This is a genomic window from Sphingomonas sp. Leaf257 (assembly GCF_001422185.1).
Lineage (GTDB): Bacteria > Pseudomonadota > Alphaproteobacteria > Sphingomonadales > Sphingomonadaceae > Sphingomonas > Sphingomonas yabuuchiae.
Map to the genome: position 1 here is coordinate 337,275 of NZ_LMMH01000034.1, position 115,343 is coordinate 452,617.

The 115,343-nt window shown below is 66.4% G+C and carries 98 protein-coding genes and 2 tRNA genes; 42 read left to right on the forward strand and 58 right to left on the reverse strand.

Going from position 1 to position 115,343, the window contains the following annotated elements; translation table 11 throughout:
* Positions 1-75: 75 nt before the first annotated feature.
* Together ASF14_RS17430 and ASF14_RS17435 are read left to right on the forward strand one after the other, a co-directional pair.
* Positions 76-612 (forward strand): CHAP domain-containing protein, encoded by a 537-nt coding sequence (locus ASF14_RS17430; protein WP_236697121.1) that lies wholly within the window; start codon positions 76-78, stop codon positions 610-612.
* 55 nt (positions 613-667) lie between these two features.
* Positions 668-913 (forward strand): hypothetical protein, encoded by a 246-nt coding sequence (locus ASF14_RS17435; RefSeq protein WP_056438000.1) that lies wholly within the window; start codon positions 668-670, stop codon positions 911-913.
* Between the two features lie 159 nt (positions 914-1,072).
* Here ASF14_RS17435 and ASF14_RS17440 read toward each other — a convergent pair whose 3' ends face one another.
* On the reverse strand, positions 1,073-2,167 hold the full coding sequence (locus ASF14_RS17440) for an anhydro-N-acetylmuramic acid kinase (protein ID WP_056438003.1): 1,095 nt from the start codon (positions 2,165-2,167) through the stop codon (positions 1,073-1,075).
* A gap of 118 nt (positions 2,168-2,285) precedes the next feature.
* Here ASF14_RS17440 and rimO point away from each other — a divergent pair, with 118 nt between their 5' ends.
* Complete coding sequence (gene rimO / locus ASF14_RS17445) at positions 2,286-3,626, forward strand: 30S ribosomal protein S12 methylthiotransferase RimO (protein ID WP_056438454.1); 1,341 nt, start codon at positions 2,286-2,288, stop codon at positions 3,624-3,626.
* On the opposite strand, the gene ASF14_RS17450 is transcribed toward rimO, so the two are convergent.
* Complete coding sequence (locus ASF14_RS17450) at positions 3,610-3,999, reverse strand: MAPEG family protein (protein ID WP_056438006.1); 390 nt, start codon at positions 3,997-3,999, stop codon at positions 3,610-3,612. The genes rimO and ASF14_RS17450 overlap by 17 nt on opposite strands.
* A 359-nt stretch (positions 4,000-4,358) precedes the next feature.
* On the opposite strand from ASF14_RS17450, the gene ASF14_RS17455 reads away from it, so the two are divergent.
* Both ASF14_RS17455 and ASF14_RS17460 read left to right on the forward strand, forming a co-directional pair.
* Entirely contained in the window at positions 4,359-5,759 is a 1,401-nt protein-coding gene (locus ASF14_RS17455) for a serine hydrolase domain-containing protein (protein ID WP_056438009.1), read from the forward strand.
* Positions 5,756-7,135 carry a leucyl aminopeptidase family protein gene (locus ASF14_RS17460; protein ID WP_056438011.1) on the forward strand — a complete coding sequence of 460 codons (1,380 nt, stop codon included), beginning with the start codon at positions 5,756-5,758 and terminating at the stop codon, positions 7,133-7,135. Before ASF14_RS17455 ends, ASF14_RS17460 begins: the two co-directional genes overlap by 4 nt.
* 106 nt (positions 7,136-7,241) lie before the next feature.
* Here the strand turns inward: ASF14_RS17460 and tpiA are convergent, their stop codons facing one another.
* A complete protein-coding gene (gene tpiA, locus ASF14_RS17465; protein WP_056438014.1) occupies positions 7,242-7,988 on the reverse strand; it encodes a triose-phosphate isomerase in 747 nt (248 codons plus the stop codon).
* A gap of 135 nt (positions 7,989-8,123) precedes the next feature.
* On the opposite strand from tpiA, the gene ASF14_RS17470 reads away from it, so the two are divergent.
* Entirely contained in the window at positions 8,124-10,070 is a 1,947-nt protein-coding gene (locus ASF14_RS17470) for a peptidylprolyl isomerase (RefSeq protein ID WP_056438017.1), read from the forward strand.
* A complete protein-coding gene (trpE, locus tag ASF14_RS17475) occupies positions 10,057-11,562 on the forward strand; it encodes an anthranilate synthase component I (protein ID WP_056438020.1) in 1,506 nt (501 codons plus the stop codon). The genes ASF14_RS17470 and trpE overlap by 14 nt, the downstream gene beginning before the upstream one ends.
* Positions 11,563-11,838: 276 nt before the next feature.
* Here the strand turns inward: trpE and ASF14_RS17480 are convergent, their stop codons facing one another.
* Entirely contained in the window at positions 11,839-12,279 is a 441-nt protein-coding gene (locus ASF14_RS17480) for a hypothetical protein (RefSeq protein WP_056438023.1), read from the reverse strand.
* Positions 12,280-12,487: 208 nt separating this feature from the next.
* On the opposite strand from ASF14_RS17480, the gene ASF14_RS17485 reads away from it, so the two are divergent.
* From ASF14_RS17485 to lexA, 6 genes are all read left to right on the forward strand, one after another.
* Entirely contained in the window at positions 12,488-13,102 is a 615-nt protein-coding gene (locus ASF14_RS17485) for an anthranilate synthase component II (RefSeq protein ID WP_056438026.1), read from the forward strand.
* On the forward strand, positions 13,099-14,094 hold the full coding sequence (trpD, locus tag ASF14_RS17490; RefSeq protein ID WP_056438029.1) for an anthranilate phosphoribosyltransferase: 996 nt from the start codon (positions 13,099-13,101) through the stop codon (positions 14,092-14,094). The genes ASF14_RS17485 and trpD overlap by 4 nt, the downstream gene beginning before the upstream one ends.
* Complete coding sequence (trpC, locus tag ASF14_RS17495; protein ID WP_056438032.1) at positions 14,091-14,867, forward strand: indole-3-glycerol phosphate synthase TrpC; 777 nt, start codon at positions 14,091-14,093, stop codon at positions 14,865-14,867. Before trpD ends, trpC begins: the two co-directional genes overlap by 4 nt.
* Complete coding sequence (moaC, locus tag ASF14_RS17500; protein WP_056438034.1) at positions 14,864-15,331, forward strand: cyclic pyranopterin monophosphate synthase MoaC; 468 nt, start codon at positions 14,864-14,866, stop codon at positions 15,329-15,331. The genes trpC and moaC overlap by 4 nt, the downstream gene beginning before the upstream one ends.
* A 65-nt stretch (positions 15,332-15,396) precedes the next feature.
* Positions 15,397-16,572: a molybdopterin molybdotransferase MoeA gene (locus ASF14_RS17505; protein ID WP_443025829.1), complete on the forward strand. Its 1,176-nt coding sequence runs from the start codon at positions 15,397-15,399 to the stop codon at positions 16,570-16,572.
* 55 nt (positions 16,573-16,627) lie between these two features.
* On the forward strand, positions 16,628-17,308 hold the full coding sequence (gene lexA / locus ASF14_RS17510; protein ID WP_056438041.1) for a transcriptional repressor LexA: 681 nt from the start codon (positions 16,628-16,630) through the stop codon (positions 17,306-17,308).
* Between the two features lie 106 nt (positions 17,309-17,414).
* Here the strand turns inward: lexA and ASF14_RS17515 are convergent, their stop codons facing one another.
* Positions 17,415-19,499 (reverse strand): ComEC/Rec2 family competence protein, encoded by a 2,085-nt coding sequence (locus ASF14_RS17515; RefSeq protein ID WP_056438456.1) that lies wholly within the window; start codon positions 19,497-19,499, stop codon positions 17,415-17,417.
* Positions 19,500-19,613: 114 nt separating this feature from the next.
* Here ASF14_RS17515 and gltX point away from each other — a divergent pair, with 114 nt between their 5' ends.
* From gltX to ASF14_RS17530, 3 genes are read left to right on the forward strand one after another with little or no spacing between them, the layout of a single operon-like run.
* Positions 19,614-21,014, forward strand: coding sequence for a glutamate--tRNA ligase (gene gltX / locus ASF14_RS17520; RefSeq protein ID WP_056438044.1), 1,401 nt, complete (start codon positions 19,614-19,616; stop codon positions 21,012-21,014).
* A 2-nt stretch (positions 21,015-21,016) separates the two neighbouring features.
* Positions 21,017-22,300, forward strand: coding sequence for a citrate synthase (locus ASF14_RS17525; RefSeq protein ID WP_056438047.1), 1,284 nt, complete (start codon positions 21,017-21,019; stop codon positions 22,298-22,300).
* A 3-nt stretch (positions 22,301-22,303) separates the two neighbouring features.
* On the forward strand, positions 22,304-22,513 hold the full coding sequence (locus tag ASF14_RS17530; protein ID WP_056438051.1) for a hypothetical protein: 210 nt from the start codon (positions 22,304-22,306) through the stop codon (positions 22,511-22,513).
* 176 nt (positions 22,514-22,689) lie between these two features.
* Here ASF14_RS17530 and ASF14_RS17535 read toward each other — a convergent pair whose 3' ends face one another.
* Genes ASF14_RS17535 through ASF14_RS17550 form a run of 4 tightly spaced genes read right to left on the reverse strand, consistent with a single transcriptional unit; the run spans position 22,690 to position 26,659 of the window.
* Positions 22,690-24,042, reverse strand: coding sequence for a sensor histidine kinase (locus tag ASF14_RS17535; RefSeq protein ID WP_330218800.1), 1,353 nt, complete (start codon positions 24,040-24,042; stop codon positions 22,690-22,692).
* Positions 24,039-25,091 carry a hypothetical protein gene (locus ASF14_RS17540; RefSeq protein ID WP_056438058.1) on the reverse strand — a complete coding sequence of 351 codons (1,053 nt, stop codon included), beginning with the start codon at positions 25,089-25,091 and terminating at the stop codon, positions 24,039-24,041. Before ASF14_RS17540 ends, ASF14_RS17535 begins: the two co-directional genes overlap by 4 nt.
* 35 nt (positions 25,092-25,126) lie before the next feature.
* Positions 25,127-26,311: a hypothetical protein gene (locus ASF14_RS17545; protein WP_056438061.1), complete on the reverse strand. Its 1,185-nt coding sequence runs from the start codon at positions 26,309-26,311 to the stop codon at positions 25,127-25,129.
* 54 nt (positions 26,312-26,365) lie between these two features.
* A complete protein-coding gene (locus tag ASF14_RS17550; RefSeq protein ID WP_056438064.1) occupies positions 26,366-26,659 on the reverse strand; it encodes a hypothetical protein in 294 nt (97 codons plus the stop codon).
* A gap of 102 nt (positions 26,660-26,761) precedes the next feature.
* On the opposite strand from ASF14_RS17550, the gene ASF14_RS17555 reads away from it, so the two are divergent.
* Complete coding sequence (locus tag ASF14_RS17555; RefSeq protein WP_236697123.1) at positions 26,762-29,098, forward strand: hypothetical protein; 2,337 nt, start codon at positions 26,762-26,764, stop codon at positions 29,096-29,098.
* A 74-nt stretch (positions 29,099-29,172) separates the two neighbouring features.
* Here the strand turns inward: ASF14_RS17555 and ASF14_RS17560 are convergent, their stop codons facing one another.
* The 31 genes from ASF14_RS17560 to gap form a co-directional block, all read right to left on the reverse strand.
* Entirely contained in the window at positions 29,173-29,541 is a 369-nt protein-coding gene (locus ASF14_RS17560) for a VOC family protein (RefSeq protein ID WP_056438068.1), read from the reverse strand.
* 32 nt (positions 29,542-29,573) lie between these two features.
* Positions 29,574-30,299 carry a helix-turn-helix transcriptional regulator gene (locus ASF14_RS17565; RefSeq protein ID WP_056438071.1) on the reverse strand — a complete coding sequence of 242 codons (726 nt, stop codon included), beginning with the start codon at positions 30,297-30,299 and terminating at the stop codon, positions 29,574-29,576.
* A 1-nt stretch (position 30,300) separates the two neighbouring features.
* The gene (locus ASF14_RS17570; protein ID WP_042483165.1) at positions 30,301-30,576 is read right to left on the reverse strand and encodes a DUF1467 family protein; all 276 of its coding nucleotides are present in this window, start codon (positions 30,574-30,576) and stop codon (positions 30,301-30,303) included.
* 4 nt (positions 30,577-30,580) lie between these two features.
* Positions 30,581-32,215: a ribonuclease J gene (locus ASF14_RS17575; RefSeq protein WP_056438074.1), complete on the reverse strand. Its 1,635-nt coding sequence runs from the start codon at positions 32,213-32,215 to the stop codon at positions 30,581-30,583.
* Between the two features lie 136 nt (positions 32,216-32,351).
* Positions 32,352-33,131, reverse strand: coding sequence for a type III pantothenate kinase (locus tag ASF14_RS17580; RefSeq protein WP_056438076.1), 780 nt, complete (start codon positions 33,129-33,131; stop codon positions 32,352-32,354).
* A 9-nt stretch (positions 33,132-33,140) separates the two neighbouring features.
* Entirely contained in the window at positions 33,141-33,857 is a 717-nt protein-coding gene (locus ASF14_RS17585) for a biotin--[acetyl-CoA-carboxylase] ligase (protein WP_056438081.1), read from the reverse strand.
* Positions 33,858-33,862: 5 nt separating this feature from the next.
* Positions 33,863-35,326 carry an NADH-quinone oxidoreductase subunit NuoN gene (gene nuoN / locus ASF14_RS17590; RefSeq protein WP_056438084.1) on the reverse strand — a complete coding sequence of 488 codons (1,464 nt, stop codon included), beginning with the start codon at positions 35,324-35,326 and terminating at the stop codon, positions 33,863-33,865.
* Positions 35,326-36,876, reverse strand: coding sequence for an NADH-quinone oxidoreductase subunit M (locus tag ASF14_RS17595; protein ID WP_056438088.1), 1,551 nt, complete (start codon positions 36,874-36,876; stop codon positions 35,326-35,328). Before ASF14_RS17595 ends, nuoN begins: the two co-directional genes overlap by 1 nt.
* Positions 36,877-36,883: 7 nt before the next feature.
* Positions 36,884-38,992, reverse strand: a complete 2,109-nt coding sequence (gene nuoL / locus ASF14_RS17600; RefSeq protein WP_156361289.1) for an NADH-quinone oxidoreductase subunit L — start codon at positions 38,990-38,992, stop codon at positions 36,884-36,886.
* Complete coding sequence (gene nuoK / locus ASF14_RS17605) at positions 38,992-39,300, reverse strand: NADH-quinone oxidoreductase subunit NuoK (RefSeq protein WP_007404079.1); 309 nt, start codon at positions 39,298-39,300, stop codon at positions 38,992-38,994. The genes nuoL and nuoK overlap by 1 nt, the downstream gene beginning before the upstream one ends.
* Positions 39,297-39,908 (reverse strand): NADH-quinone oxidoreductase subunit J, encoded by a 612-nt coding sequence (locus ASF14_RS17610; protein WP_007404217.1) that lies wholly within the window; start codon positions 39,906-39,908, stop codon positions 39,297-39,299. The genes nuoK and ASF14_RS17610 overlap by 4 nt, the downstream gene beginning before the upstream one ends.
* 49 nt (positions 39,909-39,957) lie before the next feature.
* Positions 39,958-40,443: an NADH-quinone oxidoreductase subunit NuoI gene (gene nuoI, locus ASF14_RS17615; RefSeq protein WP_042483186.1), complete on the reverse strand. Its 486-nt coding sequence runs from the start codon at positions 40,441-40,443 to the stop codon at positions 39,958-39,960.
* Complete coding sequence (nuoH, locus tag ASF14_RS17620) at positions 40,440-41,495, reverse strand: NADH-quinone oxidoreductase subunit NuoH (protein ID WP_056438094.1); 1,056 nt, start codon at positions 41,493-41,495, stop codon at positions 40,440-40,442. Before nuoH ends, nuoI begins: the two co-directional genes overlap by 4 nt.
* Positions 41,492-43,510: an NADH-quinone oxidoreductase subunit NuoG gene (gene nuoG, locus ASF14_RS17625; RefSeq protein ID WP_056438098.1), complete on the reverse strand. Its 2,019-nt coding sequence runs from the start codon at positions 43,508-43,510 to the stop codon at positions 41,492-41,494. Before nuoG ends, nuoH begins: the two co-directional genes overlap by 4 nt.
* Entirely contained in the window at positions 43,510-44,820 is a 1,311-nt protein-coding gene (gene nuoF / locus ASF14_RS17630; RefSeq protein WP_056438101.1) for an NADH-quinone oxidoreductase subunit NuoF, read from the reverse strand. Before nuoF ends, nuoG begins: the two co-directional genes overlap by 1 nt.
* A complete protein-coding gene (locus tag ASF14_RS17635; RefSeq protein WP_056438103.1) occupies positions 44,820-45,494 on the reverse strand; it encodes a complex I 24 kDa subunit family protein in 675 nt (224 codons plus the stop codon). Before ASF14_RS17635 ends, nuoF begins: the two co-directional genes overlap by 1 nt.
* Positions 45,494-46,729: an NADH-quinone oxidoreductase subunit D gene (locus tag ASF14_RS17640; RefSeq protein ID WP_056438106.1), complete on the reverse strand. Its 1,236-nt coding sequence runs from the start codon at positions 46,727-46,729 to the stop codon at positions 45,494-45,496. Before ASF14_RS17640 ends, ASF14_RS17635 begins: the two co-directional genes overlap by 1 nt.
* Positions 46,726-47,562: an NADH-quinone oxidoreductase subunit C gene (locus tag ASF14_RS17645; RefSeq protein ID WP_056438110.1), complete on the reverse strand. Its 837-nt coding sequence runs from the start codon at positions 47,560-47,562 to the stop codon at positions 46,726-46,728. Before ASF14_RS17645 ends, ASF14_RS17640 begins: the two co-directional genes overlap by 4 nt.
* The gene (locus ASF14_RS17650) at positions 47,559-48,143 is read right to left on the reverse strand and encodes a NuoB/complex I 20 kDa subunit family protein (RefSeq protein ID WP_443025825.1); all 585 of its coding nucleotides are present in this window, start codon (positions 48,141-48,143) and stop codon (positions 47,559-47,561) included. Before ASF14_RS17650 ends, ASF14_RS17645 begins: the two co-directional genes overlap by 4 nt.
* Positions 48,134-48,508: an NADH-quinone oxidoreductase subunit A gene (ndhC, locus tag ASF14_RS17655; protein WP_056438114.1), complete on the reverse strand. Its 375-nt coding sequence runs from the start codon at positions 48,506-48,508 to the stop codon at positions 48,134-48,136. The genes ASF14_RS17650 and ndhC overlap by 10 nt, the downstream gene beginning before the upstream one ends.
* Before the next feature lie 194 nt (positions 48,509-48,702).
* Positions 48,703-49,515, reverse strand: a complete 813-nt coding sequence (locus ASF14_RS17660) for an inositol monophosphatase family protein (protein ID WP_056438117.1) — start codon at positions 49,513-49,515, stop codon at positions 48,703-48,705.
* A 129-nt stretch (positions 49,516-49,644) separates the two neighbouring features.
* Positions 49,645-50,208, reverse strand: a complete 564-nt coding sequence (gene efp / locus ASF14_RS17665; protein ID WP_056438120.1) for an elongation factor P — start codon at positions 50,206-50,208, stop codon at positions 49,645-49,647.
* Positions 50,209-50,282: 74 nt separating this feature from the next.
* Positions 50,283-50,894 carry a M23 family metallopeptidase gene (locus ASF14_RS17670; RefSeq protein ID WP_082442316.1) on the reverse strand — a complete coding sequence of 204 codons (612 nt, stop codon included), beginning with the start codon at positions 50,892-50,894 and terminating at the stop codon, positions 50,283-50,285.
* Entirely contained in the window at positions 50,891-51,031 is a 141-nt protein-coding gene (locus tag ASF14_RS21705; RefSeq protein WP_156361290.1) for a hypothetical protein, read from the reverse strand. Before ASF14_RS21705 ends, ASF14_RS17670 begins: the two co-directional genes overlap by 4 nt.
* Before the next feature lie 89 nt (positions 51,032-51,120).
* A complete protein-coding gene (gene thiE, locus ASF14_RS17675) occupies positions 51,121-51,804 on the reverse strand; it encodes a thiamine phosphate synthase (protein ID WP_056438123.1) in 684 nt (227 codons plus the stop codon).
* Between the two features lie 103 nt (positions 51,805-51,907).
* Complete coding sequence (locus ASF14_RS17680) at positions 51,908-52,816, reverse strand: class I fructose-bisphosphate aldolase (protein ID WP_056438469.1); 909 nt, start codon at positions 52,814-52,816, stop codon at positions 51,908-51,910.
* 36 nt (positions 52,817-52,852) lie between these two features.
* Positions 52,853-53,179, reverse strand: coding sequence for a type II toxin-antitoxin system PemK/MazF family toxin (locus tag ASF14_RS17685; RefSeq protein ID WP_082442317.1), 327 nt, complete (start codon positions 53,177-53,179; stop codon positions 52,853-52,855).
* Positions 53,176-53,406 (reverse strand): type II toxin-antitoxin system RelB family antitoxin, encoded by a 231-nt coding sequence (gene relB / locus ASF14_RS17690; protein WP_056438126.1) that lies wholly within the window; start codon positions 53,404-53,406, stop codon positions 53,176-53,178. The genes ASF14_RS17685 and relB overlap by 4 nt, the downstream gene beginning before the upstream one ends.
* A gap of 143 nt (positions 53,407-53,549) precedes the next feature.
* Positions 53,550-54,749, reverse strand: a complete 1,200-nt coding sequence (locus ASF14_RS17695; RefSeq protein ID WP_056438128.1) for a phosphoglycerate kinase — start codon at positions 54,747-54,749, stop codon at positions 53,550-53,552.
* Positions 54,746-55,222: an MOSC domain-containing protein gene (locus ASF14_RS17700; RefSeq protein ID WP_236697124.1), complete on the reverse strand. Its 477-nt coding sequence runs from the start codon at positions 55,220-55,222 to the stop codon at positions 54,746-54,748. Before ASF14_RS17700 ends, ASF14_RS17695 begins: the two co-directional genes overlap by 4 nt.
* Positions 55,222-56,232 (reverse strand): type I glyceraldehyde-3-phosphate dehydrogenase, encoded by a 1,011-nt coding sequence (gene gap / locus ASF14_RS17705; RefSeq protein WP_056438132.1) that lies wholly within the window; start codon positions 56,230-56,232, stop codon positions 55,222-55,224. Before gap ends, ASF14_RS17700 begins: the two co-directional genes overlap by 1 nt.
* Before the next feature lie 191 nt (positions 56,233-56,423).
* Between gap and ASF14_RS17710 the strand changes: the two genes are divergently transcribed.
* From ASF14_RS17710 to ASF14_RS17725, 4 genes are all read left to right on the forward strand, one after another.
* Positions 56,424-56,621 carry a hypothetical protein gene (locus tag ASF14_RS17710; protein ID WP_056438135.1) on the forward strand — a complete coding sequence of 66 codons (198 nt, stop codon included), beginning with the start codon at positions 56,424-56,426 and terminating at the stop codon, positions 56,619-56,621.
* Entirely contained in the window at positions 56,621-56,926 is a 306-nt protein-coding gene (locus ASF14_RS17715) for a cell division protein ZapA (protein WP_056438138.1), read from the forward strand. Before ASF14_RS17710 ends, ASF14_RS17715 begins: the two co-directional genes overlap by 1 nt.
* 220 nt (positions 56,927-57,146) lie before the next feature.
* Positions 57,147-57,680, forward strand: coding sequence for a 5-formyltetrahydrofolate cyclo-ligase (locus ASF14_RS17720; RefSeq protein ID WP_056438140.1), 534 nt, complete (start codon positions 57,147-57,149; stop codon positions 57,678-57,680).
* On the forward strand, positions 57,677-57,880 hold the full coding sequence (locus tag ASF14_RS17725) for a DUF2842 domain-containing protein (RefSeq protein ID WP_056438142.1): 204 nt from the start codon (positions 57,677-57,679) through the stop codon (positions 57,878-57,880). Before ASF14_RS17720 ends, ASF14_RS17725 begins: the two co-directional genes overlap by 4 nt.
* A 315-nt stretch (positions 57,881-58,195) precedes the next feature.
* On the opposite strand, the gene ASF14_RS17730 is transcribed toward ASF14_RS17725, so the two are convergent.
* The 4 genes from ASF14_RS17730 to ASF14_RS21960 form a co-directional block, all read right to left on the reverse strand.
* Positions 58,196-58,272 (reverse strand) — tRNA-Asp (locus ASF14_RS17730).
* Between the two features lie 82 nt (positions 58,273-58,354).
* Positions 58,355-58,431, reverse strand: a tRNA-Asp gene (locus ASF14_RS17735).
* Positions 58,432-58,488: 57 nt separating this feature from the next.
* A complete protein-coding gene (locus tag ASF14_RS17740; protein ID WP_236697135.1) occupies positions 58,489-59,634 on the reverse strand; it encodes an AI-2E family transporter in 1,146 nt (381 codons plus the stop codon).
* Positions 59,635-59,798: 164 nt separating this feature from the next.
* Entirely contained in the window at positions 59,799-59,975 is a 177-nt protein-coding gene (locus ASF14_RS21960) for a hypothetical protein (protein WP_167334663.1), read from the reverse strand.
* Positions 59,976-60,104: 129 nt separating this feature from the next.
* On the opposite strand from ASF14_RS21960, the gene ASF14_RS17745 reads away from it, so the two are divergent.
* The 5 genes from ASF14_RS17745 to ASF14_RS17765 all read left to right on the forward strand — a co-directional run bounded on the left by ASF14_RS17745 (position 60,105) and on the right by ASF14_RS17765 (position 65,196).
* Positions 60,105-61,013 (forward strand): acyl-CoA thioesterase, encoded by a 909-nt coding sequence (locus ASF14_RS17745; protein ID WP_056438147.1) that lies wholly within the window; start codon positions 60,105-60,107, stop codon positions 61,011-61,013.
* Positions 61,014-61,162: 149 nt separating this feature from the next.
* Positions 61,163-62,404, forward strand: coding sequence for a TetR/AcrR family transcriptional regulator (locus ASF14_RS17750; protein WP_056438478.1), 1,242 nt, complete (start codon positions 61,163-61,165; stop codon positions 62,402-62,404).
* Positions 62,405-62,522: 118 nt separating this feature from the next.
* Complete coding sequence (locus ASF14_RS17755; RefSeq protein ID WP_056438150.1) at positions 62,523-63,035, forward strand: EF-hand domain-containing protein; 513 nt, start codon at positions 62,523-62,525, stop codon at positions 63,033-63,035.
* 95 nt (positions 63,036-63,130) lie between these two features.
* A complete protein-coding gene (locus tag ASF14_RS17760) occupies positions 63,131-63,850 on the forward strand; it encodes a response regulator (RefSeq protein ID WP_056438153.1) in 720 nt (239 codons plus the stop codon).
* A gap of 50 nt (positions 63,851-63,900) precedes the next feature.
* Entirely contained in the window at positions 63,901-65,196 is a 1,296-nt protein-coding gene (locus ASF14_RS17765) for a HAMP domain-containing sensor histidine kinase (protein WP_082442333.1), read from the forward strand.
* Positions 65,197-65,324: 128 nt separating this feature from the next.
* On the opposite strand, the gene ASF14_RS17770 is transcribed toward ASF14_RS17765, so the two are convergent.
* Both ASF14_RS17770 and ASF14_RS17775 read right to left on the reverse strand, forming a co-directional pair.
* A complete protein-coding gene (locus tag ASF14_RS17770; protein ID WP_056438159.1) occupies positions 65,325-66,806 on the reverse strand; it encodes an MFS transporter in 1,482 nt (493 codons plus the stop codon).
* 32 nt (positions 66,807-66,838) lie between these two features.
* Positions 66,839-67,870, reverse strand: a complete 1,032-nt coding sequence (locus ASF14_RS17775) for a LacI family DNA-binding transcriptional regulator (protein ID WP_156361292.1) — start codon at positions 67,868-67,870, stop codon at positions 66,839-66,841.
* 205 nt (positions 67,871-68,075) lie between these two features.
* Between ASF14_RS17775 and ASF14_RS17780 the strand changes: the two genes are divergently transcribed.
* The 5 genes from ASF14_RS17780 to ASF14_RS17800 are packed head-to-tail and all read left to right on the forward strand — an operon-like array spanning position 68,076 to position 77,883.
* The gene (locus tag ASF14_RS17780) at positions 68,076-70,823 is read left to right on the forward strand and encodes a TonB-dependent receptor (protein WP_056438165.1); all 2,748 of its coding nucleotides are present in this window, start codon (positions 68,076-68,078) and stop codon (positions 70,821-70,823) included.
* 55 nt (positions 70,824-70,878) lie between these two features.
* A complete protein-coding gene (locus ASF14_RS17785; RefSeq protein ID WP_056438168.1) occupies positions 70,879-72,405 on the forward strand; it encodes a tryptophan halogenase family protein in 1,527 nt (508 codons plus the stop codon).
* Positions 72,402-74,195: an alpha-amylase family glycosyl hydrolase gene (locus ASF14_RS17790; protein WP_056438170.1), complete on the forward strand. Its 1,794-nt coding sequence runs from the start codon at positions 72,402-72,404 to the stop codon at positions 74,193-74,195. The genes ASF14_RS17785 and ASF14_RS17790 overlap by 4 nt, the downstream gene beginning before the upstream one ends.
* Entirely contained in the window at positions 74,195-75,808 is a 1,614-nt protein-coding gene (locus ASF14_RS17795) for an alpha-glucosidase family protein (protein WP_056438173.1), read from the forward strand. The genes ASF14_RS17790 and ASF14_RS17795 overlap by 1 nt, the downstream gene beginning before the upstream one ends.
* Entirely contained in the window at positions 75,805-77,883 is a 2,079-nt protein-coding gene (locus ASF14_RS17800; protein WP_056438176.1) for a glycoside hydrolase family 97 protein, read from the forward strand. Before ASF14_RS17795 ends, ASF14_RS17800 begins: the two co-directional genes overlap by 4 nt.
* Before the next feature lie 141 nt (positions 77,884-78,024).
* Here ASF14_RS17800 and ASF14_RS17805 read toward each other — a convergent pair whose 3' ends face one another.
* From ASF14_RS17805 to ASF14_RS17860, 12 genes are all read right to left on the reverse strand, one after another.
* The gene (locus ASF14_RS17805) at positions 78,025-80,142 is read right to left on the reverse strand and encodes a M3 family metallopeptidase (RefSeq protein ID WP_056438179.1); all 2,118 of its coding nucleotides are present in this window, start codon (positions 80,140-80,142) and stop codon (positions 78,025-78,027) included.
* Positions 80,143-80,212: 70 nt separating this feature from the next.
* Entirely contained in the window at positions 80,213-80,413 is a 201-nt protein-coding gene (locus tag ASF14_RS17810; RefSeq protein ID WP_056438181.1) for a hypothetical protein, read from the reverse strand.
* Complete coding sequence (locus tag ASF14_RS17815) at positions 80,410-81,201, reverse strand: Crp/Fnr family transcriptional regulator (protein ID WP_082442318.1); 792 nt, start codon at positions 81,199-81,201, stop codon at positions 80,410-80,412. Before ASF14_RS17815 ends, ASF14_RS17810 begins: the two co-directional genes overlap by 4 nt.
* A gap of 78 nt (positions 81,202-81,279) precedes the next feature.
* On the reverse strand, positions 81,280-82,365 hold the full coding sequence (locus tag ASF14_RS17820) for a DUF475 domain-containing protein (RefSeq protein WP_056438484.1): 1,086 nt from the start codon (positions 82,363-82,365) through the stop codon (positions 81,280-81,282).
* Between the two features lie 163 nt (positions 82,366-82,528).
* On the reverse strand, positions 82,529-83,290 hold the full coding sequence (locus tag ASF14_RS17825) for an IclR family transcriptional regulator (protein ID WP_236697125.1): 762 nt from the start codon (positions 83,288-83,290) through the stop codon (positions 82,529-82,531).
* 146 nt (positions 83,291-83,436) lie between these two features.
* Positions 83,437-85,140 (reverse strand): N-acetylglucosamine-specific PTS transporter subunit IIBC, encoded by a 1,704-nt coding sequence (gene nagE, locus ASF14_RS17830; RefSeq protein ID WP_201780615.1) that lies wholly within the window; start codon positions 85,138-85,140, stop codon positions 83,437-83,439.
* Positions 85,137-87,587: a phosphoenolpyruvate--protein phosphotransferase gene (gene ptsP, locus ASF14_RS17835; RefSeq protein ID WP_056438184.1), complete on the reverse strand. Its 2,451-nt coding sequence runs from the start codon at positions 87,585-87,587 to the stop codon at positions 85,137-85,139. Before ptsP ends, nagE begins: the two co-directional genes overlap by 4 nt.
* Before the next feature lie 55 nt (positions 87,588-87,642).
* Complete coding sequence (gene galA / locus ASF14_RS17840) at positions 87,643-90,546, reverse strand: beta-galactosidase GalA (protein WP_056438187.1); 2,904 nt, start codon at positions 90,544-90,546, stop codon at positions 87,643-87,645.
* Positions 90,543-91,682, reverse strand: a complete 1,140-nt coding sequence (gene nagA, locus ASF14_RS17845; RefSeq protein ID WP_056438191.1) for an N-acetylglucosamine-6-phosphate deacetylase — start codon at positions 91,680-91,682, stop codon at positions 90,543-90,545. The genes galA and nagA overlap by 4 nt, the downstream gene beginning before the upstream one ends.
* Positions 91,679-92,719 (reverse strand): SIS domain-containing protein, encoded by a 1,041-nt coding sequence (locus tag ASF14_RS17850; protein ID WP_056438194.1) that lies wholly within the window; start codon positions 92,717-92,719, stop codon positions 91,679-91,681. Before ASF14_RS17850 ends, nagA begins: the two co-directional genes overlap by 4 nt.
* Complete coding sequence (locus ASF14_RS17855; RefSeq protein WP_056438491.1) at positions 92,712-93,449, reverse strand: GntR family transcriptional regulator; 738 nt, start codon at positions 93,447-93,449, stop codon at positions 92,712-92,714. Before ASF14_RS17855 ends, ASF14_RS17850 begins: the two co-directional genes overlap by 8 nt.
* Positions 93,450-93,565: 116 nt before the next feature.
* Positions 93,566-94,312: a copper homeostasis protein CutC gene (locus tag ASF14_RS17860; protein ID WP_082442320.1), complete on the reverse strand. Its 747-nt coding sequence runs from the start codon at positions 94,310-94,312 to the stop codon at positions 93,566-93,568.
* Between the two features lie 287 nt (positions 94,313-94,599).
* Between ASF14_RS17860 and ASF14_RS17865 the strand changes: the two genes are divergently transcribed.
* The 11 genes from ASF14_RS17865 (at position 94,600) to ASF14_RS17915 (ending at position 115,049) form a co-directional block, all read left to right on the forward strand.
* Positions 94,600-97,404, forward strand: coding sequence for a TonB-dependent receptor (locus ASF14_RS17865; protein ID WP_056438196.1), 2,805 nt, complete (start codon positions 94,600-94,602; stop codon positions 97,402-97,404).
* A gap of 335 nt (positions 97,405-97,739) precedes the next feature.
* Entirely contained in the window at positions 97,740-98,624 is an 885-nt protein-coding gene (locus tag ASF14_RS17870; RefSeq protein ID WP_156361293.1) for a UDP-2,3-diacylglucosamine diphosphatase, read from the forward strand.
* A gap of 19 nt (positions 98,625-98,643) precedes the next feature.
* On the forward strand, positions 98,644-99,672 hold the full coding sequence (locus tag ASF14_RS17875) for a glycosyltransferase family 4 protein (protein ID WP_056438199.1): 1,029 nt from the start codon (positions 98,644-98,646) through the stop codon (positions 99,670-99,672).
* A gap of 303 nt (positions 99,673-99,975) precedes the next feature.
* On the forward strand, positions 99,976-101,607 hold the full coding sequence (locus tag ASF14_RS17880; RefSeq protein ID WP_056438202.1) for a Na+/H+ antiporter: 1,632 nt from the start codon (positions 99,976-99,978) through the stop codon (positions 101,605-101,607).
* A gap of 82 nt (positions 101,608-101,689) precedes the next feature.
* Positions 101,690-102,703 (forward strand): DUF3667 domain-containing protein, encoded by a 1,014-nt coding sequence (locus ASF14_RS17885; RefSeq protein WP_056438204.1) that lies wholly within the window; start codon positions 101,690-101,692, stop codon positions 102,701-102,703.
* A gap of 344 nt (positions 102,704-103,047) precedes the next feature.
* Entirely contained in the window at positions 103,048-105,594 is a 2,547-nt protein-coding gene (locus tag ASF14_RS17890; protein ID WP_156361306.1) for a beta-mannosidase, read from the forward strand.
* Positions 105,591-108,107 (forward strand): glycoside hydrolase family 3 C-terminal domain-containing protein, encoded by a 2,517-nt coding sequence (locus ASF14_RS17895; RefSeq protein WP_056438208.1) that lies wholly within the window; start codon positions 105,591-105,593, stop codon positions 108,105-108,107. The genes ASF14_RS17890 and ASF14_RS17895 overlap by 4 nt, the downstream gene beginning before the upstream one ends.
* Positions 108,104-109,528, forward strand: coding sequence for a glycoside hydrolase family 125 protein (locus ASF14_RS17900; RefSeq protein WP_056438212.1), 1,425 nt, complete (start codon positions 108,104-108,106; stop codon positions 109,526-109,528). Before ASF14_RS17895 ends, ASF14_RS17900 begins: the two co-directional genes overlap by 4 nt.
* Complete coding sequence (locus ASF14_RS17905) at positions 109,525-111,837, forward strand: GH92 family glycosyl hydrolase (RefSeq protein WP_056438215.1); 2,313 nt, start codon at positions 109,525-109,527, stop codon at positions 111,835-111,837. Before ASF14_RS17900 ends, ASF14_RS17905 begins: the two co-directional genes overlap by 4 nt.
* A 23-nt stretch (positions 111,838-111,860) precedes the next feature.
* Complete coding sequence (locus ASF14_RS17910; protein ID WP_056438218.1) at positions 111,861-113,771, forward strand: alpha-L-fucosidase; 1,911 nt, start codon at positions 111,861-111,863, stop codon at positions 113,769-113,771.
* A gap of 225 nt (positions 113,772-113,996) precedes the next feature.
* On the forward strand, positions 113,997-115,049 hold the full coding sequence (locus ASF14_RS17915) for a patatin-like phospholipase family protein (RefSeq protein WP_056438221.1): 1,053 nt from the start codon (positions 113,997-113,999) through the stop codon (positions 115,047-115,049).
* The last annotated feature ends 294 nt before the right edge of the window (positions 115,050-115,343 follow it).

The following is a 115,343-nucleotide window of genomic DNA, read 5'->3' on the forward strand; positions in this document are numbered from 1 at the left end:
TCCCTAGCGGCATGTTAACCATCTTGAACAGTTGGGTATTCACGCAAATCCGATAGCTTGATCGGCATGAGAGGCATGGTGTCCAAGGCAATCGTATCGCTCTGCGCACTGACGGTCATTCCGGCGGCCGACGCACACTCGCTGCTCGACTATGTCGGGCAATGCGTCCCCTTCGCGCGCCAAGCCTCGGGCATTGCGATCTATGGCGACGCCTGGACCTGGTGGTCCAAGGCGGAGGGCAAATATCCCCGCGGCCGCACTCCCCGCGTCGGCGCGGTCGTCGTGTTCGAGAAGACCAGCCGCCTGCCGCTGGGCCATGTCGCGGTGGTCAGCCGCGTGGTCGAGGACCGGGTGCTGATGCTGACCCACGCCAACTGGTCGATCCAGAACGGCCAGCGCGGCCATGCCGAGCAGGATGTGACGCTGTTCGACGTTTCGCCGGGCAATGACTGGAGCGAAGTGAAGGTCTGGTTCCGCGACTCCGAAGGCCTGGGTAGCTCAACCTACCCCATTTACGGCTTCATCTATGGCAAGGGCCATGCCGCGCCCGGCCTGACCAGCGAAAAGCCCGATTATGTCGGCGCGCTGATCGACGCCTATGTCGCACGCTGATTGCCAGGTTCGGGGCTGAGGGTGTAGGCTATCCTCCTGTCACGGGAGACGATCAATGGTGCTGTTCACTCTGTTGATATTGTCCGCCGCCCCGGGAACGCCGCCCTCGACCATGCCCAGCATCGGCCAATTGCCCGAACGCTGCGCGCCTAAGGAAACGCGGGTGAACCAATCCGCACCGGCGGTCGGTCTTCGCAAGCTGAACGAAATGCCTGATGCCGAGCCGCAGTTCATGGTGCTGCGCGAGGTGGACGGCTGCCCCGTTCCGGCGATGGTACGCACGAAAGCGAAGCGCCGTTAGTCCAGCTCTTATCAAATCCATCCCGGCGAAGGCCGGGATCCAGTCGGGTAAGCACTGGTAAATAACCGATCGACTGGCAACTGGACCCCGGCCTACGCCGGGGTGGCGCGTCTTAGCAAATGCGGCCTAAGCGACAACGCCTCTGAAAGGCGTAAACCGTCACCCCGCCAAGGGCCGATGGACCACGCCGCCGGTCGTCGCCTCCGGCACGCCGGTCGTTCCCGGAAAGCTGATCGCCCGCTCCCGCAGCCGCCGTACCGCCATATAGGCGAAGCCTTGCGCCTCCAGCGCGTCGCCGTCCCAACCCAGCGCATCGGTCGGCTCGGGCGTCAGGCCCGTCGCGGCTGCGATCATCGCCAGCATGGTGGCATTGTGCCGCCCGCCCCCCGCGACCAGCAATTGCCGGGGCCGCTCGGGTAGATGATCGAGCGCGCGGGCGACGGTCTGCGCGGTGAAGGCCGTCAATGTGGCCGCCCCGTCCGCCGCCGACAGGCCCTGCGCGGGCTGGATGGTGAAGTCGTTGCGGTCGAGCGACTTGGGCGGCGCCAGATCGAACCAGCCATTATCCATCATCGTGTCGAGGACCGTCGGCTCCACTTGCCCGCTCGCCGCCATCTGGCCGTTCGCATCGTAACGCTGGCCGGTTTCCGCCTCCATCCAACTGTCGATCAGGCCGTTGGCCGGACCGGTATCGAAGGCAACCAGCGCGCCGTCCGTCCCGATAAAGGTGATGTTGGCGACACCGCCCAAGTTCAGGATCGCGACCGGCTTCTCCAGATCGGCGGCGAGTGCGGCGTGATAGACGGGGATCAAGGGCGCGCCCTGCCCCCCCGCCGCGACATCGGCCGAGCGGAAATCGGACACGGTGACGATCGCGGTCGCATCCGCCAGCGCCTGTCCGTCACCGATCTGCCAGGTCCAGCCGCGATCGGGGCGATGCGCGACCGTCTGGCCGTGAAACCCGATCACGTCGACCGCCGCCGCCTCGACACCCGCGTCGCGGAGCAGTTTCTGCACGACCATCGCATGGGTGCGCACGATCAGGTCGCCCGCCGCGACGATGGGCGGACTGGCGCGCGGCCGGTCGAAGGTCAGGGCAAGCGCGGTCGCCTCGGCCAGTTCGGCGCGGGCGGTGTCGGAATAGGCTTCGGTGCGAAAGGCGATGGGCCGGACCAGCGCCTCGCCATCGGTTTCGACCAGCGCCGCGTCCACGCCGTCCAGCGACGTTCCCGACATCAATCCGATCGCCAGCATCGCGCCCTATCCTCTCGCTTCCGTGCCCATCCATGCCGGGATCGCGCGCGCCTGTCGACCGGACTTCGCGCACCATCTGGAAAAGCGTCGCGTTTTGGCCTATGTGCGCGCGTATCCCATGGCAACCAAACTCCCTACTCCGCCGCGTGTCGGCATGGTCTCGCTCGGCTGTCCCAAGAATCTGGTCGACAGCGAACGCATCCTGACCCAGCTCCGCGCCGACGGCTATCAGATGTCGCCCGACTATGCCGGGGCCGATGTCGTGCTGGTCAACACCTGCGGCTTTCTCGACTCCGCCAAGGAGGAAAGCCTGGAGGCGATCGGCGAGGCGATCAAGGAGAATGGCCGCGTCATCGTGACGGGGTGCATGGGCAAGGAAGCCGAGGCGATCCGCACCCGCTTCCCGGACGTGCTCGCGATCACCGGCGCACATGAATATGAGCAGGTGGTCGAGGCCGTGCACGCCGCCGCGCCCGCGAACCTGTCGCCCTATATCGACCTGATTCCCGATGCGGGCCTGAAGCTGACCCCGCGTCATTATAGCTATCTGAAGATCTCGGAGGGCTGCAACCACCGGTGCAGCTTTTGCATCATCCCCAGCTTGCGCGGCGACCTGGTCAGCCGCCGCCCCGACGCCATCCTGCGCGAGGCGGAAAAGCTGGTTGCGGCGGGCACGCGCGAATTGCTGGTCATCAGCCAGGACACCTCGGCCTACGGCATCGACATCCGCAAGGAACCCCGGATGTGGAAGGGGCAGGAGGTCGTGCCGCACATGACCGACCTCGCCCGCGAACTGGGCAAGATCGCGCCCTGGGTTCGCCTGCACTATGTCTATCCCTATCCGCATGTGGATCAGGTGATCCCGCTGATGGCGGAAGGCCTGGTGCTGCCCTATCTAGACATCCCGTTCCAGCATGCCGCGCCCTCTGTGCTCAAGCGGATGAAGCGCCCCGGCAACGATGCCAAGGTGCTGCAGCGCATCCACCAGTGGCGCGACATCTGCCCCGACATCGCCATCCGCTCGACCTTCGTCGTCGGCTTCCCCGGCGAGACGGAGGAGGATTTCGAATATCTGCTCGACTGGCTGGATGAAGCCCAGCTCGACCGCGTCGGCGCCTTCCGCTTCGAGCCGGTCGAGGGTGCCGCCGCCAATGCGCTGCCCGATCACGTCCCCGAGGCGGTGAAGGAAGAGCGTTACGCGCGGATCATGGAAAAGACCGCCGCCATCTCCGCCGCCAAGCTCGCCGCCAAGGTCGGCCGCACCCTGCCCGTCATCATCGACGCGGTGGACGAGGAAGGCGGCGCAACCGGCCGGTCCCAAGCCGACGCACCCGAGATCGACGGCGAAGTCTTCCTGCGCGACGCCGGGCATCTGTCGGTCGGCGATATCGTGAAGGTCGAGATCGAGGATGCCGACGAGCACGACCTTTACGGCGTTCCCGTCACAGGAAACGCATAAGCATCATCACCAGGCCGACCATCGACACCAGATAGGCCAGCGACCGCACATAGCGGACGCCGAAGATATAGAGCGGTACATAGGCGACCCGCGCGAGGAACCACACCCACGCGCCGGTCGCCGCGATCCCGCCGCTCTGTCCCGTGACCGACAAGCCTAGCGCCAGTGCGATGAATATCGGCCAGGTCTCACGGAAATTGGCGGAAGCCCGTTCGGCCCGCCCGGCATAGTGTCCCAGCGGCGCAGGCGTGCCGTCGCGCGGGCCCGCGTTCCAGCCGATGCCCCGGTCCAAAGTCGCCAGCTGCGATTGCAGCGCGATGTGGACGAACAACAGGATGATCGACCAGCCGAGGATGGTCAGTTCGGTGGTCATTCCGGTTCTCCCCTTATGATACTACCCCGGCGAAGGCCGGGGTCCGGATGCAAGCCGCCCAAGGCACGCGATGCCTTGTTCAACGCAAGGCGCCGCGACTGGACCCCGGCCTTCGCCGGGGTGGGGCGGAAATTTATGCCCAGGTCCGTTCAGCCTGAGCATAGTCGAAGGTAAGGGAGAGGCTCTCCAAGTGCCGCCAGCCACGCTCGACGAAAGGGTTAGTGTGGGCTTCGACTTCGCTCAGCCTGAACGGCTGTTGGGATACTGGTCCAAGCACCCCTCGCTCCGTTCAAGCTGAACGAAGCCGAAGTCCCCCACCCCCGTTGCGCCGCCCCCGCAAACCTGCTTCCTTGGCGGGCATGAGATACCCCATTTTGCTGGCGGCGATCGCGTCCATCGCCCCCGCCCCGCTCATCGCCCAGGCCCTGACCCCGGCGGAAACCCAGAAGATCGATGCCCTGGTGACAAAGACGCTGGCCAATACCGGCGTCCCCTCCGCCTCGATCGCGGTGGTGCGCGGCGGCAGGATCGTCCTCGCCAAGGCCTATGGCAAACAGTTCGAGGGGCAGACCGGCCCCGCCGACGCCAAGCTGCCTTATCAGATCGCCTCGGTGTCGAAGCAGTTCACCGCCACCGCCGTCCAGCTGCTGGCCGACGACGGCAAGCTCTCGCTCGACGACACGGTGTCCAAATATGTGCCGGGCATCACGGACGGCGACACGATCACCATCCGCCAGCTGCTGAGCCACACCTCGGGCCTGCGCGACTATTGGCCGCAGGATTACAGCTTCAAGGCGATGGCGACGCCGACCACGCCGCAAGGCATCATCGACCGCTGGGCCAGGGCGCCGCTCGACTTTCGGCCCGGCACGCAATGGCAATATTCCAACACCGGCTATGTCGTCGCGGGCATGATCGTCGAGAAGGTGTCGGGCCAGCCTCTCCTTCAGTTTCTTCAGACCCGTGTCTTCCAGCCGCTGGGCATCCGCGCGCTGGATCAGGACAAGGCGGTCGGTCCGGGCTTCCCACAGGGCTATCTGCGCCATGCGCTCGGCCCCGTCCGGGTCGAGACGCCCGCCGCCCCCGGCTGGCTCTATGCGGCGGGCGAGCTGTCCATGTCGCCGCAGGACCTCGCCAAATGGGACGTCGCGCGGATGAACCGCACGCTGCTGCCCGCAAAGGACTGGGCGGAGCAGGAAAATCCCGTCAAGCTGACCGACGGCTCGAACACCAATTACGGGCTGGGCGTGGGCGTCGGCACCGCCGATGGCCGCCGCTTCGTCGAGCATAGCGGCGAAGCGGTCGGCTTCCTGACCGAGAATATCGTCTATCCGGACGACAAGGCCGCGGTGGTCGTCGCGGTCAACGCCTGGTTTGCCGATGCGCAGAGCCGGATCGCCAAGGGCATCTCCGACATCGTCCTGCCCGCGCCCCAGGCCAATGCCGAGGACGCCGCCGCGCTCGATCGGACCAAGCGGGTGTACGCACAGCTTCAGGCGGGCGATCTCGACCGTGCGCTGCTGACCGAGGATGCGGCCTATTATTTCACGCCGACGACGCTGGCCGATTATCGGACCAGCCTGTCGCCCCTGGGTGCGCCGACCAAGATCGAACAGGCAGGGCGCACGCGCCTGCGCGGTGGGTTCGTCAACCGCTCCTATCGCGTCACCTATCCCGGTCGCACGCTTCGGATCAGCACCTATGCCGAGCCCGGCACCAACGGAAAGATCGAACAATTTCTCGTGAGCCCCGCCGAATGATGGACTTCGCCTCCCTGCTCCAGCCCGATCGCGGCCAGCCCGCCCGGACGATCACCCTGCTGACCGCCGAGGGCTTCGCCGACTGGCTCGCGCGCCAGCCCGTCGGCACCCGCACGTTGGCGACGGCGCAGCGCTTCGCCGCCAAGCCCGACACGCATCTGCTCGTGCCGCATGATGGCGAGGTGACCGTGGTCGCGGGCGTCGCAAAGGCAACCGGGCCTTGGGCGCTGGCCAAGCTGGCCGAGGCCCTGCCCGAAGGCCAGTATCGACTGGACGGCGCGGAGGTCGGCGCGAACGCGCTGGGCTGGCTGCTCGGCCAGTATCGCTTCACCCGATATCGCAAGGGCGATGACAATGGCCCTCGCGTGCTGCTGACCCGCGATGTCGCGCACCGGGACGAGGTGATCCGCCTCGCCGCCGCGACCGCGCAGGTGCGCGATCTGGTCAACACGGGTGCCGGCGATCTCGGTCCTGCCGAACTGGAGGCGGAGGTCGAAGCACTGGCCCGCACCCATCACGCGCAGATCATGGTGACCAGCGGCGAGACGCTGGCCCGCGACTATCCGATGATCCACGCGGTCGGGCAGGCCGCCACGCGCGAGCGTGCGCCCCGGCTGATCGAGCTGCACTGGGGCGATCCCGCCCATCCGCGCATCGCGATCGTCGGCAAGGGCGTGTGCTTCGACACGGGCGGGCTGGACATCAAGCCCTCTGCGGGCATGCGCCTTATGAAGAAGGACATGGGTGGCGCCGCGCATGCGCTGGCGCTGGCGAGCCTCGTGATGGCGGCGCGCTTGCCGGTGCGGCTGCACCTGTTGATCCCGGCGGTCGAGAATGCGGTATCGGCGGCGTCCTTCCGCCCCGGCGACGTGCTGAAGACCCGCAAGGGCCTGACGGTCGAGAACACCAACACCGATGCCGAAGGCCGGTTGATCCTGGGCGACGCGCTGACCCGCGCGGGGGAGGAGAAGCCCGAACTGATCCTCGACTTCGCCACGCTGACCGGCGCGGCGCGCGTGGCGCTCGGGCCCGACCTGCCCCCGCTGTTCACCGATGACGAGGCGCTGGCGGCGGACCTGCTGACGGCGGCGGCGGGCGAGGACGATCCCGTGTGGCGGATGCCGCTATGGGACAGCTATGACGACATGCTGAAGTCCGACATCGCCGACATGGTCAATGCGCCCGATGGCGGCTTTGCGGGAGCGATCACGGCAGCGCTGTTCCTGCGGCGCTTCGTGCCGAAGGACACAGCCTGGGCGCATCTCGACGTGTTCGCGTGGCGGCCCTCGGGCAAGCCGGGACGACCCAAGGGGGGCGATGCCTATGCCCTGCGTGCGGCGTACGCGATGTTGAAGGGGCGGTATTCGGGGCGTTGAGGTTGTAGCGTGGCCTTCGATTACGCTCAGGCTGAACGGGGGTTGGGGACTATACCTGACAGCCGTTCACGCTGAGCGAAGTCGAAGCGCACGCCACGAACCGTCGTTACAACCCCGCCGCCGCCTCGATGATCGGTACGAACTTGGCGGCGGTCAGGCTCGCCCCGCCGACCAGCGCGCCGTCGACATTCTCGACTGCCAGCAGCACGGCGGCATTCTCCCCCGTCACCGAACCGCCGTACAGGATCCGCACCCCGTCCGCCGCATCGCCGATCAGCATGCGAAGCTTGGCACGCGCGATGGCATGGATGCTGGCGATCTCGTCGACCGTCGGCGTCCGCCCCGTCCCGATCGCCCAGCGCGGTTCATAGGCCAGCGTGAACCAGCTGCCGTCCGCATTGTCGGGCACCGACTTCTCGATCTGCGCCTGCACCACCCGCTCGGCGCGCCCCGCATTGCGCTCCGCCTCGGTCTCGCCGCAGCAAAGGATGACGTTCAATCCCTGGCGATGCGCCGCCGCCGCCTTGGCCCAGGCATCCTGACTGGTCTCGCCCTGATCGGCGCGACGTTCCGAATGGCCGACGATGGTGAAGCTCGCCCCCGCTTCCTGGACCATGCCTGCCGAGACGCAGCCGGTATGCGCGCCCGAATCGCGCTCATGCACATCCTCCGCCCCGATGGCGAGGCCGGGCACGCGCTCGGCCGCAGGAGCGATCAGGGTGAAGGGCACGGCGACCGCTACATCGACGTTCGGCGCCGTCTCGGCAGCCTTTGCGATGGCGTCCAGCTCGGCCAGCACGGCACGCGAGCCGTTCATCTTCCAGTTGCCCGCCACCAATTTGCGCCGTGCCATATGAGGCTCCCCGATTGAGTCGCATGTTATACGTGTTCAACACCGATAGCGGATCGTGGATTTCGCACAAGCTTGATGCCGAGCGACCTCGCCCCTAAAGCGGGACACGTTTTTGTCTTTGCCGATCGGTCGTCCATGCTCAGCTTCTTCCGCCGGATCATCAATTCCAAGGCCGGCGTCGTCGTGACCTTCATCGTGCTGGGCGTGATCGCGATCGCGTTCGCGGCCGGTGACGTCACCAATATCGCGGGCATGGCGGGCGGCCTGAACGGCTCCGACGTCGCCAAGGTCGGCGACGCGAAGGTGACCGCCAACGACCTGCGCACCGCCGCGCAGAACGAGGTCGCCGCCTATCGCCAGGAACAGCCGGGCCTCGACATGGCGCAGTTCATCGCGGCGGGCGGGTTCGAGGGCGTGCTCCAGCGCGAGATCACCGGCCTGGCGCTCGAACAGTTCGGCAAGCAGCAGGGCATGGTCGTCTCGCGCCGCCTGGTCGACGGCCAGATCGCCTCGATCCCGGCCTTTCGCGGCCCCAATGGCCAGTTCGACCCGGCGCTTTATCAGCAGCTTTTGGCACAGCGGAAGATGACCGATGCGCAGGTCCGCACCGATATCGAGCGTTCGACCTTCGCGCAGCAGCTGACCATCCCCACCGTCGGTGCGACCCAGTTCGCGACGCAGATGGCGCTGCCCTATGCCTCGCTGCTGCTCGAAAAGCGGCAGGGCGAGGTCGGCTATATCCCGACCCGTCTGGTCCCCGCGGGGGCCGCGCCGAGCGACGCCGACGTGCAGACCTTCTACACCCGCAACGTCCAGCGCTACACGCTGCCGGAGCGTCGCGTGGTCCGCTATGCGGTCGTGAACCCCGCCGCCGTCGCCGCCAAGGCGACCCCGAGCGATGCGGAGATCGCGCGTTACTATCAGACCAACCAGTCGCGCTATGCCGCGACCCAGAAGCGAGACGTGACCCAGGTCATCGTCGCCGATCAGGCGGGCGCCAATGCGCTGGCCGCCAAGGCCAAGGGCGGCACCTCGCTGGCCGATGCCGCACGCGCCGCCGGGCTGGAGGCTTCGGTGCAAAAGGGCGTCGACAAGGCGGCCTATGCCACCCAGGCCTCGGCCGCGGTCGCCGATGCCGTGTTCGGCGCGCCGCAGGGCGGCGTGATCGGCCCGGTGCGTGGGACGCTCGGCTTCGTCGTCGCCAAGGTCGATGCGATCACCCAGGTTCCCGGCAAGACGCTGGCCCAGGCGCGCCCCGAGATCGTCACCGAGCTGACGAAGCAGAAGCAGGCCGCCGCGCTGGGTGAGATGCGCAACGCGATCGAGGATTCGCTGTCGGGCAACGCCACGTTCGACGAGGTGATCGCCGACCGCAAACTTCAGGCACAGACCACGCCCGCCGTCACCGCACAGGGCGCGGCACCGGATGCGCCGACCTTCCAGCCGACGCCGGAACTGCGCGCGATGATCACCGCCGCCTTCACCGCCGAGGATGGCGACGCGCCGCAGATCGTACCGATCGGCCAGGACGGCGGCTTCGCGGTCGTCGGCGTCGGCCAGATCCAGCGCTCCGCCCCGCGTCCGCTGGCCCAGGTGCGTAGCCAAGTGCTGGCCGACCTGACCGCCGACCGCGCTCGCACCGCGGCCCGCACTCTCGCCAATGCCGTGCTCGCCAAGGTGAACAAGGGCATGCCGATGGCTCAGGCGCTGAAGGAAACCGGGCTGGTGGTGCCGCCGGTCCGCCCGATCGCCGCGTCGCGCCGCGATCTGGCCGCCGCGCAGAACACGCCCGCCGCCGCCCCGCTCGCGCTGCTGTTCTCGATGCCGCAGAACAAGGCGCGCACGCTGGCCGCCCCGCAGAACGAGGGCTGGTACATCATCCGCGTGACCAAGATCGAACCGGGCAATGCGACCGGCAACGACGCCGCGATCCGCGCCGCGCGGGGCGATATCGGCCGCCTGATCGGCCGCGAATATGTCTCGCAGTTCGCACGCGCCGTTCGCGACGCCGTCGTCGTCAAGACAGACCCCAAGGCGGTCGCCAAGACCCGCTCAGAGCTGCTGAACAATGGCAGCAACTGAGCGCAGCACCGCTGAACGGCTGGCCGATGGCCAGCCGCAGCTGATCTGGCGTCGGCAGATCGCCGATACCGAGACGCCGGTCGCCGCCGCGCTCAAGCTGATCGAGCCGGGTCGCGGTGACTTCCTGCTGGAATCGGTCGAGGGCGGCGCGACGCGCGGTCGTTACAGCCTGATCGGCCTCGCCCCCGATCTCGTCTTCCGCGCCGATGGTCATGCCGCCGCGATCAACCGCCACTGGGCGACGGACCGCAACGCGTTCGAGCCGTGCGACGCGCCGACGCTGGCGGCGCTGCGCACCCTGGTCGCCGAATGCCGCGCCGACGTGCCCGAGGGCCTGCCCTCGGCACTGGCCTGCCTGGTCGGGTATTTCGGCTATGAGACGGTCGGGCTGGTCGAGACGCTGCCCCAGCCTGAGGCCGATCCGCTCGGCCTGCCCGACATGATGTTCGTGCGGCCGACGGTGATCCTGGTCTTCGACCGGCTGGCCGATGCGCTCTATCTGGTCGCCCCCGTGTGGCCCGATGCGGCGCGCGATGCCGCGCGGATGATCGCGGACGCGGAGGAGCGGCTGGACGCCACCGCCGCACGCCTCGCGACCGCCACCCTGCCCGCACCGGTGCGCGCCGAACTGCCCGAACCGGCCTATGAACCGGCGCTGCCTCCCGGTCGCTATGTCGAGATGGTCGCGTGGGCGAAGGACTATATCGTCGCGGGCGATATCTTTCAGGTGGTGCTGGCGCAGCGTTTCTCCGCGCCCTTCACCCTGCCGCCGTTCGAGCTGTATCGCAGCCTGCGGCGGATCAACCCCTCGCCTTTCCTCTATCATCTCGACCTGCCGGGCTTTTCACTGATCGGATCGAGCCCGGAAATCCTGGTTCGCGTCCGCAACGACGAAGTGACGATCCGGCCGATCGCGGGCACCCGCCCTCGCGGGCGTACGCGGGCCGAGGATGCCGCCAATCGTGACAGCCTGCTCGCCGATCCCAAGGAACGCGCCGAGCATCTGATGCTGCTGGACCTGGGCCGCAACGATGTCGGCCGCGCGTCCTCGGCAGGCAGCGTGCGCGTGACCGACAGCTATACGGTCGAGTTCTACAGCCACGTCATGCACATCGTCTCGAACGTCGTCGGGCATCTGGCCGATGACAAGGACGCGCTCGACGCGCTGTTCGCGGGCTTCCCGGCGGGCACGGTCAGCGGCGCTCCCAAGGTCCGCGCCTGCCAGGTCATCGCCGAACTGGAGCCCGAGCGACGCGGCGCTTATGCGGGCGGCGTCGGCTATTTCTCGCCCGACGGCTCGATGGATTCGTGCATCGTGCTGCGGACGGCGGTGGTCAAGGACGGTACCATCCACGTCCAGGCGGGCGCGGGTATCGTCGCCGACAGCGACCCGGCCTATGAGCAGCGCGAATGCGAGGCCAAGGCGGGCGCGATGCTCGCCGCCGCGCGCGATGCGGTGGCGCGTGCCGGTGAAGGCGGCTTCGGGCAGTAAGTATATTCGGCTTTAAAAGGGCGCTGTTCCCCGGCGAAGGCCGGGGCCCAGTTCCTACTGGGTTGAGAGTGTGCAAGACGCTGCATGGGAGGCCATTCCCCAACCGATAAAGCGTGCCATGAACATCATTGCGATTGGACCCCGGCCTTCGCCGGGGAACAGAATTGAGTCAGGCGGTCCCTGCCCTGGATCGGGATGACATTGGGGCGTCCTTAGCCAAACCCCTCCCCTAAAGAGGAGGGGTGGATCAACGTGAAGTCATCCTGCCCCCGGACATCACTCCCCGTCAGCCGCAGGCGGCGTCACCTCGGCCCGGCGCGCACGGCGATCGGCCTGATATTGCTGGTTCCACAGAATGCTGCATCCGCTCTGGCCGCCCGTGCCCACCGGCGAGCAGGTGTCCGGAATACCGCCCGCCACGCGACCGACCTGATCCATCGTCGCGGCGCGGTTGACCCAGCTCTGGTTCTGCGCCGGGATCGGCTTGTCGTCGCGCAGCGCCTTGGGAATACGATAGGGTTCGTCGTCACGGCCGCACACCACGACTTCCTCCGCCGTGCTCTCGGGACATTTCTGGTCGCCGGTCAGCGTGACGTTACGCACCCGCTTGGGCGGCTGGCCGGTGCTGGCCTGCGCCTGGTCCGACGTCGCCGCTTGCTGGGCAAAAGCCGTAGCCGGGGTCAGCAACAAGGCGGCAATCAGGGCAGCTCGAACCATGGTGACGAAAACTCCTTATGGTCTGACAACGTCGGACGCCCTTCATGGCTCCATGCTGAACGAAGCCCGGTAGGGGCCGATTTCCGGCGGAATTGCGGCGCTATGTCGCATGATCCGTCATCGCGCCACCGTCATGACGATGCCCTGCCCCGCGAGACCGATGTGAACGGGACGTTGCACCGCCCGCGCGATCGGCTATGGCGGTGCCATGATCCTGGTCGTCGACAATTACGACAGCTTCACCTGGAACCTCGTCCATTATCTTCAGGAATTGGGCAGCGAGGTAGAGGTGGTCCGCAACGACGCGATCTCGGCGGGCCAAGCGCTCTCGTCGGGGGCGCAAGCCTTTCTCATCTCCCCCGGCCCGTGCACGCCGACCGAGGCGGGCGTCAGCCTGGACCTGGTCGCCGCCGCCGCCGATGCGGGTCGGCCGCTGCTGGGCGTGTGCCTGGGCCATCAGGCGATCGGCCAGCATTTCGGTGGCTTGGTCGAGCGTGGCGGCCTGATGCACGGCAAGACCTCGCCGGTGCTGCATGACGGCACCGGGCTGTTCCGGGGCCTGCCCTCGCCCTTCACCGCGACGCGCTATCACTCGCTGATCGTCAACGATGTGCCCGATAGCCTGGTCGTCAATGCGCGCGCCGAGGATGGCACGGTAATGGGCTTTCGCCACGCGACGCTGCCCATTCACGGCGTCCAGTTCCACCCCGAAAGCATCGCCACCGAATATGGTCATGCGATGCTCGCCAATTTCCTGCGCGAAGCAGGCGTGGCGCATGAACTGCCCGAGCGGCTCCGCCCGCCGGTGGAGAGTGCCGCGTGACGACCGTCGCGCTGCTCCCCGATACCGTCAGTCCTTTGTCGCGAGAGACGGCGGCCGCCGCCTTTGCCGACATATTGGACGGCCGCGCCGAGGATGAGGCGATTGCGGCCTTCCTGATCGGCCTGACCGAGCGGGGCGAAACCTCGATCGAGATCGCCGAGGCCGCGCGCGCCATGCGGCAGCGCGTCATCCCGGTCGAAGCGCCCAAGGGTACGGTCGATGTGTGCGGCACCGGCGGCGACGGACATCATACCCTCAACGTCTCGACCGCCGTGTCGCTGGTCGTCGCCGCACTGGGCGTGCCGGTCGCCAAGCATGGCAACCGCGCCGCTTCGTCCAAGGCGGGCGCGGCCGACACGCTGGAAGTGCTGGGCCTCGATATGGAGCGCGCGGGGGCCGTGGCGCAGTCGAGCCTCAACGATATCGGTATCGCCTTCCTGTTCGCCGCCAACCACCACCCCGCGATGGCGCGGATCACCCCGATCCGGCGCAGGATCGGGCGGCGGACGATCTTCAATCTGATGGGGCCGCTCGCCAATCCGGCGCATGTCGGGCGGCAGCTGATCGGCATCGCGCGTCCCGACTATGCGACCGTTTATGCCGAGGCGCTGGAGCAGCTGGGCGCCGAGGCAGCGCTGGTCGTGTCGGGCGAGGAAGGGCTGGACGAGCTGTCCGGTGCAGGTCCCAGCATCGCGGTCTCGGTCGGCGACATTACCGCCCCCGCAACCATCACCCCGGAGGATGCGGGCCTCCCCCGCCATCCCATCACCGCCATTCGTGGCGGCGACGCGCGGCACAATGCCGAGGCGCTTCGCCGTCTTCTCGCCGGGGAGCCGGGCGCGTATCGCGACGCGGTTCTCCTCAATGCCGCCGCCGCGCTGCTGGTCGCCGGGCATAGCACCGACCTGGCGCAAGGCGCGGTCGCCGCCGCCCGCGCCATCGACACCGGCGAGGCCGCGGCGCTTCTCGATCGATGGATTGCTTACCGATGACGATGCTCGACCGCATCCTGGAAACCAAGCGCGCCGATGTCGCCGCGCGCAAGGCGACCATGTCGCATGCCGATCTGGACGCCAAGATCGCCACCGTCTCGGCACCGCGCGGGTTCCGGGCCGCGTTGGACGCCAAAACCGGCCATGCGCTGATCGCCGAGGTTAAGAAGGCCAGCCCCTCCAAGGGCCTGATCCGCGCGGATTTTAATCCTCCCGCCCATGCCCGCGCCTATGAAGCGGGCGGCGCGGCCTGCCTGTCGGTGCTGACCGACGAACGCTGGTTCCAGGGGGCGGACGTGTTCTTGGAACAGGCGCGCGCGGCGGTATCGATCCCGGTGCTGCGCAAGGATTTCATGGTCGACCCCTGGCAGGTGCACGAATCGCGCGCACTGGGGGCCGACGCCATCCTCATCATCGTCGCGGCCCTGGACGACACCCAGATGCAGGAGATCGAGGCCGCTGCGATCGAGTGCGGCATGGACGCGCTGGTCGAGGTTCACGACGCCGCCGAGATGGAGCGCGCCGCGCGGTTGAAGTCGCGGTTGATTGGGGTGAACAACCGCGATCTCAGGGACTTCACCGTCGATTTTCAACGGACCTATGAACTGGTCGCGCATGCCCCCGCGGGCAGCACTTTCGTGGCCGAAAGCGGGCTGACCAGCCGCGAGGATCTGGACGCGATGGCTGCGCACGGCATTCATTGCTTCCTGGTCGGCGAAGCGCTGATGCGCCAGCATGACGTCGAGGCGGCAACCCGCGCGCTGATCGGATGACCGGCCTCACCCATCTCGACGAAGAAGGCTCGGCGCGCATGGTCGATGTCGGGGCCAAGGCGGTCACGGCCCGAGAGGCGGTGGCGCAAGGCCGCATCACCATGACTCGAGACGCCGCCGCCGCGATCCGCGCGGGCAGCGTTCAGAAGGGCGATGTGCTGGCGGTCGCGCGGGTGGCGGGCATCATGGCCGCCAAGAAGACCAGCGACCTCATTCCGCTCTGCCACCCCCTGCCTCTGAGCAAGGTAGAGATCGATCTGGTTCTGGACGAGGGAGGCGTGACCGCCACCGCCACCGCTGCCATGGCGGGCCAGACCGGTGTCGAGATGGAAGCCCTGACCGCCGTGTCGGTGACGCTGTTGACCGTGTACGACATGGCAAAGGCCCTCGATAAGCGCATGACGATCGGTGATATTCGCCTGATCGCCAAGACCGGCGGCAAGTCCGGCGACTGGAACGCCTAACGCCTCCGATCGCAGGGGAACGGACGCTGCGGAAAAGCGTCCTTGGGCCAAAAGGAGCGACCGTCATTCTTCTCCCCGTCCCCGAAGCCCAGGCCCGATTGCTCGCCCTGGCCAGCGAACGCTCCATCGTCGAACTGCCGTTGCGCCAAGCTGCCGGACGCTGGGCCGCGCGTGACGTGACCGCGCGGCGGACCCAGCCTGCGCACGACCTGTCGGCGATGGACGGCTACGCCATCCGCTTTCAGGACATGCCGGGGCCATGGACCGTCATCGGTGAAAGCGCGGCGGGACGGCCGTTTAGCGGTTCGGTCGAGCGAGCACAGGCGACGCGTATCTTTACCGGCGCGGTGCTTCCGGAAGGGACTGACACCGTTCTGATCCAGGAGGAAGCGGCGCGCGACGGCGCGGTCCTGACGCTGGCAGGCGAAGGCCCCGCCCATCAGGGCCGCAATGTACGGCGGCGCGGGCTCGATTTTTCCGAAGGCGCAACGCTGATCGCTGCCGGGCAGCGACTGACCCCCGCGCGCATCGCGGTGGCGGCGACCGGCGGTCACGCCGTCCTGCCCGTCCGACCGACCGTTCGTGTCGCGATCGCCGCGACCGGCGACGAACTGGTCCCGCCCGGTAGCACCGATCCCGCCGCCCTGCCCGAATCGAACGGCGTCATGCTGGCGGCGATGCTGGCCGATCTGCCGGTCGAGATCATCGATCTGGGCATCCTGCCCGATGATCTCGATAAGCTCCGCGACGCCTTTGCCTCGGTTGAGGCCGACCTGCTGGTGACGACCGGCGGCGCCTCGGTCGGCGATCATGATCTGGTCCAACCCGCGCTCAAGGCGGCGGGCGGGAGCGTCGATTTCTGGCGTATCGCGCTTCGCCCCGGCAAGCCGATGATGGCGGGACGGCTCGGCGAGACGGTGGTGCTCAGCCTGCCGGGCAATCCCGTCTCGGCCTTCGTCACCGCAACGCTGTTCGTGCGCCCCCTGATCGCGCATCTGGCAGGTGCGGCCGAGCCACTGCCCAGGCCCATCCCCGCCATACTGGGCGAGGATTTGCCCGCCAATGGCCCGCGCATCGACTATCTTCGCGCGGCGATGATAGACGGGCGGGTTCATGCGGCGGCCATCCAGGACAGCTCGATGCTGCTGACTTTGGCGCGTTCGACCTGCCTTATCATCCGCCCGCCACACGCTCCCCCCGCCGCGACAGGCGACTCGGCGGAAATCCTGATGCTCGCTTGACGCAAGCCAAAACGTTCCATATAAGTTCCACGTCTGTTCTGGACGGAGGATCGCGATGCTCACCGCAAAGCAGCATGAGCTTGTCTGCTTCATCAACGACCGTTTGAAGGAAACCGGCGTCTCGCCGTCTTTCGAAGAGATGAAGGAGGCGCTGGACCTCAAGTCCAAGTCGGGCGTCCACCGTCTGATCTCCGCACTGGAGGAACGCCACTTCATCCGTCGCCTGCCCAATCGCGCCCGCGCGCTGGAAGTGTTGCGGATGCCTGACCGGCCGGAAAAGACCGTGGCGGCCGAACCCGCATCCGCCAATGTCCGTGCGCCCACCCCGCGTCCGGCAGTCGAGCCTGCCAATGACGTGGTCGAAATCCCGCTCCATGGCCGGATCGCCGCCGGTTTGCCGATCGAGGCGTTCGAGGGCAGTTCGATGCTGGCCGTGCCCGCCGCATTGCTCGGCTCGGGCGAACATTATGCGCTGGAAGTATCCGGCGATTCGATGGTCGAGGCGGGTATCCTCGACGGCGACTATGCGCTGATCCGCCGTACCGATGTGGCGCGCGACGGACAGATCGTGGTCGCGCTGATCGACGATAGCGAAGCGACGCTGAAATATTTCCGGCGCGAAGGCTCGATGGTCCGCCTCGATCCCGCCAACCGCGCCTATGACCCGCAGCGCTACGCGCCCGCGCAGGTGCGGGTGCAGGGCAAGCTGTCGGGCATCCTGCGCCGCTACGAATGAGGGCGGAGCAAAGCCATCTTAGAAAGCCCTGATCCGGCTTTGGATGGCTTTGCTCACAGTCTCGGTTTGGGGCTGTCGAATGCATCGCCCTTCGTTGATAGAGGGCCTATCGCCCTCCCCTCTGTCCGGTCATCGACCATGGATGGCGATCACCGGGTTGGCGCACCACCCGCACCATGGGTGGATCGAGCCGGATGGAGACGCCGCCGGTCCGCTCCAAGACAAAGCTGTCCAATTTCAACCAGCGCGGCCGGCACGCATCGGGCAGGCGACGGTCGGCGATCATGATATCCACCCGACCGCAAAGCGCCACCAACTGCGTCCATGGCACCGGATAACCACTGCGCGTCGCCGCGATCCGCCAGCGCCGCCCGCGCTTCTCCAAAACGGTCACGCACATATCCCGCCCGCAACGCGCCGCCGGTTGATCGGCCAGCGCCAGCGGCTCGGCATCGGTGCCGCTGAGTTCGGACAGGGTGGTCCGCATATAATCCCCCGCCCGATCACGGAGCAGCGCCATGCCATGCCCCGACGCGATCCCAGCATGTCGACCGTCGCCGGTGACGATAAGGTCGGGTGCAGGCGCTGCCAACATGACCCATATACCGGCCATCAGCGCAGGCGTCCCGAGCCATCGCCACCGGGTCCGCCAAAGCGCGATCCACAATCCCCCCGCGACGGCCAGCCCGAACGCCCATCCCGACGCCACGGGCAAGGCGACCACCGATCCCGGCATGGCGGACACCGCATGCGCCAGCTTCAACAACAGGCCCAGGGCCAGTCCGAGCAACCACCAGAATGGGCCGCCCAACCCCATGGGCTCCAGCAACAATGCGATCATCTCCAGCGGCATGGCGATGAAGGTCGTCCAGGGGATCGCGACGATATTGGCCAGTGCGCCGTAAAGCCCCGCCTTGTGGAAATGATAGACGGCGATCGGCATCAGCGCCGCCTCGACCACCAGCCCGGTCAGCAGCAACGCGCCCAGATGCCGCAAGGCCGCCCAGCGCCAATCGGGATGCGGCCCTAACCATCGGCGAACCGCCGGGTGCTCATGAAGCGCGACAATGGCGGTGATCGCTGCAAAGGAGAGCTGGAAACTGGCCCCCACCAATGCCTCGGGCCGGAAGATCAGCACGATCAGCGCCCCTGCTGCGACAAGGCGCAGGGTCATCGCTTCCCGACCCATGGCCAGCGCCGCCAGGACCAGCATCGCCGCGACACAGGAGCGTATCGTCGGAACCTCCGCTCCGGTCAGCCACGTATATCCGACGGCGGCAACGGCTCCGGCCGCTGCTCCGACCAACGGCAGTCGAACCCGCAACGCCAGCCACGGCCAGAGCGCCAGCAGCCTGATCGTCAGCACCATGACGATCCCGACGACCGCCGTGATGTGAAGGCCGCTGACCGACAGGAGATGCGCCAGCCCGGCTCGCCGCATCGCCTCGGCGTCGTCCTGCGCGATCGCGCCGACATCTCCCGTCGCCAGCGCCGCCGCAATCCCGCCCGCACTGCCCGGAAGCTGGCTCGTGATCCGCTCCGACAGGCGCTGGCGCAACCCGGGACCTTGATCGGCCTGGTGCAGTATCTGTACCGGCGCGAAGCCGCGCCCCGTGGCACCGATACGCTGAAACCATGCCGCGCGCGCAAAGTCATAGCCTCCCGGCGCGACCGGCCCCGGCGGCGGCATCAGCCGCGCCCGCAATCGGACCCGTGCGCCCGGCCCCAATCCTATCGGCGCATCCTCCTGCGGCACCGATATCCGAATGCGTGGCGGCATGCTCAATATCCGCCCGCGCCCGTCCCGCGCCCGAACCGGTCGCAGCATCAGTCGGACGATCTGCCGCGCCGCCAAGGGCTCCGCCGTCTCCACCTCGGCTACCATGTCTGCCATCACCGGCCGCACCAGCACAGGTGCCCGGACCGACTCGGCACGCGCCCAGGCCAGCAGCATACCCGCCACCACCAGCATCGCGCCCAGACCGATAGCCCGCATCACCCGTCCGCCATCAGACAGGGTCGCCGCCCCCAGCCCGACGCCCCCGGCGGCCAGCATCACCGCCGCCCAAGCGCGCGGATCGGGCAGCACGAACCACGCCGCAATCCCCGCGCCCAGCATCACCGGCGTCCATAACGGGATCTGGTTCCGCTCGGCCTCTGCCCATGGCTCGGCCCAGCAAAGGCGCGGCATTTGGCGGCGCGGACGCATGGTGCTAGGGGCTGCGGCGGCTGACTGGGCCATCGAATCTTATGCTGGGAGTATGCGCGGTTGAGCGCAACACATGATATCGCCACCGGATCGACCATGAGCGGAGTCGTGACCCGTTTCGCGCCCTCGCCGACCGGATTCCTTCACATCGGCGGCGCGCGCACCGCGCTGTTCAACTGGTTGTTCGCGCGGGCGAATGGCGGCAAGTTCCTGCTGCGCATCGAGGATACCGATCGCGCCCGCTCGACCCAGCCCGCGATCGACGCGATCCTGGACGGCATGCGCTGGCTGGGCCTGGACTGGGACGGCGACGCCGTGTTCCAGTTCGCCCGTGCCGACCGCCATGCCGAGGTCGCCCGCGAGATGATGGAGCGGGGCCATGCCTATCGCTGCTACATGACGCAGGAAGAGATCGCCGCGCAGCGTGAAGCCGCACAGGCCGCCAAGCAGCCGCTGCGCATCCGTTCGCCCTGGCGCGACGCCGATCCCGCCACCGCGCCGGAGGGCCAGCCCTTCGTCGTCCGCCTGCGCGCCCCGCGCGAGGGGGCCGTGACGATCGAGGACCGCGTGCAGGGCAGCGTCACCGTGCAGAATGCCGAGCTGGACGATCTGGTCCTCCTGCGGTCCGACGGCACGCCGACCTATATGCTGGCGGTCGTGGTCGACGACCATGACATGGGCGTGACCCATGTCATCCGTGGCGACGACCACCTGAACAACGCCTTCCGCCAGCTGCCCATCTACAAGGCGATGGGTTGGGCCGAGCCGATCTATGCGCATATCCCGCTGATCCACGGATCGGACGGCGCCAAGCTCTCCAAGCGCCACGGCGCGGTGGGCATCGAGGCCTATCGCGACGAAATGGGCATCCTGCCCGAAGCACTCGACAATTACCTGCTCCGCCTGGGCTGGGGCCATGGCGATGCGGAGATCATCGCGCGGGACGAGGCGGTGAAGTGGTTCGACCTCGCCGCCGTCGGCAAGGCACCGTCGCGCTTCGACCTGAAGAAGCTGGAAAACCTCAACGGCCATTATATTCGCGAAGCCGACGACGCCCGTCTGGCCGAGCTGACCGCCAAGCGGATGGGGGTCGAGGACGTCGCGCTGCTGACCGCCGCCATGCCGTCGCTGAAGCCCCGCGCGGCGAATTTGAACGAATTGGCCGATGGCGCGCGCTTCCTTTTCGCGACCCGTCCGTTGAGCCTGGACGACGCCGCCACCGGCCTGCTCGACGATAAGGCACGGGGCATTCTCTTTTCCGTTCACACCGCGCTTGACGCGGTGCACAACTGGGATACGGAGCTTTTGGAAGACGCGGTACGCAAGGTGGCCGAAGCCGAGAGCGTGAAGCTCGGTCAGGTCGCCCAGCCGCTCCGCGCTGCCTTGACCGGACGCAAGACGTCCCCGGGAATTTTCGACGTGCTCGTTTTGCTGGGCCGCGAGGAAAGCCTGGGGCGGATCGCGGACCAGATGACCGCAGATAGGAAGGATCACTGAGTATGAGCGACACCGCGAAATTCGAAATCGGCGGCAAGGGCTTTGACTATCCGGTCATGTCGGGCTCGATCGGCCCGGACGTGGTCGACATCCGCAAGCTCTATGCCCAGACGGGTGCCTTCACCTATGATCCCGGCTTCACCTCGACCGCGTCGTGCCGGTCGGAGCTGACCTATATCGACGGCGACGAAGGCGTTCTGCTGCACCGCGGCTATCCGATCGGCGAGCTGGCCGAGAATAGCAGCTTCATGGAGGTCGCCTACCTCCTGCTGAACGGCGAACTGCCCAACCAGGGCGAGCTGTCGGAATTCACCACCACCATCACGCGCCACACCATGGTGCATGAGCAGCTGGCGGCGTTCTTCCGTGGCTTCCGCCGCGATGCGCACCCGATGGCGATCATGTGCGGCGTCGTCGGCGCGCTGTCGGCCTTCTATCACGATTCGACCGACATCCATGACCCGGTGCAGCGCACCATCGCGTCGCATCGCCTGATCGCCAAGATCCCGACGATCGCGGCGATGGCGTACAAGTACAGCGTGGGCCAGCCCTTCCTGTATCCGGACAATTCGCTGTCCTACACCGGCAACTTCCTGCGCATGACCTTCGGCGTTCCGGCCGAGCCGTATGAGGTGAACCCGGCCGTCGAAAAGGCGATGGACCGCATCTTCATCCTGCACGCCGATCACGAGCAGAATGCGTCGACCTCGACCGTTCGTCTGGCCGGTTCGTCGGGTGCGAACCCGTTCGCCTGCATCGCGGCGGGTATCGCCTGCCTCTGGGGTCCGGCGCATGGCGGCGCGAACGAAGCCGCGCTCAACATGCTGCGCGAGATCGGCACGCCCGAGCGTATCCCCGAGTTCATCGCACGCGCCAAGGACAAGAACGACCCGTTCCGCCTGATGGGCTTCGGTCACCGCGTCTACAAGAACTACGACCCGCGCGCGACCGTGATGCAGAAGACCGTGCGCGAAGTGTTCGACGCGCTGAAGGTCAACGATCCGCTGTTCGAGACGGCGCTTCGCCTTGAAGAGATCGCGCTGAACGACGAATATTTCGTCGAGAAGAAGCTGTTCCCGAACGTCGACTTCTATTCGGGCGTCATCCTGTCGGCGATCGGCTTCCCGACCGAGATGTTCACCGTGCTGTTCGCCCTCGCCCGCACCGTCGGCTGGGTCGCGCAGTGGAACGAGATGATCACCGATCCCGACCAGAAGATCGGCCGCCCGCGTCAGCTGTACACCGGCCCGACGCAGCGTTCGTATGTTCCGGTCGAGCAGCGCTAAGCCATGAACCGGGTCCGGCCGATCCTGATCGCCATCGGCGTCATGCTGGCGCTGACGGGGGGATTATGGATCGGTCAGGGCTTGGGTTACATCCATTGGCCCGAGCAGAGCTTCATGCTCGGCCAGGGCGAATGGGCGGATCGCGGCGCCTTTGTCGCGATCGCCGGACTGGCGCTGATCCTGGTCGCCCGACGGCTGCCCCGGCGGCGCTGAGCGGTTCGCCAGGACGGCAAGAGAAAGAGCTCCTTCGGGAGCCCTTTTTATTGATGGGGATGCACAGACGGAGCCCCTCCCCTTCAGGGGAGGGGTTTGGGGTGGGGCCTTTCCACTCGCGCGTCGCCCGCGAAAGCGCCCCCCCTCCCCCGAAGGGGAGAGAGAAGGTTTAAGTTTCAGCCCACCCGGAGGCGAAGGTGAAAGGTCGCGCCCTCACCCGGCACGCTTTCGACCCACAGGTCGCCGCCCATCGCACGCGCCAGACGGCGGGCGATATAGAGACCCAGGCCGTTGCCGCCGGGCTCGCTTGGGTCGACACGCTCGAACTTCTCGAAGATGCGGGTCTGGTCTTCGGGTGCGATGCCCTTGCCGTGATCGGTGACGCTGACCACGGCCCATTCCCCGTCACGCTCGGCCGTGACGACCACTTCTCCGCTACGCGGGGTGTACCGGATCGCGTTACCGATCAGGTTGATCAAAATCTGGAGACACCGGCCGAAGTCCCCGATGGCAGGCATCGCCTCGCCCGCGCCGGGACGACGGATTGTCACGCTTGCGGCATCCGCGCGCACGCCCAGCAGGCCAGAGGCGCGGCGGGCGACATCCGCCAGGTCGATCGGCATGGCCGCCAGCCGGAAATCGGGCTGTTCAATTGCCTGTAGCTCGACCAGATTGTCGACCAGCCCGATCAGATGCCGCCCGGCGTGTGCGATGTCATTGGCATATTCGGCATATTCGGCGGCGATCGGCCCGTCGCTGCGCGCCGCGATGCTGTCGGCATTGGCGACGATCCGTGCGAGCGGCGTGCGCAGGGCGCGGTCGAGCCCAGCCGTAAATGTCTCGGTCAGCGGCGACGCGCCGGGATGCAGCAAGGGGTCGTCCGCCCCCTCTCCCGGCTCGTCGATCAGATAGGTCGCGCCGATCAGCCCGGCGATGCCCCCCGTCGCGTCATGACGGATCGCCGCCGACAGCCGGACCGGTGCATCGGTCGGCCGCAACCGGGCCCCTCGCCCGTCGAGCGGCGCGCCCTCGTCCAGCAGCGCCGTGCCGGAGTCGAAAGCGAAGAGCGCCGCCAACGGCCGCCCCAGCATCGCCTGTGCATCGAAGCCATGGCGCATCCCCGCCCCCGGCGACACGAAGGTCAGACGAAGTGCTGCGTCGGTTTCCCAGCGAAAGTCCGCACCCATCGCGGCATGATCGGGCGGGGTCGCAGTCGGCTTCCACGCGTCCCGGTCACGCCAGCCGCTGACGCTCAGGCGGATTTGTCCGGTTTCGGGGCGGGCCTGTACCCACAGGTCGAGATCGCCCTCGTCATCGGCAACCATCACCTGCCGCGACACCGTAATGCCAAGCCGCCGCGCCAGTCGAGCGATCCTTGCGATGGGTGCCACCGCCAGACAGTCGCTGGCGCTTCCCCCCGCACGCATATGAAGCAGTTCGATGGGAGGATCGGCCGACAGAATGTGATCGCCTGCGTCCAGAATGGCACGCGCGACCATCGATTCGCCCGGGCTGTCCATTGCGCTCATCGGCGATCGGAGCCTTCCAGCCGCTCGATCGCCTCTCGAAACGGCGCGGGCAGGCTAAGCGATGCGATGGCCCGGCGCGCCTCTTCGGCAGGAATGGCCATGATCGCATCCAGCGCCTCGGCAAAACCATCGACATCGCGCCGCCCGTCCGCCTCGCACAGAGACAGCCCGATGCGCGCAATCACCGGCCGATCCTGGTCCAACGATCGCAGCGCCAGCCACAGCCGGTCGCCTTCGGGCTCCAGCACGATCTCGCGCACCATGTCATGCTCGATGCCGAGCGCATGGGTGAGCAGGGAAACGAACAAACCCAATTGCCGGTCGGACAAACTTTCGAGCAGCAGGTCGGGCAATTCGCCCGGTCGCGCGTCGATCGCCGCAGCCAGCCGCATCGCGGGCAGGCCCGGCCGGTCACCGTCATCGCGCGCCGCCAGGACCCGCTCGACGGCCTGCGCCAGCGCCCGGTCCCAGGTCGGATCGTCACCCTTGCGCAGGGCCGCCGCCACGGTCCAGACCAGCCGGTCGTGCAGCCGTGTCGGCAGGCCCACCGCCTCATCGCCTTCGCGCGAACGCCCCTCGGCCAGCAGCACCGCGCGCGCGGCGGCGGCCACGATCCGGTCGGGGGCCTCGGTCAGGCGGACCAGCAAGCTCGGCGCATCACCCGCCATGCTCTCGATGGGCAGTGCACGGGCGATCAGGCCCTGCCGGACCTGCGCGACCAGTTCGTCGACCAGCGCCGGGTCGGCCAGCGCATCCGCACGATAGAGCAGCCGCAAGACCTCTTGCTGCTGGGGCTGCCCACCGCCCTCCGGCATGTCCCGATCGGCCTGTTGCAGCAGATCGTGCGCGATCGTCTCGACCAGGTGGTGCAGCCGCGCCGTCACCTCGAACCGGACCTGATCGGTCAGGCGCGATTCGGCATCCAGCCGCAGGTCCAGCACCGCACCCCGCCGCCGTCCCGCCGCGCGCGCGCGCGCCGCCGTGACGCGGTCGGACAGCCGCGTGGCGTGCCATGAGGAGGCGTGATGTGGGTCCGGTTCGACCGCCATGGGGCATCGCTAACCCCTTTGATGTTAAAGCGACACTAAACTTGGGCGCGCAATGTCTCGATTGCGGACGTTAAAGTGACGATCGCATAAATACTCGCGAGCGCCAGGCCCCAGGGTACGATGCCGACCAGCGCGGCGGGGAAAAGGACCAGCAGATAGGCGGGCGGGCTGGCCCACCAGCGCCGCCGAAAGCGATACAGCCCCGCCCGCTCCGCCAAAATACCAAGAATGATCAGCATCAACGCCAGGACCGGCGCGATGTCCTCGCCCGACAGACGGAAATCCTGCCACCCGAGCGCCGCCACGGCGAGCCCGGACAGCGCCGCGATGGCCGCCGACCCGGCGCGTGCCGCGCCCTGTTCGTCGCGCAACCCCGCCAGCGTCTCGCCAAGGCCCAGCCCCAGCGTTCCGGCAATGGCGATCAGCAAGCCGAAAGCCGGCAGGCCGGACAGGATCAGAACCAGTCCGAGCAGCCCCAGCCCGGCCCCTGCCCCGCCCGCGACATGCGCAGGGACCGAACGCTCGACCAGGCGCGGCAGCGCGAGGCGTGCGATAGGCGCCAGAATGTAACGATCGAACCAGCTCCGCCGTCCCGAGACCAGCCGCGCGACGACCGCCCGTCCCCGCACATCCAGCGCCTCGGCATGGTGGACGATGCCATGACCCGCCTTTTCCGCATCGGCGGGCAGCAGGATATGCGTCGCCCGCGCCTGGGCCGCGAGCCGCAGCAGCGTCGATTGCAGGTCGTAATCGCGGGGCAGCGCCGCCACTTCGGCGACCCGGCGCGGATCGAGCCGCGCGACGCCCGCCCAGGCCATCTGCCCGCCGACCCGCTCCAGTCCGGCTTCGGCCTCCGCCTCGGGCAGCACGATCAGCGCGTCCTGTCCGGCATCGCGCAGGACCAGCGCGATCGTATCCTCGGTGGTGATCAGACCATCAGCCAGTACGAGCAGTCGCGACAGGGGGTGGAGCTTCTCCGACGCCTCGACCGCGCTGCGCACCGTGTCGACCACCACCCCGCGCTGGGCGATTCGGGCGATCGCGCCGAGCAGTTCCGGGGTCAGGCGCGCGACGACGATGATGATCTGCGCGGCCCCCGCCGCGATCAGCAGGCGCGCCTGATATTCGATCAGGGTAACACCCGCAAACGGCAGGGTGGCCGTCAGCCGACCGGGGCGGTCGTCGGCGTCGTCAATCGCAAAGAGAAGACCGGAAAGCATCGCGTGCTGTTAGGCGCTAGAGACGCGCCTTGCCAGCCCTGACCCGGTGACGCGTCAAAGGCGCGCGACCTGATCCCCAATCCGGTCGAGCAACTGCGGGTCCGGGCTTTCCAGTTCCGCCGCCTGCGCCGCCAGGGTCATCAGCGGCAAAGCGTTGACGCTGGCCGCCAGCCCCTTCAGCCGCAAGGCCGCCTCGCGCCATTCGCCGACGTCCTCGGCCATATGCATGGCCTCCATCGCACGGGTCACGCCCTCGACAAAGGCGCGGCGCAATTCCTGGATCACGGCCGGTTCATCACCCGCCACCGCCGCCAGGGCAGAATCGATCGTTCCGTGCTCGTAGGTCATTGCCCTCACTTAAACCCGAACGGGGGTTGCACGGAATAGCGCAATTCGCTTTCTGCCATCGGCAAACGTGATAAACCGGCCCATTGTGACACGGGGGCCCAGATGATCGTCGATATGCGCGCAGAGCGTCAGGACAGGTCGGACATGCCGAACGCAGAGGCGGATATGCACGACTATACCGTCCAGTCCCCGGCCGAAGAAGCCCCGTCCGCCCCGCCCGCCGCCGATCCCCCGTCCTTCGGCATCTGGCTGGACGAAGGCACCACGCGGGGCGAGCAGGAGGAGCCCTCGCCTGCGCGCTGGCCATTGATCGTCGCGATTCTGGTTTCGGTCCTGTGGGCGGCGGCCATTCTGTTCTGGGGCATCTCGGCCAGCCCGATGCTGTCACCCACGACGCTGGCCCCGCTGGGGACGCTCGCGCTGGCCGGACCGATGCTGATCGCGGTCCTGTGGCTGGTCGGCCAGCGCAGTAGTCGTGCCGAGCAGCGCCGCTTCGCGCTGACCGCGCGCGACATGCGCGAGGAAGCGGCGGCGCTGGAACGCGCGGTCGGCGCGATCGGACAGGCGCTGTCCGCCAACCGCTTCGAGTTGTCGGCCCAGGCGATCGCCCTGTCCGAAATGGCGCAGGCCGCCGAGACGCGCTTCAGGACGATCGCGCGTGACCTGACCGACGATATCCAGATGGTCGAGGCGCATGGCCGCACGCTTGCCGATATCGCCGTGACCAGCCAGTCGAGCATGACCCAGCTGCTCGAAGCCCTGCCCCGCGCTGCGGAGGAGATCGGCGAGGCATCCGACCGGATGGCGGAGGCGGCGCGCTCGGCGCAAATCCATGCGATGGAGCTGGACGCCCAGTTCGTCGCGCTCGGTCGGCGCGGGCAGGATGCGGACACCATTGCCAGCGGTGCGGCGCTTCGCCTGGCCACCCACATCGAACAGATGGAGGAAACCAGCCGCGTCGCCGGGGTGCATCTGGAAACCGTCACCGGCAACCTCGCCACCACGATCGACGCGCTGCTCGACCGGACGGCGCAGGCCATCGACCAGTCGCGCCTGGGCTTCGCGGCCCAGGGCGAGGAGATGCTGGCGATGATCGCGGCGAACCAGGCGGCGCTAGACGGGGCGGCGCGCGACAGTGCCGATGCGCTGGCCGAACGGCTGACGACGGTGGACGGCGCCGTCGCCCGCCTGACCGCCGAACTGGAGGCACAGCGGATCGCGGGCGAGACGATGATCGACACGCTCGACACCGAACTGGAGCGGGTCGAGACGCGCATCGCGGTGCTTCACACTCAAGGCACCGAAAAGTCGCAGATGCTCGCCGCTTCGATCAGCGCCTTGGGCGGATCGGCGGATGCGATGACCGGCGCGCTGGAGGCGGGCGAGACCATGGCCAACCGCGTCATCGGCACGACCGAGACGCTGCTGATCGCGCTCGATGCCGCCGCGCGCGAGATCGACGAGACGCTGCCCGAGGCGCTGGGGCGGCTCGACCAGCGGATGCATGCCAGCCATGAGGTCGTCGTCGAGACCAAGCCCGAACTGCTCGCGCTAGTCGCCGCGGCCGAGAGCACGCATGAGGCGATCGAAGCTATCGCCGACGTCATCGCCGAACAGCGCCAGACGCTGGAGACGCTGTCGGGCTCGCTGCTCGAAACCCTGTCGACCGGGCGGGCCAAGGCCGATGCGCTGGGCATGATGGTCGAGGAGACGATCGAACGCTCGCACCAGTTCGCCGACGAGGCCGCACCCAAGCTGGTCGATGCGTTGCTGCGCGTCCGCGAGACCGCTGCGACGGCCGCCGAAAAGGCGCGCGAGACGCTGGCCGACGTCATTCCCCAAGCCGCCAGCGCACTGGAAATCGCCAGTGCCGAGGCGATGCGGCGCGCGACCGGCGACACCGTCGAGCGGCAGGTTCATGCCATCGTCGATGCCACCCAGAACGCGGTCGAGGCCGCGACGCGTGCGACCGAGCGGCTGGCACGGCAGGCCGACATGATCGTCGAGAAGACGACCATCGTCGAATCGCGGATCGAAGAGGCCCGGACCGAGCGCGAGGAAGCCGATCGCGACAATTTCGCCCGCCGCGCCTCGCTGCTGGTCGAATCGCTCAATTCGGCGTCGATCGACATCGCCAAAATCTATGCCCCCGAAGTTACCGACAGCGCCTGGGCGGCCTATCTGAAGGGCGATCGCGGCGTCTTCACCCGGCGTGCGGTGCGGATTCTCGACTCGCATCAGGCGCGGGGCATCGCCGATCTGTATGACGAGGATCCCAAGTTCCGCGACCATGTGAACCGCTATATCCATGACTTTGAGGCGATGCTGCGCGGCGTGCTGGCGCAGCGTGACGGATCACCGTTGGGCGTCACGTTGCTGTCGTCGGATATGGGCAAGCTCTATGTCGCACTTGCCCAGGCCATCGAGCGGCTGCGTTAACGGAGGTCGAAAAATGGCGGTCGAGCCTTGCTCCAACCGCCATTCAGTTTGAGCGAGGTCGGGGGCTACGCCCCTCAACCGTTCAGCGCATAGACCCGCAACCGGTGGCCATCGGGATCCAGTGCCACGAAGCTCCGCCCGAACGGACGATCATTGGGCGGCGTCAGCATCGTCACTCCCTTGGCCAGCCAATCCGCATGACACGCATCCACGCCGTCATGGTCCCGCCGGAACCCCAGCTCGATGACACCCGACGTCCCCTCGGCTGGGGGATCGATCACGTCGCGACGCCACAGGCCCAGCGTCGTACCCGAGTCGAGGGCGAACAGGGTAAAGGCGTCACCTGCATCGACCGGGTCGCGCTGCAACACCCCGCGATAAAAGTCGGTGCTGACGCGCATATCGGCGATGTGCAGCAGGATGGTGGTCGTCGGGCAGGTCATGGCAAAGCTCCTTCGTTCGAGAGGAGGTCCGCCTATCCGACGCCCGCGTCAGTTTCCGTCAGCAGGAAGCGCTCCTGTGGAATGCCCGCCGCTTCGCGCCATTCGCGCAGCAGTACGGCGCGGCGACGCGGATACCGCTCCAGGAGGGGGCGCGCGGTGACGATGCGATCGATACGGAAGGTACGATAATCGCCGCGCAGCTCGCACCAGCCGAGCAGCACATCGGCCCGGTCGAACAGCGCGATCGCGAACGGCCAGATGGTCCGCTCCGACGCTTCACCCTGCGCGTCGCGGTAGACCAGCGACAAACGCCGCTCGGTTCGGATCGCTGCTCGCAAGGGTGCCGGATCGACCTCCCCCTCATAGACTTCCGACCTCGGGCCGATGAACAGCGCCGTATCGCGCATCGCCTCGGCCTGTTCGGGGGTCATCGCGCGCATGATCCGCGCCGCAGCACTGCGCGCGGCCTGCCCCATTGCCGGGTCCGCCCGTTCGGCGACCCAGCGAGCCCCGAGGACCAGCGCCTCGACCTCCTCGACGGGGAAACTCATCGGCGGCAGCATGAAGCCGGGCTTCAAGCGATAGCCTACCCCCGCCCCGCCCTCGACATCCGCGCCCATCGCCTGGAGCGTCGCGATATCGCGGTACAGCGTACGCAGCGAAATGCCGAGCTGCTCGGCCAGATGCCGCCCGGACACGACGCCGCCCTGGCGGTGGAGCAGATGGAGCAGGTCGAACAGGCGGGACGCACGCGCCATGTCAGACGCCCCGGCTCACCCCGCTCCAGTCGAGCATGTCGGCGGTGATCCAGCCATAGACATAATTCAGATAGAACAGGACGAACATCACCGTCGCCACGATCGTCGTGCGCAGGAAGAAGCGCCCGATCAGGAAGACATGCGGCGCGCTCTCGGCGGTGCCGGGAATATGCTCGCCCCCCGCCTCGTGCGTGGTCCTGACCCCGAAGGGCAGGACCAGGAACACGGCGAGGAACCAGAACAGGACGTAGATCGCGAGGGCCGACGTCCAGTGCATGGTCTTAGCCCTCGATCAGCAGGACATCGACGATCGGCTTCTTGCCGGTCCAGCGCGTCGCGACCTTGCGCACCGACAGGCGAATATCCTCGCGCAGCTTGTCGGTCGCCCGGCGCGGGCCGTCGACCGCCTTGGCCGCCGCCGCCACCGCCTCGGCGATGAAGGCGTCACGCTCGTCCTCGACGGGCACACCCTGTACGCGGATCTGCGGGCTGCCGACCAGCCGCCCCTTGGCGACCGCGACGCCGACCGAGATCTGGCCGTTGATCGCCAGCTTGCGCCGCTCGTTCATCGTCGAGCCGTCCGACGGCAGGATGACGTCGCCGTCCAGCACCAGTCGACCGACCGGCACATTGCCGATCTTGGTGGCGTTGCCGGGCAGCAGGCGGACCATGTCGCCGTCCGACTGGACGATGGTCTGCGGCACGCCCTGCGTCGTCGCAAAACGGGCATGCTCCATCATGTGCCGCATCTCGCCGTGGACCGGCATCAGCGTTCGGGGGCGCAGCCACTTGTACATCTGTGCCAGTTCGGGCTGGCCCGGATGGCCCGACACATGAACATGCGCCTGACGCTCGGTAACCATGCGGACGCCCTTGCCCGCCAGGATGTTCTGGATACGGCCGACTGCCGTCTCGTTGCCCGGAATCTGACGCGCCGAGAAGATGACAGTGTCGCCAGTGTCGAGCCGGATCGTATGGCTGCCCTCGGCGATACGCGACAGCGCCGCGCGCGGCTCGCCCTGCCCGCCGGTCGCGACGATCAGCACGCGGTCCTTGGGCAGGCGCATCGCCGTCTCGGGATCGACGACCTCGGGGAAGCCCTTGAAATAGCCACAGGCGCGGCCGACCTTCAGTATCCGGTCGAGCGAGCGGCCGGTGACGCACAGCTTGCGCCCCGTCTCCTTGGCGACCTCACCCAGCGTCACCAGACGCGCAGCGTTGGAGGCGAAAGTGGTGACGACCACGCGCCCCTTGGCCTTGGCCACCGTCTCGGCGATGCCGGGGCGGACGCTGGCTTCCGAGCCCGAAGCTTCGGTGTTGAAGGCGTTGGTGGAGTCGCACACCAGCACGTCGACGCCCATGTCGCCGATCGACGACAGCTGCGCCGGGCTGGCGGGCTTGCCGATGACGGGGGTCTGGTCGAGCTTCCAGTCGCCGGTGTGGAACACCCGGCCGACCGCCGTTTCGATCAGCAGCGCATTGGCTTCGGGGATCGAGTGCGACAGCGGCACGAAGGTGAAGTCGAACGGGCCGACCTCGAACGTCTTGCCCGTCTCCATGACGCGCAGCTTGACGCGGTTCGCGCTGCCCTCTTCCTCCAGCTTGCCACGCACAAGCCCGGCGGTGAAGGCGGTGGCATAGATCGGCACGCCCAGATCCTCGGCCAGATAAGGCAGCGCGCCAATATGGTCCTCATGACCATGGGTCAGCACGATGCCGACCAGATCGTCCAGCCGATCCTCGATGAAGCTCAGATCGGGCAGGATCACGTCGATGCCGGGATAGGCCGGATCGGCAAAGGTGATGCCGCAATCGACCATCACCCACTTACCTTCGGTGCCGTACAGGTTCACGTTCATGCCGATTTCGCCCGATCCACCGAGCGCGCAGAACAGCAATTCTTTCTTGGGAGTCATTCACTTCCTGACAATGGACGCCCACCCCGCTGAAAGCGGGTTCGGGGCGATGGGGGTGCGCCGGTCAGGGCGCGGTCATTTCTTCGCGGACCCCGGCGCCCAGCGGTATCTCGCGGGCTGCCTGGTCCGAAACTCGTCATGTGATATGGGCGCGTTCCCACAGGATCGCCAGCCCCTGAATGGTCAGGTCGGGCTCGATATGATCGAAAACATCGGTATGTGGCGACAAAAGCGCCGCCAGTCCGCCGGTTGCCAGCACCTTGACCGGCCGCCCGACCTCGGCCTTCAGCCGCGCCACCAGCCCCTCGATCATGGCGACATAGCCCCAGAAGATACCGATATGCATCTGGTCGACCGTGTTGCGGCCGATCACGCTGCGGCTTTCCGGTGCCTCGATGGCGATGCGCGGCAGCTTGGCCGCAGCGGTCACCAGCGCGTCGAGCGACAGGTTGATGCCGGGTGCGATGATCCCGCCCTTATACGCCCCCTGATAGTCGCTGATGTCGAAGGTCGTCGCCGTGCCGAAATCGATGGTGATCAGGTCGCCTGGATAAAGCTCATGTGCCGCGATCGTGTTGACCGCGCGGTCCGCGCCCAGCGAGGCGGGTTCGTCGACGTCGATCGCGATCCCCCATTCCACCGGCGGGCGGCCTGCGATCAGCGGCTCGACCTTGAAATATTTCTGGGCCAGTACCTGAAGATTGTGGAGCGCGCGCGGCACGACGGTGGCGATGATGACGCCGGTCACATCCTCGCGCGCATAGCCTTCGAGCGCCAGCAACTGGCTGAGCCATACCGCATATTCGTCGCCGGTGCGGCGCGGATCGGTCGCGATTCGCCAGCGCCCCTTAATCGTCCGCCCTTCGAGCAGCGCAAAGACCACGTTCGTGTTCCCGGCATCGATCGCAAGCAGCATGGGGGTCCTTCAGATCAGGAAGATATCGCCGGCATGGATGACATGGCCGGAGCCGTCCGCCAAGCCGAGCCTGAGCGCGCCGTCGCTCGCCAAGCCGTCAAAGCTTCCGGTCAGCGCCTGTCCGTCCGGTAGTTTGGCGGTCAGTGCGGTGCCGCGTGGATGCGCCCTGGCTTCCCAGCGCCCGATAATCGGCGACAGCCCCTGTTCACGCCAGATCGCGACCCAGCGGGTCATCGCATCGGCGAGCAGCGCCTGCATCGTCTGGGGCGAGACAGTGACGCCATGATCGCCAAGCGCGGTCGTGGCGCGGTCGGATAGGTCCGGGGCCGACGCCAGGTTGATCCCCATGCCGATGACGACCGCATCACCCGTACGCTCCAACAAGATGCCCGACAATTTGGCACCGTCGATCAACAGATCGTTCGGCCATTTCAGCGCAAGGCGTTCGCCGATATCGGGGAGACAGGGTCGAACCGCATCCTCGATCGCCACGGCGGCAACCAGCGCCAGCGTCGCCGCCATGGGATCACCGGGGCGCAGGCGGACCAGCGTCGATCCATAATAATTTCCGAAAGGCGAGGACCATTCCCGCCCCTGGCGTCCGCGCCCCGCCGTCTGGCGGTCGGCGCGGAGCCAAAGGCCGTCCCAATTGCCATCTTCGCCGCCCGCCTCGGCAAGCTGGCGAAGATCGGCATTGGTCGATCCCGTTTCCGGGACGTGCAGCAATCGGCTCAGAACAGCGCCCGAGCGGCTGCCAGCGACCAAGCGCCCAGCAGCGGGATCGCCAGATAGCCGACCGGCGAGACGAACAGCGCCGACAGTGCGATCAGGCCGTTCTCGACGGGCTGAACATCGCCATTGGCCCAGGCACCGACGGGCTCATCGAAGAACATCGTCTTGATGATGCGCAGGTAGTAATAGGCACCGATCACCGAGGCGACGACACCGATCACCGCCAGCGGGAACAGTCCCGCCGCGACCGCCGCATTGAACACCGCGAACTTGGCATAGAAGCCGAGCAGCGGCGGAATGCCCGCAACCGAGAACATGAAGAAGGCCATCGCCCAGGCCAGTGCCGGACGCGTGCGCGACAGGCCCGACAGGCTGGCGATCGACTCGAGCGGATTGCCGTCCTCGTCGCGCATGCGGATGACGATCAGGAACGCACCCAGCGTCATGATGACGTAGATGGTCAGATAGGTCAGCACCGCCGCGACGCCCTGTGCCGTACCTGCCGCCAGACCGATGAGGGCAAAGCCGACATTGTTGATCGACGAGTAAGCGAGCAGCCGCTTGATGTTGGTCTGCCCGATGGCCGCGACCGCGCCGAGGATGATCGACGCGAGCGCCGCGAAGGTCACGATCTGCTGCCACTGCTGCGCGGCCGAGCCCATCGCCTCGACGGCGACACGAACCGCCAGCGCCATCGCCGCGACCTTGGGGGCGGAGGCGAAGAAGGCCGTCACCGGGGTCGGCGCGCCTTCATAGACGTCCGGCGTCCACATGTGGAACGGCACCGCCGACATCTTGAACGCCAGCCCGGCGAACACGAACACGAGGCCGAACATCAGGCCCAGCGAACGCGTACCAGCAGCGGCATCGCGACCATAGGCCAGGGCGATCTGGGCAAAGTCGGTCGAACCCGAGAAGCCGTAGACCAGCGAGATACCGTAAAGCAGGATGCCCGAGGCGAGCGCGCCGAGGACGAAATACTTCAGACCCGCTTCGGCCGAACGACCGTCGCGACGCATGAAGCTCGCCAGCACATAGGCCGACAGGCTCTGCAGTTCGAGACCGACATAGAGGGTCAGCAGGTCGCCCGCCGACACCATCATGCCCATGCCGACCGAGGAGAGCAGCATGAGGATCGGATATTCGGGACGCAGATCCTCACCCGGCGAGCGGGCGAAGAAGCGCGGCGCCATGATGATCGCCACCGCAGTCGCCAGATAGATCAGGACCTTGGCGAAACCGGCAAAGGCGTCGGCGCGGTACAGACCGCCAAAGGCGAGACCGCCTGTGGTCGACGGACCGGCCAGCGCGACCATCGCGCCGGCCAGCACGAACACCGCCGCGATCGAGATGCCGCGCGTGGCGTTCGTCCCGCCCCAGGCGGCGACGAGCATCAGCGCGATCGCGCCGAGGGTCAGCACCAGCTCGGGCAGGACCATCAAAAGGTTCAACGAATAGCTCATCAGTGCGCCTCCCCGTGCGCAGCTTGGTGCTCAGGGGCATGGGTGGTGGCGAGCGCAGGGTTACCGGCGGTCGGACGGCTGTCCGAACCCGGATTGGCCCGGTCGATCCGCTGCAACAGGACCGTGACGTCCTTGCGCATCGGCGCCAGGAAGCTCTCGGGATAGACACCCATCCACAGCGTCACCGCCGCGATCGGCGCCAGCAGCCACAGCTCACGGCTCGTCAGGTCCGGCATCGCCGCCACTTCATCCGACTTGATCTCGCCGTAAGCGACCCGCCGGTAGAGGTAGAGCATATAGGCCGCACCCAGGATGATGCCGGTCGTGCAGAGCAGCGCGGTCCAAGTCGACACCTGATAGGTGCCCATCAGCGACAGGAACTCGGCGACGAAGCCGCTTGTGCCCGGCAGACCGATCGACGCCATGGTGAAGAACAGGAACAGCACGGCGTATTTGGGCATGTTGATCGACAGCCCGCCGTAGCGCGCGATCTCACGGGTATGCAGCCGGTCATAGATGACGCCGACGCACAGGAAGAGCGCGCCCGACACCAGACCGTGACTGAGCATCATGATCATCGCGCCCTCGATGCCCTGCTGGTTGAAGGCATAAAGGCCGATGGTCACGATCGCCATGTGCGCGACCGACGAATAGGCGATCAGCTTCTTCATGTCGGACTGCACGAGCGCGACAAGCGAGGCATAGATCACCGCCACCGCCGAGAGTGCGAAGATCAGCCAGGTCAGCTGCCCACTCGCCTCCGGGAACATCGGCAGCAGGAAGCGCAGGAAGCCATAGCCGCCCAGCTTCAGCAAAACGCCCGCCAGGATGACCGAACCCGCCGTCGGCGCCTGGACGTGCGCATCGGGAAGCCAGGTGTGGACCGGCCACATTGGCATCTTGACCGCGAACGAGGCGAAGAAAGCGATCCACAACCAGGTCTGGACCGAGGCCGGGAAGTCATAAGCCAGCAGCGCCGGGATCGAGGTCGTGCCCGCCGTGCGCGCCATATAGAGCATCGCGACGAACATGAGGAGCGAGCCGAGCAGCGTGTACAGGAAGAATTTGTACGACGCGTATATGCGGTTCGCCCCGCCCCAGATACCAATGATCAGATACATCGGGATCAGACCGGCTTCGAAGAAGACGTAGAAGAGGAACAGGTCCTGCGCCGCGAAAGTGCCGATCATCAGCACTTCGGTGAACAGGAACAGGCCCATATATTCCGGGACCCGCTTGTCGATCGCGCGCCAGCTGGCGCCGATGCAGATCGGCATCAGGAACACGCTGAGCATGATCAGCAGCAGCGCGAAGCCGTCGATGCCGAGCGACCAGCCGAACGGACCAAAGATGCCCGGGGCATGTTCGACGAACTGCCACTGGGCGCCGCCCACATCGAACTGCGTCCAGAGCACGATGCCCAGGGCGAAGTCGATCAGCGTGGCGGCAAGCGCCAGCATGCGCGCACCGTTTGCGGAGAGGAAAAGGCAGGCGATCGCGGCAATGGCCGGGACCGCCAGCATGACGGAGAGGATCGGGAAGCCCTGCATCACGCGATCAACCCAAAATGGCCCAGGTGACGGCCGCGGTCAGGCCGATCAACATGACGAAGGCATAGCTGTAGAGGTATCCCGTCTGGAAGCGCGCCGCACCCTTGCTGCCGAGCTGGACGAGCCAGGCGACACCATTGGGGCCGAAGCGGTCGATCGTCTTCTCGTCGCCACGGTGCCACAGCAACCGGCCGATCGCGAAGGCGGGGCGCACGAAGAGGAAATGGTAGATCTCGTCAAAATACCATTTGTTGAGGAGGAAGCGGTACAGGATGCGGAACTGGTCCGCGAACTTGGCCGGGAACTCCGGTGCACGGATATAGGTCAGATACGCGGTCAGCAGACCGAGCAGCATCACCACCGTCGCCGACAGCTTCACCCACACCGGCACGCCGTGCATCGAATGCATCAGATGCTCGTTGAAGGCGATCGCCCCCTTCCAATAGCTCTCGCCCGCTTCCGGCTCGATGAACCAGCCATGGAAGACGAAGCCCGCCGCGATCGCGCCGATCGACAGGACGATCAGCGGGATCAGCATGACCAACGGGCTCTCATGCGGGTGATAGCCCCCCGTGCCTTCCGGCACATCGGTGTGGCCCGCGTCATGCGTATGCGGCTCGTGACCGGCATCTTCCGAATGCGCGTCGTTATGATGCGCATCGTGAGCGTGCCCATGGGCATGGTCGTCATGGCCATGCGCGTCATGGATCGCGTGCTGGATATGCTCCGACCCGGTCCAGCGCGGCTTGCCCCAGAAGGTCAGGAACATCAGGCGCCACGAATAGAAGCTGGTCAGCAGCGCGGCGATCACGCCCGCCCAGAAGGCGAACCCCGAACCACCGGCATAGGCGACTTCGATGATCGCGTCCTTCGAGTGGAAGCCCGCGAAACCGAACGCCATCGGATTGCCGAACAGGGCCGGGATACCGACGCCGGTGATCGCCAGCGTACCCATCATCATCGCCCAGAAGGTGAGCGGGATGTGGCGACGCAGACCGCCGTAATAACGCATGTCCTGCTCATGGTGCATCGCATGGATGACCGAGCCCGCGCCCAGGAACAGCAGCGCTTTGAAGAAGGCGTGCGTGAACAGGTGGAACATCGCCGCGCCATAGGCGCCGACACCCGCGGCAAAGAACATGTAACCGAGCTGCGAGCAGGTCGAATAGGCGATGACGCGCTTGATGTCGGTCTGCACCGTGCCGACGGTCGCGGCGAAGAAGCAGGTGCAGGCCCCGATCACGGTGATGACACCCAGAGCGGTCGGCGAGGTTTCGAACATCGGCGACAGGCGGCACACCATGAACACGCCAGCAGTCACCATGGTCGCCGCATGGATCAGCGCCGACACCGGGGTCGGGCCTTCCATCGCGTCCGGCAGCCAGGTGTGGAGCCCGAGCTGCGCCGACTTGCCCATCGCGCCGACGAACAGCAGCAGGCAGAGCACGGTCATCGTGTCGAACCGATAGCCCAGGAAGCCGATGGTCGAGCCCGCCATGCCGGGGGCCGCCGCCAGGATCGCCGGGATCGAGACGGTCCCGAACACCAGGAAGGTGCCGAAGATGCCGAGCATGAAGCCGAGGTCGCCGACGCGGTTGACGACGAACGCCTTGATCGCGGCCGCATTGGCCGAGGGCTTACGGAACCAGAAGCCGATCAGCAGGTAGGAGGCGAGACCCACGCCTTCCCAGCCGAAGAACATCTGGACCAGATTGTCCGCCGTCACGAGCATCAGCATCGCGAAGGTGAAGAGGCAGAGATAGGCGAAGAAGCGCGGCTGATCCGGCTCCTCGCTCATATAGCCCCAGCTATAGAGGTGGACGAGCGCCGAGACGCTGGTGATGACCACCAGCATGATCGCGGTCAGCGAGTCGACGCGCAGCGCCCAGTCGACCGACATGGTGCCGCTGGTGATCCAGTGGAGCACCGGCGTGACGGTCGCGACATTGGCGCCCGACAGATAGCCGATGAAGATCGGCCATGAGAGGGCACAGGAGATGAACAGCGCGCCGGTCGTGACGACCTTGGCGGGCACGTTCCCGATGGCCTTGTTGCCGAACCCCGCAATGGCGGCGGCCAGCAACGGCAGGAAGACGATAGCGAGGATCAACCCGATTACCCCTTCATCCGGTTGACGTCGTCGACCGCGATGGTGCCGCGGCCACGGAAATAGATGACCAGGATCGCCAGACCGATCGCCGATTCACCGGCGGCCACGGTCAGCACGAACATGGCGAAGACCTGCCCCACGAGATCCTGAAGCGCGGCCGAGAAGGCGACGAGGTTCAGGTTCACGGCGAGCAGGATGAGCTCGATCGCCATGAGGATGACGATCAGGTTCTTCCGATTGAGGAAGATACCCAGCACCCCCATGGTGAACAGGATCGCTGCAACGACCAGATAATGGACGAGACCGATCGTCACAGTTCCACCCCCTGCCCGATGGGCTGATTGATGTTGCGGATCGCCTCATGCGGCTGACGCGCATTCTGCTTGGCGATGTTTTGCGGACGGACGCCGCCCCGCTTGCGATGCGTGAGCACGATCGCGCCAATCATCGCGACGAGCAGGACCAGGCCCGCACCCTCGAAGATGAACAGATAGCGCGTGTACAGCAGGTTGCCGATCGCCTGGATGTTGGACACTTCCGGCGCGATCGGGGCGGCACGGGCCGCCAGCTGCACGCCGCCGACGCTCCACGCCTGGAACGCGATGATGACCTCGGCCAGCAGGGCGACGGCGAGTGCCAGGCCCAGCGGCAGATAGCGCGCAAAGCCCGCCCGCATCGCCGCGACCTCGATATCGAGCATCATGACGACGAAGAGGAACAAGACCGCGACCGCGCCCACATAGACGATGACGAGCAGCATCGCGATGAACTCGGCCCCGCACAGCACCATGAGGCCCGCGGCGTTGAAAAACGCCAGGATCAGCCACATGACCGAGTGCACCGGATTGCGCGACGCGATCGTGAGCCCAGCGGACACGATCACCACGGTCGCGAAAATATAGAAGGCGATAGCCTGTATCACTGCCTGTCAGGCCCCTTTTCTGTCCGCCCCGAACCGTTGGTCGCGGGCTTTAACGGTACGGCGCATCGGCGGCAAGGTTCGCCGCGATCGCGCTTTCCCAGCGGTCACCGTTATCGAGCAACTTCGACTTGTCGTAGATCAGCTCTTCGCGGGTCTCGGTCGAAAATTCGAAGTTCGGACCCTCGACGATGGCATCGACCGGGCAAGCCTCCTGGCACAGCCCGCAATAGATGCACTTGGTCATGTCGATGTCGTAGCGCGTCGTGCGGCGGCTGCCGTCGTCGCGGGGTTCCGCCTCGATCGTGATCGCCTGGGCGGGGCAGATCGCCTCGCACAGCTTGCACGCGATGCACCGCTCCTCGCCATTGGGATAGCGACGCAGCGCGTGCTCGCCCCGGAAGCGCGGAGAGATGGGGTTCTTCTCGAATGGATAGTTGATCGTCGCCTTCGGCTTGAAGAAGTAGCGAAGGGTCAGCGCATGCCCCTTCACGAACTCCCACAGCGTAAAAGCCTTGACGTACTGAGCGACGCTCATGCCGGAACTCCCACGCGCGCATACATCAGCACGCCAGACACCAAGAATACCCAGAACAGCGACACCGGCAGGAACACCTTCCAGCCCAGCCGCATCAGCTGGTCGTACCGGTAACGCGGTACGGTCGCCTTCACCCAGGAAAACACGAAGAAGAAGAAGCACATCTTCAGCAGCAGCCAGACGATACCCGGCACGACATAGAGCGGCGCCCAGTCGAACGGGGGCAGATAGCCACCCCAGAACAGGATCGCGTTCAGCGCGCACATCAGGATGACGTTGGCGTACTCACCCAGCCAGAACAGCGCGAACGACATCGAGCTGTATTCGGTCTGGTAACCCGCGACGAGCTCCGACTCCGCTTCGGTCAGATCGAACGGCGCGCGCTGCGTCTCCGCCAGTGCCGAGATGAAGAACATCACCGCCATCGGGAAGAGCAGCGGATTGAGGAAGAAGCCGTTGACCGGAATCCCCAGCACGCTTTTCTGCGCCTCGACGATGTCGGTCAGGTTGAAGCTGCCCGACCACATCACGACCGAAATCAGGATGAAGCCGATCGCGACTTCATAAGACACCATCTGCGCGGCCGCACGAAGCGCCGAGTAGAAGGGATATTTCGAGTTCGACGCCCAGCCCGACAGGATCACGCCGTACACACCCAGCGACGAGGCCGCGAGAACGTACAGCAGGCCGACATTGATGTTGGCGACGACCACGCCCGGCTGGAACGGCACCACCGCCCAGACGATCAGTGCGACCGTAAAGGTGATGATGGGCGCCAGCAGGAACAGCCCGCGATTGGCGGCCGAGGGAACGATGGTTTCCTGAAGGAAGACCTTCAGACCGTCGGCGAAGGACTGGAGCAGACCGAAGGGGCCGACCACGTTCGGACCCCGGCGCAGCGCCATCGCCGCCCAGATCTTGCGGTCGACATAGATGACCATCGCCACGGCCAGCATCAGCGGTAGCGCGATCGCCAGAATCCCGACCAGCGTCGCGATCGTCCAGGCCCAGCCATAAGGAAGGCCGAGCGTCGTGTTGAAAAACGCGGTCACTCCGCTGCCTCCGCATAGGTCTCACCATGGACCAGTTCGGCCGAGCAGCGCTGCATCGTCGGGCTGGCGCGGCAGATCGCGTTGGTGAGGTAGAAGTCCTTGATCGGGTAACCCTCCAGCGTGCCGGACGCGGTCGCGTTCAGCGACGGCGCGGCCCAGTCGAAGGTGACGAGGCCGACCTGGCCCAGCGCCGGAACCTCTGCGGCCATGGCGGCGCGCAGCTCTTCCAGCGTGTCGAACGGCAGGGTCTGGCCCAGCACTTCGGACAGCGCACGGAAGATCGTCCAGTCGTCCCGCGCGTCGCCCGGTGCGAACACCGCACGGTCGCCGCGCTGCACCCGGCCTTCCAGATTGACCCAGGTGCCCGACTTTTCAGCAAAGGTCGCGCCCGGCAGGATGACATCGGCGTGATGCGCACCCTTGTCGCCATGATGGCCGACGAACACCTTGAAGCTGCTGCCGAACTTGGCGAAGTCCACCTCGTCGGCGCCCAGGAAGAAGGCCAGCTTCGGCGCGGCCGAAACCACATCCGCGATGCCGCCCTTCTGCGCATAACCGAGCATCAGGCCGCCCATGCGCGCGGCTGCCATGTGAACGACATTATAGCCGTTCCACGCCGAACCGTCCTCCAGCGTCCGCACCAGATTGAACTGGTCGACCAGCTTCAGGCTCGCGCCATGCGCGCCCTTCAGCGCCGCGCCACCGACGATGACCATCGGACGCGCGGCCTTGCCGAACAGGTCGGTGACGGCCTCGGGCAGGTTGCCCAGCGCCGACAGATCGGCACCCAGCCACTCGACCTTGTAGGTCAGATCGGTTTCGGGGCCGATTGCGAAGACCTTGGCACCCTTCTTGATCGCCTTACGGATACGGGTGTTCACCAGCGGCGCTTCCCAGCGCAGGTTGGTGCCGATCAGCAGGATCGCATCGGCCTTCTCCACGCCCGCGATGGTCGTGTTGAAGTTGACCGCGGCCAGGCTGGACGTGTCGTAATCCATGCCGGTCTGACGGCCTTCGAGCAGGCTCGAACCCATCTTGGCCAACAGCGCCTTGGCGGCGAACATCGTCTCGCAATCGACCAGATCGCCGGCGATGGCCGCCACGCTCGAACCGGCGTTCACGTCACGGATCGCGGCGAAGGCTTCGTCCCAAGTGGCGGGCACCAGCTTGCCGTCGCGGCGGATGAACGGACGGTCGAGACGACGACGGACTAGGCCGTCGATCGCGTGACGCGTCTTGTCGCTCGCCCACTCCTCGTTCACCTCGTCGTTGATGCGCGGCACGCAGCGCAGCACCTGACGACCACGGCTGTCGAGGCGGATATTGGTACCGACCGCGTCCATCACGTCGATGGCGAGCGTCTTCTTCAGCTCCCAAGGACGCGCCTCGAACGCATAGGGCTTGGACGTCAGCGCGCCTACCGGGCACAGGTCGACGACATTGCCCGACAGCTCGCTCGACACGGCCTGTTCGAGGTACGAGGTGATCTGCATGTTCTCGCCGCGATAGATCGCGCCGATTTCTTCTACGCCCGCGACCTCTTCGGCGAAGCGGACGCAGCGGGTGCACTGGATGCAGCGGGTCATGACCGTCTTGACGATCGGACCCATGTACTTCTCGGTGACGGCCCGCTTGTTTTCGTCATAGCGGCTATGGCCTTTGCCATAGGCCATGGACTGGTCCTGCAGGTCGCACTCGCCGCCCTGATCGCAGATCGGGCAGTCCAGCGGGTGGTTGATCAGCAGGAATTCCATCACGCCTTCGCGCGCGGCCTTCACCATCGGGGTGGTGGTGAAGATCTCCTGATTGTCCGCCGCCGGAAGCGCGCAGCTCGCCTGCGGCTTGGGGGGCCCAGGCTTCACCTCGACCAGGCACATGCGGCAATTGCCCGCGATGGACAGCCGCTCATGATAGCAGAAGCGCGGGATTTCCTTGCCCGCAAGCTCGCAGGCCTGCAGCACGGTGGCGCCCTGCGGCACCTCGATCTCGACGCCGTCGACTTTGACCTTAGGCATTATTCGGCAGCTTCCATCATCGGGGCGTTGCCGCCCGTCTCGCCTTTGCGTTCGCGAATGCGGCGTTCCATCTCCGGGCGGAAGTGGCGGATCAGGCCCTGGATCGGCCAGGCCGCCGCGTCGCCGAGCGCGCAGATGGTGTGGCCTTCGACCTGTTTCGTCACCTGGAACAGCGTGTCGATCTCGGCCACATCGGCATCGCCCGTGCGCATCCGCTCCATCACGCGCCACATCCAGCCGGTACCTTCACGGCACGGCGTGCACTGACCGCAGCTCTCATGCTTGTAGAAATAGGACAGACGGCTGATCGCGCGGACGATGTCGGTCGACTTGTCCATGACGATGACGGCCGCCGTGCCGAGACCCGACCCGACCGCCTTCAGGCCGTCGAAATCCATCGGCGCGTCCATGATCTCGGCGGCAGGCACCAATGGCACCGACGAACCGCCCGGGATCACCGCGAGCAGATTGTCCCAGCCGCCACGGATGCCACCGCAATGCTTCTCGATCAGCTCGCGGAAGCTGATCGACATGCTTTCCTCGACCACGCAGGGGCGATCGACATGGCCGGAAATCTGGAAGAGCTTGGTGCCCTTGTTGTTCTCGCGCCCGAAGGAGGAGAACCACTCGGCCCCGCGACGCAGGATCGTCGGTGCGACCGCGATCGATTCCACGTTGTTGACCGTCGTCGGGCAGCCATAGAGGCCCGCACCCGCCGGGAAAGGCGGCTTCAGACGCGGCTGCCCCTTCTTGCCCTCCAGGCTCTCGATCATCGCGGTTTCTTCGCCGCAAATGTACGCGCCGGCGCCGCGATGCACGAACACGTCGAAGTCGTAGCCCGAGCCACAGGCATTCTTGCCCAGGAAGCCCCGGTTATACGCCTCGGCGACCGCCGCGAACAGCGTCTCCGCCTCACGGATATATTCGCCGCGAATATAGATATAGGCCGCCCGCGCGCGCATCGCGAAGCCCGCGACCAGCGCGCCCTCGATCAGCTTGTGCGGATCGTGGCGGATGATCTCGCGGTCCTTGCACGAACCCGGCTCGGACTCGTCGGCGTTGATCACCAGGAAGCTCGGCCGGTCGGGACGCGGTTCCTTGGGCATGAAGCTCCACTTCATGCCGGTCGGGAAGCCCGCACCGCCGCGCCCGCGCAGACCCGACGCCTTGATGACGTCGATGATCTTGTCCTGGCCCAGCTCGAGCAGCGCCTTGGTATTGTCCCAATCGCCGCGCTTCATCGCCGCGTCGACGTTCCACGGCTGATAGCCGTAGAGATTGGTGAAAATGCGGTCCTTGTCAGCGAGCATTATGCGCCCCACTCCCCGCGATAGTCGTGATTGTCGCCGACCATGGCGGTCAGCGTGGTCGGACCGCCGATCGGCTCGACCGTGTGGCGACCCGGCTCCTGCGTGCCGGTCTTGGGGCTCTCGCCCCGCGCCAGCGCTTCCAGGATCGTGACCGTACGATCGTAATCCAGATCTTCGTAATTGTCGTCGTTGATCTGGACCATCGGAGCCGAGGCGCAATTGCCCATGCACTCGACCTCGGTCAGCGTGAACATGCCGTCGGGCGTGGTCTTGCCCTTGATCAGGCCCTTGTTCTTGCACGCCGCCAGCACGTCGTCCGACCCGCGCAGCATGCACGGCGTCGTGCCGCACACCTGGACGTGATAGCGGCCGACCGGCGCTAGGTTGAACATCGTGTAGAAGGTCGCGACCTCATAGATGCGCATGTATGCGACACCCAGCTGGCGCGCGACGAACTCGATCACCGGCACGGGCAGCCAGCCTTGCGTCTGAGTCTCCGCACCGACCTGGCGCTGGGCCAGATCGAGGAACGGGATCGAGCAGGACTGTTCGCGGCCCTTGGGATAGCGCGCGAGGATCTCGTTCGCCTTCTTCTGGTTCTCGTCGGTCCAGGCAAAATTGCCCCAGCGGGCGCGGACTTCGGCCTCGTCGGGGATGTTGGGAGCGTCAGCCATTAGCGGTCACATTCACCAAAAACGATGTCCATCGCGCCCAGGATCGCGGTCGTATCCGCCAGCATGTGCCCCTTGGACATGAATTCCATGGCCTGGAGATGGCTGAACGCGGTCGGGCGGATCTTGCAGCGATAGGGTTTGTTCGATCCGTCGGAGACGAGATACACGCCGAATTCGCCCTTGGGGCTTTCGGTCGCGACATACACCTCACCGGCGGGGACGTGATACCCTTCGGTATAGAGCTTGAAGTGGTGGATCAGCGCTTCCATCGAGCGCTTCATCTCACCGCGCTTGGGCGGCGTGACCTTGCGGTCGGTCGCCATCACCGGACCTTCAGGCATCTGCGCCAGGCACTGCTTCATGATGCGAGCCGACTGGCGCACTTCCTCGACGCGCACCATGAACCGGTCATAGCAATCGCCGCTCGTGCCCACCGGCACGTCGAAGTCCACCTTGTCATAGGCATCATAGGGCTGCGACTTGCGCAGGTCCCACGGAATGCCCGAGCCACGGATCATCGGGCCGGAGAAGCCCCATTTGATCGCGTCCTCGCGGTTCACCACCGCGATGTCGACATTGCGCTGCTTGAAGATGCGGTTGTTCGCCACCAGGCTGATCGCGTCCTCGAACAGGCGCGGCAGACGAGTGTCGAGCCAGTCGGCGATATCGGTCAGCAGCTTGAGCGGGACGTCCTGATGGACGCCGCCGACGCGGAAATAATTCGCGTGCATGCGCGCGCCCGAGGCCCGCTCATAGAAGTTCATGCAGTCTTCGCGAATTTCGAACAGCCACAGGTTCGGCGTCATCGCGCCGACGTCCATGACGTGGCTGCCGATGTTGAGCATGTGGTTCGAGATACGCGTCAGCTCGGCGAAGAAGGCCCGCAGATACTGGGCGCGCAGCGGCACTTCCAGGTCGAGCAGCTTCTCGACCGCCAGCACGAAGCTATGCTCCATGCACATCGGCGAGCAATAGTCGAGCCGGTCGAAATAGGGCAGCGCCTGCGAATAGGTCTTGTATTCGATCAGCTTCTCGGTGCCGCGATGCAGCAGGCCGACATGCGGATCGACCCGCTCGACGATCTCGCCGTCCAGCTCCATGACGAGGCGAAGCACCCCGTGCGCCGCCGGATGCTGCGGGCCGAAGTTGATCGTATAGTTCTGGATCGACACGTCGCCCGTGGTCGGGTCAACGGCGTCCGTCTTGTGGAGCAGTTCGTCGACGTAGTCGCTCACTGATTCTGTCCTCCGCCCTTGCCCGGCACGACATCCGGGTCCTGGGGCTTACCTTCGGCCTTGTTGCCCGGATGCGGTTCGCCCGCGCCCGTCTGCTTGGGGCTTTCGGTGGTCTTGGTCTCGGGCGCGTTGGCGGCGACGGTCTTGTCCGGCGCGGCATCGGCCTTCTTCACCGCGTCCGCACTGGCCGGGGTCTGCGCGCCCTTGCCCTGCGGCTGCGAGCCCTTTTCGTCGCCCGGAAGGACGTATTCGGCACCTTCCCACGGGCTCTGGAAGTCGAAGTTGCGGAAGTCCTGCGCCAGCTTCACCGGCTCATAGACGACGCGCTTTTCTTCTTCCGAATAGCGCAGCTCGGTATAGCCGGTCAGCGGGAAGTCCTTGCGCAGCGGGTGGCCGCGGAAGCCATAGTCCGTCAGGATGCGACGCAGGTCGCTATTGCCCGAGAACAGCACGCCGTACAGGTCATAGACCTCGCGCTCCAGCCAGCCCGCGACCGGCCACAGCCCCGTCACCGACGGAACCGGCTTGTCCTCGTCGGTCGAGACATGGACGTGCAGGCGGTGGTTGCGGGTCAGCGAGAGCAGGCAATACACCACCTCGAAACGCTCGTCGCGCTCGGGATAGTCGACGCCCGCAATCTCCATCAGCTGCTGATATTCCAGCCCCTTGGTGTCGCGCAGCGCGATCATCGCGGGGACCAGGTTCGCACGGTCGACAACCAGAGCGACCTCGCCGACATGCTCGCGCGCGTCGAGCAGCCAGGGGCCGAGCGCGGCGCGGGCCGCATCGATCACGCCGTCATTGGCGGCAAAACGGGGAGCAGGCGCCCTCACCGTTCGATGCTCCCGGCACGGCGGATCTTCCGCTGCAGCTGCATCACGCCGTACAGCAGCGCTTCGGCAGTCGGCGGGCAACCGGGGACATAGATGTCCACGGGCACGATCCGGTCACAGCCGCGCACCACCGAATAGCTGTAGTGATAGTAGCCGCCGCCATTGGCGCAGCTGCCCATCGAGATGACGTATTTCGGGTTCGACATCTGGTCGTACACACGACGCAGCGCCGGAGCCATCTTGTTGCACAGCGTGCCCGCAACGATCATCACGTCCGACTGGCGCGGCGACGCGCGCGGCGCCGCACCGAAGCGCTCCAGATCGTAACGCGGCATGTTGACGTGGATCATCTCCACCGCGCAGCATGCCAGACCGAAGGTCATCCACCAGAGCGAGCCGGTGCGCGCCCATTGGAACAGCTCCTTGGTCGAGGTGACGAGGAAGCCCTTGTCGGTCAGTTCGCCGTTGAGCCCGTCGAAAAAGCCCTGATCGGGCTGAATGACGGCCTGGCCATCATGGGCGAGTCCGCCATGGGCCTGCGGCTTGAACTCAACCGGACCGGAGTGAAGATTTACTCCCAATCCAACGCTCCCTTCTTCCACGCATAGACGAGACCCAGCGCGAGCTCGCCGATGAAGATCATCATCGAAAACCAGGCAGTCCAGCCGAGGCTGAAGACGCTGACCGCCCAGGGATACAGAAACGCCGCTTCCAGATCGAAGATGATGAACAGGATGGCGACGAGGTAGAAACGCACGTCGAACTGGCTGCGCGGGTCTTCGAACGCGGGGAAGCCGCACTCATATTCAGACAGCTTCTGCTCGTTGGGCTTATGGGCACCGGTCAGGCGCGCCACGAGCATCGGCAGAAACACGAAAGCCGTCGACAGAACCAGGGCAACGCCCAGGAACAGGAGGATCGGCAGATATTGCGACAGATCGACCAAGTTTTTCTCTCGCAGATGCGGAACTGGATGCGATGGCTTTAGGCCGATGGGTCGGCCGGAGCAAGCCAGCGAAGGCATGAGAATGAATCGCAAGTGAACGCCGTCACCCGCTGCCATCCTCGGATTTTTACATGGTAATTCAGTGACTTGAGCACAAGGGGCAGGCCCCATTGTGCTCAAATCCCACCAAATTCTTAACGCAGCGCGTTGGCCAGCAGCTTGTGCAGCTTGGAATGCAGCCCCTCATTGGCCGCCAGATACTCGCCGCGCTCGAGCGACTTGTCGCTGCCACGGAAGTCGCTGACGAAACCGCCCGCTTCTCGCACCAGCAGCATACCCGCCGCCGCGTCCCAGGGCTTCAGGCCCGACTCCCAGAAACCGTCGTAACGGCCCGCCGCGACCCAGGCGAGGTCGAGCGCGGCCGAGCCGAAGCGGCGGATGCCGGCGACCTGCGGGGCGATCGCACCGAAAATGCGGCTCCACTGGACAAAATCGCCATGACCCAGGAACGGGATGCCGGTGGCGATCAGCGCCTCCGACAGATCGCGACGCGAAGAGACGCGCAGGCGGCCGTCCTGCAACCACGCGCCCCGACCCTTTTCGGCCCAGAAGCTCTCATCGGTCAGCGGCTGATAGATCAGGCCGGTCGTGACCTCGCGCTTGCCGTTCGCCAGCGGCTCCTCGACCGCGATCGAGATGGCGAAGTGCGGGATGCCGTGCAGGAAGTTCGAGGTGCCGTCGAGCGGATCGATGATGAAGCGCGGCTTGGACGGATCGCCCTTGATCTCGCCGCCCTCCTCCATGAGGAAGTTCCAGTCGGGACGTGCCTTCTTCAGTTCCTCGAAGACAGTTTCCTCGGCGCGCTTGTCGGCCATCGACACAAAGTCGGCGGGCCCCTTGCGGCTGACCTGGAGGTGCTGGACCTCGTTGAAGTCGCGGCGGAGACGCGGGGCGGCCTTGCGCGCGGCGCGTTCCATGATGGTGAGAAGCCCGGAGTGCGAGGCCATGATCGTCCTTTCGATCGCGCCGCTGCTTGCCCAGGGCGCTCCAATTGAAAAGGCCCGCCGCGAACGACGGGCCGGGACGGCGGATGACGGGGTCGCGCTCAGGTCGCGCCGGTCATCCGCCGATCGTGATTAGTCCGCGCGGCGGACGTAGGTCTGTTCGTACACGTCGACGACGATGCGCGTGCCCGACGCGATGTGCGGCGGCACCATCACGCGGACGCCATTGTCGAGGATGGCGGGCTTGTACGAGGACGAGGCGGTCTGCCCCTTCACCACGGCGTCGGCCTCGACGATGGTGGCTTCGATCTGGTCGGGAAGCTGAACCGAGATCGGCTTTTCCTCGTGCAGTTCCATCACGACGTCCATGCCGTCCTGCAGGAACGCCGCGGCATCGCCCAGCAGGTCGCGCGGCAGCGTGATCTGCTCATAGCTTTCCTTGTCCATGAAGGTCAGGTCGTCACCCTCGGCGAACAGGAACTGGAAGTCCTTGGTATCCAGGCGGACGCGCTCGACCGTCTCGGCGGAGCGGAAACGGACGTTCGTCTTGCGGCCGTCGATGAGGTTCTTCATCTCGACCTGCATATACGCACCGCCCTTGCCGGGCTGGGTGTGCTGAATCTTCGCGGCGCGCCAGATGCCGCCTTCATACTCGATGATGTTGCCGGGACGAATGTCCACGCCGCTGATCTTCATGGGTCTTCAACCTGCTGGAAAGAGCGAAGGATACCGGTGCGACAAACGCGACCCGGCATCCTGTGTCGGCCGCTTTAACGCGAAGCGGTCTTTCCGGCAAGCAGCGGATAGGGGTCGACCGGCTCGCCCTGATACCAGCGATCCCCGGCGCGCATCCAGCTGACCGCGAAATGCAGATGGGTATTGCCCGCTCCCGCATTGCCGCTGTCGCCGACATAACCGACGAGCTGGCCCTGACGGACCTGCTGCCCTTCGGCCAGTCCCGGCGCATAACCCTTCAGATGCGCGTAATAGAGCATCCAGCGGCGATCGGGCGAGCGGATATAAACGGTATGGCCGCCGCGATCGCTGTCGAAGAGCTTTTCGACCGTGCCGGACAGGGCGGCGACGACCGGCGTTCCGCCCGGCGCCATCAGGTCGAGTCCCTGATGCTTGCGCTGGCCACCCTCGCGCGGATCGCCCCAGTCGTGACGCAGCGAGGAGACCGGATATTCGGCGATCGGCATGGCCAGCGATGCCGAGCTGCCCGCCGCCGCCTGTCTGGCCGGTGCCGCGACATCGGGCACGACGACTTCGCCGGGCCCGAAGGACAGCATCGACAGGAAACCGCCGACCGCAACCACGATCAGGCCCAGCATCACCCAACCGAAACGCGACAGCGGCCCCCTGCCCCCGCCACGCCTCATCGCGTCGGCACCGATGGCGCGCCGACGGCGGCCTGTCGTGACAGATTGCCATGCAGTCCGTCCGATGCCGGATGGGTGCCGACCGCCACCAGCGCCATGGCCACGCCGCCGATAAGGGCGATTGCCAGTCTCTTCACGCTCGCTCCTTAACCCGTGGATCGATCACAGGTTAAACGCGGCGCCCCGCGCTTGTTTCCTAAGCGGAACGGACAGGCCGGGGAAAGGGTCAGCCCAGCAGCTCGGCAAAGGCCTTGATCGCTGCCGTCTCGTCGCCGTTCCACACCGCGCCCGACACCGCCAGGAAGTCCGCCCCCGCCTTGACCAGCGGCGCGGCGTTGGCCGGCGTGATCCCACCGATCGCGACGCAGGGCAGCTCGAACAGGGCCGACCACCAGGACAGGACGACCGGCTCGGGCCGATGCTTGGTTTCCTTGGTGGTGGTCGGGTAGAAGGCGCCGAACGCGACATAGTCCGCGCCCGCCTCGCCCGCTTCCATCGCCAGATGGCGGCTGTCGTGGCAGGTCACGCCGATCTGCACCGTCGGGCCGAGCACATCGCGCGCCTCGCGGGCGTCGCCGTCTTCCTGCCCTAGATGCACACCGTCCGCACCCAGCCGCTTGGCCAGGCTGATGCTGTCATTGACGATGAAGGCGACCTCGCGGTCGGCGCAGATACGCTGAAGCGGCTCGGCCAGTTTGGCGGCGGTGTGCTGATCCATGTCCTTGACGCGGAACTGGAAGGCCGCGACCGGCCCGGCATCGAGCGCACGCGCGAGACGGTCGGCGAAACCGCCGGTCACGTCGAGCGGCGAGATCAGGTAAAGCTGGCAGGGCGGGCGCCGCACGTCGCGGGTAAAGGCTGCCGCGAAATTGGGATCGAGCGGGCCGAGGGGATCGTCATCAAGCGTCATGGCCCCTCCCCTAGCGCCTGACGCGGCCTCCGTCACCTATGGCAAGCAGATAAGGAATGGGCGTCCCGGTTCCCCAACCGGAACGCCCAACCCTAGCAAGAACTTATTCTTCGTTCTTGTAGATCGCGATCAGCTTGTCGAGCATCGCCAGCGCCTCGTCGCGCGGACGCTGGAAGGTGTTCCGGCCGATGATCGAGCCGTTGCCGCCACCGTCACGAATGTCGCGTGCGTCCTGATAGACGGCATCGGCCCCCTTGGCCGCACCACCCGAGAAGACGACGATACGGCGGCCCGCGAAGCTGGACTGCACCACATGGCGCACCCGGTCGGCCTGGTTCGACCAATCGGTGCCCTCATAGACCTTCTTGGCCTCGGCCTGTTCGATATGGTCGCTGGGCAGCTTCACCTTGATGATGTGGGCACCGAGCAGCGCGGCCATGTGCGCGGCATAGGCGCCGACGTCGAGCGCCAGCTCACCGTCCTTGGTCAGCTTGCCGCCGCGCGGATAGCTCCAGATGACGGTGGCGAGACCCGCCTCGCGCGCTTCGGCCGACAGGATCGCGATCTGGTCCATCGCGTCGAAAATGCCGTCCGAGCCCGGATAGATGGTAAAGCCGATCGCCGCACAGCCCAGCCGCACCGCGTCCTGCACGCTGCCCGTCACGGCCTGGGTGATCGAGGTGCCCCAGCTGTTCGAGCTGTTGATCTTCAGGATGGTCGGGATCTGGCCCGCAAAGGTGTCGGCCCCGGCCTCCAGCATACCCAGCGGCGCGGCATAGGCCGACAGCCCGGCGTCGATCGCCAGCTGGAAATGGTAATGCGGGTCATAGGCGGGCGGGTTGACCGCGAAGCTGCGCGCCGGGCCGTGCTCGAACCCCTGGTCGACGGGCAGGATGATGAGCTTGCCGGTGCCGCCCAGCTTGCCCTGCATCAGGATGCGGGCCAGGTTCGCCTTTACCGCAGCGGGCGTGCCTTCATATTTGTCGAGAATGGCCTTCACGGTCGGGGTCATCATGTCTCTCCAGATTGGTGTCGGGCTATAAAGGAATCAGAGCATCAGCCAGCGGCGCAGCGCCTGATCGACCTGCTCCATCCGGGTGGGGGAAGCATGGCCGATGACTTTGACGATATGGTTGCGGGGGATGGACAGGATCTTGTCCACCTGCACTTCGCACTCGACGGTCAGGCCGGTATGCTCGCGCGGGGAAAAGGCGACACGGAACAGCGCCTCGCCACCGACGACCGAGGTCATCGGGCAGACGGTGATGGTGTTGTGCGTCTCGTTATACAAATCCGACTGGACGACCAGGAACGGGCGGTGGTCTTCACCCTCGCCCGTCGTCGCGAGCACGATGGCGGCGTGCGAAATCGTCACGCCGCATCCTCCTTGGCCAGCCTGTTCCAGAAGGCGAAATCCTCGGGCGTGTCGCGCTTCGACGCGCGGGTCGACTGACGGCGCGCCTCGCGGCGATAGGCCTCGTCATGCAGGTCGACATAGCGGCGTACGGCCTCGCGGGCGATGTCGCTCTTGCTGCGCCCCTGGGTGCGCGCGACAGCCGCCAGCCGCTCTTCCAATTCGGTATCGAGGCGGACGCCGAGCATTGCCACTTCCTTCGTTTAACGCGTTTAACCTAGCAAGTCCGGCGCGGCGGATCAAGCGGCTGTCTGACCAATTTTGACGCCCATGAAAAAACCCCGCCGCCTGGAAGGCGACGGGGTGATTGTCACGCCGAATGGATCGGCCGTCAGGCGGTCAGCGCGGCGACGCCGGGCAGGTCCTGCCCTTCCATCCATTCCAGGAACGCGCCGCCCGCCGTCGAGACGAAGGTGAACTGCGTGCCCACGCCCGCCTGGTTAAGCGCAGCGACGGTATCGCCGCCGCCCGCGACGGAGACGAGGCTGCCGTCCTGGGTCAGCGCCGCCGCCGTCTTGGCGAGCGCGACGGTCGCCATGTCGAAGGGCGGCGTCTCGAACGCGCCGAGCGGACCGTTCCAAACCAAAGTGCGGCAGTTCTTCAGCACATCGCCCAGCGCCTCGACGGCATTGGGGCCGAGGTCGAGGATCATCTCGTCACCGGCGACTTCGTGGACGTTGACGGTGCGCGTCTCGGGGTTCGGCTTGAATTCCTTGGCGACCACGACGTCGTACGGCAGGTGGACCGTGCAGCCCGCCTTGTCGGCGGCGTCGAGGATTTCCTCGGCGGTGCCGGTCAGGTCATGCTCGCACAGCGACTTGCCCACATCGACCCCACGCGCGGCGAGGAAGGTGTTGGCCATGCCGCCGCCGATGATGAGGTGATCGACCTTGCCGACCAGATGCTTGAGCACGGCGAGCTTGGTCGAGACCTTGGCGCCGCCGACCACGGCCGCGACCGGATGCTCGGGATTGCCGAGCGCCTTTTCCAGCGCGTCGAGTTCGGCCTCCATCGCGCGACCCGCAAAGGCCGGAAGCTGGCGCGCCAGCCCCTCGGTCGAAACGTGCGCGCGGTGCGCGGCCGAGAAGGCGTCGTTGACGTACAGGTCGCCCAGCTTGGCGATCTGCGCCGCCAGTTCCGGATCGTTCTTTTCCTCTCCCGCATGGAAGCGGGTGTTTTCCAGGATCGCGATATCGCCGGGGTTCAGCGTCGCAACGGCGGCCTCCGCCGCCTCGCCTGCCACGTCGTCGATGAAACGCACCGGACGGCCCAGCACATCGCTATACGGCTGGGTCAGCATCGCCAGCGAGAATTCGGGGTTACGCTGCCCCTTGGGGCGGCCGAAATGGGCAAGGATCAGGACGATCGCGCCCTTGTCGGCCAGTTCGGTCACGGTCGCGATCGTGGCGCGCAGGCGGGTGTCGTCGGTGACGCGGCCATCGGCCATCGGCACGTTCAAATCCTCGCGGACCAGCACGCGCTTGCCCTGGACATCGCCCATATCGTCGAGCGTCTTGAAGGCCTTGGTCATGATTCCTCGATCCTGATGTTATCGCCGATACGGATCGTGCCGCCCTCGATCACGCGCGTGCATACGCCGCCGCGCCAGTCGGGGGTCAGGGCCGCCTGCAATCCGTCGGCGATCGCGTCCATGCGGTGGCATGGATCGCATTCCATGGTGATTTGGAGAAGGACAGTCCCGATACGCAGCCGGGTGCCCGGAATTTGGGGAAGGTCGAAATCCTCGACCAGCAGGTTCGCACGGCGCTCCTGCCAGGGGATGTCACGGTCGATCTCGGCCAGCGCCGCGTCCCAGTCGGCCCGCTCGATCAGCGTGACCTGTCGACGCCCGCGACCGCCGGGCTTCACCCGCCCGCGCACATCGCCTTCCACGCCGCCTTCCAGGGTCACGGTGGCGGTGTCGATCACCTCCATCGGCCCCTTCGGCAGGGCATGGCGGGCGATGCCGGCCAGACGCCCGGTCATCGCCCGCCCGTCGCTCATCAGAGGAACTTCGCCATCGCGGTCGCGGTGTCAACCATGCGGTTCGAGAAGCCCCATTCATTGTCGTACCAGGACACGACGCGCACCAGCTTGCCGTCGATCACCGCCGTCTCCAGGCTGTCGACGGTCGAGGACTGCGGCGAGTGCATCAGGTCGATCGAGACGAGCGGCTCGTCGGTGTACACCAGCACGCCCTTCAGCGCCTCGCTCTCCGACGCGGCCTTCAGGATCGCGTTGACCTCTTCCTTGGTCGTGTCGCGCGCGGGCGTGAAGGTCAGGTCGACCAGGCTGACGTCCGGCGTCGGCACACGGATGGCCGAGCCGTCCAGCTTGCCCTTCAGCTCGGGCAGAACCTCGCCCACCGCGCGGGCAGCGCCGGTGGTGGTCGGGATCATCGACATGGCGGCGGCGCGGGCGCGGCGCAGGTCGGGGTGGATCTGGTCGAGGATCTTCTGGTCGTTGGTATAGGCGTGGACCGTGGTCATCAGGCCGCGCTCGATGCCGATCGCGTCGTTCAGCACCTTGGCGACCGGCGCCAGGCAGTTGGTGGTGCACGAGGCGTTCGACACGATAGTGTGGTCGGCGGTCAGCTTGTCATGGTTGACGCCGTAGACGACGGTCAGGTCGACATTCTTGCCCGGTGCCGAGATCAGCACCTTCTTGGCGCCCGCCGCGATATGCTTTTCGCACGACGCCTTGTCGGTGAAGAAGCCGGTGCACTCCAGAACCAGGTCGACGCCCAGTTCCTTGTGCGGCAGGTTCGCCGGATCGCGCTCGGCGGTGACGCGGATGCGCTTGCCGTCGATCACGATGTCGTTGCCCTCGGCCGACACTTCGCCCGGATAGCGGCCATGGATGCTGTCGCGGCTGAACAGCCAGGCGTTGGACTTGGCGTCGGCGAGATCGTTGATCGCGACGAGTTCCAGCGCGTCGCCGCCACGCTCGAGGATCGCGCGCGCCACCAGGCGACCGATGCGGCCGAAACCGTTGATTGCAACCTTGACCGTCATGCCAGCAAGCTCCTGTCTTTTACGGGCCGTGCCATGGACGGCACCGCCCCCGGTTGGATGGAGATCGTTTCGACGATTCCACCGTTCGCGCCACGCCTTTCGGAGCCGCGCGAGTGTCTGTCAACCGCCGGAGCGCCCCCTATCGTCCAATTCCGGGTTGCCGCATGAAACCAGCCTGCTAAGCCGCTTTCATGCCCGAACCTATTGCCGACGACGTCCTTTCCTCCGTCGAGCGGATCGACCGCGCCATCGCCCGCATCGAAGGGGCGATCCGAAACCGCGCCGCCAAGGAAGACGCGCTTGCCCGCCGTCACGCCGCGCTGAAGGCGCGCATGGCCGAGGCGGTGACCGCGCTCGACGATGTCATCACCCGGGGGAGCGTCGCCTGATGGCCGAAGTGACGATCCAGGTCGGCGACCGCCCCCACACCGTCTATTGCCAGGACGGCGGCGAAGCGCGGGTCCGCATGCTGGGCCAGATGCTCGACCAGCGCTGGTCGGCGGCGCTGCGGGCCTCGGGCGGCCATAATGGCGAACGGGCGCTGCTGTTCGTCTCGCTGATGCTGGCCGACGCGCTGGAAGAGGCCGAACGGCGTCCGCCCGCCGGTGCGGCGGTCAGCGAGGCCGCGCTCGCCCGCATCGCCGAACGGTTGGAAGGACTGGCCGATGCACTTGATGAGGAAAGCCGCCCTTGAGTAAAGCAGAGCCCTCGCCTACATGGGTCGGCGGCGGGCTCTGCCCGGTACGAGCCACGATAATCCCTGAGGCTATTCTTCATCCAAGGGGGCTGTCCCTGCCCGGACCCTGGTCCGACGTACATGGTCCCCACCTGACGTATTGGGCGTCAGTGGATATTACGGCAAACGGCCATGGCGGTCCCGCCACCCGCCCTTCCCCCGATCATCGTCGCGCATCATGATGGACAAGCGCGCCCTACGCGCCCGGATGCGGGCGGTGCGCGACGCGCACGGCCCCGGCCTTCTGCCGGTGGCGCGGCCCTTTCTGGACCGCCTGCTCCCCCATCAAATTATCGCAGCCTATCACCCCCTGGGGGCGGAAGCGGACCCGGCGCTGTGGGTCGAGGCGGCGCTGCATGCCGGAGCGGCGATCGCCCTGCCCCATGTCACCGACCGCGCCAGCCCGATCCGCTTCCTGACATGGGCGGACGGCGAGGATCTGAATGTCGGCGCCTTCGGACTGCATCAGCCTGCCCCCGACGCCCCCGAATGCCGCCCGGACATCATTCTGACGCCCCTTGTCGGCTTCGACCGGCGCGGAAATCGGCTGGGACAGGGCGCAGGGCATTATGACCGCGCTTTTGCGGCCAACCCTGATGCCTGGCGCGTCGGCATCGCCTGGAGCGTCCAGGAGGTCGAGGAACTGGTTCCCGACAGCTGGGACGTGCCGCTCCACGCCATTGCCACCGAATCGGAATGGATCATCCCATGACCCCCAGTTGGCGCAAACCCGCCGGTATGCTGCTGATCGTCGCGATCATCATCGTCTGGGCCATGCTGATCGCCAGCCTGTCCGGCGTGGTCGGGCAATGGCATTGGGTGCTGCAGCTGATTTTCTATGTCGTGGCGGGGATCGTGTGGATCACGCCGATGAAGCCCCTGCTGCGCTGGATGGAGGGCGGACGGCGATAGGACTTCCCCTGGGCTTCGACTGTGCTCGGGCTGAACGGGGTTCAGCCATATCCCGGTTCAGGCTTCCGCACACTCCCACCCCCCGTTCGCACTGAGCGAAGTCGAAGTGCACGCCCCATGCTCGCCAATAAGGCTGGCAGCCCCGCAGAAGCCGGTCACGCATGTTGAAGCGTGGCCTTCGACTTCGCTCAGGCTGAACGGATGCGGGGATTTTTGGAGCGGGGCATTTTCGGCACGCGATCGGCAGCCGGATCAAAGCCAAGGCACGCCCGAACCGACAATGTCTGTGCTAAACAAAAGCGCCATCCCGAAGGATGGCGCGAGTGACGGGGCTCGAACCCGCGACCTCCGGCGTGACAGGCCGGCGCTCTAACCAACTGAGCTACACCCGCTTGAAAGCCATGTGATGCCAACCGAAACCGGCATCGGCCCCCTGTGGGGATTTCGATATTTCCAGCCATTCTCCGAAGAGGATGGCGCGAGTGACGGGGCTCGAACCCGCGACCTCCGGCGTGACAGGCCGGCGCTCTAACCAACTGAGCTACACCCGCTGAAAGCGTCGAGGCGCGCCAACTAGGCGAGCGTTCCGGACCTGTCAACGCATCATTTCATTTTTCTTGCGGAACGTCCTCGGGGTCGGTGTCGCGGTCGAGATGGGTGAGGGTTCCATGCTCGAACAGGAAGCCTGCGATGTCGGGCTTTCCGGCGGCCTTCAGGACGGTTTGCAGGATGATGAGCAGCGGTACGGCCAGCAGCGCACCCGTGGTGCCCCAGACCCATCCCCAGAAGCTCAGGGAGACCAGGATCAGCACTGGGCTGATGGTCAGGCGATGCCCGACGATCAGCGGGGTGATCAAGTTCGCCTCGATCAGGTGCATTCCGTACATGATCGCGGGCGGGGCCAGCGCGACCCAGATGTCGCCGAACGTCATCAGGCCACCGACCGCCAGCAGCATCGCGCCGATCACCGGCCCGAAATAGGGGATATAGTTGAGCAGCGCGACGATACCGCCCCACATCAGAGGATAGGGCATGCCGAACAGCGACAGCGCGCCCGCCACCGCGCCGCCCAGCGCGAGGTTGATGATCGTGATGGTGCCCAGATAGGCCGAGACGTCGTCCACGACCTCCTGGATCACCCGTGCGGTCGCCATCGCGCCGTCGAAACTGGTCCGCCCGCGAATCGTCTCACGCCGCATCCGGGTCCAGCCCGACAGCACGAAGAAGACGACGAGGACGCCGAACAGGAACTGGACGATCAGCCCCGGCGCCGAGGTCGCCGCCAGTTCCAGGATCGAGCTGGGGGGCGATACGGCCGCGGTCTGCGGCTGGCGGATCGGGGTGGAGGCGACCTGCCGCAGCGCCTTGTTCACATAGCGCTCGAGGCTGGAATAGAGATCGAGCAGCGGCGCCAGATTGTCCTGGATGCGCCCGATCCGGCTGGGCAGCAGACGGAAGAAGTCGGTCGCGGGCACGATGATTGCCGCCAAGGCGATATTGGCGACGATCAGGAACAGGAGGACGCACATCAGCGCGGCCAGCGCCGAGGGCACGCGTCGCCGCTCCAGCCATTCCAGGATAGGGACAAGCGCGATCGCGATGACCAGCGCCGTCGTCAGTGGCAGGAAGAATTCCGCCCCCTCGCGAAGCGCGAAGGGCAAAGCGAGGATGAACCCCGCCCCCGCCGTCAAGGTAAGCCCGGCCAGCAGCCGGTCGCGGCGCATCGCGATCCGCACCGCATCGCGCGGGCCCATGCCCAATGGCGTTCCCAGGATCGAATCACCGGCAGGAAAGGCCTTGTCGGCCAGCTGGTCTTGCGCGTCACTCATGACAGCCACGTTAGCGGCTTTCCGGATGCAGGAAAGCCGCTAACGCCGCGTTGGCATGACGTTTATGTCATGTCGGGAAAGACGCCGCCTTACCAGGCGCGGGGGATACCGCCGGTCCGCTCGGCCACCGCATTTTCGATCGACTGAAGCTGGGTACGGCTGAGCACTCCGGCCTCCATCAGGTGACGCATCAGCTCCTCGGTAAGCGCCGCCAGAAAGTGCAGCTCGGCACGCTCCGACGTGCCGTCTTCGTTCAAACCGTCCATCGCCTTCTCCCAGCCAGATCGTCGAGGCTATGTGTAGCGAGCACCCCTACGGCATAAAAGCCTTTTCCGGTAAGGCTACAGGACAGGCAATTGTTGACGTTTACGTCAACGTACAGCATCACTCCCGGCATGGATCGCAACCCCCGCCCCCGTTTCTCTCCCGAACAATTGGCCCAGGGCCTGGTCGCGCTGCTGGACGTCGAGGAAATCGACACCGACCTGTATCGCGGCGCACGACGGCCCGGTGGCGAGGGCCGCGTCTTCGGCGGACAGGTGATCGCCCAGGCGTTGCAGGCGGCGCAGCGATCGACCGAGGCCCCCAAGGTGGCGCACTCGCTCCACGCCTATTTCATGCGGCCGGGCGATGAGCGCTTCCCGATCACCTATCGGGTGGAGCGCGATTTCGAGGGGCGCAGCTTCGCGACGCGCCGCGTGATCGCGATGCAGAAGGGCAAGCCGATCCTGAACCTCGCCTGTTCGTTCCAGACGCCCGAGGACGGGATGCACCATCAGGATGCGATGCCCGACGTCCCCGCCCCCGATACCCTGCCCTCCGAACGCGAATTGCTGGACAGTCTGGGCGAACAGGTGCCCGCCCCCATCCGCGCCTTTCTGGAACGGCCGCGTCCCATCGAATTGCGCACGGTCGATCCCCGCCAGTTGCTCGCCCCCGAACCGCGCGAGCCCGCCCAGGCGATCTGGTTCCGGCTGGTCGCGCCCATCGGCGACGATCCCGCGCTGCATCGGGCGATCCTGGCCTATGCCAGCGACTTTGCGCTGCTCGGCACCTCGACGCTACCGCACGGGATCAACTGGCTGATCCATGACATGCAGACCGCCAGCCTCGACCATGCGCTCTGGCTGCACGAGCCGTTCCGGGCCGACGAATGGCTGCTCTACACGACCGACAGCCCCTGGGCGGGCCACGCCCGCGGTTTCAATCGGGGCCGCATCTTCGCCGCCGACGGGCGTCTGGTCGCCAGCGTCGCACAGGAGGGACTGATCCGGTTGCGCAGCGCCCCCCGTCCAGAGACCTGATCGGGCATACCGCTTTTTGGAGAGCCTCCGCCAATTTCGCCGACTTCCACCGGGAAGGCGATGAAATGACAGTGACGGTTAAGACTTTCGCTTCTAAACACCGGTGATCGCTCGCACTGCGACCGAGATACACGGAGGGGATGGAAGGCATGGCGGCGACGTCCGTCGGTGAAGCGCGCAATACCGACCGCTATCTGCAAAAGCGGGACGCCATCCTGGCGGCGGCGGCACAGGTGATCAACGAACAATCGGCCAAGGGCATGACCTTTGCCGATGTCGCACGGCGGGTCGGGCTGAACACCACCAGCGTCACCTATTATTTCCGTCGCAAGGAAGACCTGGCGGCGGCCGCGTTCGAGCATACGCTGGATCGGCTGCTGGAGATGCTGGCCGAGGCCGCCGAGGAGCCGACGCCGCAAACCCGCGTCGCGCGCTATCTGTCGATCAACATGGCGCGGCTGGCGCGGATCGAACGCGGTGAGGAAACGCCCTTCGCCGTGCTGTCCGACCTGCGCGCCATGGAGGAACCGCTACGCGGCCAGTTGATGGCCGGATGGCAGAAGGTCTTCCGTGCCACCCGCAGCCTGTGGGGTCCCGCCCCCAGCCGCGCGCATACCGACCTCTACGGCGCGCGTGCGCATGTGTTGCTGGAGAATACCTTCTGGTTGCCCATGTGGCTCGACCGTTACGAGCCCGACCAATATGGCCGGGTCGAGGAACGGCTGCTCGACGTGCTGTCCCATGGCATCGCCGCCCCGGGGTCGACCTGGAACCCCACCATGCTCGACATGGATGCGCCAGGTGCGCGGGACGGTGAGCCGGGGCGCGAGGCGTTCCTGCTGGCGGCGACGCGGCTCATCAACCAGCTCGGCTATCGCGGCGCCAGCGTGCAGCGCATCGCCTCCGAACTGAACGTCACCAAGGGCAGTTTCTACCACCATCTCGATGCCAAGGACGATCTGGTCGCCGCCTGTTATCGCCGCAGCTTCGACACGATCACCGCCGCGCAGCAGCTGGCCGACGCAGCCGGGGGCAGCCACTGGCACCGGCTGTCGAGCGCGATCGCGACCCTGCTCGACATCCAGTTCGCCGAGCGCGGACCGCTGCTCCGCACCAGCGCGCTGTCCAGCCTGTCGGGCGAGGTGCGCGCGCAGATGGTCGACCGCTCCAACCGGATCGCGCGGCGCTATGCGGGCACCATCATGGACGGCGTCGGCGAAGGATCGATCCGCGCGGTGGACGCTCTGATCGCCGCGCAGGCGCTGATGGCGATCCAGAACGCCGCCTTCGACATGCGCAAATGGGCCGGAACGATGGAGCGTCCCCACGCCATCGCGCTCTACGCCTCGACCATCCTCTACGGCATGTTCGACGATCGTTTCCTGGGCTGACGCGCACAATTTGCGACAAAAGCGGAGCGAACCCGACATGATCGGGGGACAGCCGGGATGCAAAAGGAGCATCGTTCGGCAGGGACTTTCCCCTCGCCGCCGAGAGGATGCCCAATCCATGCGAAAGACCCTGTTCGGCCTTTCCCCCGCCCTGCTGCTGGGCGCGACGCTGCTCACCGCGACCGCCGCCCAGGCGCAAAGCGATGCCCCGCCGCCGCCCGGCGGAGGCATGCGCGGCGGCCTGATGGGCGTGCAGCCCGACGCCGGCGGCAACATCACCCGCACCGCTGCGCTGGCCGCCGCCGACCAGCGCTTCGCCGCGATGGACGCCAATCACGACGGTACCGTCACGCCCGAAGAGATGCGCGCCTATCGCGACCAGCGCCGCGCCGAACACGCCGCGCGCCGCCCCGGTGGCGACCGCCCCGGCCGCCCCGGCCGCCCCGCGCCCCAGCCGATCACCGCCGACGCCTTCCGCGCCCGCGCCGCCGCGATGTTCGACCGTCTCGACACCAATCATGACGGCAAGGTCGATGCCGCCGAACGCGCCGCCGCACCGCGCTGGGGCGGGCGCCATGGCGGCGGGATGCCCCCCTCCGGCCCGCAGCCGTCCCAGACCGACGCCGACTGAGCCGCAAAGCGGAAGGGACGGGCCATTCTCCCCCAAATTTCCTTCATGCTCCGTCCCTTTTGCGGCCCGCGCCCGCCATGCTAGACCCCGAACCCATGTCCGAAACGCCGCATTTGCTGCTCGTCGATGACGAGCGTTCGATCCGCGAGCCGCTGGCCGTCTATCTGACCAAACAGGGTTTTCGCGTCACCCAGGCGGGCGATGCCGCCTCGGCGCGAACGCGGTTGGCCGCCTATGCGATCGACCTCGTCATCCTGGACATCATGATGCCCGGCGAGGACGGCCTGAGCCTGTGCCGCCATATCGCCGCGACCAGCGAGGTGCCCGTCATCCTGCTGACCGCCCGCGCCGAGGAAACCGACCGGATCGTCGGGCTGGAGATGGGCGCGGACGATTATGTCGTGAAGCCCTTTTCGCCGCGCGAACTGGCGACCCGCGCCAAGGTCGTGCTGCGCCGGACCCAGGCGGGCGGCGCGCGCCATCATGCCCCCGACAGCGGCTCCTATGCCTTTGCGGGCTGGGTGCTGAAATCGGGCGAGCGCTCGCTGGTCGACCGCGAAGGCGTGTCGGTGATGCTCTCGACCGGCGAGTACAATTTGCTTCTCGCGCTCGTCAGCCGCCCGCGCCAGGTGCTGACCCGCGACCAGCTGCTCGACCTGACCCAGGGGCGCGAGGCCGCGGCCTTCGATCGGGCGATCGACAATCAGGTCAGCCGCCTGCGCCGCAAGATCGAGGCGGACCCCAAGTCGCCCGAGATCATCAAGACCGTCTGGGGCGGCGGCTACACGCTCGCCGCCGAAGTCACCCGCCTGTGAAGCCTGGAGCCGTGACGCTGCGTTTCTGGCCGCGTCGGCTGGCGGCGCAGATGGCCGTCCTGCTCGCCATCGCGCTGTTCGTGGCGCAGGCGATCAACTTCACCCTGCTCCTGCACGAACGCCGCAGCCTGATCCTGGAACAGACATCGGGCCCCGCCATCGCCCGGCTGAACGACGCGATCGAGCGGGCCGCGAGCGGCAAGCCGCTTCCCCCCGATCGCGGGCGGGTCCGGGCCTCGGCGGCCAACCCGATCCGGGCGAACCTGCCGCGCGTGCCCGAAGTGGAGGCCCTCATTCGCGAAGGGCTGGTCGAGCTCGGGCATCCGGTTGCGCGGGTCGTGACCGGCGTCCGTCCGTTCCAGCCCGAGGATTTCGACTGGCCGCGCCGTCGTTTCGACCGCCGCCGCCATCCGGCGATGGAGCTGCTGATCGCGGTCGAGCGGACGGGCGGCGGCTGGCTGGTCACGCGGTCCTTCTGGCCCAGCGACGAGATGACCTTGGTCTGGCGCCTGATCGCCCAGACGCTGATCCTGTACGGCATCATCCTGTTGCCGGTGCTGTGGATCGGGCGTCGGATTTCACGCCCCTTGCGCGACCTGACCCGTGCGGCCGAGCGGTTCGACCCGCGTGCGCCGGCGGAGACCATTCCCGAACAGGGGCCGCTCGACGTGTCCGGCCTGATCGCTGCCTTCAATGCGCTGCGCCTGCGGATCGCGGCAATGCTGGAGGAAAAGGACCGGATGCTCGGCGCGATCGGGCATGATCTGCGCACGCCGCTCGCTGCGCTGCGCGTACGCATCGAGTCCGTCGAGGACGAGCAGGACCGGCTGCGCATGGCCGACACCGTCGCCGAGATGAACAAGACGCTGGAGGATATCCTTTCACTCGCCCGCATGGGGCGGCCCAGCGAGGCGGAAACCGATGTCGACCTGAACGCGCTGGTCGATGCGGTGGTCGCCGACTTCCACGATCTGGGGCAGGATGTCAGTTTCGAGGAAGGCGGGCGGCTAAGGCTGAAGCTGCGACCGTCGCTGATGCGGCGCGCAGTGCGCAACCTGATCGAGAATGCGATCAAATATGGCCATGCCGCCGATGTCCGCATCGACGCGAAGGCCGGGCATGTCGCGATCACCGTCGCCGACCAGGGACCCGGCATTGCCGAGGATCAGTTGGAGACGGTGTTCGATCCCTTCACCCGGCTGGAAACCTCGCGCAATCGCGAGACCGGCGGCGTCGGCCTGGGTCTGGCGCTCGCCCGCTCGATCGTGCGCGAGGCGGGCGGCGATATCCGTCTCGCCAATCGCCCCGAAGGCGGATTGGCGGCGACGATCACATTGCCCCGCTAATCCTCCCCGGCACGGGGAGGTGGCAGGCCGAAGGCCTGACGGAGGGGCGCTTCCGCAACGGATGTCCTTGGTGGCACGCCCCCTCCACCACCGCTGCGCGGCGGTCCCCCTCCCCGTACCGGGGAGGATCAAGCGTCCCGCGCCACCCGCAGCATCGCCATCGCGGCCAGCGTCATCACCCCGGCGGCCACCGCCATCGCCCAGACGAGGTTCCCAGGGAAGAAATGCCCGACCACCGCACCCATGATCGATGACACGATCAACTGCGGCAACACGATAAAGATGTTGAACAAGCCCATGTAAATACCAAGCTTTTCGGCAGGCAGCGCGGCCGACAGGATGGCATAGGGCATGGTCAGGATCGACGCCCAGGCGATGCCGACCAGCACCATCGACGCCATCAGCCACCACGCATCGCGGATCACGAGGAACGAGGCGAACCCGGCGGCACCACAGAGTAGCCCCAGGATATGCGTATTCCGCCGTCCGATCGCCTTGGCGAGTGATGGCAGCGCAAAGGCCCAGAGCGTCGCCACCCCGCTATAGACGGCAAACAGCACACCGACCCAGTTCGCCCCCTCGTTGAACGCGGCACTGTTCGCATCGCTGCTATGGAAGACCCGCTCGGCGACGATCGGCGTCGTGTAGATCCACATGATGAACAGCGCCGACCAGGTGAAGAATTGGACGAGCGCCAACCGCTTCATGGTCTCCGGCATCGCGGCCAGATCGGCGAGGATTTGGCTGAGCGCATTGCCGCTGCGCCCGCCCCGCACCAGTGCGGCGCTGGCGATCTTGGCAAGGCCGAAAGCGATCAACCCGCCGCCCAGCAGATAGACCGGCTTGTCCAGGCCCAGCCAGCCGACGCCCGCCACGACCAGTGCACCGGCAACGATCCAGAGCGGCGCGGCGCCGATCCGGTCGCTCGGGGCCGCATCGCTTCGCACGGCCTGTCCGTCGTCACTCTCGGCAAAGGCGGCGAGTTGCTGCGGCGAATATTCGCGCGTGGTCAGGACCGTCCACAGCACCGCGACGAACAGCGCCGCCGCGCCGATGTAAAAGCCATAGCGCACCGACGGCGGCACCTCGCCCGGCCCTGCCACGTTCGCGACATGGAACACATCGGTCAGCAGCATCGGTGCCAGCGACCCCAGCACCGCCCCGGCCCCGATGAACCCCGTCTGGAACGCATAGCCCGCCGTCCGCTGGCGGCTGGGGAGCATATCGCCGACAAAGGCGCGGAACGGCTCCATCGAAATGTTGAGCGAAGCGTCGAGCAGCCACAACAGCATCGCCGCAGCCAGCAGCCCGCCTGCATTGGGCATACCCACCAGCGCCAGCGTCGCCAACACGGCACCGGCCAGGAAATAGGGCCGCCGCCGCCCGAACCGACCCCAGGTCCGGTCGCTATAATGACCGATCACCGGTTGGACCAGCAGCCCGGTCAGGGGTGCTGCGATCCACAGAAACGCCAGGTCTTTCTCGGCGGTACCCAGCGACTGGAAGATGCGGCTGACATTGGCGTTTTGCAGGGCAAAGCCGATCTGGATGCCGAAAAAGCCGAACGAAGTGTTCCACAACCCCCAAAAGCCCTGACGCGGCTTCTCCATAACCTCTCCCAAAATCTTGTTATTGTTATGATTTATGGTCGGATGCTGGACCCGCGCACGACCAGCGTGGCGGGCAGCAGAGTGGGCGGCGGCGACGTCCCCCCGATCTCGGCGAGCAGCGCACGGACCAGCAACCGACCCGCCGCCGCCGCGTCCTGCACCACGGTGGTCAGCGGCGGGTGCGCGAAGCTCGCCGCCGGAATATCGTCGAACCCGACCAGCGAGACATCGGCGGGCACGCGCAGCCCCGCCTCGGCCAGCACGCGCATGGCAGCCAGCGCGATCAGGTCGCTCGCCGCCATGATGCCGTCGAATGGCTTGCCTCGCGCCAGCAGCTCGCGCGCGGCGCGTTCGCCTTCCTCCTCGCTGGAAATGGCACCGACCTGGAACGCGGCGTCGCAGGCCAGCCCTGCTTCGGACAGGGCGTCGCAATAACCCCGATAGCGATCGTGGAATTCGGGATAATGGTCGGTTGCATCGCCCAGGAAGGCGATCCGCTTTCGCCCCTGCGCGATCAGGTGCCGTGTCGCCGCCAACGCGCCCGCATGATTGTCGCAGCCGATGGTCAGCCCCGGCTGCCCCGGCGCGACCGAGCCCCAGCGCACGAAATGGGTGCCGCGCGCGACCAAAGTCTCCAGCTGTTCACGATAGGCGGCATAGTCGCCATAACCCAACAGGATCAGCCCATCGGCGCGGTGGCTGTCCTCATAATCGGCCTGCCAGTTGCTCGTCGGGTTCTGGAACGAGACGAGCAGATCGTACCCGACCTCGGCACAGCTCTCCATGATCGAGCCCAACATGCCGAGAAAAAAGGGATTGATCAGCGTGCGTCCCGGCGAGGGATCGCGGAACAGGAGGAGCGCCAGCGTCCGTGTCTGCCCGCTGCGCAGGTTCGATGCGGCGCGGTCGACCGTATAGTTCAGGGTCTTGGCGATCGCCTCGATCCGGGCACGCGTGGCCGCGCTGACCGAAGGGCTTCCCCGGAGCGCACGACTGACCGTCGGCTGCGATACGCCCGCCATCTGCGCGATGTCGAACGACGTGGGCTTACGCGGACCGGTCAAATCAGTGCTTCCTCCTCTCCCCTTCGCTTACCGGCTTTCATGACGCGGGTTAAGCCGAAGTGCTGTCGTAATAATGCAACAGGCCGGACCGGCCGCATTGAATACGTATGCGGCATTATTCCTTTTCATCGCGCGGCATTTCACAGGAGGGGCAACAACCATACCCGTCCTTTGAATGATGACGGGGTTTCCTGGAGGGGATTTCATGACGGTTCGCCCTGTGGCGCCGGCCAATGCCGCGCGCTCGTTCCTGAAGCTCGGGGTCAGCACGCTGGCCATGATCGTGGCTGCACCGGTCTTCGCGCAAAGCGTCGCGGTCGTGCCCGCGCCCGCCACCAATGCCCAGACCGACACCGCCGCCGAGCAGGCGCAGGCGGATTCCGAACCGGGCGATATCGTCGTCACCGGCTTCCGCGCCGCGCTAGAAAACGCCGTCGCCGAGAAGAAAAACCGCGATCTGGTCGTCGAGTCCGTCTCAGCCGAAGATATCGGCAAGCTGCCCGACGCCTCGATCGCCGAGTCCATCGCCCGCCTGCCCGGCGTCACGTCGCAGCGGGTCAACGGGCGCTCCAACGCCATCTCGATCCGCGGCTTCGCCCCCGACTTCTCGACCACGCTGCTGAACGGCCGCGAGCAGACGTCGACCGGCGACAACCGTGCCGTCGAATATGACCAATATCCGGCCGAAGTCGTCAACCAGGTCCTGATCTACAAGACCGCCAATGCCGGGCTGATCGGCCAGGGCCTGTCGGGCACCGTCGATCTGAAGACCATCCGTCCGCTCGATTACGGCAAGCGTGTGATCTCGGTCGGCGCGCGTGGCACCTATGCCGATATCGGTAAGCTGAATGCGGGGTCGAAAGACTTCGGCTACCGCGCCAGCGCGACCTATGTCGACCAGTTCGCCGACGACACGATCGGCGTCGCTCTGTCGGCCAGCTACCTGAACGAACCGTACCAGATTCAGGAAGGCAATGCCTGGGGCTATGCGCAGACGACGGTCGGCGGCCAGCCGGTCGACGTCATCGGCGGTTCGAAATCCTATGTCACCTCGACCACGCTGAAGCGGCTGGGCCTGTCGGGCACGGTGCAGTGGCGGATGAGCGACAGTTTCACCAGCACGCTGGACGGCTTCTATTCCGACTTCGACGACGACCAGATCAAGCGCGGTATCGAACTGCCACTGCAATGGGGTTCGGGCACGTCGCTGACCAATGCGGTGGTCAATAACGGCCTCGTCACCTCGGGCACGTTCAACCGGGTCGAGGGCGTCGTCCGCAACGACTCGTTCCAGCGCAAGGCCAAGCTCTATTCGTTCGGTTACAACGGCAAGTATAAGGGCGATGACGGCTGGAGCGCGTTCATCGACCTCAGCTATTCCAAGACCGATCGCGACGAGATCACGCTCGAGACCTATAGCGGCACCGGCTATGGCCAAGGCGTCGGCGCGACCGACACGATCGGTTTCACCACGGGCCGCAACGGTACCGTCTTCCAGCCGACGCTGAACTATTCCGACCCCAACCTGATCCAGCTGACCGATCCGCTGGGCTGGGGCGGCTCGACGCGGCAGACGGGCTATTTCAACGACCGCCAGATCCGCGACGAGATCAAGCAGTACCGGGTCGAGATCGAACGCCAGGTCGAGACGCCGATCGTCAGCGCGCTTCGCTTCGGCCTGAACTATACCGATCACGCCAAGTCGCTGGCGCCCAACGAGTCGTTCGTCACCCTGCCAAACGGTGCGACCATCGCACCGTTGCCCCAGCAATATCGACAGACGCCGACCGACCTGACCTATCTGGGTCTGGGGCCGATGCTCAGCTATGATCCGCGCGCGCTGCTTGCGGGTGGCGTGATCGTGCTGACGCCGAACACCAGCCCCGACGTGCCCGCCAAGGCGTACACCACCACCGAGCATCTGATGACCGCCTATCTGCAGGCGGACCTGAAGGCGCAGCTGGGCACGGCCGAGCTGACCGGCAATATCGGCGTGCAGGCGGTCGGCACCGAGCAGAAGTCGCGCGGGCTGATCTATAACGGCACCGGCTATACCAACATCGCGCAAGGCGACGATTATTGGGACATCCTGCCCAGCGCCAACCTTTCGCTGCGCCTGCCGACCGACTGGGTGTTCCGCGTCGCCGCCGCGCGCCAGATGATGCGGCCACGCTTCGACGATATGCGCGTCGCCCTGTCCTATGGCTTCGATGCGCAGCAGGGCCTGATCTCGGGCAATGGCGGCAATCCGTATCTGCGCCCGATCCGCTCGAACTCGTTCGACGTGACTGTGGAGAAATATTTCGGCACGCGCGGCTATCTGGCGGCACAAGGCTTCTACAAGGATCTCAAGAGCTTCGTATACAATCTTGAGCAGCCTTACGACTATACCGGCCTGCCCCTGCCCGCCTCGCTGCCCGCTGGCATCCCGACGCAAGGGCGCATCACCCGCCCGATCAACGGCACCGGCGGCAAGATCTACGGCGTCGAGCTGGCGGGCACGCTGCCGCTGGGTCAGCTGGTCGGCTTCCTCGATGGCTTCGGCCTGACGGGCGGCGGCTCCTACACCAAGACCGAGATCACCCCGACGCCCGGTGGCGAGCCCGAAGATATTCCCGGCTATTCCCGCTGGGTGGCGAACGGCACCGCCTTTTTCGAGAAGTGGGGCCTGAATATCCGTGGCTCGGTCCGTTACCGCTCGACCTTCGTGGGTGAGCTGTCGGGCTTCGGCGCCAACCGTGTCCGCCGCCGCGCGATCGACGAGACCATCGTCGACGGCCAGATCGGCTATGACTTCCAGGAGGGCACGTTCAAGGGCCTGTCGATCTTCGTGCAGGGCCAGAACCTGACCGACACCCCGTTCGTCACCACCAATGCCGGTCGCCGTGACGAGGTGATCGACTATCAGAGCTATGGCCGCCGGTTCCTGGCCGGGTTTACCTATCGCTTCTGATGACCCTATTTCCCGCGCCGATCCAACGATCGGCGCGGGTTTCGTGAGACGCCGCATGGACGCCGCCCCTTCCGCAGACCATATCGCTCAACGGGTCGTGATCGTCGGCGGCGGCACGGCCGGTTGGATGGCGGCAGCGGCCCTTGCCCGGTTCGCACCAGCGTCCACCCGCATCACCCTGATCGAATCCGACGCGATCGGAACGGTAGGTGTCGGTGAGGCTACCATTCCCGGTATCCGCCTGTTCAACCAGATGCTGGGGCTGGACGAGGCCGAGTTCCTCCGCGCGACCAACGGCAGCTTCAAGTTGGGTATCCGGTTCGAGGGCTGGTCGGGCGAAGGCAGCGGCTATCTCCACGCCTTTGGCAGCATCGGGCGTGGCCTGGGCCTGGTTCCCTTCCATCATTACTGGCTGCGCGGCGGCGGGGCGGCGAACCCGGCCTCGCTCTGGGGCCATATGCCGAGCGCGCAAGCCGCCATGGCGGGCCGCTTCGCTCCCGATCCCGGCCGTCCCGACCTGCCAAGCGGGCTGGCCTGGGCCTATCATTTCGACGCCAGCCTCTATGCCACGCTGCTTCGCCGTCATGCGGAGGCAGCGGGCGTGGTACGGGTGGAGGGGCGCATCGCCTCGGTCGCGCGCGAGCCGGGCGGGCGGGTCGACCATGTCGTGCTCGACGGCGGTCAGGCCCATGCGGGCGACCTATTCATCGACTGCACGGGTTTCCGTGCGCTGCTGATCGGCGAGACGCTGGCCGAGCCGTTCGACGACTGGTCCGAGTTTCTCCCCTGCGACCGCGCGCTGGCGGTGGCGGGCGAGCGGACCAGCCCCCTGCCCCCCTATACCCGTGCGATCGCACATGGCGCAGGCTGGCGCTGGCGCATTCCGCTTCAGCACCGCACCGGCAATGGCCTGGTCTATGACAGCCGCCATCTGTCAGAGGACGAAGCCGCCCATCGCCTGCTGACCGCGCTGAACGGCGAGGCGATGGGCGAACCCCGCCGCTTGCGCTTCACCACCGGACGGCGGCGGCGTGCCTGGGTCGGGAACTGCGTCGCGCTCGGGCTGGCGGCCGGGTTTCTGGAGCCGCTGGAGTCGACCAGCATCCATCTGATCCAGTCGGGTATCGCGCGGCTGCTCGACTATTGGCCGGGGACGATCCCGCCAGCGGTCGAGATCGATGCCTATAACCGCGAGACGGCGGCCGAGTGGCTGGCGATCCGCGATTTCCTGATCCTGCATTACCATGCCAATACCCGCCCCGAGCCCTTCTGGACCGAGCGCCGGGCGGTGCCCCTGCCCGAGAGCCTTGCCGCCCGCATCGCGCTGTTCCGCGCGAACGGTCGGTTTCGCCGGGAGGGCGAGGAACTCTTCGCCGAACCCGCCTGGGTGCAGGTTATGATCGGCCAGGGCATCATCCCGGCCGCACATCATGCGCTCGCCGATACGCTGTCGGCGGACGAGCTCGACGATTTTCTCAGCCTCACCCGGCGTCACGCCGCGCAGGTGGCCGCCCGGCTGCCGACGCACGACGCCTTCCTCGCCGCGCATTGCGCCGCCCCTGCCCCAAAGGTTTTTGCATGAAGACGCTGCTGCTCGCGCTCCTCGCGACCGCCACGCCGCTCGCCGCACAGGATTACCGCCAACGCCTGCCGCAGGACGAGGTAATCTATTTCGTCCTGCCCGACCGGTTTGAGAATGGCGACACCACCAATGATCGCGGCGGGTTGAAGGGCGGGCCGCTGACCACCGGTTTCGATCCGACGCACAAGGGCTTCTACCATGGGGGCGACCTGAAGGGGCTGACCAAACGGCTCGACTATATCCAGGGGCTGGGCGCGACCGCGATCTGGCTGGGGCCGATCTTCAAGAACAAGGCCGTGCAGGGCGCCAAGGGCCAGGAAAGCGCGGGCTATCACGGCTATTGGATCACCGACTTCACCACGGTCGATCCGCATCTGGGCAGCGAGGCGGACCTGCGCGCCTTCATCGCAGCCGCGCATGGCCGGGGGATGAAGGTCTATATGGACATCATCGTCAACCATACGGCGGACGTGATCCAGTATCGCGAATGCGCCGAGGGCTCGCCCTGCCCGTATCGCGACCGTGCGACCTACCCCTATCAGCGGCACGGCGGCGTGAGGGGCGCGGCGATCAATCCAGGCTTTCTGGGTGACGACGTGCAGACGACGGCGAACTTCGCGAAGCTGACCGACCCGAACTACGCTTATACGCCCTACGTGCCCGCAGCCGAGAAGAACGCCAAGACCCCCGCCTGGCTCAACGACCCCATCTATTATCACAATCGCGGCAATACGAGCTTCGAGGATGAAAGCTCAACCACCGGCGACTTTTCGGGACTGGACGATCTTTACACCGAAAATCCGCGCGTCATTGCGGGCATGATCGACATTTACGGCAGCTGGATCGACCGGTTCGGCATCGACGGCTTTCGCATCGACACCGCCAAGCATGTGAACCCGGAGTTCTGGCGCAGTTTCGTCCCCGCCATGCTGGACCGCGCCAAGGCCAAGGGCATTCCGAACTTCCATATCTTCGGCGAGGTGACGGCGGGAATGGAGCCGGGTGCGCTGGCCCGGTGGACCAAGATTGCCGATTATCCGGCGGTTCTCGACTTCGCCTTCATGAACGCGGTGATCCAGACGGTCGCCGAGAACAAGCCGACCCGCGTCCTCTCCAACCTGTTCGAGGGCGATGTGTTGTACGCCAAGGGCGAGGCGACGGCGGACATATTGCCGACCTTTCTGGGCAATCACGACCATGGCCGCTTCGCGCGCGACGTGCGGGTCGCGAACCCCGATGCTTCGGACGAAGAAATCCTGAAGCGGGTCGAACTCGGCCACGCCATGCTGCTGACGCTGCGCGGGGTGCCGACCATCTATTCGGGCGACGAACAGGGTTTCGCGGGCGACGGCAACGACCAGGACGCGCGTGAGGACATGTTCGCCAGCAAGGTCGCCAGTTACAACGACAACAGGCTGGTCGGCACGTCCAAGACGACCGCGACCGACAGCTTCCTGCCCAGCCATCCGCTCTACCGCGAGATCGCGACCCTCGCCCGGCTGCGCACCGCCAATCCCGCGCTCACGCGAGGGCGGCAGGTGATCCGCGCGCGCGGCGATGCGCCGGGCCTGTTCGCGGTGTCGCGCTTCGATCCCGCCACGGGGCGCGAATATGTGATCGCCTTCAACACCTCGGCCAAGCCTCTTGCTCAGGCCGTGCAGGTTGAAACGGCATCGCAACGTTTCGCCACCATGGCCGGCACCTGTGCCCCGACCGCCGCCGCGCCGGGGAGCCTGATGTTGGAATTGCCCGCTTTCGGCTATGCCGTCTGCGCGGCGGAGAGCCGTTGATGACCGAGACTGCCCATAAGCCCGCGCGCCCCTGGTGGAAGGGCGCGGTGATCTATCAAATCTACCCGCGCAGCTTCGCCGACAGCAATGGCGACGGCATCGGCGACCTGCCCGGCATTACCGCGCGGCTGGACCATGTCGCCAGCCTGGGCGTGGATGCGATCTGGCTGTCGCCCTTCTTCACCTCGCCGATGAAGGATTTCGGCTATGATGTGGCGGACTACCGCGATGTCGATCCGATCTTCGGAACGCTCGCTGACTTCGACGCGCTGGTCGCGCGGGCGCACGAACTGGGGCTGAAGGTCGTCATCGATCAGGTGTACAGCCACACCTCCGACGAGCATCCTTGGTTCACCGAAAGCCGGTCCAGCCGCACCAATGCCCGCGCCGACTGGTATGTCTGGGCCGATGCCAAGCCCGACGGCTCGCCGCCGTCCAATTGGCAGTCGGTGTTTGGCGGCCCCGCCTGGACCTGGGACGCCCGGCGTGGGCAATATTATCTCCACAATTTCCTGAAGGAGCAGCCGCAACTTCACGTCCACCACCCCGAGGTGCAGACCGAATTGCTGGCGACGGCGCGCTTCTGGCTGGACCGGGGGGTGGACGGCTTCCGGCTCGACGCGATCAACTTCATGATGCACGAGCCGACGATGCGCGATAACCCGCCCGCGCCCGACACCGGCAAGACACGCACCCGCCCGTTCGACTTCCAGTTGAAGCTCTATAACCAGAGCCACGCCGACATCGTGCCGTTCCTCGAGCGTATCCGCGCCACGCTGGATGAGTATGGCGACCGCTTCACCGTGGCCGAGGTCGGCGGCGACGAGGCCGATCGCGAGATGAAGCTGTTCACCGCCGGGGACCACCGGCTGAATACGGCTTACGGCTTCGACTTCCTCTATGCGGATCGGCTGACCCCGCGCATTGTCGCGGAGGCGGTGGCGAAATGGCCCGCCGAGCCAGGCATGGGCTGGCCGAGCTGGGCGTTCGAGAATCATGACGCGCCGCGCGCCGTGTCGCGCTGGACGACGCCCGAACACCGTGATGCCTTTGCGCGAATGAAGATGCTGTTGCTGCTGTCGCTTCGCGGCAATGCCTTCGTCTATCAGGGTGAGGAGCTGGGGCTGACCCAGGTCGATGTCCCCTTCGAGCGGCTGGTCGATCCGGAAGCGATCGCCAATTGGCCGCTGACCCTGTCGCGCGACGGCGTGCGCACGCCGATGCCGTGGAGCAGCAATGCCATTAACGGAGGCTTCTCGGACTCCGAACCCTGGCTGCCGGTCGGGCCGGATCATGCCGCGCTCGCGGTCAACCGTCAGGACGGTGACCCGGACTCTTTGCTGAACCTCACCCGCCGCCTCGTCCGGCTTCGGGCCGAAACGCCTGCACTGGCGGTCGGCGACCTGACGCTGCTCCATGCCGACGATCAGCTGCTCGCCTTCGAGCGGCGCGAGGGCGACCAGCGCCTGCTCTGCCTGTTCAATCTGGGCGATACGCCCGTGACCCTGCCCCCTGCCCTGCCGCATGGGCAGCGGGTGCTGGTCCAGATCAATAACGCCGCCGACGAACGCCTGGGCGCGTTCGGGGCGGCGATCCGGGAGATGACTGCATGAAGACGACCATTGCCATCGGCCTCGGCCTGATCGCCAGTGCGGCACAGGCCCAGAACGGCCCCGCCGATCCGGCGGTCAACGAGACGTTCAAATTCGCCAAGCCCGCGGGCCAGCCCGATGCAGTCGAAACCTCGCCCGACGGCAAGATCACGGTGCAGGTCTCGACGGACAATGACGGTCGCGCGGTCTATATGATCGCGCGGAACGGCAAGGCGATCGTCGCGCCGTCGCGGCTGGGCATGATGTTCACCGACGCGCCCAAGATCGAACGCGGCCTGAAGATCGAGGCGGTTACTCACGCCAAGTCCGACACCAGCTGGACCCAGCCCTGGGGCGAGTGGCGCACCATCCGCGACAATCACCGCGAGATGCGCGTCCGCCTGATGGAATCGAGCGCGCTCCACCGCCGCTATGACGTGGTGTTCCGGGTGCAGGACGACGGCGTCGGCTTCCGCTACGAATTTCCCGAGCAGCAGGCCTTGGCCAAAGCGAACATCGCCGAGGAGCTGACCGAGTTCAACATCGCGCAGAACGGGACGGCGTGGTGGAAGCCCGCCTTCCTGTGGAACCGCGAGGAATATCTCTACAACCGCACGCCGATCACAGCGGTCGGCACGGCGGCGACGCCGATCACCATGAAGCTGGACGACGGCACCCATATCGCCATCCATGAGGCGGCGTTGGTCGACTATGCCAGCATGGGGCTGATGAAGACCGAGGGGAACAGCTTCAAGGCGGTCCTCACCCCCGGCTCGGGCGCACCCAAGGTGGTGAAAACGGGTGCCTGGACGACGCCGTGGCGGACCCTCCTGATCGCACCGGATGCGGGCGGGCTCTACATGAGCCATCTGATGCTCAACCTGAACGAGCCCAACACGCTGGGTGACGTGTCCTGGGTCAAGCCCGGCAAGTTCGTCGGCGTCTGGTGGAAGATGATCAAGGGCGAATGGAGCTGGGCACGCGGGCCCCGCCACGGCGCGACCACGGCGAATGTGAAAACCTATATCGACTTCGCATCGAAATACGGCATCCCCGGCGTGCTGGTCGAGGGGTGGAATATCGGCTGGGACGGCGACTGGGCGGGCAATGGCTCGGCGATGCAGTTCGCGACCCCGGTGGAGGATTTCGATGCCGATGCGCTGGCGACATACGCCAAGTCCAAGGGCGTCTCGCTGATCGGCCACCACGAGACCGGCGGCGCGGTCAGCCATTATGAGAGCCAGTTCGATCCGGCGTTCAAATTTGCTGCCGATCATGGCGAGCATGTGGTCAAGACCGGCTATGTCGCCGATGCCGGGCAGATCGAGCGGGTGAACGCAGACGGCTCGGTGAGCCGCGAATGGCATGAAAGCCAGTGGATGGTGAACCACCATCTCCGCGTGTTGCAGGCCGCCGCCAGGTACAAGGTGTCGATCGACTCCCACGAGCCGGTCAAGGACACCGGCCTGCGCCGTACCTATCCCAACTGGCTGGCGCGCGAGGGCTCGCGGGGGATGGAGTATAACGCCTGGCCCGGCAAGAACCCGCCTGAGCATGAGGTCAACCTGGCCTTCACCCGGATGCTGGAAGGTCCGATGGACTTCACGCCGGGCGTGCTCAGCCTGACCGGCAGCGACAACAGCCCGATCCAGTCGACCATCGCCAAGCAGCTGGCGCTCTATGTGGTGCTCTACTCGCCGGTACAGATGGCGGCCGACACGCCTGAGAATTATGCGAAATACCCGCAAGCGTTCCGCTTCATCGCGGATGTGCCGGTGGACTGGGAGGATAGCCGCGTGCTGAACGGCGAAGTCGGCGATTACGTCACCTTTGCGCGGCGTGATCGCAAGAGCCGCGACTGGTATGTCGGGTCGATCACCGACGAGAATGCGCGGGAGTTGACCGTCACGCTCGACTTCCTCGATCCGGGCAAGCGTTACGAGGCGCAGGTTTACAAGGATGGCCCCGGCGCGACCTATGCCACCGACGCGCGCCATTCGATCGCGTTCGAGACCAGGCGGGTGAAGAAGGGCGACACGTTGACCCTCTCCCTCGCGCCGGGCGGCGGCCAAGCGATCCGGTTGAAGGCGCTCTGATCCAAATCCTCCCCAAGCTTGCTTGGGGAGGGGGACCATCGCGTCAGCGATGGTGGAGGGGCGGACGGACCGGCCATGCCCCTCCACCACGGCCTTCGGCCGCGGTCCCCCTCCCCATCTGACGATGGGGAGGATTGGAAGTTATTTTGTCGGGAAGCCGCGTTGCTTCAGCAGCGCGTTCACATCCGGGTCGCGGCCCCGGAACGCACGATACGCCTCGGCGCGATCGGTCTCGTTCCCCGTCGACAACAGGATCCGCGCGAAGCGGTCCGCCGTCGTCTTGTCCCATGGGCTGCCCGCTTCCTCGAACGCCGCGAAGGTGTCGGCGTCCATCGTCTCCGACCAGAGATAGCTGTAATAGCCCGCCGAATAGCTGTCCGAGGAGAACAGGTGATTAAATTGCGGCAGGCGGTGCCGCATCACCAGTTCCTTCGGCATGCCGATCTCCTTGAGCGTCGCCGCCTCGAATGCCGCGGGATCGACGATCCCATCGGGGATGGTGTGCAGCTTCATGTCGACGATCGCCGAAGACAGATATTCGGTCGTCGCGAAGCCCTGGTTGAAGGTCTCCGACGCCTTGATCTTGTCGAGCAGCGCCTGCGGCATGGGCTGGCCGGTCTTGTAGTGGCGGGCGTATTTATCCAGCACGTCGCGGGTCAGCAGCCAATGCTCGTTCACCTGGCTGGGATATTCCACGAAGTCGCGCGGCGTGCCCGCCAGTCCCGGATAGGTGACGTTCTGGAGCATCGCGTGGATCGCATGGCCGAATTCGTGGAACAGCGTCTCGGCATCGTCCAGGCTGATCAGCACCGGCTCGCCCTTCGCGCCCTTGGCGAAGTTGTTGTTGTTCGATGACAGGACATTCTGCACCGGCGGCAGATTGCGCTGGCCGCGATAGGTGTTCGCCCAGGCACCCGAGCGCTTACCCGTCCGGGCGAAATCGTCGCGGTAGAACAGGCCCACTTCCTTGCCGTCGCGGGTCACATGCCAGACGCGCATGTTCGGCTCGAACACCGGGACCGTGCCGGTGATCTCCTTGAACTCAAGCCCGTAGAGCCGGTTCGCGGCATAGAGCGAACCCTGGATGATGTTGTTCAGCTCGAAATAGGGCTTCAGCTCGGCCTGATCGAGGTCGTAGCGGCTCTTGCGGACTTTCTCCTGATAGAAGCGATAGTCCCAGGGCTCGATGGTGATCTTCGCCCCGTCCTTATCCGCAATGGCCTGCATGTCGCGGACCTCCTCGGCGACGCGGGCCTTGGCGGCGGGCCAGACGCGCATCATCAGGTCCATGGCGGCGGCCGGGGTCTTGGCCATCGTATCCTGCATCCGCCAGTCGGCATGGGTCTTGAAGCCCAGCAGATGTGCGCGGTTGGCGCGGAGTTTCACGATGCGGGCGATGGTCGCCTTGGTGTCGTTGATATCGCCATTGTCGCCGCGCTTGGTGAAGGCGCGCCACACCTGCTCGCGAAGCGCGCGATCGGTGGCGAAGGTCAGCACCGGATCGACCGCCGACCGGGTATTGACGATCGCCCAACCCTGCTGCCCCCGCTCGGCCGCGGCCGCCTTGGCCACCGCCTTCACGCTGTCGGGCAAGCCTGCCAGCCGCGCCTCGTCGGTGACGATGATCGCGGTGCCTTCGTCGGCGAGCAGCCGCTGCGAAAACTCGCTGAAGTTGATCGCCAGATTCTGGTTGAAGGCGGACAGTTCCGCCTTCTGGGCCGGGGTCAGCTTGGCGCCCTGCCGTACGAAGCTATCATAGGTGCGCGTGACCAGCCGCTTCTGCTGCGCGTCCAGGCCGCTGGTGTCCCGCGCCTTGTAGATCGCCTCGATCCGCGCGAACAGCTTAGGGTTGAAGGTGATTTCGTCCGACGCCTTGGACAGCTTGGGCGACCATTCGCGGTCCAGCGCCTGATAGGCCGGCGTGTTCATATTGCCCGTCATCACCCCGAACAGCGTCATCACGCGGTTCAGCGTCTGTCCGGCATTCTGCATCGGCACGAAGGTGTTGACGAAGCTCGGCTTGGCCGGGTTGTTGGCGATCCGATCATAGTCACGCTTGCGCTCGGCGAGCGCGGCCTCGAACGCCGCCGGGAACAGCTCGGGCTTCACCTTGTCCCAGGGCGGTACTCCGCCATAGGGGCCGGTCCATGGCGCGATCAGGGGGTTGGTGGCGGGTGCCTGTACGGCCTGGGGCGGAGACGCCATGGCGGACGTGCTCAACAAAGCCGCCAGGGCGGCGGCGAGGGACAGATGACGCAATGTGAACTCCCGGTCATGAAAGGCGCATCATCACCATAAGCCCGTGTTTCGGTGGGTAAAGTCTTGTGACCTATCCCACGCCGCCCTGCGCCTCTGCCAGTCGGGCCGCCGCCATCAGCCCTTCGCCGGTGGCACGCGCCGCAGCGGGCGTCATCGCCACCGCCACGCCATTGGGCCCGTCGAGCATGACGACCCCGCATTCGGCGGTCGCCACGCCTGCATCGTCATGAACGCCGTGATAGGGGCTGCCTGGATCGCCGAGCGGGGTCATGCGCCCGGCTTGTCCAGAGTCGGGCCGCCGCCATAGAGATAGCCGGGGTCGAAATCCGCAAGCGCGGCCAGCATGTCGAGGTCGAGAATATGCGCCTCCCCACTGCGAAAGGTCATCAGCCCCCGCTCGCGCAGCGAGCGAAGTACGCGGTTGAGATGCACCGGGGTGATCCCCGCCGCCTCCGCCAGATCGATTTGGGTCACCGGGAAACGGAACACGCCGTCGCGAACCAGGTCGACCATGGCCAGCCGCGCGTGAAGCTCGCAGAACAGATGCGCGACGCGACCATCGGCCTCCAGCCGCCCCAGCCGGAACACCCATTCCCGGTGCATCGCCGCGTCGAGCAGCGTCGAGAACCATAGCAACCGCGTCAGCCGGGGATAACTGGCGACGATCCGTTCCAGCCGATCATGTCCCGCCAGTGCGACCCGCACGGGGGTCAGCGTCGCGATGTCATGGTCCAGATGGCGCATCGCAAAGCCGTGCAGATCGACGAAATCGCCGGGGACATGAAAGGCGACGATCTGGCGGTTGCCCTGTCGGTCGTCCATGTACCGGCACATCACGCCTTCCAGCAGCAGGCTGCTGTAGCGAACCCGTTCATCCTGGCGGATGACGATGGTGCGGGCGGGGATGGCTCGAACCTCCTCGACGCTGTCCTCCAGCTTCGAGACGTCCTCCGCCGTCATGGTGTCGCGCCCCCGCCCCTTCAGGAACAATTCCGTCAGCAGCGGCCCGTCATCGGCGCGCCTTTGCTCCCGTCGCGTATCGATTGCAGAAACCGACATGACCTGTCCCTCGCCCAGCGTTCGGAAGGGAAATCCCCCGCATGGGCAAAGTGTTCCGCAAGCGACACGATCACGGCGTCAGTCGCCGATCGGCTTCCCCGCCGCCTGCACCGGATCGCCACCATGCGGCAAGTCCTGCGGCGCCTTGCGGTTGCTGCGGACCGAAGCCCAGAAGGCCAGACCGATCAGCGTCGCGCCGATCAGGCCCGTGATTGTCTCGGGAATGTGGAACCGCACCGACAGCAGCATGATCGTCGCCAGCGCGACGATGGCATAGAAGGCGCCGTGCTCCAGATAGCGATATTGCGCGAGCGTGCCGTGATCGACCAGCATGATCGTCATCGAGCGGACGAACATCGCCCCGATGCCCAGGCCCAGCGCGATGATGAACAGATTGTTCGACAGCGCGAACGCACCGATCACCCCGTCGAACGAGAAGCTGGCATCCAGCACCTCGAGATACAGGAACGCCGCGAAGCCCGACCGCGCCGCCGCGCCCGTCGCCGCATCGCCGTCGCTGCCCAGCAACACGCCGATGGCATGGACCGCGATATAGGTCAGCAGGCCGAAAATGCCCGAGGTGATGAAGGTCATCGCGTCGTCTGCCGGGATGAACCGCGAAATGGCGTAGAGCGCCAGCAGGACGATGCCGGTCGCCAGCCCCGAAATGTCCCGCAGCGCGGCCAATGGGCGTTCGATCACGGGCAGCCAATGCTCCTCCTTCTCGTCGTCGAGGAAGAAGTTCAGGCCGACCATGGCCAGGAAGCTGCCGCCGAAACCGGAAATACCGACATGGGCGGAGGTGATGATCTGCTCATAACGCACCGGATCGCCCGCCGCGAGTTTCACCGCCTCGATCGGCCCCAGATGCGCCGCGATCGCGACGATGGCGAGCGGGAAGACGATGCGCATCCCGAACACGGCGATGATGATGCCCCAGGTCAGGAAGCGGTGGCGCCATTTGTCGTCCATGTCGCGCAGCACGGTGGCGTTGACGACGGCGTTGTCGAAGGACAGCGACACCTCCAGCACGCCGAGCACCAGCACGATCCACAAGATGCCGAGCGTACCGGGGACCGTTCCCGTGCTCTGAAAGCCCAGCCAGGCGGCGATGGCCAGGCAGAGCAATGTGAACAGAAGCGATCCCTTATAATATTTCAACAGCAACTGACGGTCCCCTGTACCTGTCCGATCGATCGCATGGCGTGGCGCTCCGACGATCGGGACTAAAGTCCGGCTCGTCGGATTTGTTCAATCGGGCACCGACCCTATCGCCGCGAAGAGGCGCCGGGACAAGTCGGGATCAGGCCGCCGTCAGGCGCGGGCTTCAGATACGGGCGTCGTTTCCGATCAGCTGTTCGGAAATGCGCGTCGCCGTCGCACGCAGCACCGCCAGCGCCTGGTCGACATCCACCGTCGCGTCGGTAATGCGGATGAAGGGCACGGTCAGCACGGCGACGGCACGCCCGCCGCGCATGATCGGCACGGCGAGTTCGACCATGCCGGGCAGTTCGGCGCTATCCGTCTGCACAAAGCCCTGAGAGCGAATTGCATCCGTCGTCGCGATCAGGGCCGCACGACGCTCATTCGACAGGGGCGGGTCGAACAGGCCGTCCCATTCGGCCCGTGTCTCATCCGGCTGGAAGGCATAGAGCAGCTGCCCCGACGGGGTCTCATGGATCGGGCGGCGATAGCCGACACGCACCGAGAAGCCGACCGAGGTATTGGCCTCCATTCGCGCGATGACCGAGGATGCCGCGCCGGAGGGAATGGCGAGGTAGCAGGACTGGCCGATACGGTCGGACAGCATCCGCATTTCGGGCAGGGCCTGTTCCATCAGACTGCGCACCGGCGGACGCTTCAGCGCCAGATGGAACAGGCGAGAGGTCATGACATAACCGTCCGGCCCCTGCGAAACATAGCCGCGATGTTCCAGCACCTGGATCATCCGGAACAGCTCGCCCGTCGACCGGCCGAGACGGGTGACGATCGCGCTCATCGTCAAGGGCAGGTCCTCGGCGGCCAGCAGCTCCAAGATATCGAGCCCTTTTTCCAGCGCCGGGGCGCGGTAGAGCCGCTTATCGTCCAAGACTTCTGGCGCTTCGCTGACCAAAAATTCCCTCCGTCCCGGTCACCGTCCAAACGCGACCGTCATCCATTCTCATTAGCCGATACGCGCGCCTATATAGCCTGCGCTTGAGGCGGCAATATGATTAACGTCAGGATGACAGTAATTTAATCAATCAGAATGTGGACGATGTCGGGCGCCACCGTCGCGATCGTCCTGGCCTGGCCCGGTGCGGTTCCGGCCTGACGGGCGGGATCGACAAGGACGACGCGCCAACGTCCGGCATGGTGGCTGGCCGAGACGATATTGTCCGCGCCGCCCATGGCCCGCACGAGCGTATCCGGCAGACTGGTCTGCGCCTTGGCGGCGACCTCGTGGACCGGTGCGGCCGTGACCGGAGCCGCCGCGCGGGCGGTGGCGGCGATCGGCCCGGACTCGACGGCGGCGCGCATTTCCATCGCCACGGCGTCGGCAATCGGACCCAGCACGACCTGAACGCCGCTGGCCGAGGGACGCAGGATACCGCGTGCACCGAGCCGCTTGAGCACAGGCTCGTCGACCTGGGCGGGATCGACCACGATCAGGCGCAGGCGGGTGGTGCAGGCCGCGATCTCGCTGAGGTTCGTGCTGCCGCCCATCGCTGCGACGAAGGATGCCCCGCGCCCGCCAGCGATCTCGGTCGCCTCGCCCTCGGCCGCCGCCTCGACCTCACGGCCCGGCGTCTGCAGGTTCCAGCGGCGGATCGCGAAGCGGAACACCGCATAATAGATCAGCGCATAGGCCGCGCCGATCGGCAACAGCATCAGCGGCTTGGTCGCCTTGCCGAAATTGATGACGTAATCGAACAGACCGGCCGAGAAGGTATAGCCCAGCCGTACGCCCAGCGCGTTCATCAACGCTTCCGACAGACCGGTCAGGACCGCGTGGAAGGCATAGAGGACCGGCGCCAGGAACATGAAGCTGAACTCGATCGGCTCGGTCACGCCGGTCAGGAACGACATCAGCGCCAGGCTGAACAGCATGCCCCCGACCGCCTTTTTCCGCTCCGGCAGCGCTTCATGATACATGGCCAGACACGCGGCCGGCAGGCCGAACATCATGACAGGGAAGAAGCCGCTCATGAATGCGCCCGCGGTCGGATCGCCCGCGAAGAAGCGGGTCAGGTCGCCGGTCTTGCCCTGATAATCGCCGACCACGAAATAGGCGACGGTGTTCAGGATGTGATGCAGGCCGGTGACGACCAGCAGGCGATTGAGCACGCCAAAGGCGAACAGCCCCAGCCCGCCCGCCTGGACGATGCCTTGGCTCATGGCGTCGATGCCCGCATTGACCGGCCCGAACGCCACGCCCAGCAGGGCGGCGAGACCCAGGCCCGCAATGCCCGAAATGATCGGCACGAAGCGACGGCCACCGAAAAAGGCCAGATATTCCGGCATCTTGATGGTGGCGAAGCGGTTGTAGAAATTGCCGCCGATCAAACCGGCGACGATGCCGACCGGCACGTCGAACCGATGGACCGACTTGGTCCGCCACGCCGCCTCGACGGTCGCGGCGATATCCTTGGCCAGTCCGGCTCCCGTCCCGGCGGGCGGCACGATCAGGGTTTCGGCACCCTTGATGGTGACGAGGTAGCAGGTGATGCCCGCCAGTGCCGCCGCGCCATTGCCGTCACGGGCAAAGGCGGTGGCGACACCGACCGCGAACAACAGGCCCAGATTGTCGAAGATCGCATTGCCCGCATTCGCCATGAAGGCGATGTTCAGCATGTCAGGCTGACCCAAGCGCAGCAACAGGCCCGCGACCGGCAGCACCGCGATGGGCAGCATGAGCGCCCGCCCGAGCGATTGGATGGTGGCCATGGGCGAGCTCATGCGCCGATCTCCTGAAGCATAGTCGTGATGTGCGCGCGGACCGCCGCCGCCGAGGGGAGCGCCAGCGCGGCAATCGCGGCGGCGCGGCATTTCACCATGTCGAGCTTGCCGACCAGTGCCTTGATCGCCGCCACCCGCGCCGGGGGCACCGACAATTCGGTGACGCCCAGGCCCAGCAGGATCGGCACCGCCAAGCGATCGGCGGCCAGCGAACCGCAGACGCCGACCGGCGTGTCGTGCCGCGCCGCGCCGTCGCAGGTCGTGCCGATCAGACGCAGCACCGCCGGATGAAGCCCGTCGACCCCCGCCGCCACGGCCGCATTGCCGCGATCCATGGCCAGCGTATATTGGGTCAGATCGTTCGTACCGATCGAGAAGAAGTCCGCCTTACGCGCGAGAATATCGGCGGAAATCGCGGCGGCGGGCGTCTCGATCATGACGCCGACCTCGGCTTTGCGACCGTGGCGCTCGACGACGGCGCGAACCGCCTCCAGTTCGGACAGGCTGGCGATCATCGGGGCCATGATCCGACACGGCTGGCGCACCGCCAGGATCGCAGCCACCTGATCCTCCAGCAGCTGCGGATCGGCGAGCGACACGCGGATGCCGCGCAGGCCCAGCGCCGGATTCTCCTCGACGGGCAGGTCCATATAGGGCGCGGGCTTGTCGCCGCCGACATCGAGCAGCCGGACGATCATCGGCCGGTCGCCCAGTGCATCGGCGATCGCCTGATAATCGCGGGCCTGTTCGTCGCGAGTCGGCGCGGTGGCGCGTTCCAGGAACAGGAATTCGGTGCGCAACAGGCCGCAGCCCTCCGCGCCCTCGGCCACCGCCGCCTGGGCATCGGCGACCGAGCCCAGATTGGCGAACATCTCGATCCGGGTGCCGTCCGCCATGCGGCAGGGCCCCTGCGCGGCGCGCGCGGCTTCCATCTCGGCCTTGCGGCGGGTGATGGTGTCGCGCACCTGACCCTGTGCCTCCGCATCGGGCTCGGGGTCGATCAGGCCGCGATCGGCGTCGAGCACGATGACCCGGCCATCCTCCAGCGCGGCCAGCGGCTCACCAAAGGCGACCGCCATGGGCAGGCCCATGCCCGCCGCCAGGATCGCCGCATGCGAGGTCGGCCCGCCCTTGACCAGCGCGATGCCCGCCACGACGGCGGCGTCGAGCGCTGCGACCTGGCTGGGCAGCAAATCCTCGGCGACCAGGATCGCGCCTTGCGGGACGCTCGGCCCTTCGATGGGCAGGCCCGCCAGGGCTGCGAGCACATGGCGTTCCAGATCGCGCAGATCGTCGGCGCGCTCGGCAATACGGCGGTCGCCACTCGATAACAGGACCGCGACCTGCTCGGAGATCGCTTCCTGCCACGCCACGCCCGCGCTCATCCCCCGGCCGATCATGGCCAAAGCGGCGTCGGTCAGTGTCGGATCGGCCAGCATCGCGCCATGCGCGGCCATCACCCCGCCGCGTGCGCCACCGGCGGCGGCCGCCCGGGCCAGGCCTTCGCGCACCGTGTCGAGCGACTCGTTCAGGCGGGTGCGCTCTTCCTCCTCGGTACCCGCCCGCGTCTCAACCGGAATGGCGGCACGGGTCAGCCGGTGGATCGGCCCGACCGCAAGGCCCGGCGCGGCGGGCACACCGCCCAGCCCCGGCCCCTCGCCGCGTACCGGCTCGGGCACATCGACTGGCGTTTCCTCGGGCGTGGCGTCGTTCAGGAAAGCGATCACCTCGGCCAGGGCAGCGGCGGCCTGTGCCCCGCTCGCCTCGATCCGCACGGTCGTGCCATGGCCCAGACCCAGCCCCAGCAGACCGACGGCGCTCAGTGCCGAGGCATGGCGGTCGCCGTGATACAGGGTGACGCGCGCGTCGTGCTTGCGGACCGCCTCGACCAGTCGCGCGGCGGGACGGGCGTGCAGTCCATGCGACAGCGCGACGACCGTTTCCTCGACCAGCATGTCGCCGCCCATGTCGGCATCGACCGTCTCGACGCCCAGCGGCACGACGCGCAGCAGCGGATCACCGACCGCCACCAGCCCCTTGGCGATGGGCTCGACGGCATAGCGGGTGGCATCGGCCACGATGATCGGCGTGACGACAGCGGGGGCATTCTGGACCAGATAGTCGAGGTCGAAGCGGATCAGCGGCTGGCCCGCCAGCACCTTCGCGCCCGCCTGTACCTGCGGCGTCAGCCCCTTGCCGCCCAGCGACACGGTGTCGATACCGATATGGCAGATCAGCTCATAGCCGTCGGTGCTGCGCAGCGTGACCGCATGGCCCGCCTCATGCACCGTCAGCACGGTCGCGTCGCAGGGCGCGCACAGCGCGTCGTTGACCGGATCGATCGCGACACCGTCGCCCAGCATCTTCTCGGCAAAGACCGGGTCCGGCACTTCGGCGAGCGGCGTCACCCAGCCTGCCAGCGGCGCAAAAACGGTCAGGTCACTCATCGCACGTCACTTTCGCCAAACTGCTTTCCTTCCCCGTGAGCGTCCCCGCACGCCGTCAGCGCGGGCGGATCGTCACCCGGCCCAGCAGGCCGCCATCGATATTGCCCATCCCCGCGACGATCAGCGCGACGGTCCGCTTGCCTGCACCGGACGGCAGGGTCGCCGTCATGGGGCCGGGCTTGGGATCGCGCTTCTCCGCGACCAGCTGCCCATCGACCCACAGGCTCGCCATGCCGCCGACGGAGGCCAGCCGCAGTTCGCCGCCGCGCGCCGCAACCGCCCGCCGGGGCGTGACGACCGCGCGATAGACGCGCCAGCCCGCCCCCTCCGCCGGGGTCGGCGTACCCGCCTGGACAAAGGCCCAGCCATTATTGTCGCTGGCGGCGGGTGCGAGGTCGGGCGACGGCCTGGTCGGCAGCAGCGGCGAGCGCCGCCATTCGCGCACGTCCATATCGCCGTTCATCACCGCGATCTGCGCACGCGGCGTCACGCCCAGCCGGTCGAGCTTTAGCGTGGCAGGCTTCAGCCCGTCCGCCGTCGCGCGAATAGTGATCCGCCCGCGCCCGGTATCGGGCCGTACGATCATCTGGGCGAGGCCGTTGAACAGCGAGCGCTGATTGCCCTTTTCAGGCTCATGGCTGTTGGGATCGCCGTTGCCGACCCCGATGATCGCACCGCCTTCGATGGTGAAGCGGGTCATCAGATTGGCGGTCGGGACGTGGCGGCCCTTGGCATCCACGGCATCAATGGTGATCGCCTGCGCGTCCTCGGTATCGCCCGCCATCACGGTGCGCGCCGGGGTCAGCCGAAGGGCGACCGGCACACCAACCGTCTCATGCGCGGCGCGCGCAACTTCATGGCCGCCGCGATAGGCGATCGCCTCGATCCGACCCGGCGCATAAGGGATAGTCCACTCATTGCCCATCAGCCGGTCGACCGCCGCCTCCCCGACCGTCTTCCCGTTCAGGCGAAGGACGATGCGCTCGGCATTGGACAGGACCATGACCTTGGTCGGCTTGCCCTCGCGCCCCGGCCAGCTCCAGTGCGGTGCGATCGCGACCACCGGCTGGTCGTCGACCCAGGCGGCGCGGTGGATGTCGAAGGCGGTCTTGGGAAAGCCGCACAGATCCATGGTGCCGAAGAAACTGGCAATGCTCGGCCATTCATAGGGCGTCGGCTCGCCATGATAGTCGAAGCCGGTCCAGACGAAGCCACCCGCCACGAAGGCGCGCTCGGCGAGCTTCTTCCACGCGCCCCGATGCGTGTCGCCCCAGCTCGCCGCCTCGACGTCATAGCTCGACGCGATGTGGCGGGCCGGATCACTCTCGAACGCGCCGCGCGTCATGAAGGCGCTGGTATCCTCCGAGCTGGTCATCGGCTTGGCCGGGTTCAGCTGGTGATAGCGGTCGTAATCGCCCTGATAATAATTGAACCCGGTCACATCGACGACCTGCGCGACGTTGACCGGATTGAAGAACGCGCCGTTCATCGCCGCCGTCACGGGGCGGCTGTCGTCCAGCGCGCGGACCCAGTGCGCCATGCGCTTGACCATCTCGACGCCCGCAGGCGTGCCCTGCATCGGTTCCTCGTTAAAGACCGACCACATGATGACGCTGGGGTGGTTGCGGTCGCGCCGGACCAACCATTCCAGCTGCGCGCGATATTCGGGCGCGGGATTGAACTGCCGGTTCTCGTTCATCACGAGGAAGCCCAGCCGGTCGCACCAGTCGAGCAGTTCCGGCGTCGGCGCATTGTGGCTGGACCGGATGGCGTTGCAGCCCATCGCCTTCAGCCGCTCCAGCCGCCAGCCGAGCAGCGCGTCGGGGATGGCGGTACCGACGCCCGCATGATCCTGATGCAGGCAGACGCCCTTCAGCTTAACGGGGCGGTCATTGAGGAAAAAGCCGTTGGCCGCGTCGAAGCGCAGCGTACGGAATCCGATCGGCACCCGCCGCTCGTCCGCCACCTGTCCATCGCGCACAAGCCGTACGTCGAGCGTGTAGAGGGTCGGCCGCTCGACCGACCAGAGCATGGGGTCGGCGACCGGCAGGTCGAACGCGGCCTTGCCCTCGTCCAGCGCGGGCACCGTTGCCTGTGCCTGTCCTTGCGCGACCACCCTGCCCTGCGGATCGAGCAGGCGTGCCTCGACCATGACCGGGCTGTCGGTGTCGATGATGCTGGTCAGTGTCGCCGTGACGGGGACATGCCAGCCGGACTCGCCCTTGCGCGGATCGCCATGAACGCCGTCGGTCGCGATCGAGACCGGCGCATAGTGGCCCAGCCAGACATGGCGATAGAGTCCGGCGCCCTCATACCACCAGCCCTCCATCGCCTCCGCATCGACGCGGACGGCAACGACATTGGCCTCGTCCCCGAACCGCGCGAACGGGGTCAGGTCGATGCGGACCGCGTTATAGCCCGAGAAATTGTGCGAAACGACACTGCCATTGACCCAGATCGTGGCGTTCGTCGCGATGCCACCAAATTCCAGCTCGATCCGCCGTCCGCGCAAAGCCGGGTCGAGGCGGAAGCTGCGTCGATACCAGCCGATGCCGCGCGGGCGATAGCCTTGCGCGACATTGGCGGTCTTCACGAAGGGCTGGAACGAGGCCCAGTCATGCGGCAGGTCGACCGACTGCCAGTCGCTGTCATCATAATCGACCGCCGCCGCGCCGCGCGCATTGCCCGCCTTGACCGACAGATAGGTCGCGTTGTGCGTGTCGAGCGGCGCAGGCTCGACATCGCCTTCATGGAACAGCCAGCCACGATCCATCAGGACTCGGGCCGCATCCTGCACCGGCAGCGCGGGCGGAAGCTGGTCCACGGGCTCGGGCATGGGCAGCGCGCCCGCGCCGTCCGCCGGGCGGCGACTGGCGGCGAAGGCCGGGATGGGCGCCATGCCGCCCGCCAGCCCCACCACCGCGCTGCCCAGCAGAAGGTCGCGGCGCGCGACCGTCATGCCGCGACCGGCTCCGCCGAGGCGATACGCGTCTCGACCGGCTTGAGCGCGGCGTCGAGCACCACCCAGTCGGCGCGCAGGTCCTGGGCCAGTGCCCCGCGCTCATGCGACAGACCGAGGAACGCCGCCGGATGCGTCGCGGCCATCGCCGCCGCCTGATCAACGGTGATGCGCAGCTGCTCGACCGCATTGGCGACCGCCGACCCCATATCGAGGTCCGAGCCCGCCAGCGTGCCGTCGGTATAGGTGCACTTGCCGCCCGACACGTCGATATGACGGCCGTGGAGCACGAAGTCCTTCACCACCGCGCCGACCGACGACATAGCGTCCGTGACGAGCATCAGCTTGTCGAACGGCCGCGCCTTCATCGCCAGCCGGAGCATCGGCGCCGAGACGTGGAAGCCGTCGATGATCAGCCCCGCATAAGGCCGCGGATCGTCGAGCGTCGCGCCCGCCAGACCCGGCACACGCTGCTGCATAGCAGGCATCGCGTTGTACAGATGCGTGACGCCGACGACGCCCGCACCGAACGCCTCGACCGCCTGCTCATAGCTCGCCTCGCTATGGCCCGCGCTCACCAGTACGCCCGCTTCCGCCAGACGACGGATGGTGGCGACCGGCACCCGCTCGGGCGCGATGGTCAGCATGACCTTGCCCTTGCGGGGGCGGGTCAGGACGGCGATCATCTCTTCGTCCAGATCGCGGAAGCGCGTCGGATCGTGGATGCCCTTGCGCGCCGGGTTCAGCACCGGGCCCTCGACATGGATGCCGACGATGCCGGGCACCTTCGCCTCGATCGCCTCGTCGATCGCGTCGAGCGCGCGGGCGATCTTGTCCGGCGTCTCGCTGACCAGGGTCGGCAGCATCGCGGTGGTGCCATAAACGGCATGCGCCGCCGCCATGGTCGCGATGCCGTCCACGTCGAGACGGTCGTTGAACAGCACGCCGCCGCCGCCATTCACCTGCGTGTCGATATAGCCGGGCACGACCCAGCCGCCGTTCAGGTCGATCGTGTCAGTGGAGCCGTCCACGGCGCCGATCGAGGCGATGCGGTCGCCGTCCAAAACGATCTCCGCACCCGGCAGGACGCCGCCCTGGGTCGCGACATGGCCGTTGACGAAACGGAAACGGGTCATAGCGTGCGGGTCACTTTCTGCAGATGCGGCGGCGAGTCGGGGTCCATGCCACGGGCGAGCGCCAGCGCCTCGACCATGCGGTAGAAGCTGGCGAGCATCGCAATCGGCTCCAGCGCGGGATGGCCTGCGACCATCGGCAGCGCACCACCCTGCCCCGCGACGAACGGCTTGGCGTCGCGGCCCTCGAACTGGTCGGCGACCGCCTTCACATCCTCGCCCGCCACGTCGGAGGTGGCAAAGCCCAGCACCGAATAGCCAGGCTCGACGATACGCATCGGGCCGTGGCGCACTTCGGCGGCGCTGAACGGCTCGGCCTGGATCGAGCAGGTTTCCTTGAGCTTCAGCGCGGCTTCCTGCGCGACGCCGTAACCGTAACCGCGACCCAGCACGAACATCTGGCTGACCTCGCGCAATCCCTCGACCGCCGAGGACCAGTCGAGGCCCAGCGCCTGTTCGACCTGACCGGGCAGATCGCCCAAGGCGGCCTCCAGCGTCTCGTCGCCAGCCCAGGCGGCGGCGAGCTGCGCCAGACCCGCCAGCGCGGTCAGGCAGGACTTGGTGGCGGCGACGGCCTTTTCGGGACCGGCCGACAGCGGCAGGAAGGTGTCCGCGCCGGTCGCCAACGGCGACTCCTCATCGTTCACGAGCGCGACGATATGCGCGCCGCCCGCACGATATGCCTCGACCGTCGCCAGCAGGTCCGGGCTACGCCCCGACTGCGAGATGGCGATGACCAGCGCACCCTGCACCTTCATCGTCGTCTCGAAGATCGATGCGACCGAAGGCGCAGCCGACGAAACCGGCACGCCGGTCTTGGTCTCCAGGATATATTTGCCATAGGTCGCGGCGTGGTCCGACGACCCACGGGCGATGGTGATGATCACCGGCGGCGGGGCGGCACGCAGCCGCTCGGCCAGCGCCCGGACGGTGGGCGCATTGCGCGCCAGCAGCCGGGCGATCGCTTCCGGCGCCTCCCCCGCTTCCGCTCCCATCAGGGTGCTGGTCCCCGCACTACCGGCGGTCATCACATCAGACATCGGTTAACTCCGCGACGAAATCATAGGCATCGCCGCGATAGAAGGACTGGGTATATTCCACCGCCCGTCCATCGCGTAGAAATCCGCGCCGTTCGATCAACAGGCCCGCATGGCCCGGATCGACATCCAGCATCTTGGCATGATCGGGCCCGAACGGCACCGCACGCAGCCGCTGCAACGCGCGCACCGGCCGGTTGCCGGTCCGCTCCAGCGCCGCATAGAGCGAGCGGTCGACCGCCTCGATCGAGGGCAACGCAAAGCCCGCAATGGTCGATACCTCGATCGCCATCGGCACCTCGTCGGCGAAGCGCACACGCTGGAAACGATAGACCGGCGCCCCCGGCGACAGGCCCAGCGACAGCGCCTCTTCCGGCGTCACCGTGCCCGGCGCGCGGCTGACCCACTGGCTGCTCGGCGTGCGGCCGCGCGCGATCATGTCTTCGGAGAAGGAGGACAGCTTGGAGAAGCTCTTCTCCACGCGCCCCGCGACGAAGGTCCCCGCGCCGCGCCTCCGCGTCAGCAGCCCTTCCTCGACCAGTCCGCCGATCGCCTTGCGCACCGTGATCCGCGACACGTCATATTCGATCGCCAGATCGCGCTCGGCGGGGATCGCATCATCCTCGGCCAGGACATTGTTGGTGATCGCATCGCGCAGCAACTGCTGGAGCTGGAGGTATAACGGCGCGGGGTTCCCCTTTCGGAAGGAGCCGACCTGCGCCGAGAATGTCATGGCCGCGCCATCCCCCTTTGCCCGGGCGTCGCTCATGCCACGCCCCGCTTCGCCAACAGGCTTATCGCAGCCGAACCAAGCGAGCAATAGGTATTATATTTGGCATACATTGGCTTTTATCCTTCCCCTATCTTTTGTCGGATCGCGGCGATGCGATCGGCGCTTGTCCGGCGCCTGGGCCCGACCGCAAACCCCATGCCGAGCACCCGCGAATCCCCCCAATCCTCACGCACGCTGGCCGAGGCGTGAACCGCATCGACCCCGGTCCGGGCGATCAGCACCCCGACATTGTCCGCCGAGACACCCGATCCCGCGATGATCGACAGGCGCCCATTCGCCACTTCGACCATCTTCGCGATGACGTCGGCGCCCTGCTCGGCCGTCGCCGCCCCGCCCGAAGTCAGGATATGGTCATAGCCCAGCTCCGCCGCCTGTCCGACCGCCTCGACGGGGTCCGCCACCAGATCGATCGCCCGGTGCAGCACGATAGCCACCCCCGCCGCCGCCTCGCGCCAGCGCGCCAGCACGTCCAGGTCGAGCCGCTGGTCGTCCACCATCGCCCCGACCACGACCCCCGCCACGCCCATCGCCACCATGTGACGGATTTCTTTCGTGGCGAGTCCCATATCGGCACGGTCATAACGGAAGTCGCCGTCGCGTGGCCGCACCATCGCGTGCACCGGCACACCGGACTCCACCGCATGCGCCACCAGCGCCGCCGAGGGCGTCAGACCGCCCAGACCCAGCGCACCGCAAAGCTCGATCCGGTCCGCCCCCGCAGCCACGACCGCCGCCACGCCGTCCGCGTCATCGACGCAGATTTCCAGTAGCGGCGCTCCAGCGCGGACTGGTGACATGACCATCTTGAACTTCCCCCGGCCCATTTGCGCCGCGCACCGGGACCACCGCCGCGCGGGTTTTTCACAGATGAGTCATTTAAGCAGTACGCCGGACAATGCGCCAGCCCAATGGTCTCATGACAAGAACGTCATATTTTTTTCCGTTTACGGACCAATGTCAGTTTGGTTACAGGTTGGTAGTTCCAGCATATCGTATAACAAGCTGGCCGGGGAGGACGCCACCAGCCATCCCCAGACAACAATAAGAGCGCGCGCGGTGGAGCGGCGAGTATTTTTTGGGGGATTTCAACATGTTGAGCTTCCGCGGCATGATCCTGACGGCGACCGCACTCGCCGGCATCCAGGGCACCGCTTTTGCGCAGACCGCGACGCCGTCTGCCGATGCACCGACCCAGACCGCATCGGGCAGCGACTCCAGTGATATTGTGGTCACCGGCATCCGCTCCAGCCTGCGCAACGCGATCAACGTCAAGCGCGAGGCCAACGCCGTCGTCGACGTCATCACCGCCGAGGACGTGGGCAAGTTCCCCGACCGCAACGTGGCGGAATCGCTGTCGCACATCCCGGGCGTCAGCATCGACCGCCGCTTCGGCGAGGGCGAAAAGGTCGCCATTCTCGGTACCGACCCGGCGCTGAACCGCATGCTGCTCGACGGCCATGCACTGGCCTCGGCCGACTGGGGCGGCAACGACAACGACCCGTCCAGCCGTACCTTCAACTATTCGCTGCTGGCCCCCGAACTGGTCGACCGGCTCGAGGTCTACAAGTCGCCGGAACCGCGCATCGAAGAAGGCAGCCTGGGCGGCACGGTCATCGTGCGCACCCGCCGTCCCCTGGACCTGGCACCCAATTCGATCTTCGCCTCGGGCGGCTATACGTACAACGACCGTTCCGAGAAGGGGAATGTCCGCGGTTCGGGTCTGTACAGCTGGCACAACGAAGCCGACAATTTCGGCTTCCTGGTCGCCGCGACCTATGACAAGCAGGCGCTGACCCGCGCGGGTGTCGAATTCTTCGGCTATGAGCGGGGCGACGAACGTTTCTTCCAGACACAGAAGAATGCAAAGAACGAAACGCTGCGCGGCGCCGATGGCCGTCCGCTGCTGATCAACGACGCCAGCGGACAGCCGCTGCTGCAGAACACCAGCGCCACCGTGACCGGCGGCACCCGGCAAGACCTGGCCAATGCCTATCTGCCCTTCGGCATCAATTATGCCTATTTCCAGCAGAGCCGCGAGCGCGCCAGCGTGTCGGGCACCGTGCAGTATCGCCCTGCCCCCAACCTGACGCTGGCCCTGAACGGGCTGCATATCGACGGCAACTACAACAATTACAGCCAATCCATGTACACCATCCCCGGTGCGTGGACCGGCAGCGTGCTGCAGACCGCCAATGTCGCCAACGGCGTCGTCAACTCGGCCAGCTTCGCGGCCGCGCCGAACCAGTCGGCGCAGCTCGATACGCTGGTCCGCAAGACCAAGCTGAAGACCGACAACCTGAACTTCTTTGCCGATTGGGAAGGCGATGACGGCACGAAGATCAACTTCGCGGGCGGCTGGTCGAAGGCGACCGGCGGGCGCAATCCCGAATATCTGTTCAACGTGCAGACCAAGCTGCCGTTCAACTATGCCTTCACGCCGACCTCGGCGACGGTGAACTTCACGGGCGACCTGACCAACCCGGCGAACTACTTCACCAACCCGAACAACAATCCCGCCCAGATCGAGGGCCGCCCGGTCGTCGTCAACGGCCAGCAGCTGAACGGCGCGCAGATCGGCGGCCTGGACTATAGCGTCACCACCGACCGCGACATCTTCGGCGGCTATGACGCGACCATCCCGGTCGAGTTCGGTCCGTTTAAGCAGATCCTGATCGGCAGCCGCGTGACCGACCACGTCAACCGCATCGACGGTCGTGGCATCAACACCTACAAGACCAGCTCGCAGACCGCCAACCAGCTGGGCGTCACCACGCTCGTCACGCCGGGCGGCGTCTTCGACGGCAGCGGCGGCATGGGCAATGCGACCCAGTATCTGAACCTGCCCGAGCAGGCGGTGATCGACATCCTCGCCAATTCGATCAACAGCCCACTGGTCACCAAGGTCGGCGCGTCGACCAAGGTTCGTGAGACGGTCATCGCGTCCTATGTCCAGGCCAATTTCGATGAAGGCGGCCTGCGCGGCAACATCGGCGGTCGTCTGGTCTACACCCGCGACCAGTCCAACTATGCCGTGACGCTGGCCAACACGGTCACCCCGGTGCCGGTGCCGACCACCACCACGACCGATTATCTGAAGTTCCTGCCCAGCGTGAACATCGCCTATTCGATCACGCCGGAATTCCTGGTCCGTGGCTCGGTCGCGCGGGTGATCTCGCGTCCGCGCTATCAGGATCTGGCGGCGGCGACCTCGCTCAACGACATCACGCTCGATGGCGGCGGCGGCAACCCGAACCTGAAGCCGTATGAGTCGACCAACTACGAACTGACGGCGGAATGGTATCCGCGCGCCGGCTCGCTGATCGCGGTCGAACTCTTCCGTCGCGACATCTCGAACTACATCATCAACACGCGTACCAACGCCGTGTTCTTCAACTCGCTGCAAAATCGCCTGACGACGTACAACGTCAACCAGCCGATCAATGGCGGCGCGGCGAAGGTGAACGGTGCGCTGGTGTCGGGCCAGACCGAAATCTGGGGCGGCTTCGGCATCCAGGCGAACTATTCGTACCAAGACAGCTCGACCTCGTCGGTCGACTCGTCGGGTGCGGCGCTGAACCTGCCGTATCTGTCGCGCCACACGGTCAACGTGATCCCCTATTTCGAAAGCGGGATCTTCCAGGCGCGCCTGAGCTACAACTACCGCTCGAGCTATTTCCGCACGATCGGCCGTCTGAACTCGCGCGAAATGGTCGCGCCGTACAGCCAGCTCGATTTCTCGGCGGGTGTGAACCTGACCAAGGAGATCACGCTGTCCGTCAACGCTCAGAACCTGCTCGACGAGACCTATTACCAGTATAACGCGACGCGCGACCGTCCGACCGCCTTCTACAAGAACGGCCGGACCTATGCCGCCTCGGTCGCGGTGCGGTTCTAAGCCACTCCTGCATCCCCTCCCGCAGGCGGGAGGGGACCGAGGGGAGGGAAAGGAGTCTCACAGAGACCAACACCCGTGGCCTGCCCTCCCCCATCCCAGTTTCAGGTAAACGATGCCCCGCATCGTTTAGGTCATGCCGGGGGCATGACCGACCTGAAACTCGCTTGCGGGAGGGGCGTGAAAAAAACAGCCCGCCGGTCCCTGAGGATCGGCGGGTTTTTCTTGTCCTGACTTCCCCGAGTCACGAAACTGCTGCGCGCCTGTCACCGATCTGCGACGCGGGCGTAACAGATGACGCCTATGACATCCGGAACGCCAAGCGTGGGGTTCCGACGATGCCGATGACCAGCATTCCGATCGATGGCTCGCTGCACGAAGACGCCGCCATCCTCGACTTCATCCCCCGCGCGCCGGTGACGCCGGAGCCCGAAGGCCATGAGCGCCGCCGTTACCGCACCATCTGGATCTCGGACGTGCATCTCGGCACGCGCGGCTGCAATGCCGAGATGCTGATCGACTTTCTGGATCATGTCGACAGCGAGACCATGTATCTGGTCGGCGACATGATCGACGGCTGGCGGCTGAAGAAGAAATTCTACTGGCCCGCCGCGCACAACGACGTGGTCTGGCGCCTGCTCAAGCGTGCCAAGCGCGGTACCCGCGTCGTCTATATCCCCGGCAATCACGACGAGATCTTCCGCCAGTTCACCGGCATGGATTTCGGCGGCATCGCCATCTGTCGCAAGGCGATCCACGAGACGGCGGACGGCCGCCGCCTGCTGGTCCTGCACGGTGACGAGTTCGACGCGATCACGCTGGCGCATCGCTGGCTCGCCCATGTCGGCGACTTCGCCTACACCGCGCTGATGGAGGTGAACCGCTGGGTGAACATCGTCCGGCGGTGGATGAAGCGTCCCTATTGGTCGCTGTCCAAGCACGCCAAGGCCAAGGTGAAGAACGCCGTCGCCTTCATCTCGCATTTCGAGGAAGTCGTTGCCCATGCGGCGGGCGCACGCGGCGTCGACGGGGTGGTGTGCGGCCATATCCACACCGCCGAAATCCGCGACATCAACGGCGTCACCTATTATAATGACGGCGACTGGGTGGAGGGCTGCACCGCGCTGGTCGAGCATTTCGACGGCACGATGGAAATCCTGCACTGGGGCGACGAGATGGAGGCCCGACGGAGCAAGCCGACCGTCGCCGCCATCGCCGCCTGATCGGGAAGGACAAGGCCGGATGCGGATCGCGATCGTCACCGACGCCTGGGCACCTCAGGTCAACGGCGTGGTCCGCACTCTGCAATCGGTGACGGGCGAGCTGCGCGCGATCGGCCATGAGGTCCGCGTGGTTTCCCCCGACCTCTTTGCCTCGATCCCCTGCCCCACTTACCCCGAAATCCGTCTGGCGCTGCCCGCCCCCGGTGCGGTCGGGCGGGCGTTGAGCGGGTTTGACCCCGACGCCGTGCACATCGCGACGGAAGGGCCGCTGGGGCTGCTCGCGCGGCGCTGGTGCCTGTCGCGCGGCCTGCCCTTCACTACCGCCTATCATACGCAATTCCCCGAATATGTGGCGGCACGGGTCAAGGCGGTCAGCCCGGAATTCGTCTGGCGCTATGTCCGCTGGTTCCACGCGCCGTCGACCGCGATCCTGGCCTCGACGCCCAGTGTGGCCGCGACGCTGGCCGAGCATGGCCTGCCGCAGAACCGGCATTGGGGACGCGGCGTCGACACCGCGCTCTTTCGGGCCGACGGGCCGCGTGACGAAATGGTCGCGGGGCTGCCCGGCCCAGTGCAGCTCTATGCGGGCCGGGTCGCCGTCGAGAAGAACATCGCGGCGTTTCTTGAGACACGGACGCCGGGCACTAAGGTCGTGGTCGGCGATGGCCCGGCCCGCGCGGCACTGGCCGAGCAATATCCCGATGTCCGCTTCCTCGGCGCCAAGTTCGGCGAAGATCTGGCCGCCATCTACCGTACGGCGGACGTCTTCGTCTTCCCCAGCCGGACCGATACGTTCGGGCTGGTGATGATCGAGGCGCTGGCCTGCGGAACGCCCGTCGCCGCCCTGCCGGTGCAGGGGCCGCTCGACGTTCTCAGCCCCGAGACCGGGGTGATGGATGAGGCGCTGGACCGGGCCATCGCGGGAGCCCTGACGCTCGATCACGCGACCTGCGCGGCTTATGGGCAGGGCTTTTCCTGGCGGGCCAGTGCCGAGCAGTTCCTGGGGGCCCTCGCCCCCATAGACCGCGAGTTGAAAGCGGCCGCCTGAACTATTCCTCCCCTGGAAGGGGATGTGGCAGGGCGCAGCCCTGACGGAGGGGTGTCACGCTATCGAGAGGGGGACACCCCTCCGACGCGCTTCGCGCGCCACCTCCCCTTGCAGGGGAGGAAATAAGACAGCATGGATCAACCCATAAAACCCGTTTAACGGGTTGAACGTCCCTTGCCGCGCATGTCATGGTTAACCCTCGCGCGATTCGTGTCGGCCTTGCCCCTCGCCTTTCGCTGATCTGCCGGTCGTGCCGCCTTGTCGCCATGGCCACTCCAACCGCTGCACCCGAAAGGTCCCCGATTGGACATCGTCACGCTTAGCCTGTTCCTGCTCCTCGCCGTGGTGTTGAGCGGGGTCGTTTCCCGCCTGTTGCCCTCGGCGCTTCCACGGCCACTCGTCCAGATCGCGCTCGGTGCGGTCATCGGCGGGATTGCGCAGATCCGCGTCGAACTCGACCCCGAAATCTTCTTCCTGCTCTTCGTGCCGCCGCTCCTTTTCCTTGACGGCTGGCGCATTCCGAAGGACGAGCTGTTCCGCGACGCGGGCGCGATTTTGGGGCTGGCGCTGGGGCTGGTGTTCCTGACGGTGCTGGGCATGGGGTTGTTCATTCACTGGATGATCCCCGCCATGCCCTATGCGGTCGCCTTTGCGCTGGCCGCCGTGGTGTCGCCGACCGACCCGATCGCGGTGTCGGCCATCGCGCAGAAGGTGCCGATCCCCAAGCGGATGATGCACATATTGGAGGGGGAGTCGCTGCTGAACGACGCCTCGGGCCTGGTCTGCCTGCGCTTCGCGGTCGCCGCCGCGCTGACCGGGGCCTTTTCGCTCACCCATGCAGGGCTGACCTTCGCATGGATGGCGGTGTCGGGCGTAGGGCTGGGCGTCGCCATCGCCTGGGGCACGATCACTGCCAAGAGCCTTTTCGCGCGGCGTTTCGGCGACGACAGCGGGTCGAACATCCTGGTCAGCCTGCTGATCCCCTTCGCCGCCTATCTGGTCGCCGAACATGTCGAAAGCTCGGGCGTGCTGGCGGCGGCGGCGGCGGGCATCGCCATGTCCTTCACCAACGTCTCGTCGGGCGTGAAGGCCGCCACCCGCATCCGGCGGCAGGCGGTGTGGGACATGCTGCAATTCACACTGAACGGCATCATCTTCGTGCTGCTGGGCGAGCAATTGCCGCAGGTGTTTGCTGGCGCGCGCGACACGGTGATGCTGACCGGACATGACAGTCTGTGGTGGCTGGGCCTGTACGTGCTGGCGATCGTCGCGGGGCTGGCGGCGCTTCGTTTCGCCTGGACCTGGGTCGCGCTACGCCTGACCCTGTTTCGCGAGCGGCATCTGCCCAACCGCACCAGCCCGCCGCGCCGGGTCATCACCGCCATGTCGGTGGCGGGCGCACGCGGTGCGATCACCCTGGCGGGTGCCCTGACCCTGCCGCTGACGCTGGGCGACGGCACGCCCTTTCCCGCGCGCGATCTGGTGATCTTCCTGGCATGCGGCGTCATCTTGTCCTCGCTGGTCATCGCCAGCCTGACCCTGCCGCTGCTGCTGCGTGGCCTCGCCCTGCCCGTCCAGGACGGCATGAGCGAACTGGACCATACCCGCGTCGCCGCCGCCAAGGCCGCCATCGCCGAGCTGGAGCGGCTTCAGCATGAAATGGCCGAGGGCCGCGACGATGCCGACCAATATGTCGAGATCGCCTCGCGCCTGAGGGACGGCTATCGCAGCCGGATCGACACGCTGGAGGGCGATGTCGATCCCGATGCCAAGCGGCTGGAGGATGTCGAGAGGCGGATGCGGCTGGCCGCGATCCGGGCCGAGCGACGGGTCGTGTTCGACTTGCTCAACGCGCGCGCCATCGGGTCGGAGACCGCGCAGCGACTGGGGCGCGAGCTCGACCTGGTCGATACCCGCCTGTCGGCGCAAAGCTGACCGCCGCGATGATCTTTGGCCTTGCGTCGAGCGGCGAATTATCGTGTCTCGTCAATGGGGTTTGCATCGATAAGGGGATAAGATGCAGGGGGACAAGATGCTGGGAGACGAGGCGAAGGCCTGTCTGAATTGCGGCACGGCGCTGGTCGGCCATTATTGTCACGCTTGCGGCCAGTCGTCGCACATCCACCGGACGCTGGGCGCGTGGTGGCATGATTTCAGCCATGGCGTCCTGCATATCGAGGGACAGGTGTGGCGGACGATGGCGATGCTCGTCATCAAACCCGGCGAACTGACCCGCCGCTATATCGCGGGCGAGCGACGGCGTTTCCTGTCCCCGCTGGCGCTGTATCTGTTCAGCGTCTTCCTGCTCTATATCGCCTATTCGGCCCTTGGGGGCTTTGCGACATTCCATGCACCCGGCACGCAGGAGGCCGCGACTGAGCTGCGCGCCGAAGTCGCCAAGGTCGACCAGCGGATTGCGGTGATCGACCGCGATCGCGCCGCGGCCGTCGCCGCCAAACGTGATACCGCCCTGCTCGACAAGGAACGGGCGGAGCTGGTCGACCAAAAGCAAGGCATGGACTTCACCGCCAGTGCCATGACGCTGGGTGCTGGAGACGAAGCCCATTCCAGTTCCGGTGAACATCAGGAGCAGGTCATCACCGGCTGGAAATCGCTGGATGCCAAGATCGTCCATGCCATTCGCGATCCCGAATTCCTCCTCTTCAAGATGGAGGCGAACGGCTATAAATTTTCCTGGGCGTTGATCCTGTTGTCGATGCCGTTCATGCGGCTGTTCTTCCTGTGGAAGCGCGGGCTGGCGATGTTCGACCATGCGGTGTTCGTCACCTATTCGCTCAGCTTCGTCAGCCTGCTGATGGTCGTGATGATCCTGTGGACGAAGCTGGCGCATCTGCCCGGCCTGGCGCTGCTGATGCTCGCCTTTCCCGTGCATCTGTTCCTTCAGATTCGCGGGGCCTATCGCCTGGGCCGGGTGTCGGGCCTGCTGATGACGCTGGTCGTCTCGGTTATGGCAGTGGCCGTTTTGCTGATCTGGATCATCGGGCTGCTCGCGCTGGGCATGGCGCATTGAGCCGCCAATCCATTGCAGGTGCAATGGGATAGAAAATCGTACCAGAAAATGGGTGGACGCCCCCCGTTGACCTCGCCATGATACCAAAACATACCATGAGAATACCGGCGCACGACAAGCCGGTGATGACGGGGGTGACGGATGGCGAGAAAGAGCCTGGCGCGATCGGGGACCTGCCCCGCCGTCGTCGCGCGTCCGCGCCGTGCGCCCCTTTCTGGTCCAAGCCATAGTCCTGCATCCTGTACGCGGTCGGCCCGACCCGGCGCAGCGGTGCCGCTTTCGGGGAAATCGCTGTGAAACATCGTCTCGGTCTGATCCTGGCCGCGCTCGCCCTGCCCCTGCCGATGGCGGCTCCTGCGCTGGCCGCGCCCAAGACGGTGGCGACGCTCGACCGGTGGCAGGTGCGGATCGACCCGAAGGACGCCGCCGCCGCCGGCGCGCACCCACAGGCGGCGAACTGGCTGGCCGCGACCGTGCCCGGCAGCGTGCAGCAAGATCTGATCGCCGCGAACATCGTGCCTGATCCCTATAAGGGCACGAACGAGGCCCCGATCCAGTGGGCGGGCCTGACCGGGTGGCAGTATCGCACCAATCTGGACGTGACGCCCGCCATGCTGGCCCGCGATCACCTGGACCTGGTGTTCGACGGGCTCGACACCTTCGCAACCGTCACGGTCAACGGCCAGCGCCTGCTGTCCGCCGACAACGCGCATCGCCGCTGGCGGGCCGATGCCAAGCCGCTGCTGAAGGCGGGCGCGAACGAGATCGTCGTCACCTTCGCCTCGCCGATCAAGACGCTCCAGCCGATGGTGCTGGCCGAGAAGCATCCGCTGCCCGGCGAATATGACTCGCCCTATGGCGACGAGCCCAAGGGCGTTCAGACCTCCCCCTATATCCGCAAGCCGAAATACCAATATGGCTGGGACTGGGCACCGCGCATCGTCAATGTCGGCATCTGGCGCCCCGCCCGTCTGGAAGCATGGGATGCCGCGCGCATCGACAATCTGCGCATCGAGCAGGAGGCGCTGACCGATGCCGAGGCGCGCATCCTAGCCCGTGCCTCAGTCGTCGCCGACCGCGCGCAGACGGCGCGGATGGACGTGACCGTCACCGGCCCCGATGGCAAGCGCATCAAGGTCCGCCGCGATGTCGCGCTCCAGCCGGGTGAGAATGAGGTGGTCGTCCCCGTCGCGATCACCAAACCGCAGCGCTGGCAGCCGGTCGGCTTCGGCGCGCACCCGCTCTATACCGTCAATGCCGCGCTGGCCGGGGCGGATGCGGTCGAGAAGCGCACCGGCCTGCGCACCGTCGAGCTGGTCCGGAAGGACGGCAGCTTCGGTCTGAAGATCAACGGCAATGTGATCTTCGCCAAGGGCACCAACGTCATTCCCTTCGACGCCTTTCCGTCGCGCGTCGCCGCTGCCACCGAGCGCCAGATGCTGGAAAAGGCGGTTGCGGCGAACATGAACATCGTCCGCATCTGGGGCGGCGGCTATTATCCCGAGCACAGCTTCTACGACGCCGCCGACGAACTAGGCCTGATGGTCTGGCAGGACTTCATGTTCGGCGGCGCGGTCACGCCCCCCGACGCCAAGTTCCGCGAGAATGTCCGTATCGAGGCCGAGGAGCAGGTCGCACGCCTGCAATCGCACCCCTCGCTGGTCATCTGGGCGGGCAATAACGAAGTGCTGTCCGGCTGGGAAAACTGGTCGGATCGCAAGGCGTTCAAGAAGGCGGTCGGCCCGGACGAGCAGGAGCGGATCGGCACCGGCATGGCGGTGCTGTTCGATCGCGTGCTGCGCGGAGCGGTGGTCAAGAATTCGCCCGGCATCCCCTATTGGCCGGGATCGCCCTCGACCGATTATGAGGGGCCGACCGACACCGACAAGGACGGCGACCGCCATTTCTGGGATGTCTGGTCGGGCTCCAAGCCGATCGAGCGCTATACCGATAGCTGCCCGCGCTTCATGTCGGAATATGGCTTCCAGGCCTTCCCCGACCTGTCGACCATCGCGACCTTCGCCGCGCCCGAGGACTTCCGCATCGACAGCCCGGTGATGAAGGCGCACCAGAAGTTCCTGGCGGGCGAAGGCAATGAGCGCGTTACCTTCTACCTGAAGCAGAATCTGCGCGATCCGCGTGACTTCGCCGATCTGGTCTATCTGTCCCAGGCGATGCAGGCCCGCGCCATCGGGTTAGCCGCGCGTCACCACCGCGCCTGCCGCCCGGTGACTTTGGGGTCGCTCTATTGGCAGCTCAACGACAGCTGGCCCGCGATCAGCTGGTCGAGCATCGACTGGACCGGGCATGACAAGATGCTCCAGCACGAGGTCCGCCGCTTCTTCGCACCCCAGACCATCGTTGCGGAGACCAAGCCCGGTGCGACGCGGATCGCCTTGGTGTCCGACGCCACGACGCCAAAGCCGCTCGGCTGGCGCGTCACCGGCTATGGCATGGACGGCCGCAAGCTGGGCTCGCAAAGCGGCAGCGTGACCATGGCCGCCGCTTCCGCCAGCGATGTCGCAACGATCCCCGACGCGACGCTGTTCGCGGGTGCCGCGCCGGAAAGCAGCTACGGCGTCGCCGAATTGTTCGACGGCGACAAGGTCGTCGCCCGCCAGATCATCGAGCGAAAGGTGCCGCGCGACATGCTCTACCCCGCGCCGGGCATCATCGCGCGCTGGGCGGGCAAGCAACTGACGCTGACCGCGCGCAACCTCGCGCGGCAGGTGCAGGTCAATTTCGGCACCACCGCCGCCGAACCGTCCGACGACGGTTTCGACCTGTTGCCTGGCGAGAGCATCACGCTCACCATTCAAAGCGACGCGGACGCCGCCACCCTGGCGCGCGAGCTCAAAATCTACACCCTCGGTCCGAAGGACGCCCAGTGATCCCGTTCCTCCTCCTCGCCGCCGCCGGTCAGGCCGCCACCCCCGCCCTTCCCCCGGAGGCGCAGAAGCTGACCGTCGCGCAAAAGGCGGCGCAGCTGGTCAACGAAGCCCCCGCCGAGCCCGCGCTGAACCTTCCCGCCTATGACTGGTGGAGCGAGGGACTGCACGGCATCGCGCGCAACGGGCCGTCGACCGTGTTCCCGCAGGCGATGGGCATGGCCGCGACCTGGGACCCCGCGCTGATCCAGAAGGTCGGCGATGTCGTCGCGGTCGAGGCGCGCGCCAAGTTCAATTCGCAGCCGCTGAACGCCGATCGCGGGCTGTACCAGGGGCTGACCATCTGGTCGCCCAACATCAACATCTTCCGCGATCCGCGCTGGGGCCGGGGCCAGGAAACCTATGGCGAGGACCCCTTCCTCACCAGCCGCATCGGCATCGCCTTCGTGCGCGGCCTGCAAGGCCCGGACCTGAAGCATCCCAAGGTCATCGCGACAGTCAAGCACATGGCGGTCCATTCCGGTCCGGAGGGCGGGCGCGACAGCTTCGACGTGATGGTGTCCCCGCGCGATCTGGAGGCGACCTACCTCCCCGCCTTCCGCGCAACCGTGACCGAGGGCAAGGCGCTGTCGCTGATGTGCGCCTATAACGCGATCCACGGCACGCCGGTCTGTGCCAACCCGATGCTGCTGACCCAGCGACTGCGCACCGACTGGGGCTTTAACGGCCTCGTCGTGTCGGACTGCGATGCGGTCGGCAATATCTGGATGTTCCACCATGCTCAGCCCGACGCGCCTGCCGCTGCGGCGGCGGCTTTGCGGGCGGGTACCGACCTGAACTGCGGCAAGGCCTATCTCTCGCTGCCGCAGGCGGTGGAGCGCGGCCTGATTACCGAAGGTGAGATCGACACTGCGCTGGCCCGCGCGCTGGCGGTGCGGCGGATGCTGACCGTGGATTCGCCCTGGAACCGGATCAAGGCGAGCGAAGTCGGCACCCCCGCCCACCGCGCGCTGGCGCTGGAGACAGCGCGCAAGGGCATCATCCTGCTCGACAATCCGAACGACATGCTGCCGCTCAAGGGCAAGACGCTCGCGGTGTTCGGCGCGGATGCCGATGATCTGGGCGTGCTGGAGGGCAATTATCACGGCACCGCCATCAACCCCGTCACCCCGCTCGACGGCATTCGCGCCAGGTTCGGCCGCAACGTCCGCTATGCGCAAGGGTCGGTGCTGGCCGAAGGCGCGTTCGTCGGCGTGCCCGACACCGCGCTGTCGGCGAACGGCAAGCCCGGCCTGACGGTCGAGACGGTGGGCGCGAACGGCCAATGGTCGGTCGCGGGCCAGGATCGCCGCATCGACTTCAACTACACCAAGACCGCGCCCTTCCAGCGCCGCTGGACCGGCACGCTGACCCCGCCGGGGCCGGGCCAGTACCGCTTGCGCCTCGACGGCCCCGCCTGCTGGCACGCCTGCCCCGCGCATGACGCGGTGAAGCTTTATGTCGACGACCAATTGGTCGTGGACGATGTGATCGGCGGCAAGAAGCTGGAAACCACGATCGACGGTTCCGCGCCGCGTCGTATCCGGGTCGAGATCGACCATAAGGGCGGCGACGAGGGCCTGCGCCTGCAATGGCTGCCGCCTGCCGAGGCGCTGACCGCCGAGGCACTGAAGGTCGCCGGGACCGCCGACGTGCTGATCGCGGTCGTCGGTCTGTCACCCGACCTGGAGGGCGAGGCGCTGGGCGTCTCGGTCCCCGGTTTCGCAGGCGGCGACCGGACCGAGGTCGTGCTGCCCGAGCCGCAGCGCAAGCTGCTCGCCGCGCTCCAGGCGACCGGCAAGCCGGTGGTCGCGGTCGTCATGTCGGGCTCGGCGGTGTCGCTGGGCGACTTCAAGCCCGCCGCGACGCTGGCGGCCTTTTATCCGGGCACCGAGGGCGGCACCGCGCTGGCCGAGATTCTCAGCGGTGACGTGAACCCCTCGGGCCGCCTGCCCGTCACCATCTATCAGTCGACCGCCGACCTGCCTGCCTTTGCCGATTACGGCATGAAGGAGCGCACCTATCGCTACTTCACCGGCAAGCCCGCCTGGGGCTTCGGCCATGGCCTGAGCTATACCAAGTTCGACTATGGCCAGCCGACCGTCAACGCCAGCGTCGCGGTGGGCCAGCCGGTCGATGTTGCGGTGCAACTGCGCAATATCGGCCAGCGCGCCGGTGAGGAAGTGACCCAGGCCTATCTGGTCCCGCCCGCCACCGACGAGAAGCTGGTGCTGACCGACCCCGTGCTGCAACGCCAGCTCGTCGGCTTCACCCGCGTTGCACTCAAGCCTGGTCAGGCGGGCACGGCGCGCTTCACCATCGATCCGCGCCTGATGAGCCAGGTCTGGCGCGACGGCACCCGCCGCATCCTGCCGGGCACCTACAAGCTCTATATCGGCGGCGGCCAGCCAGGTGACGGCGCTGGCCAGTGGACGCAGTTCACCGTGACCGGCACCGCGCAGGACCTGCCCAAATGACCCCGAACCGTCGTGAACTGATCGCCGGGGGCGCGGCGCTCGCCGCCGCCCCGGCCTTCGCCGCTGCGCCCGCCTTCCCCAGCAAGCGCCCGGCGGTCGCCGACCGCCGTTTCGTGTCCAAGGCGGTCGAGGCGGAGATCACCCGCATATCGAAGCTGATCGCCGATCCCGAACTCCGCTGGATGTTCGGCAACTGCTATCCCAACACGCTCGACACCACGGTGCTGTCGCTGGGCGAGGTGGGCGGCAAGCCCGACGCCTTCGTCATCACCGGCGACATCCCCTGCCTGTGGCTGCGGGACTCGGCGGCGCAGTTGCGACCCTATCTGCATCTCGTGAAGCGCGATCCGGCGCTGGGGCGGTTGTTCCGCGGGCTGATCGGGCGGCAGGCGCGTTCGATCCTGATCGACCCTTACGCCAATGCCTTCATGCAGGACCCGAACGCCAAGACGAACCTCAGCTGGGCGTTGAAGGACGATACCGACATGAAGCCCGGCGTCGCCGAGCGGAAATGGGAGATCGACTCGCTCTGCTATGCGATCCGGCTGGCGCATGATTATTGGCGCGAGACGGGCGACACGACGCCGTTCGACGCCGAGTGGAAAGCCTCGGCGCGCCTGATCGTGAAGACCTTCCGCGAACAGCAGCGGAAGGAAGGCTCCGGCCCCTATCGCTTCCGTCGCTCCGCGCCCGAGCCGACCGAGACGCTGTATCGCGGCTATGGCCTGCCGACGCGTCCCAACGGCATGATCCACTCGGGCTTCCGTCCCTCGGACGATGCCTGCCTCTACGGCCAGTTCGTCCCCGCCAACCTGTTTGCGATGACGACGCTGCGCGAACTGGCGGCGCTCTCGAACGCGGTCGGCGAGCCCGCGCTGGCACAGGACGCCACCACGCTGGCTGCCGAGGTCGAGGCTGCGCTCAGGCAGTTCGGTACGATGACACTGCCGAGCGGCGAGCGCGTCTGGGCCTATGAGGTCGATGGCTTTGGCAATGCCGTCTTCATGGACGACGCCAATGTGCCCTCGCTGTCTGGCCTGGCCTATCTCCGGTGCGTCAATGCAGCCGACCCGCTGTGGCAGCGCACCGTCGCAGCGTGCTGGAGCAAGGCCAATCCCTGGTATTTCGAGGGCAAGGCGCTGACCGGTATCGGCGGTCCGCATACCGGGCCCGGCCAGGTCTGGCCGATGTCGATCATCACCCGCGCGCTGACTTCGAGCGACCCTGCGCTGCTGCGGTCGAGCCTCGCGATGATCCGTGGGTCGCATGGCGGTACGGGCTTCATTCACGAAGGGGTCGATATCGACGATCCCGCCAAGTTCACACGCGACTGGTTTGCCTGGGCCAATGGCCTGTTCGGCGAGCTGATCGTCCATGTCGCGGCCACCCGGCCGGAAGTATTGCGGGAGACGTTCGCATGATTTTGACCCGCCGCTCGCTCCTCGCCGGGACCGCGATCGCCAGCCTGCCGATCGGTGGCGTCAGCGCCGCCGTGCCGATGCCGGTCGCCCGTCCCAATCTGTTTGTCGGGACCGGCGGTGACGGCCATACCTATCCGGGTGCGGTGATGCCCTTCGGCATGGTGCAGTTGAGCCCCGATACCGATGTCGAGCGCTGGGACACCTGTTCGGGCTATCATCACGGCGACGGCTCGATCATGGGGTTCAGCCATACCCATCTGTCGGGCACCGGCATCGGCGACATGCTGGACGTGCTGGTCGTGCCGACGCGCGGCGAGCTGAAGCTGGTCGCGGGGCCGCTCGCCAACCCCGAGGAAGGCTATCGCCAGCGTTATTCGGACGAACAGGCCGAGCCGGGTTATTACCGGGTGAAGCTTGAGTCCGGCGTGCTGGCCGAACTGACCGTGACCGAGCGGACGGGCTGGCATCGCTACACCTATCCCAAGGGGCCGGGTCATGTGCTGGTCGACCTGTCGCATCTCGTCCTCGACAAGAGCGACGCCAAGCCGCTGATCACCGACGCCGAACTGACCATCGAGCCCGATGGCACGATCACCGGTACCCGCCGCGTGTTCCGCTGGGCCAAGGGGCGCCGCATCTTCTTTGCGATGCAGCTGTCGAAGAAGCCTTCGCGCATCCAGCTTTACGGCGACGGCGACACGCCTGCGAACGGCACCGCCGTCAAGGGCAACCGCCTGAAGGCCGCCTTGTTCTTCGACGAACTGGGCGATGCGCCGCTGCTGATCCGCTGCGGCATCTCGGCGGTCGATGTCGCGGGTGCCAAGGCGAACCTTGCCGCCGAAGCGAAGCACTGGGACTTCGACCGCGTCCGCCGCGCCGCCATGACCCGCTGGGCCGAAACGATAGGCGGCGTCCGCGTCGAGGGCGGCACCCCCGACCAGCAGACGATCATGGCCTCGGCCAATTACCACACGCTGATCGCGCCGACGCTCTTCTCAGACGTCGACGGCCGTTACGTCGGGCTGGACGGACAGGTGCACAAGGCCCCCGCCGGGCAGTTCGCCTACAGCACCTTTTCCACCTGGGACACGTACCGGGCGCTCCACCCCTGGCTGATCCTGACCCAGCCCGCCCAGGCCAAGAAGCTGGTCGACGACATCATCCGCCAGACCCAGCAAAGCGCCTATGGCCCGCCGGTCTGGACGCTGCAGGGCAAGGAGACGGGGATCATGATCGGCTGGCATGGCACGCCGATCATGGCCGAGGCGATGGTGAAGGGCATTCCCGCCGACTATGCCGCCGCCTGGCCCGGCATCGCCAAGCGCAGCTTCGACTTCACCGCGCCCGACATGGACAATAGCAAGGGCCGCGACCTGTATGACGCCAAGGGCTATGTACCCGCGGACAAGTGGTTCGAGAGCGTCAGCCGGACGCAGGAATATGCCTATGACGACTGGGCCGCGTCGCACATCGCGCGTCGCGTCGGCAAGACCGCCGAGGCCGACCGGCTGCGCAAGCGCTCGGGCAACTGGCGCAACGTCATCGACCCCTCGATCAATTTCGCCCGTCCCCGCTTCAGCGACGGCAGCTGGTGGAAGGATTACGACCCCGTCCAGCTCGGCCACATGCCCAAGCCGTGGTGGCGCGATTATACCGAGGCGAATGGCTGGCAGGCGACCTTCCTCAACCAGCATGACGTCTATGGCCTGATCCACCACATGGGCGGCGACGCGAAGTTCGAGGCGAAGCTGGACGAGCTGTTCAGTGCGCCCTCGACCCTGCCCAAGAACGCGCCGCCGGACATTTCAGGCCTGGTCGGCCAATATGCGCATGGCAACGAGCCGGACCAGCATGCGGCCTATCTCTATGCCTATGTCGGTGCGCCGTGGAAAACCCAAGCCATGGTCCGCCGCCTGCTGACCGAGATGTACAAGAACGCGCCCGACGGCATCATCGGCAATGACGATTGCGGCCAGATGAGCGCGTGGTTCCTCTTCTCCGCGCTCGGCTTCTATCCGGTCGATCCGGTCAGCGGCGCGTACGTCTTCGGCGGGCCGCTGTTCGACCGGGCGCAACTGACGGTCGGGGCCGACAAGACGCTGATCGTCGAGGCGAAGGGCAATGGCCCGAACACGCCCTATATCCAGTCGGTGACCTGGAACGGCCGCCCCTGGACGAAGAGCTGGATCGACCATGCCACCCTGTCCAAGGGCGGCACCCTGTCCTTCACCATGGGCGCCAAGCCGAACCCCGCCTTTGGCCGCGATCCCAAGGATCGCCCGCCGTCCTTCGACCACCTGCCCGCCTGATCCCTCCCGGAGCCGAATTGACGATGACCGATTTCTCCCGCCGCGCCGTCCTTGCCTCCGGGCTGGTCGCCTCCGCCGCGCCCGCCTTCGCGCAAAAGGGGGCGACTGCGCCCGCTCCTTACGGCGCAGTCCCCTCGGCGCGGCAGTGGCGCTGGCACCAGCGCGAGCAATATGCCTTCATCCACTTCGCGATGAACACCTTTACCGACAAGGAATGGGGTTATGGCGACGAAGACCCCAAGATGTTCAACCCGAGCGACTTCAGCGCGGACCAGATCGTCGGGGCGGCCAAGGCGGGAAACCTGAAGGGCATCATCCTGACGGCGAAGCATCATGACGGCTTCTGCCTCTGGCCAACCAAACTGACCGAACATTGCATCCGCAACGCGCCTTATAAGAACGGCCAGGGCGATATCGTTCGCGAGATGTCTGACGCCTGCAAGCGGGCCGGGCTGGCCTTCGGCATCTATCTCTCGCCCTGGGATCGCAACCATCCCGAATATGGGCGGCCAGCCTATGTGGAATATTTCCGCAAGCAGGTGGTCGAACTTTGCACCGGTTATGGCGAGCTGTTCGAATTCTGGTTCGACGGGGCCAATGGCGGCGACGGCTATTATGGCGGCGCACGCGAGACGCGGCAGATCGACGCGCCCAAATATTATAACTGGCCCTCGATCATCGCGCTGGTCCATCAGCATCAGCCGATGGCCTGCACCTTCGACCCGTTGGGCGCGGATATTCGCTGGGTCGGCAACGAGGACGGTATCGCGGGCGATCCCTGCTGGCCGACCATGCCGAACCATCCCTATGTCCAGTCGGAGGGCAATTCGGGCGTGCGCGGCGGGGCTCTCTGGTGGCCTGCCGAGACCAACACCTCGATCCGGCCCGGCTGGTTCTATCATGCCGACGAGGACTCGAAGGTCCGCTCGCCGGAAAACCTGGTCGGCTATTTCGACACCTCGGTGGCGCGCGGCACCAACATGAACCTGAACCTGCCGCCCGACCGGCGCGGGCGTATTCCCGATCAGGACGTGAAGATCCTGAAGAGCTTCGGCGATGCGATCCGCGCCAGCTTCGCGACCGACCTGGCGCAGGGCGCGGTGGCCAGCGCCAGCCATGTGCGCGGCAAGGGGTATGAAGCGGCCAAGGTGCTCGACGGCCAGCGCGACACCTATTGGTCCGCGCCGGACGGCGTGACCACGCCCAGCCTGACGCTGGACCTGCCGCCGGGTCGTCGTTTCGACCTGATCCGCATCCGCGAATATCTGCCGCTTGGGCTGCGCGTCACGCGCTTCGCGGTCGATGCGGAGGTGAGCGGCCGGTGGCAGCAACTGGCCGAGCATGAGTGCATCAGCGCGCAGCGGATCATCCGCCTGCCCCAGCCCATTACCGCACGCCGGGTCCGCCTGCGCATCGTCGACGCCCCCGTCTGCCCGGCGATCAGCGAGGTTTCGCTGTTCCAGAGCGTCGCGCCGGTCCCCGTCCCCGCCATCGTGTCGAGCGACCCGACCGTGCTGGCGACAACCGACTGGACTATCGTCTCGGCCACCGCGCCGGGCGCCGAAAAGCTGCTCGACAACGACGCCAAGACCATTTGGGTGCAGCCTGCGCCAGTGGCGGGCAAGCCCGCCAGTGTCACGGTCGATATGGGCCAGGTGCGCGATGTCGCGGGCTTCAGCCTGACGCCCTCTCGCCAGGTCATGATCGACGCCGCCCCGCCGCGTGGTTACGTCGCGGAGACAAGCGTCGACGGCAAGAGCTGGGCCCCGGCAGGCTCGGGCGAGTTTTCGAACATCGCCTATGCGCTTTCCACCCAGCGCCTGCCCTTCAGCAGCGTCCGGCCGGTCCGCTATCTACGGCTGACCTTCGCGGAAATGTCCAAGCCCGCCGCCAAGCTGGCGATCGCGGGGCTCGGCGGCTTCACCAAGCGGTAGGACCCGTTTCCTCCCCTGCAAGGGGAGGGGGACCAGCGAAGCTGGTGGAGGGGTGTCGCCCCCTCGATAGCACGACACCCCTCCGTCAGGCCTTCGGCCTGCCACCTCCCCTTGCAAGGGAGGAACGGAGTTATCGACCACACACCCCCATAAAAATCCACCGAAACGGGATGGCATTTGCCTTTTGTGCGTTGCAACATGACGCGACGCAGAAGGAGGTATGCCATGACCGACCGTCTCGAACCCCATGTCCCGTCGCGCCCCCGCGTCGCCCTCGCGCTGCAAGGTGGCGGCGCGCATGGCGCCTATGGCTGGGGCGTGGTGGAGCGCCTGCTGGACGAGGATATCGAGATCGTCGGGGTCAGCGGCGCCAGCGCCGGGGCGATCAACGGTGCGGCGGTCGTCTCGGGCTATGCGACCGAGGGCGCGGCGGGGGCAAAGGCGGCGCTGGAGCGGCTATGGGGCCATGTCGCCGATGCCTCCCCGCTCGCCCCGCTCGATGTCGGCGCAATGGGCGGTCCGTTCTTCGAGCCGCTGCTGCGCCGGTCGCTGGACATCGCCAAGCTCTCCAGCCGCTATGTCGCGCCTTTCCTGCCCGGCGTGCGCGACATGCGCGCACTGCGACAGGCGGTCGCGGAAAGCATCGACCTGGACTTGCTCGCCCGCCAGACGCGCCTGCCCTTCTATGTCGCGGCGACGCATATCGCGAGCGGATCGGCGCGGCTGTTCACCGGCGAGGATGTGACGCTCGACGCGCTGATGGCCTCGGCCTGTCTGCCCGAACTGTTCGCGGCGGTGGAGATCGAGGGCGAGCAATATTGGGACGGCGGCTTCACCGCCAACCCCGCGCTGGAGCCGCTGCTGACCGAGGCGATCGGCGCGACCGACATGATGATCGTCCAGATCACGCCCTTCACCGTCGAGGATGTCGGCGGCTCGGTCGGTGAGGTGATGCGCCGGGTCAGCGATATCAGTTTCAACGCCTGTCTGCGCCGCGACCTGCGTGCCCTGTCGGAGATTCAGGACGTTGCCCGTGCCGAAACCTCGCGCGATCGGCGAATGCGGGCGATCGCGCGGGTCAACCTGCACCTGCTTTCGCCGCCGCCCCAACTGGCGGGGCCATCGGGGACGAGCAAGGTCGACACCCGCTGGTCGGTGCTCCAGGATTTGCGCGAAATGGGTCGTGCGCAGGCCGAAGAGTGGCTGGCCGCCCATCGCGAAACGCTCGGCCGTGCGTCGTCCTTCAAGGGGCTGCCCGAGGACATGATGCGGCCCTGAACCGCCTTTTCCGGTCATTTCGGATTTTTGGGTAGTCCGGGCGGAACACTGATCCCATGCACCTGTTGTCATGGGCTGGAGCGGCCAAAGCGGAAACAAGAGGACGGAAACCCATCGTTTTCGAAGTGGGTGCCGGGCGGGAATGGACGACGGCCTTAGCGTATCCAACGGGCAGCCGCCCCTCAGCCAATTTCACCGATATTGATATTGATCAAGAATTGGGCGAGGAAAATGACGCCCATGTCAATCGAATGCAATCTTTCCGCTATCCGACTGGGAGCCAATCAATATTTA

What these genes read in the sequence shown, in the direction of transcription:
- ASF14_RS17540 (WP_056438058.1), bottom strand. Translation starts at nt 25,091, where the DNA reads ATGGCGGTCGAACCGGACCCACATCACGCCTCCTCATGGCACGCCACG.
- ASF14_RS17560 (WP_056438068.1), bottom strand. Translation starts at nt 29,541, where the DNA reads ATGACCTGCCCGACGACCACCATCCTGCTGCACATCGCCGATATGCGC.
- galA (WP_056438187.1), bottom strand. Translation starts at nt 90,546, where the DNA reads ATGACGGTCGCGCGCCGCGACCTTCTGCTGGGCAGCGCGGTGGTGGGG.
- ASF14_RS17785 (WP_056438168.1), top strand. Translation starts at nt 70,879, where the DNA reads ATGGACGCCGCCCCTTCCGCAGACCATATCGCTCAACGGGTCGTGATC.
- ASF14_RS17715 (WP_056438138.1), top strand. Translation starts at nt 56,621, where the DNA reads ATGGCCGAAGTGACGATCCAGGTCGGCGACCGCCCCCACACCGTCTAT.
- ASF14_RS17760 (WP_056438153.1), top strand. Translation starts at nt 63,131, where the DNA reads ATGTCCGAAACGCCGCATTTGCTGCTCGTCGATGACGAGCGTTCGATC.
- ASF14_RS17670 (WP_082442316.1), bottom strand. Translation starts at nt 50,894, where the DNA reads ATGAGGCGTGGCGGGGGCAGGGGGCCGCTGTCGCGTTTCGGTTGGGTG.
- ASF14_RS17710 (WP_056438135.1), top strand. Translation starts at nt 56,424, where the DNA reads ATGCCCGAACCTATTGCCGACGACGTCCTTTCCTCCGTCGAGCGGATC.
- nuoN (WP_056438084.1), bottom strand. Translation starts at nt 35,326, where the DNA reads ATGAGCTATTCGTTGAACCTTTTGATGGTCCTGCCCGAGCTGGTGCTG.
- ptsP (WP_056438184.1), bottom strand. Translation starts at nt 87,587, where the DNA reads ATGAGTGACCTGACCGTTTTTGCGCCGCTGGCAGGCTGGGTGACGCCG.
- ASF14_RS17530 (WP_056438051.1), top strand. Translation starts at nt 22,304, where the DNA reads ATGAACCGGGTCCGGCCGATCCTGATCGCCATCGGCGTCATGCTGGCG.
- ASF14_RS17875 (WP_056438199.1), top strand. Translation starts at nt 98,644, where the DNA reads ATGCGGATCGCGATCGTCACCGACGCCTGGGCACCTCAGGTCAACGGC.
- ASF14_RS17550 (WP_056438064.1), bottom strand. Translation starts at nt 26,659, where the DNA reads ATGACCTACGAGCACGGAACGATCGATTCTGCCCTGGCGGCGGTGGCG.
- ASF14_RS17725 (WP_056438142.1), top strand. Translation starts at nt 57,677, where the DNA reads ATGACCCCCAGTTGGCGCAAACCCGCCGGTATGCTGCTGATCGTCGCG.
- ASF14_RS17695 (WP_056438128.1), bottom strand. Translation starts at nt 54,749, where the DNA reads ATGACCAAGGCCTTCAAGACGCTCGACGATATGGGCGATGTCCAGGGC.
- ASF14_RS17580 (WP_056438076.1), bottom strand. Translation starts at nt 33,131, where the DNA reads ATGCTGCTTGCGATCGATGCCGGGAACACGAACGTGGTCTTTGCGCTG.
- ASF14_RS17570 (WP_042483165.1), bottom strand. Translation starts at nt 30,576, where the DNA reads ATGCACTGGACGTCGGCCCTCGCGATCTACGTCCTGTTCTGGTTCCTC.
- ASF14_RS17635 (WP_056438103.1), bottom strand. Translation starts at nt 45,494, where the DNA reads ATGGCTGACGCTCCCAACATCCCCGACGAGGCCGAAGTCCGCGCCCGC.
- ASF14_RS17535 (WP_330218800.1), bottom strand. Translation starts at nt 24,042, where the DNA reads ATGAGCGCAATGGACAGCCCGGGCGAATCGATGGTCGCGCGTGCCATT.
- ASF14_RS17905 (WP_056438215.1), top strand. Translation starts at nt 109,525, where the DNA reads ATGATTTTGACCCGCCGCTCGCTCCTCGCCGGGACCGCGATCGCCAGC.
- ASF14_RS17680 (WP_056438469.1), bottom strand. Translation starts at nt 52,816, where the DNA reads ATGACCCCGACCGTGAAGGCCATTCTCGACAAATATGAAGGCACGCCC.
- ASF14_RS17455 (WP_056438009.1), top strand. Translation starts at nt 4,359, where the DNA reads ATGAGATACCCCATTTTGCTGGCGGCGATCGCGTCCATCGCCCCCGCC.
- ASF14_RS17480 (WP_056438023.1), bottom strand. Translation starts at nt 12,279, where the DNA reads ATGGTTCGAGCTGCCCTGATTGCCGCCTTGTTGCTGACCCCGGCTACG.
- ASF14_RS17660 (WP_056438117.1), bottom strand. Translation starts at nt 49,515, where the DNA reads ATGGCCTCGCACTCCGGGCTTCTCACCATCATGGAACGCGCCGCGCGC.
- ASF14_RS17910 (WP_056438218.1), top strand. Translation starts at nt 111,861, where the DNA reads ATGACCGATTTCTCCCGCCGCGCCGTCCTTGCCTCCGGGCTGGTCGCC.
- gltX (WP_056438044.1), top strand. Translation starts at nt 19,614, where the DNA reads ATGAGCGGAGTCGTGACCCGTTTCGCGCCCTCGCCGACCGGATTCCTT.
- ASF14_RS17780 (WP_056438165.1), top strand. Translation starts at nt 68,076, where the DNA reads ATGACGGTTCGCCCTGTGGCGCCGGCCAATGCCGCGCGCTCGTTCCTG.
- ASF14_RS17485 (WP_056438026.1), top strand. Translation starts at nt 12,488, where the DNA reads ATGATCCTGGTCGTCGACAATTACGACAGCTTCACCTGGAACCTCGTC.
- ASF14_RS17430 (WP_236697121.1), top strand. Translation starts at nt 76, where the DNA reads ATGGTGTCCAAGGCAATCGTATCGCTCTGCGCACTGACGGTCATTCCG.
- ASF14_RS17450 (WP_056438006.1), bottom strand. Translation starts at nt 3,999, where the DNA reads ATGACCACCGAACTGACCATCCTCGGCTGGTCGATCATCCTGTTGTTC.
- moaC (WP_056438034.1), top strand. Translation starts at nt 14,864, where the DNA reads ATGACCGGCCTCACCCATCTCGACGAAGAAGGCTCGGCGCGCATGGTC.
- ASF14_RS17855 (WP_056438491.1), bottom strand. Translation starts at nt 93,449, where the DNA reads ATGACATTCTCGGCGCAGGTCGGCTCCTTCCGAAAGGGGAACCCCGCG.
- nuoI (WP_042483186.1), bottom strand. Translation starts at nt 40,443, where the DNA reads ATGAGCGTCGCTCAGTACGTCAAGGCTTTTACGCTGTGGGAGTTCGTG.
- tpiA (WP_056438014.1), bottom strand. Translation starts at nt 7,988, where the DNA reads ATGGCACGGCGCAAATTGGTGGCGGGCAACTGGAAGATGAACGGCTCG.
- gap (WP_056438132.1), bottom strand. Translation starts at nt 56,232, where the DNA reads ATGACGGTCAAGGTTGCAATCAACGGTTTCGGCCGCATCGGTCGCCTG.
- rimO (WP_056438454.1), top strand. Translation starts at nt 2,286, where the DNA reads ATGGCAACCAAACTCCCTACTCCGCCGCGTGTCGGCATGGTCTCGCTC.
- nuoF (WP_056438101.1), bottom strand. Translation starts at nt 44,820, where the DNA reads ATGCTCGCTGACAAGGACCGCATTTTCACCAATCTCTACGGCTATCAG.
- ASF14_RS17515 (WP_056438456.1), bottom strand. Translation starts at nt 19,499, where the DNA reads ATGCCGCGCCTTTGCTGGGCCGAGCCATGGGCAGAGGCCGAGCGGAAC.
- nuoG (WP_056438098.1), bottom strand. Translation starts at nt 43,510, where the DNA reads ATGCCTAAGGTCAAAGTCGACGGCGTCGAGATCGAGGTGCCGCAGGGC.
- ASF14_RS17595 (WP_056438088.1), bottom strand. Translation starts at nt 36,876, where the DNA reads ATGCAGGGCTTCCCGATCCTCTCCGTCATGCTGGCGGTCCCGGCCATT.
- trpE (WP_056438020.1), top strand. Translation starts at nt 10,057, where the DNA reads ATGGCAGCAACTGAGCGCAGCACCGCTGAACGGCTGGCCGATGGCCAG.
- ASF14_RS17795 (WP_056438173.1), top strand. Translation starts at nt 74,195, where the DNA reads ATGACCGAGACTGCCCATAAGCCCGCGCGCCCCTGGTGGAAGGGCGCG.
- ASF14_RS17440 (WP_056438003.1), bottom strand. Translation starts at nt 2,167, where the DNA reads ATGCTGGCGATCGGATTGATGTCGGGAACGTCGCTGGACGGCGTGGAC.
- ASF14_RS17545 (WP_056438061.1), bottom strand. Translation starts at nt 26,311, where the DNA reads ATGCTTTCCGGTCTTCTCTTTGCGATTGACGACGCCGACGACCGCCCC.
- ASF14_RS17900 (WP_056438212.1), top strand. Translation starts at nt 108,104, where the DNA reads ATGACCCCGAACCGTCGTGAACTGATCGCCGGGGGCGCGGCGCTCGCC.
- ASF14_RS17885 (WP_056438204.1), top strand. Translation starts at nt 101,690, where the DNA reads ATGCAGGGGGACAAGATGCTGGGAGACGAGGCGAAGGCCTGTCTGAAT.
- ASF14_RS17745 (WP_056438147.1), top strand. Translation starts at nt 60,105, where the DNA reads ATGGATCGCAACCCCCGCCCCCGTTTCTCTCCCGAACAATTGGCCCAG.
- ASF14_RS17555 (WP_236697123.1), top strand. Translation starts at nt 26,762, where the DNA reads ATGATCGTCGATATGCGCGCAGAGCGTCAGGACAGGTCGGACATGCCG.
- thiE (WP_056438123.1), bottom strand. Translation starts at nt 51,804, where the DNA reads ATGACGCTTGATGACGATCCCCTCGGCCCGCTCGATCCCAATTTCGCG.
- efp (WP_056438120.1), bottom strand. Translation starts at nt 50,208, where the DNA reads ATGAAGATCAGCGGCGTGGACATTCGTCCCGGCAACATCATCGAGTAT.
- ASF14_RS17565 (WP_056438071.1), bottom strand. Translation starts at nt 30,299, where the DNA reads ATGGCGCGTGCGTCCCGCCTGTTCGACCTGCTCCATCTGCTCCACCGC.
- ASF14_RS17890 (WP_156361306.1), top strand. Translation starts at nt 103,048, where the DNA reads ATGGCGGCTCCTGCGCTGGCCGCGCCCAAGACGGTGGCGACGCTCGAC.
- ASF14_RS17865 (WP_056438196.1), top strand. Translation starts at nt 94,600, where the DNA reads ATGTTGAGCTTCCGCGGCATGATCCTGACGGCGACCGCACTCGCCGGC.
- ASF14_RS17470 (WP_056438017.1), top strand. Translation starts at nt 8,124, where the DNA reads ATGCTCAGCTTCTTCCGCCGGATCATCAATTCCAAGGCCGGCGTCGTC.
- ASF14_RS17860 (WP_082442320.1), bottom strand. Translation starts at nt 94,312, where the DNA reads ATGGTCATGTCACCAGTCCGCGCTGGAGCGCCGCTACTGGAAATCTGC.
- ASF14_RS17750 (WP_056438478.1), top strand. Translation starts at nt 61,163, where the DNA reads ATGGCGGCGACGTCCGTCGGTGAAGCGCGCAATACCGACCGCTATCTG.
- ASF14_RS17800 (WP_056438176.1), top strand. Translation starts at nt 75,805, where the DNA reads ATGAAGACGACCATTGCCATCGGCCTCGGCCTGATCGCCAGTGCGGCA.
- lexA (WP_056438041.1), top strand. Translation starts at nt 16,628, where the DNA reads ATGCTCACCGCAAAGCAGCATGAGCTTGTCTGCTTCATCAACGACCGT.
- ASF14_RS17575 (WP_056438074.1), bottom strand. Translation starts at nt 32,215, where the DNA reads ATGACTCCCAAGAAAGAATTGCTGTTCTGCGCGCTCGGTGGATCGGGC.
- ASF14_RS17815 (WP_082442318.1), bottom strand. Translation starts at nt 81,201, where the DNA reads ATGTCGGTTTCTGCAATCGATACGCGACGGGAGCAAAGGCGCGCCGAT.
- nagA (WP_056438191.1), bottom strand. Translation starts at nt 91,682, where the DNA reads ATGACCCGTTTCCGTTTCGTCAACGGCCATGTCGCGACCCAGGGCGGC.
- ASF14_RS21960 (WP_167334663.1), bottom strand. Translation starts at nt 59,975, where the DNA reads ATGGACGGTTTGAACGAAGACGGCACGTCGGAGCGTGCCGAGCTGCAC.
- ASF14_RS17435 (WP_056438000.1), top strand. Translation starts at nt 668, where the DNA reads ATGGTGCTGTTCACTCTGTTGATATTGTCCGCCGCCCCGGGAACGCCG.
- trpC (WP_056438032.1), top strand. Translation starts at nt 14,091, where the DNA reads ATGACGATGCTCGACCGCATCCTGGAAACCAAGCGCGCCGATGTCGCC.
- ASF14_RS17770 (WP_056438159.1), bottom strand. Translation starts at nt 66,806, where the DNA reads ATGGAGAAGCCGCGTCAGGGCTTTTGGGGGTTGTGGAACACTTCGTTC.
- relB (WP_056438126.1), bottom strand. Translation starts at nt 53,406, where the DNA reads ATGCTCGGCGTCCGCCTCGATACCGAATTGGAAGAGCGGCTGGCGGCT.
- ASF14_RS17740 (WP_236697135.1), bottom strand. Translation starts at nt 59,634, where the DNA reads ATGGGCCCGCGCGATGCGGTGCGGATCGCGATGCGCCGCGACCGGCTG.
- ASF14_RS17850 (WP_056438194.1), bottom strand. Translation starts at nt 92,719, where the DNA reads ATGTCTGATGTGATGACCGCCGGTAGTGCGGGGACCAGCACCCTGATG.
- ASF14_RS17870 (WP_156361293.1), top strand. Translation starts at nt 97,740, where the DNA reads ATGCCGATGACCAGCATTCCGATCGATGGCTCGCTGCACGAAGACGCC.
- ASF14_RS17810 (WP_056438181.1), bottom strand. Translation starts at nt 80,413, where the DNA reads ATGACCCCGCTCGGCGATCCAGGCAGCCCCTATCACGGCGTTCATGAC.
- ASF14_RS17755 (WP_056438150.1), top strand. Translation starts at nt 62,523, where the DNA reads ATGCGAAAGACCCTGTTCGGCCTTTCCCCCGCCCTGCTGCTGGGCGCG.
- ASF14_RS17720 (WP_056438140.1), top strand. Translation starts at nt 57,147, where the DNA reads ATGATGGACAAGCGCGCCCTACGCGCCCGGATGCGGGCGGTGCGCGAC.
- nagE (WP_201780615.1), bottom strand. Translation starts at nt 85,140, where the DNA reads ATGAGCTCGCCCATGGCCACCATCCAATCGCTCGGGCGGGCGCTCATG.
- ASF14_RS17460 (WP_056438011.1), top strand. Translation starts at nt 5,756, where the DNA reads ATGATGGACTTCGCCTCCCTGCTCCAGCCCGATCGCGGCCAGCCCGCC.
- ASF14_RS17525 (WP_056438047.1), top strand. Translation starts at nt 21,017, where the DNA reads ATGAGCGACACCGCGAAATTCGAAATCGGCGGCAAGGGCTTTGACTAT.
- ASF14_RS17915 (WP_056438221.1), top strand. Translation starts at nt 113,997, where the DNA reads ATGACCGACCGTCTCGAACCCCATGTCCCGTCGCGCCCCCGCGTCGCC.
- ASF14_RS17765 (WP_082442333.1), top strand. Translation starts at nt 63,901, where the DNA reads ATGGCCGTCCTGCTCGCCATCGCGCTGTTCGTGGCGCAGGCGATCAAC.
- ASF14_RS17790 (WP_056438170.1), top strand. Translation starts at nt 72,402, where the DNA reads ATGAAGACGCTGCTGCTCGCGCTCCTCGCGACCGCCACGCCGCTCGCC.
- ASF14_RS17700 (WP_236697124.1), bottom strand. Translation starts at nt 55,222, where the DNA reads ATGAGCGACGGGCGGGCGATGACCGGGCGTCTGGCCGGCATCGCCCGC.